We start from the raw sequence: 115,343 nt of genomic DNA, 5'->3' as shown, positions 1-115,343 counted from the left end.
TTTCAAGGTTTTGGAAACAGCGAATTAACTGGTCGGAGGAAAAGGTGCAATATGTGATGCTGGGTGTGACCGGGCCCAACGAGTATGAAAACAATGTTAACAACAACTGGTATACCAATTACATCGCGTGCTGGACGCTACGATATACATTGGAGGTGATCGGCAAGTTGTGGACAGAAGATTCCCGCAAGCTGAACGAGATCATTATCAAAACCAATTTCAGCCTGAATGTGGAGATGGATGCGTGGAAGCACATTGTTGAAAATATGCATTTCCCTTATGACGAAAAGCGCAAGGTTTATTTGCAGCAGCAAGGCTTCCTGGACAAAGAATTACTCACCGTTGATGACATTGCAAGCGAACGGCCGATCAATCAAAACTGGTCCTGGGACCGGATTCTGAGGTCTTGCTTCATTAAGCAGGCTGATGTTTTACAGGGTTTGTATTTCTTTGAAGATGAATTTTCTGTTGAGGAAATTAAACGCAACTTTGAATTTTACGAGCCAATGACGGTCCATGAATCGTCGCTTTCTCCATGCGTGCATGCTGTGTTAGCTGCCAAAGTAGGACTGAGAGAAAAGGCTTATGAAATGTACGTCCGCACCGCACGGCTCGACCTGGACGACTATAATCATGACACCGAAGACGGCCTTCACATTACGTCAATGGCGGGCACGTGGATGAGCATTGTGAAAGGTTTTGCAGGACAGCGGGTTAAGGATGGCATGCTGGTGCTGAATCCTTACGTGCCGGAACAATGGAATTCGTACTCTTTCCGGATCGGCTTCCGGGGTGCATTGCTGCTGGTTTCGGTGGCAAAAAATGGCATTACCATTGAAAATACATCAGAAAAATCACAAACCGTCATTGTCGGGCAGCGGCGCGTCTTCATAGATGCCTATGGATCAATTAGTTTGTAATACTAATTGTAATTATGATAATCTTATTTATTTAAAAAGTTATATTTTACAGAGAATCTAGCAAACGGGTAAAGCAAATATTGTAAATCTGAAACATTCATCGTAGGTTCGGTGTTTGAGCCATCACTTTCACACTATGGTACAAAAGATTTACCTACTTGTTTTTTCAGGTATCTTGCTGATGTTGACGATCTTATCTCCTAAGGTTTCGTCCGCTCAGGACTTCAATGAATGTCAGCGAATTGTAAAAGATCTTCTTCCCGTTTTTAACCGCAGTTTTGAAGAAAATAATCCGGCCCTGCTCAGGGAAGAATCATATCAGCGCGGAATACGAAATCTGCAAGCCGCTTACGCACTTTATCATAAACAAGCTTTTCAACCAGCCGATTCTGTTCAGCGCATGAACAATGAAGCCGTGATTCTGGCATTGCTCGGCAATTATCAGAAAGCACTGCACATTATGGAAGAGCTGGAACTCAGTTCCCAGGATCCGCATCTGCATTATAACCGGGGGCTGTTTGGCATGTTGTCCGGAAAATATGCGTCTGCCCGTGCTGATTTCGCGGATGCGCCCGGCGGCACACAAGCCACATTGAACACTTTGGTTTCTTACGCCAAGGAAAAGAGATACGGTGACGCGCTCGGGTTTGCGACTGGTAACAGCGCCAAAAACACGGACGGGAAATGGAATTACAATCTCGGAATGCTTTACAAATTCAACGGGCAACTTCCCGAGGCTGTCGATGAAATGGCAACAGCGATCCGGCAAAAGGACGAGATGGCTTACCGGCTGCAACGCGGCGATATGCTCATGCGCACGGGAAATGAGAAAAGAGCCGTCAAAGATTTTGAAAAAGTGTCCCGCAATCATCTGAAAGCCCAGATCCGATATGCGAATGCATTGTTATCATTAAACCAGTTTGGCGCTGCGAAGGCGGTTTTTGAAAAATATCTGGAAACGGACGACCGCACATTCCGGGGCGATGCTTATCTGGGCATGGCGCATTCATTTTATGGTTTGAAGCAGATCAGTGAAGCGCAGCGTTATTACAAGCTAGCCTCAACATTGAAGCGCGAAACGCCGGCATTACAATCCGGAATGGGCAATACGCACCTTTCAAAACACGAATATCAGACCGCATTCACGCTTTTTGACCGGGTTATAAAAAAGGACTCGACCTATATGCCCGCTTATCTCGGCCGCGCTGTCTCTTATTACGGACAGAAAAAATATGATCTTGCTTTGCAGGATTTCAAGAAGGCGGAAAAGGCACTGAATGAGGATAACAAGTTTTTTGCAGACCTGTTTGTTACCAAAGCATTCTCAGAATATTATCTGAAACAGGTTAATGCTGCGCAGGACGACTTCCAGAAAGCCATTAAGATGGATCCGACCCGTTACGAAGCATTAGCGGGAATGAGCAGCATTATGATCGATCAGAAGCGCTATTCGGAAGCAGGGCAGTTTTTGTCCAAAGCGCTTGTATATGAGCAGGGTTATGACTTAATGTGGAGCAATTACGGAAGCTTGCTGCTACATTTTGATATGTATAAAAAGGGTTATCAGGTGTTCAAAAAGGCAGTTTCGCTGAATCCGTCCAATGTCAATGCGCAAAACGGGTGGGGGATTGCTTTACTCGAAAATGATCAGCTTGATAAGTCAATGGTCTTATTTGACAGCCTTTTGAAAGAAAAACCTGATCTGCCTTTTTTGAATAATAACCACGGCATTATTCAGGCATATATTGGAAACCGGCACGCGCAGCGGCATCAGGTTAATGAAGCGAATGCACGTTATGATGGCGCATTTAAAGATTTCGCAACGGCCATGGACAATGCGCCTTCCCGGAAATTTTATAATGTAAATCAGGGCAATGTTTACCGCTATCTCGAAAAATACGATGAGGCTAAACTGAGTTACCAGACTTATCAGGACAAAAGTGCGCTCAATAACACAGCAGTAATGTATGCTGGTCGCGAGCAATTCAAGGATGCGAAATATTATCTGGGCGTTGCGCTTCAAATTGACTCATTACACCGCGTGTTCCAGTATAACATGAACATTCTGGTCAAAGGGAAGCAGAAGGAAATGATGCGACTGGTTGCTTCAAATGATGAGAACAGTCCCTTTTCGGACATTGGAATCAAGTATAGCCGTGACGGTTTTGTAACGATTTATCTTTACGATTACGAGTACGATCAGCTGAGTTTTCCAGGACGCCATTATATGCCGCTTCCGGTTGCCGAGTATAAGGAGGATTATTTTATTCCGGAGTACGATTTCAAGCTGATTGCTTATGCCAAAAAGAAAGGGGAGGACCCGAAAAAGAAGCGGGTTCGCTATAAAAGCCAAAAGGTAAAATTGCCGGGATCGAGAGGGAAATCCGGAACAAAGTGCCCGGTTTTATTTTAAAGAGCTATTAAGATTAAAAACAAATAATATTCCGATGAGAAATATATTCTACGCATTTCCTCATCGGAATGCTCAATTGAAGCAACATTTTCTACTATCAGCGGCCGAATCGCTTAATGTTTGCCGTTGTTGTTGCCCCCCGTGAGGATGTCTCTAACTTCTACGAAACTGATGGGCTTGTCAAGAAAGTAATCTGCACCTTCTCTGAAAGCTTCCTCTCTTAAATTGGTCATGGCGCTCATCATTACAATTCTGGCGCCTACTTCCGGGTTCGCGTTTCTAATGCGGTTAATTTCGTTAATTCCCTTGCCATCCGGTAAGTTGTTGTCAATGAACACCCAGTCGGGCTTCATACTGTCAATGCATTCGAGCCCTTCCGAGAGAGAAGCTGCAACTTTAATGGATGCATCCGGTGATTTAATATTTAACTGTCGTACTAGAAAATTGCGCATCAACACCCCCAAATCCTTCTCATCTTCAATAATTACAATTTTCATAGCGCTGTGTCAGAAATAGAATTTTCAGTCATTGTTTAGGAGAGTTGTAGTCAAAATTATTCCTTATGGGTTTGCGATGAGATTTTCAATGGCTTCAAATACAATAACCCTGCCATTTAGCGCGTCTGGAGCCTTCGTTTTATTGACCGGAAAAGACCTCAGCTTTTCTTTTTGCCGGTTTATGTGTAGAATGTTTATCCCGTTCAAGTACATTGCGCCATTGGTACAGGATTTTGTACCAATGTTTTGTAAATGAAATCTTTCACATAAAACGGATTAACGTTATGAATGGTAATAAAGCATTTTGGGAATCGTAACAGCGGCAGCGGTTGGAGCAATCATCGGGTTACTGTTTGCTCCCGAAGAAGGAAACCAGACACGCAAAAAAATCAAGAAGAAGACAAATAGCCTTGCTACGGACCTGATCGAAGCGCTTGAAAAAAGCAAAGAAAAAGCAGCAGGTGCTGTAAGCCAATTGAAAAAAGAAGGCGAAGAATATAAAGACGCAGCCATTGACAAAGCAGACGAGCTTACGGATGCGGCTAAGGACGAATATAACAAATACTGATAACACTGTTTCGGGTGCGAGCAATTGCGCCCGAAACATTATCTGCTTCATCACAAATGAAAAATACGTCGACAAAATCAAAATCCACTGACAACTCGGCTCCAATCGAAAGTACAGTGAAATACTTCCGGGACATGTTCGTCTCGGGCCCGCAAAGCAGCGGCGGGAAAACACTCTGAGTTGGGTGTAAATGCATTGCTGGCGAAAACAGCATTGCGCCGGCTTCCGCCACCATTGAATTTCGTTATTCCTTTGGTTGTAAAAAATGTCATTGTAAAGCACGGCGTTCCTGAGGGAAGAGAATTGTTGCTTAAAGGACTTAAATGGGTAAAGAAAAAACAGACGACACGCCGCCAAGCCTGGCATAGTCGTTACTGATATCGCATGAGATGTCGAACCCTTCCGAAAAGAAGGGTTCTGTGTTTTGTATAAAAGCGAGTCGGCAAGAAATTTGTTAAGACTTCTATACGTCTGCTCAATTTGGGAGGGCAAATGTTGTGTTTTGCGCAGTTTCGGTTGCTTGCATTACCGGCTGGTCAGGACATGAGTTTTCGAAAAGTTACAGCGCTTTTTAAATTAACTCCGTGAATTATTGGCAGTTGCCATTTTAATATAAATTTGAAACGTGTAGGATGCTTCGGTATACCGAACACCGTTCCAACTAATAATCCGGGTAGTCCGGCGATTACACACTGTACAGACGTTTTTTTGTATTACGGAAGCATTCTGAATAAATATACTCAGTCTGTGGAAATTAGTACGCAATCTTGATAAACGACCTGCCGGTTGGAGAAAGATTGGATAAAGAATCGTAAATTTAAACTTTAAGAATTCTAATTTTTACCCTTGGTTGCTATATGCAAAGACAAACGCAGACGCAAAGACAGACCCTGAAATATTCTCCGTTGCAAATTCAGATGCTGAATTTACTGCATTTGACAACAATGGAATTGGAACAAAGAATCAAAGAGGAGTTAGAAGAGAATCCTATTTTAGAGGAAGGCAAGGACGATAATGCTTCGGAAGACACCGTCGATGAATTCCAGGATCCGGCAGATACGGGCACCGGCGAAGACAATTCCATGCAGGATTACTATGACTGGGACGAATTCAGAGATGATGACATTCCGGATTACAAGACTTACGCTAATAATCAGTCGCCTGATAATGAGCTTTATACGCGTCCGATGGTGGAAACCATCTCTTTCCGCGACGATCTGAAACAACAGGTGCATTTTCTAAGGTTGGACGAAAGACAGCAGCTGATCGCAGACTTTATCCTTGATTCATTAGACGAAGACGGCTTCCTGAGACGCGAAAGCGATGTGATTGCCGATGATATTTCATTCGCTAACAGCATGTTCATTGACACAGATGAGGTCAATTTAATGCTGAAAATGAATTCAGCAGCTGGACCCGGCGGGAATTGCTGCCAATGATCTGAGAGAATGCCTGCTGATCCAATTACACCGCATTGAAAATCAGGATGACACGTGGAAATGGGCTTACAAGATCGTTTCAGATGCATTTGACGAGCTTGGTTCGCGAAATTATGACAAGATCATGCGGATCACAGGTCTGGATGAGGAAGCGCTCAAAAAGGCCATTGCACTCATCACAACATTAAACCCAAAACCAGCCTCCGGATTACGCAATGACTCGATTGTTAACGAGAGCATTAAGCCTGACTTTATGCTGCGCTACACCGAGGACGGCGATATAGAGGTTCAGCTTACCTGGGGAAATAGCCCGGCGCTGCGTTTGAACAAGCTGTTTACGCAAATGGCTGAGCAGAAAAACGATAAGGCTACGAATCAGTTCCTCAAAAACAAAATGAACTCCGCAAAGTGGTTCATTGACGCCATTAAGCAGCGCGAAAATACAATGCTGAGCACATTGCGGGCAATTGTCAAACTGCAATATGATTATTTCCAGACTGGCGATATCAAGAAGCTCAGACCCATGATCCTGAAAGACGTCGCAGAAATAATTGACATGGACATTTCAACCGTTTCCCGCGTTACCACCAATAAATATGTGCAGACACCGTTTGGGATTGTATTGTTGAAGGATCTTTTCACGGAAGGCGTTACCAATGAGGATGGAACCGAAGTTTCCAACAGGGAAATCCAGGAAGCGATCCGGGAAATTGTCTTTGCGGAAGACAAACGACATCCATATAACGATCAGCAAATTACAGATATGCTCTCTGAAAAGGGCTATTCTGTCGCAGAAAGAAGGACCGTTGCCAAATACCGGGAACAATTGAATATCCCTACTGCAAGATTAAGAGTTACCATTTAAGCAACGTAAAAACCACTGGATTTAGCCCTAATAACCTGGCATGAAAAAAATTGTTGTTGTTGATGATGAGGCGGATATCTGCTTCTTACTGAAGAGATTTTTATCAAAGAATGATTTCATTGTAGAAACTGCGCAAAATGGAAAAGACGGACTGGCGCTGATCGAGTCGATCTCGCCCGATCTGGTTATGACCGATTTTCGCTTGGGCGATATTACTGGAACTGAGTTGCTTACGGCAATTAAAACCAAACGTCCCAATGTTCCGGTTTTGATCATTACTGGTTACTCGGACATTAAAGTGGCCGTGAGCGTAATGAAGCTCGGCGCCTATGACTACATTACAAAACCGCTTTTTCCGGATGAAATCCTTGTCACGGTAAAAAAGGCAATTGCCGACGCCGAATCCAAAGAAAACGAAGAATTTGAATACACTTCGGTTGCAACCGGCACTTCCAGCGGATCTTCTGAAAACGTAAAACCGGTCAGAAAAAGCAGCTCGCGTACAAAACCAGGCTACGTAATGGGCCAGAGCGATGTTTCGGACAACCTTTTCCGTCAAGTCGATCTTGTTGCGCCTACCAATTTCAGTGTAATTATTTATGGTGAAAGTGGTTCGGGTAAAGAGGCGATTGCGCAGGAAATTCATAACCGTTCAAAAAGACGGGATATGCCGTTTGTGGCGATGGACTGCGGGGCTATTTCGAAAGAATTGGCAGGAAGTGAGCTTTTCGGTCACGAAAGGGATCTTTTACCGGTGCCCTGAACACGAAAATTGGTCATTTTGAAATGGCTAATGGCGGAACATTGTTTTTGGATGAAGTTTCCAATTTGTCCTACGAAATCCAGGTTGCATTGCTGCGTGTAGTACAGGAGCGTAAGATGCGCCGGATTGGTGGTTCAAAAGAAATTGACCTCGACGTAAGGATCATTGTCGCCAATAACGAACGCTTGCTTGAATCAGCACGTAATGGCAAATTCAGAGAAGATCTTTACTATCGTTTTAATGAATTTACCATCGAGGTGCCTGCATTGCGCAATAGAAAAGACGATTTGATGCTGTTTGCAAACACATTCCTCGATACAACCAATGTTGAATTGAACAAGAATGTTACGGGCTTCTCGGAAGAAGTGAAAAATGACTTCCTGAATTATTCATGGCCGGGTAACCTGAGAGAGCTGAAAAACGTGATCAAACGTGCCACATTGCTTTCTGACGGTGAACTGATCGAGGAGAAATCACTGCCTTTTGAAATCGTTAATTATCGCAAGCTGAAAGACCTGGATGAAGAGCCAGCAGCCGCTGTTTCCACAGTAAGCACAACGGCAGCCGCACCTGAGCCAGTGGATGGAGACGATTCGAAACCAAGCCTGAAAACCGTTGCCAACGAAGCCGAATATGACATGATCATGCAAGTTTTAAGAGATGTGAATTTCAACAAAAGTAAGGCAGCCCGACTGCTGAACATTGACAGAAAGACACTTTACAACAAGATGAAACAGTTTGACATATAGTTGTTAAGCTACCTTTTGAGCCATAAACCCTAATGAACAGTAAAAAAATAAAGGTGCTCCTTGTAGACGATGATGAGGACGATTACTTCCTTACTCGTGAGTATTTCCAGGAACTGGTAAATTGGAAATTCGAGATTACATGGTGTTCGACCTTCCGGGATGCGCAATATCACATCAAGGAAATCAAATACGACCTCTATCTGTTCGATTATCTATTGGGAGAAAGCACAGGAATTGACCTGATCGATCTGGCTTGCCAGTTTGAATGCGAAGAACCCATTATCCTGTTAACCGGAAAAGGTGACACAAAAATTGCAGTCGAGGCGTTGCGCCTTGGCGCCGCCGATTATCTGATCAAAAGTGAGCTTGATTCTGAAAAGCTGGAAAGAAGCATTCGTTATGCTTTGGAAAGGACTTCGGTGCTTAAAGCTTTGAAACACAGCGAGCGACGTTACAGGAGGATATTCGAAGAGTCCAACGATTTCCTATTTATAAGCGATCTGGAAGGGAACATTATCGACTTTAACACTTCCGCCAGCGTCTTAACAGGCTATGATGAGGAGGAGCTGAAAGTAAAAAATATCCTCGAACTGATCGAGGATGGACAGTTTGACTCTCCGTGGCAGGATATTAAAGATCATCCGATCCACGATTACGAGGTTAAGCTGCTGACAAAGGACTCAGACAAGAAATACTGTCTCTTCTCGGCCTCGCTCGAAGTCGATGATGAGCATCCGTATATACAGGGAAGGTTACACGATATGACCGCGCGGAAACAGTCGGAAAGGGAAAGATTATTTTCCGAAAAAATGGCTGTTACGGGTCGTCTGGTGCGAATGCTTGCTCACGAAGTGCGCAATCCGCTGACGAATGTGAATCTTTCCGCAGAGCAGCTCGAAATGGAGCTGGTTGATGAAGATCAGAAGTTTTACACGCAGATCATCAAAAGGAACTGTAACCGCATTAACGACCTGATCTCACAGCTTCTGCAACCGTCGAGTTCAGCAGATATTGAGCTTGTTACGAGTTCGGTGCACACTGTTCTTTCACAGGCAATCGGCACGGCGCTGGACCGCGTGCAGCTGAAAAGGATCCAGATCGTGAATCAGTTTGCAGAAGAAGACCTGGAACTGCCGCTGGATTCCGTCTCGTTGCAAATGGCGTTTTTGAACATCATTACGAATGCCATTGAAGCCATGGAGGAAGATAAGGGCATTTTGAGGATTACGACAAAAAGCCTGGGAGAGAACATTCAGGTCACATTCTCGGACAATGGTTCGGGCATCAGCGAAGAGCACATGGAAAAGATCTTCGAGCCATATTTTACCGGCAAAAACAACGGAATGGGCATTGGATTATCGACAACCATGAGCATTATCCACGCCCACCACGGCCGCATCGACGTCCAGTCCGAAATAGGATCCGGAACAACATTCACGATTACATTTCAAAGTCAGAAATAGGTTTTTCTAAACTGCTATCAAAAAACGGAGTCGAATTGATGTTTGTCAATTCGACTCCGTTTTTTATTATAAAGGAATTTTATGGCTCCTAAGCCACCGTTACCCGTGCTTTTCTTTTGTTAAAAAATCCATAAATGATCGGGAAGATCAGCAGCGTCAGCACCGTTGCGGTTATCAACCCGCCAATCACGACAATCGCCAATGGCTTCTGTGTTTCCGAACCGATTCCTGTTGACGTTGCGGCGGGCAAGAGGCCGATTGCCGCCATTAATGCGGTCATAATCACAGGTCTGATCCTTGATTTCACACCTTCCCGGATTGCTTCATCCAGCGTCATTCTGGCAGCCAGGTTTTTGTTGAAAACTGAGATCAAAATCACCCCGTTTTGCACGCATAAGCCGAATAATGCAATGAAACCCACGCCGGCCGAAATCCCGAAATTCATGTGCGTGACATGCAAGGCGAGTATGCCGCCGATCAATGCGAACGGAACATTAATGAGCACCAGCCCGGCGTCTTTTGCATTGCTGAACATGATGAAGAGCAATATAAAAATCCCGATTAAGCTGATAGGAACCACTTGTCCAAGCCGCGCTGTCGCGCGCACCTGATTTTCAAATTCACCTGACCAGTTTACAGAATAACCCTTTGGCAATGATTTCAACAAAGGTTTTACACGGTTTTGCGCATCAGCAATCGTGCTTCCCAAATCGCGTTCACGCACTGAGAATTTTACGCCTATAAAGCGTTTGTTATTGTCGCGATACACAAATGCAGGGCCGGTGACGGTGCGGATGGATGAAATTTCCTTCAATGGGATTTTTCCACCTGTCATTGTAGGAACCATCAGCTGCTGAATGTCGTCCACCGTGCGGCGATATTGCTGCTCGTAACGCAGGCGAATGTCGAACTTGCGTTCACCTTCGTACAATAGTAGAAGCGGTTTTCCCACCAATTGCCATCTCAATAACTGCTTGCGCATCGGCTGTGCTCACGCCATATTGAGCCATTTTATGATCGTGGAGGATCACACTGATCTCGGGTTGGCCAATGTTCCGCAAAATGCCGACGTCTTTAATTCCAGGTACATCCTTAATCGCATTCAGCACTTGGTCAGCCTTTGCATTCAATGTTTCCAGATCGTCTCCGTAGATTTTGACTGCATTACTCGCGTTCATCCCAGCCACGGCTTCTGCCACATTGTCGATAATAGGCTGTGAATAGTTGTAGTTGATGCCCTGGAATTGTTTGAGTTTTTTATCCATTTCCTCGATCAGCTGGTCCTGCGAAATCTTGCGCTTCCATTCTCTTCTTTCGGTTTCAAATTAACCTGCATTTGCACATAGTAAAAACCAGAAGGATCTGTTCCATCATTAGAGCGGCCGGTTTGTGACAAAACGCCATTCACTTCGGGAAATTCGTTCAGTTTGGCGCGGAGCGTGGTCACCATTTTGATCGTCTCATTCAGCGAGCTGCTCATTGGCATTTTTGCCTCAACCCAAAAGTGCGCCTTCATTCAATGTTGGCAGAAATTCTGTCCCCAGAAAGCGCGCTGAAAACATGCTTAACCCAAGAAACAGCGTGGCGAATATAATGCTGGCCTTTTTGCGGGCATAGCACCATTCAAATCCATTGATAACCGCGCGGTCGAAGAAACGAACCACCGGATTGCTTTTCTCCCTCACATTCTTATTCAGCAACATGGAACAGAGCACCGGAACAAGCGTTAATGTGTACAAAAGCGCTCCTAGCAAGGCAAAACCAAGTGTGTAAGCCAGCGGCGTAAACATTTTTCCTTCCACTTTTTGAAAGCTGAAAATGGGAATCAGCGCCGTGATAATGATCAGCTTGGAAAAGAAAATGGCCTTTCCGAGTTCCCCGCCCGTACGTTTGATCAACCCAAGTTTTGACAGCTTATTGTAACGATCCATTCCATTTTTAAGCGCGAGATGGTCGAGAGCCACAAAAATCCCTTCCACCATCACGACGGCTCCGTCAATGATAATCCCAAAGTCAATCGCACCCATGGAAAGCAAGTTCGCGGACATGCCTCTCAGTTTCAGGCACATGAATGCAAACAGCAATGCTAACGGAATGATAATGGACACAATCACCGTCGTGCGCCAGTCTGCCATAAACAGGAATACAATCACCGTCACCAGGACAATGCCTTCGACAAGATTATGCTTCACGGTGTGCGCGCAGAATTCAATGAGGTTATCGCGGTCGTAGAACGTGACCATTTTGACATCCGGCGGAAGAATTTTCGTGTTCAGCTCTTCAACCTTATCCTTTATACGCGCAAGCACTTCGCTGGGATTTTCGCCTTTGCGCTGCACAACAATGCCTTCTACGACATCGTCATTTCCGTCCAGCCCCACTTGTCCCACACGCGGCATATCCGACTCTTTTACGTCCGCAACGTCTTTTACCAAAACAGGATTATCCTTGACAAATTCAACGATAATGTTCTGAATATCAGGAATTGAATTGAGTAACCCGATCCCGCGGACAACATATGCCTGACCGTTTTTCTCAATGACGTCACCACCCACATTCACATTGCTTTTCGTCACAGCCTGGTAAACTTCCAGCGGCGTAATGTTGTATTTCACAAGTTTTGTCGGGTTGACCTGCACTTCGTAGATTTTCTCACGGCCACCAAATGCAACCACGTCAGCAACGCCCGGAATGCTTCTTAACTGTCTGTCAATGATCCAGTTATGCAATGTTAGCAATTCCCTGCTGTCCCGGTCTTTACTTTTCAATGTAAAGCGGAAAATTTCACCTGTCGGGCCGTAAGGTGGCTGCACATCCGGTTCAACGCCCTCGGGTAAGGAAATGTTACGGAGCTGATTATTAACCTGTTGCCGGGCGAAAAGTCTTCCACATTGTCATCGAAAATGATCTTGATAATGCTGAGACCGAACATAGTCGTGCTGCGGACATTGGACTTCTGCTGCACCGAATTCATCGCGACTTCGATGGGGACGGTCACGAAGCGCTCAATTTCTTCCGCGCTCCGGCCGTTCCACTGGGTTACGATAATGATTTGTGTGTTGGTAACGTCGGGGAATGCTTCCAGCGGCGTGTCACGATAACTAACGATCCCCGCGATGATCAGCAGGCCCGTCATAAAGAATATGAAAAAGCGGTTTTTTAAAGAAAACCCCACAATTCCCCTGATGAACTTGTTCATGGGTCAATGATTGAATGATTGAATGATTGAATGCGGTAATGTTGAATGATCGAATGAATGAATGATTGAATAGCAAAAAGAAGATTCAGCGCAGCGGCGCCCGCTCATTCAGTCATTCACTCATTCAGTCATTCAGTCATTAGTCATTCAGCGCGTCGTAAACGAGCAGTTGATTTTTGCTGATGACTGTTTCACCGTCTTTCAGGCCGCCGCTGATGTATGTTCGGTTCGCTAGGGAGCGGTAGATTTCAACGGGGCGGGTTTCGATTTTGGAACGGCTGTGATAGACCATAACCCAGTTTTTACTGCGATCGAAAATCACTGCCTGCGAAGGAATAGCCTGCATTTGGCTGCCTTCCTCAAAGTTGAGGCTTACGGTTGCGTGCATTTCAGGTTTCAGTTTAAAGCCCACATTCTGCAACTGAATGCGGATTTTCATTGCCTTGGTGTCCGGGTCAAGGACATTGTAGATCTTGTCGACTTTTCCTTTGAAAACTTCATCGGAGAAACTGATCGTTCTCACGTCCGCCGACATGCCGAGCTTGATCCTCGGAATATCACTTTCATTAACATTGGCCAAAACCCACACGTCCGCAATCTGTCCGACTGGGTAAATAAACTCTCAGCATTATCGGAACGGAGCTGCATGCCCAGATTCACATTTTTATCTATAATGAAGCCGTTAATAGGCGATTTTACGGTGTAATTGGCCGATTTTCCCAAACCATAAATCGAAAACACTTCCTTAACCCGGCTTACTTCTGCCTGCGCTTTATCCACCATCTGGCGCGCTGTGATCAGATCTCTTTCTGGAACCAGCTTGCTTTCGAACATATCTTCGGTAGATGATAAATTCTTTTGAGCAACCAGCAGATCAGATTGTGCCTGAATTTTTTGTCGTTCAAAATCAGCCACTTCGCCCGAGCGGATCGTCGCCAGCTTTTGCCCTTTCCGAACGTTATCACCCAGCTCAACATCCACTTCTTCAACATTGCCGCCAACAAGCGGATAAATTTTAATCACCTGATTTTCATCAGGAACCACTTTTCCGACCAGCGTCAGTTCATTGCGAACCGGCTCGGTGCGCACCGTGTCGAGCTGGATCCTGCTCATCATTGTGTCGGAAAGCATAAACGCTTTTGATTCTTCGGCGTCATCCTTTTTCGTATTGCACGCGGTAAGCCAGAAACTGAAAGCGGCCAGCATAACCATGCTTATGGAATTTTTCATTGGAATTATATTAATGGCAAAAGCCGTAATGTGAGAAATGCGGACTGATTAGTTGAAAAGTTCTTCGCCGACCACGAAGTTGAGTTCTTCGTAAACCTTAATGCGGTCGGCTTGTAAGCGGTTAAATTCCTTCGTGCTCTCGTTGTAGGTTTCGATGAAGTCGATGAATTCCAAAAGTGAAATGTTCTTTTTCTGGAAGTTGTCGTAGATGCCTTTGCTAAGGAGCTCGAATTGGTCTGAAAACTGGCTTTCGACGCTGTGATAAGCGTTTTCTGCAACGGAAACCTTTTGTAAAGCTGCGTCCACTTCGTTATTTACACTGGTCACTTTGGCCGATTCAGCCGTTTTGTAATAACTAATGTTCGTTTTGGCAGCTTTGATATTTCCCTGATTTCTGTTAAAAAACGGCAGATCCATCGTGGCCGAAACGCCGAAATAATTGTTGACATAATTACTGGCCTGATCATAAACTGCCCCGAGCTGAATGTTCGGAACCGCTAGCGATTTTTGCAATGTATAATTCAGTTCTGCTTGTTTTACAGCCGATTGCGCCACTTTCAAATCAGACCGGCTTTCCATTGCCTTCTCTTTTAATGCTGCCGAAGTGTATTGATTTAAATCATAACGACGGATATCGGCGCTGTCAACAACTGATTTGACCGGCCGGTCTGCATTGAGCAGCGTGCGGAGATCGCGCTGATTGTCATGCAGTTCAAACAGAATGTCGGCGCGGTCATTCGTCAGCTGGAAAAGGAGGGCTTTTAAACGTACAACTTCTTTGAGCGACACATTTTTACGACTATATTCTTTGTCAAATGCCGTAACGGTGGTGTTCAGCGTGGAAATCTGGGTGTCGTATAAGGCAATGGTTTTTTCCAGATAATAGGATTCAAAGAATATCTGACGAAGGTCAAATTTCAATGTCCTGATGAGGTCAAAAAATTGATATTCACTCTTTTTGATGGATTCTACGTCCAATGCAACCTGCTTGTTACGTTTGCCTGCACGCGTGATGAGCTGCTGAACTGTAAATGCTTTCTGACCTTGTTTTCCTACATCCAAAAATCCGCGTGACGGATTGTAAGCGCTGATCTCAACGCCGAATGTCGGGTTGTTCCAAAGTTTGTCTTGAATCTCAATGGATTTTGCAATGTCGATCTGATATTTCTCGGCAAGGATTTCCAGGTTATTTTGCAGGAACAAGCTGTCCGCCTGTCTGATCGAAAGCCTCAATGTGTCCTGCGCGTGGAGCTGCGCAGCCAGGCAAATGAGGATCGTCGTGAATAAAGTTCGCATGATTTCTGTGTTAGAATGATGCGATATTCCGACGCTAGTATTACAGGAGCCTTAAAATAAGCTTAGAAAAAAATTAGAACTCAAAAAACGGCCTATACGTGGTTGAGACACACTTTAAATACACTTCCGTTGCCAACTTCACTCGTGACGGTGAGCGTGCCGTGGTGTAATTCGACAATTCGCTGGCATATAGAGAGTCCAATGCCAAATCCGGGAATACTCGTCGCATTGGCAGATCGGAAGAATGGATTGAAGATATATTGCAGATCTTCCGCAGCAATGCCGATGCCCTTATCCCGCACTTTCACAATGCACGATTTATCATCAGACGCAATCAGGATCTGTGCAGAATGGTCGGGAGAATATTTGCAGGCATTGTCCAACAGATTTGAAAAAACCCTTTTTAGCAATTCTTCATTTCCCTCAATAACAGTCGCATTTTCATTTCCGGGAATGTTTTCATAATCGATCACGACATTATAATCCGGGTTAATCGACAGCAATTCTTCCTTGGCCAAAAAGGCAAGATCTTCAATGTGGATAGGCGCCATTTTAACCTGACTCGTATGCTCATAAGAGCGCGCAAGGAAAAGCAAATTGTTCGTAATGCTGATCAGCCGTTCCGTATCAGAAAATAAATTGGCAAAAACCTCTTCCAGGTCCGGGTTATCTTTATTAAAGCGCTGACCGAGTTGTATTTCGGATTTTAATGCAGCCAATGGCGTCCGGAGCTCGTGAGACGCGTGCGAAACGAAGCTTTTCTGTTGTTCGAAAGCCTTATGGAGCCGATCCAAAACGGTGTTGAAATTAATGGCGAGCTGCGCAATTTCGTCTTTGCGATTGCCTTCGTCGAGTTGCTGGGAAAGGTTTTGGGCAGTGATCAGTGAAACCTGTTCATTAATGCGGCTAATGGGCCTGAGTGCATTTCCAGCAAAATAGATTCCCAGAACGACGGTTACTGCAATCCCTGCCAATAATCCCCAGCCAAGCGTTTCACGTAAATTAGTCAGTTTGCTGTGGCCGAATGTGTCGTAAGCGGACGCCAGGACGATCAATGGTTCACTTTGCTCCTGATATAAAAGACCTATGACCTCACTTTCACCTTCATGAAATTCCATGTATTCTTTCTCACGCACTTCATCGAGCAATGTGGCCTGATAAGTCAGTAATTTGTCGTCAACACTGGAATAAATCAGTTCATTATCCGCATTGAAAATCAGGACTTTCTCGTCCAGCATTTCAGAAAGCGTGTTTTGGTCAATGGCTTTGAGCAGATCTTTGTCAATGCCTTTGACTTTAAGCAAAAGTCTGCAAGTGGTCCGCGCGCGACTTTTGAGCCGGTCGTAAAACTCTTCCTGCCTGTAATGTTCAGAAACGCTGTAAATGGTGATGGAAAACAACAGCAAGATCGCCGCTACTAACAGCGTAAACTGAAACGCAATGCGATCTTTTATCTTCAATGTCATTCTTCTTTCATGATGTAGCCCATGCCGGGGCGTGTGTGAATGAGCTTTGTAGCAAAGTCCTTATCAACTTTTTTGCGCAAATAGTTAATGTAAACCTCGACGACATTGGTGCCCGGATCAAAATTCAGGTGCCAGACATGCTCCGCAAGATCCATTTTTGAAACCACGCGGCCGCGGTGTAAAAGGAAATATTCAAGCAATGCAAACTCCTTCGCAGTTAGATCAATCGCATTTCCGCCACGCTTGACCTGTTTGGTCCCCAAATTCATTTCGAGATCGGCTATGCGCAAAATTTTGTCCGTATTTTCCGGATTAATGAGCTCAGCAACGCGCAATGCGGCATTGATTCTTGCCAGTAACTCTCTGAAATCAAACGGCTTGACAATGTAGTCGTCCGCACCTCGGCCCAAGCCTTCGAGCTTATCCTCAATTTCACCGTAAGCAGTCAGCATAATGATCGGCAGCGATGGCTTATAGATCCGGATCTGCTGGCAAACGTCATGGCCGTTCATGCCGGGCAGATGAACGTCCAGCAGCACGAGGTCAAACTTCTTTTCGAGTGCAAGCTGTTTGCCGGTTATGCCGTCGTTAGCGATCTCAGCTTCAATGTTTTCGGAAGCGAGCCCGCGAAAAATGTTCTGCGCAATGCGGCGGTCATCCTCAGACGATCAGGATTTTTTTCATGAGAGAGAATCATTTGATTCGACTAGGGGAGGCAAATGGGTCAATGGGTGCCTGAAATACGATCCCATTGTCCAGCGAATGAATAATGGCCTTGTTACTGTGCGCAAAATAACACACATCAACGCCAAGTTCCTGGATATTTTTCATGATTGCAGTGGTTTCCGACTTGCTTCTCCGCCGCGTTTGCCGGATGTAAACTGCACGAATATTGGCTGCGAATTGCGTGCAGATTTCCTGGTAAATTTCCGGGTCTTTCTGCGAATCGTCACCGAGCAGAATAAACTGCAATTCGGGATAGAAGTTGATGATATTCTGGATCTTACGAAGCTTATGGTCGTGTGAACCTGCGCCCGTCATCACAAAATCATCCAATCCGGATTTTATTTTTCTAAGCTTCAAAACGGCTTTTGGCAAACCATTCAATTCTGCAAAGCGGACGATCATATCATACAGATTCCACTCGCTGCTCGACACATAAAAAAAGATGTTGCTGTCCTTATGCGGGTGCGTCCGGCTCGCGAAGGAAAGGAGCTGATAATGCTTTACGACATCGTCAAACGGCTTTCTGGCCTGCACATTCTTTGAAAGCAAAACGAAAAGTTTCCGAAAAGAACGACGGCTGTGTGAGATCAGGAATGTGTCATCAATGTCGGAAATGATGCCATAGGAGCTTTTATAAGGCAGAAAAAACTCTTCACTTGCGTTTCCCTGATATTTTTTTCCATTCCAATCCCCTTCCACGGAAACTTCGTAAGTATGCCAACCGCTGGAAATGGGTTCTGTCAATGGCACCTGGAATCGAAAATATCCATCCTCTTCGGCAGTCGTTTCGGCCGTCATATTTCCCAGCCGGAGCGTCACTTTCAGGAACGGAATCGGTTTAACAGAAAAAAGCTCAATGATCGTTCTCGCATATCTGAACCCGCTTCTTGTATATTTTCGATCACCGGAGGGATACTTTTCTGACGATATGCCCAAACACCACCAGTTCATTTTTATTGGCATATCCACGATACAATTTTAAGTCGCAACGTTTCATAACTATCTTTATCCCCTAGACTTTAAGTCCCTAATTTAGACAATATGTTTTCAGAACGAAAGGTTTTGTTGGTTGTAAATCCCATCTCCGGTGATATTGATAAGGATGAGGTTTTTGAGAAGGTGATCGAAATGGCTGAGGCCGAAGGATATGATTTGCGCATTTACACCACCACGGGGGAGAATGATCTTGCCACGGTTAGGGAAATGGTTGGTAACATTAATCCTGAACGTGTGCTGGTTGCGGGCGGCGACGGCACCATTTCCATGGTCGCTGAGGCTGTGCAGGGCTCGGACGTGATTTTAGGCATTATTCCTGTGGGCTCCGCCAACGGACTTGCGGTTGATTTTGGTGTTTCCGGCTCCATTGCGCAGGTTGTTGAAATTGCTTTTGGTGACAATATTGTTGGCATTGATGCTGTTTCCATCAATGGCGAAGTAAGCCTGCATTTGAGTGACATTGGCTTGAATGCATTGTTGGTAAAAAACTACGAAAACGGCGATACGCGTGGGAAACTGGGTTACGCCAAGGAAATGCTGAAAACGCTCAGCGAACACGAAAATTTTCTCGTAAAGATTACGACCGACCAGGAAATTATCGAAACGGAAGCTCTGATTGTGATCATTGCCAATGCACAGAAATACGGAACGGGCGTCACAATCAACCCAGCCGGCGACATGTCAGATGGTTTTTTTGAACTGGTCATTGCCAAAAAGCTTGATTTCATAGAAACTGCGCGGATCCTGGCAGGAAGCACGGACTTCAATCCTGAGATCATGCAGGTTGTTTCGGTCCAAAAAGCAACAATCGAATGTCTGGATAAAGAAGCGCATTTTCAGATCGATGGCGAATATAAAGGCATGGTAACCAAGCTGGAAGCGCATATTTTGAAGGAATACATTAAAGTATCAATTCCATAATTGGCTTTTGGCAATCTGCTTTCGGCAATCGAATGCTTTGACGGCCGATTGCCGAAAGCTGACAGCTGACCGCCAAATCAGTAGTCCGTGCCCGTTCCTTACTTTGTGGAAATATGTTCAACTATTCCATTTAATGATGAAAGTCGCACTACTGTCTGCTTTAAGCGTTTTTTGTTTGATCAATATAGCAGCTGCCCAGCAACGTGAACTGTGTCAGGGCGCTTATTTCACAGAAGCGCAGGGCAAGGAATTCCTTGAAAAACATGCTGTAAAAACCAAACTGGAATGGGAAACACGGGCTGCCATGATCCGGAAGCAAATCCGGGAAGGAATGGATTTGCAGCAAATGCCCGTAAAACCGACATCGAAGCCAATCATTCACAGCAAACGCGAAATGGATGGTTACACGATCGAGAATGTTGCATTTGAAAGCATGCCGGGCATTTATGTGACTGGAAATTTATACAAACCAACCAAAAAGAAGCAATCTTACGCCGGAGTCCTATGTCCGCACGGACATGGCGAAAACCCACACGGAAGGTTTCGCGAACAAACCCAGAAACGCTGCGCAACGCTTGCGCGCATGGGCGCCGTCGTTTTTGTCCTGGATATGGTTGGACAAGGCGATTCTAAATATTGCGAGCACAAAATGCCCAAAGCGCTCAAATTGCAGACTATTAATGCAGTGAGAGCATTGGATTTTCTGATCGCGCAACCCGGTGTCGATCCCGAAAGAATTGCGGTTACCGGCGAATCGGGTGGGGGAACGCAGACATTCCTGCTGGCTGCATTGGACGATCGTGTGAAGGTTACTGCGCCGGTTGTGATGGTTTCTGCTCACTTTTTCGGTGGATGCGTTTGCGAAAGCGGTTTGCCAATTCATAAAAAAGGCGATTATCAAACCAATAATGTTGAAATCGCCGCATTAACCGCCCCGCGCCCGATGATCCTCGTTTCCGATGGCGGCGACTGGACAAAGAACACGCCGGAGGTTGAATTTCCTTTCATTCAGAATATTTACAACTTATACGGCAAGAAAGGTCTAGTCGAAAATGTGCATTTGCCCAATGAAAAGCATGATTACGGTCCGTCAAAAAGAGACGCCATGTACGCTTTTATGGCGAAGCATGTTGGTCTGGATTTGAAGGCGGTGACTAATGCCAAGGGCAAAGTTGACGAAGGGCCTTCGAAAGTGCTCGAACAAAAAGATCTTGAAGTTTTCAATGCAGCACACCCGCGGCCTGCGAATGCTGTAATGGGCGATGAGGCAGTTATGAAATTGCTGTAACCCCAACGCCAATGATCATTGTCATCGTTTTCATCGCCATTGTTTTTATCGTATTAAGCTCAACAATCCTGAAAATGCACCCGCTCGTCGGCCTGCTGCTGGCAGCAATAGGCGTAGGTATTTTTGCGGGACTGCCCATTGATAAACTGGCGGAAACGATTGGCAAAGGCTTTGGCGAACTGATGTCGAAGATCGGGTTAATGGTGATTCTGGGCTGCGTAATTGGCGCTATTTTGGATAAATCTGGCGCTGCGATTAAAGTTGCCGATGTGATTCTCAATTTGTTTGGTGAAAAGCGGCCAGCATTTGCGATGGCTGTAATTGGAGGGATCGTCGGCATTCCGGTTTTCTGTGATTCGGGCTTTATTATTTTGCATAAGCTCAACCAGATCGTCGCTAAACGGACAGGGAAGCCGTTGGGGACCATTGCGTTATCCCTCTCCGGCGGACTGTTTGCAACGCACACATTGGTGCCGCCAACGCCCGGCCCGCTATCCGCAGCCGGAAACCTGGGCATTGCAGATTCCGTTGGGCTCGTAATTTTGATTGGGTTAATCGTCTCTATTCCAAGTCTTTTCCTCTCCACCTGGTTTGCCGGAAAGTATGCCAGGAATGTTGAGATCACTGAAAATTCAGCAGTCGAACCGCCCGTTATCATTCAGGAAAGCCGACTTCCACCCGCCTGGAAAGCATTCATGCCCATTCTGCTGCCCATCATCTTAATTACACTTGCCTCTTTTGCGAGAATTTTAGATTTTCCAGAAACGTGGACAAAATGGCTAGGCTTCTTTGGCAGTCCGCTCGTCTCATTCCTCATTGCAATCTTTTTCAGCTACTCCCTTTTCCCGGAATACGCGGCAGAAAGAATGATGGCTTGCTTCAAAAGCGGCATTGAACATTGTGGGACAACATTGGTCCTAGTAGGAGCAGGAGGCGCCTTCGGCGCAATTTTGAAAGAAACCTCTTTGAAAGATATGGTCAGCGAATGGCTGCTGCACAATGAAATGTCCGGCGCATACTTGCTGTTAATCGCCTTTCTGATCGCCGCATTCTTCAAAACAGCCCAAGGTTCAACGACATCCGCTATGGTGCTCACAACCAGCATTCTGGCGCCATTGCTGGGATCACTAGGCTTCGTAACGCCGATTCAAATTACATTAGTGGTTATGGCCGTAGGAAGCGGCGCCATGATCGTCTCGCATACGAATGATGCCTGGTTCTGGGTTGTATCGCAGTTTACCGGCATCTCAGCCAGAGACACTTACAGGACGCATACGATACTCACAGGTTTGCAGGGGATTGTGAGTTTTTTGGTGGTGATGTTGCTTTGGGTAATCTTAGGCTGAATGTTTCAACTTAAATTCGATGCCTGTTTTCCTGATTTCCGCAGCAAACGGATTATTTGAAGAGAGCATATCCTGCTTGGATATTGGGTGTGGCTCGATTCTGGAATCAAACTCGGAAGCAAGCATCATTAGATTTACTTGAATATCAAATCTTTCATTCTCTGGCAAATTCTCAATGACCAGCGCAATGTCAATGTCGCTTTCAGCACGAGAATTATTGTTGGCAAAAGATCCAAAAAGATAAGCTGCAATCAACCCTGGCTGACTTTTCGAGACAGTGGACACAAAGCGCTCTAATATTTTACTAAGTCCTTGATCCATAATCTATTTTCTTTTAGTCGTTCAATCCAGTTGTTAGTGAATTCGGGAGTGCATGTTTTCTGAAAGCTCATTTTGTAGTCATCATATCTGCCGTTAATATTGAAGGCTGTGACTGACACAAAAAACAATTTTCTTTCCTCGGTCAGTTCAATGTTGCTTCTTTCAGCAAGCCGCAACAAGTTGTGTGTGAAAGGAGGGAATTCATTGTTAATCTTCACAAACAACGTTTTAAGGAGCTTTTCTATCATTAAATGTCCTACAAATAAACTCCATGCATAGCGCTTGCTGTCCAGCATTGCCGTCAATGTTTCGAAGTCATCATCCGAACTTTTGATCCAGTAATCAATAACTTTCTCCTTATCGAATCCAGCGTCATCCATTTACAAAAATTTGGATTTAGTTAAGTAATCAACAACAACAAAAAAAGGATAACCAAAAATGGCTATCCTCTTTTCATATGCTTTAATGCTTTCTTAAACTCCCAGCTCAGCCAAAACCTCTGAAACCTTAGCAGCAGCTTCTTTAAACTCAATCGCCGAAGAAACCTTCAAGCCAGACTCATTGATGATTCTTGCTCCTTCTTCTGCGTTGGTTCCTTGCAGACGAACGATGATAGGAACCGGAATTTCTCCGATAGCTTTGTAGGCTTCCACAACACCCGCTGCAACGCGGTCGCAGCGAACGATACCACCGAAAATGTTGATCAGGATTGCCTTAACATTTGGATCTTTCAGAATGATACGGAAACCTGCTTCTACGGTACGTGCGTTTGCGCCACCCCCAACATCCAGGAAGTTAGCAGGCTCGCCGCCTGAAAGCTTGATAAGGTCCATTGTAGCCATGGCAAGACCAGCACCATTTACCATGCAACCAACGTTTCCGTCCAGTTTCACATAGTTCAGGTTGTTTGCGCCTGCTTCAACTTCCAAAGGATCTTCTTCGTTTGTATCACGCATTTCAGCCAATTCCGGGTGACGATATAATGCATTGTCATCCAAATCAACTTTGGCATCAACGGCAAGAATTTTATTGTCAGATGTTTTCAAAACCGGGTTGATTTCGAACATCGCTGAATCGCTTTCAATGTATGCTTTGTAAAGGGAAGTGATGAATTTCACCATTTCTTTGAAAGCATCGCCTTCAAGGCCCAATGCAAAAGCAACTTTACGCGCCTGGAACGGCTGCAAACCTACTTTTGGATCAATCCACTCTTTCATGATCTTCTCAGGCGTGTGCTCAGCAACTTCTTCAATGTCCATACCGCCTTCGGTGCTGGCCATGATTACATTGCAGTTACGGCCACGGTCAAGGAGGATAAAAGATAATATTCTTTCGGCTCGCTTGGCCCTGGATAATACACGTCTTCGGCAATAAGGACTTTGTTAACACGCTTGCCATCAGGACCAGTCTGGTGTGTAACCAGGACTTTTCCCAAAATATTGTTGGATATGGTGCGTACGTCTTCAACAGATTTCGCAAGGGCAACGCCACGTTGTTCTGTTCCAACGATGCGGCCTTTTCCACGTCCACCAGCGTGGATCTGGGATTTTACTACATACCATTTGGTACCAGTCTGCTGGCTAAGCTCACGCGCAACTTCTACTGCCTTGTCCGGAGTGTCGGCTACGAGCCCTTCCTGAATACGCACACCGTATTTTTTAAGAACGCTTTTGCCTTGATATTCGTGAATATTCATGAGTATAAAAGTAAATTGGTATTTTCACGGCAAATTAAGGAATTAATCAAAACGGGCGTAGGTTTCAGTCCAATTATCTTCTCCAAAATATGAATTTACTGCGGGCGACCGGAATCAAGCGTACATATGGTTCTTTACAGGTTTTGAAGGGGATCGATCTGGAAGTGGAGAAAGGGGAAGTCGTCGCGATTGTAGGGCCATCCGGTGCTGGAAAAAGCACTTTTCTACATATTCTGGGCACATTGGACAGGCCGGATCAGGGGCAGGTTTTTATTGAAGATATCAATGTTTTTACCCAAAAAGATAAGGATCTTGCACAATTCCGGAACGAAAAAATAGGCTTCATCTTCCAGTTCCATAACCTGCTTGCTGAATTCACGGCATTGGAAAATGCATGCATGCCGGGTTATATCAATGGTTCAATGAATGAGAAAGACATTCTGAGCAGAGGAAGGGAGTTGCTGGAAATGTTGGGTCTGGCTGGTCGGGCGGATCATTTGCCGTCGCAACTTTCGGGAGGTGAGCAACAGCGTGTTGCGGTGGCAAGAGCACTTTTGAATAAACCTTCTATCGTTTTAGCGGACGAACCAAGCGGAAACCTGGATTCACATAATGCATTGGAATTGCATCAGTTATTCTTCAAGCTGCGTGATGAATTCGGGCAAACATTTGTGATTGTAACGCATAATGAAGATCTGGCTGCAATGGCGGACCGGAGATTGGTTATGCAAGACGGGTTTATGCAATCATAACTTTTTATTGAAACTTCTGCAGAGCAAAAGCCGCCCAGTTTCCTGAGCGGCTTTTTATATATCCGAAAGGGGATGAATTACATCATTCCACCCATTCCGCCACCGTGGCTGTGACCGCCACCTGCAGGAGCTTCTTCTGGCTCGTCAGCAATTACACATTCTGTTGTCAACAACAAGCCTGCAATAGATGCTGCGTTTTCCAAAGCCAAACGGGATACTTTTTTCGGGTCAATGATACCAGCTTCCAAAAGGTCTGTGTAAACATTGTCCTTCGCATTGTAACCGTATGAGCCTGTTCCTTCTTTCACTTTCGCAACAACTACTGATGGCTCCTGGCCTGAGTTAGAAACGATTGTTCTCAAAGGAGCTTCCAAAGCTACGCGGATAATGTTGATACCCGTTGTTTCGTCTTCGTTAGCACCTGTGAAGCCATCCAAAGCAGCAGTTGCGCGGATGTAAGCCACACCACCACCAGCTACGATTCCTTCTTCAACAGCTGCACGAGTTGCATGCAATGCATCGTCAACGCGGTCTTTTTTCTCTTTCATTTCAACCTCAGTTGCGGCTCCAATGTAAAGGATAGCTACACCACCTGACAATTTAGCAAGGCGTTCCTGAAGTTTTTCGCGATCGTAATCAGAAGTTGTATTTTCGATCTGCGCTTTGATTTGGTTTACGCGGCCCTGAATGTCTTCAGAATTGCCTGATCCGTTAACCAAAGTTGTATTGTCTTTGTCGATAATCGCTTTTTCGCAAGTACCAAGATATTCCAAAGTTGCGTTTTCCAATTTGAAACCACGCTCTTCTGAAATAACTGTACCGCCAGTGATGATCGCGATGTCTTCAAGCATTGCTTTACGACGGTCACCAAAACCAGGAGCTTTAACAGCTGCTACTTTCAAGGCGCCACGGATTTTGTTTACTACCAAAGTAGCAAGTGCTTCTCCGTCAACATCTTCTGCCAAAATAAGCAAAGGACGGCCAGTTTGTGCAACTGCTTCAAGAACTGGAAGCAATTCTTTCATTGAAGAAACTTTCTTCTCAGAAATTAAGATATATGGACGCTCAAGATCAGCTTCCATTTTCTCAGTGTTTGTCACGAAATATAGGAGACAGGTAACCACGGTCAAACTGCATACCTTCCACAGTTTTAACTTCTGTTTCAGTTCCGCGCGCTTCTTCAACAGTGATAACACCTTCTTTTCCTACTTTTTCCATCGCTTCGGCAATCATATTACCGATCTCTTCGTCGTGGTTAGCTGAAATTGTAGCAACCTGAGCGATTTCTTTTGAAGTAGAGATAACTTTTTTCTGTCCTTCAAGATTTTTTGTGATGACAGCAACTGCTTTGTCAATACCGCGTTTCAAATCCATTGGATTTGCGCCGGCAGCTACGTTTTTAACACCGATTGAGTAGATAGCCTGTGCCAAAACGGTTGCAGTAGTTGTACCATCACCCGCAGAATCAGCAGTTTTAGAAGCTACTTCTTTCACCAACTGAGCACCCATGTTTTCGATAGGGTCTTTCAGATCGATTTCTTTTGCAACCGTCACACCATCTTTTGTGATGCTAGGCGATCCGAATTTTTTATCGATAACTACGTTACGACCACGTGGTCCTAATGTTACTTTAACGGCATCAGCCAATGTATCAACACCGCGCTTAATTTTATCACGAGCTTCGGTATCGAAGAAAATTTTCTTAGACATACTAATTAATCGTTTTGATTTTCTTGATTGAAATTACTTATTGAACTTAACTGACAATTAACCAATGATGGCATAAATGTCAGATTCACGCATGATCAGGACATCTTTGCCTTCATACGCCAATTCAGTACCTGAATATTTTCCGTATAATACGGTGTCACCTACCTTAACGGTCATTGGCTCGTCTTTTTTACCCGGGCCTACTGCTACGTACAGTTCCACGTTGCGGTTTTTCCTTTGCAGTATCAGGGATAATGATACCAAATGCTGTTTTTTCTTCGGCTGGGGCTGGTTCTACAAGAACACGATCAGCCAGAGGTTGTACGTTCACTTGTATTTCTGCTAAAGTTGACATAAATATTAAACGTTTGTTTTTTGATTGTCAGTAATAGTTTTGACTGTAACCTTGTAAGCACAATCTATGCCAGCAACTTTCGTTCTGACATTTTTTCCGGCAAGTGTGACAAATTTGTATTCAAACCCGTCGTTATATGATTATAAGAGCATTTCCATTGTCATAATAGACAAACCGTTGTTTGAGCAAATGAAAATGCTTAAATTTTATCGGCACCAAATGTAGAATCCTATGACACACCTCCAAAAAAACTGGTTAACCGAAGGAACGCTGGACTTTGAGTACAAGAAATATGTGTTAATGGCGTATTTACAGCACATTGACAGTCAGTTTACAGTAAACAAGCTGCATCCGCATCTGCCAGATCTGCAATTTCATTTCGACTCCTGCATCAGGATCCGCAGCAACAAAAGCGCAATCAAAACATCATTTCCTAAAAACGTGACCGGGATTGACCTGAAAAACTGGACCCTGGAATACGAGGAAATGCATCAGGACGATCCTTATCTCGAAGAAATCAACTATATCCTTGATTTCGCCATTCCGCGTTTCTCGCGTTCACTGGAGCAAGGAGCCGAGCGCTTCAGTGAAGTCAGGGGGAGAACATTAAGATTTCGCCCGTAGGCATTGTGCCGCTGCGGCTGGAAGAAGGTTATCTGCTTTTCCTGCACACTTTTCAGCCATTGGTGAGCATTTTCGAATATCAACTGGCGCTTTATAATGCAATGAAAGAGCGCTACTTAAAAACGACTTTTGTTGACAGTGTGCGGATCGGGCTTGGAAAGACAGTTTCCCAGATAAAGGTTGATTTAACAAAAAAGAACAAATCACTGCCTAATCCGGCGACATACATTGTAGAATCAAAATACGATTATCCATTGCACGAAGCGCTGCTTCCCGTCGCCAAAAAGTTAATCTTAAAGCAGATCAATGTTGCCTGATATTAGCAACTTGCTTCATAACCCAATAAAAAAACGCTCATGACCAGATCATGAGCGTTTTTTTAACTTTAAAATTCTAAACTCTTATTTCGTTGTATCCGCTGGAGCAGCTGGTGTTGCTGCTGGCGTCGTTGCCTCGCCTGCCGGAGCGGCGGCTCCCGGAGCCGCAGCGCCCGGAGCTGGTGCCGGAGCAATGTTTCCGCCTGGAATGGCAGTGTTTTGTGCTTTTTCAACATTGACACTATTAATGCCGCCTGTCTGTGCACTTCCACCTACGATAATGTAAGAAGCCAGCGAGATCAAAATAACAGCTCCTGCAAGTCCCCACGTGATTTGTTCCAATAAATCGGTCGTCTTTTTAACACCGAACATTTGGGTTGTTCCTGCTCCGCTAAATTCGCTGGAAAGTCCTCCTCCTTTTGAATTTTGTACCAACACAACCAGAATCAACAATACTGCGATAATCGCAACCAGAATGATTAAACCCAAATACATGCCTTATGACTTTTTTTAATGATTGAATGACTAAATGAGTGAATGACTGAATGTTTTATTTGTCAATCATTTCAATTTGTGCGATATAACTCGCTTAATTTTTTCGCAAAGTAATTTCTTTTTTCTGGTTTTTTCAAGATCAATTTTTGATAGAGGTCAATGGCTTTCTCAATTTTACCTTGTCGCACCAATATTTTTGCAAATGCTTCGGTCTCAATGCTTCCTGCTCCCGATTCGGCAACACGACCGCTGACATCAATCGCGACAGGTTCCAGATTATTGTCCTGGCGAATGATCCGGGGATTCTTTTTCATGAAACCCTGAATGATCTGCTGCTGTCTTTTTTGCTCTTCGGAAACCAGGTTTTGTAAACTTATAGTCTCCTGCTCAACCAGGCTGATCAGAATATCTTCGCTATCCTGAGGAACGGCTTTCTCCTGATTTTCAATGACTTCCTCGATATTGACAGTGGCGTCATAGCGCTCATTGTCACTTTCCACAAGCTGCTGTAAAGCAACGCGGCTTAATGCATAAGCAGCAGCTCGTGGACGCGCTTCTTCGAGTTTTTCAGTGCCGGCAAGGCTGGACGCCTTAGCGAGTAAAGAATAGGAAATTTGGCAATAAGGAAATGCCTTGATCGTGGCTTCCAGGTCCGCAATCACTTCCGTGCTGACCGCTTGCGGATGTTTGACCAAATTGCTGAATGCCTCCTTTTCAATGATGGCCATATGAACCTTTGTATTTTGGAATAAAGGATGAAGTTATGCAAAAGGGCAATCTTCTACCAGTCTGCCGCCGATTTATTAAAAATCTGTTGCACCAGGTTTTCCCGGATCACAGGCAAAAGACGCGCTTCATTTTGGTTAAGCGTTTGATCCTGAGGAAAGTCAGCATAGTAAGTAAAAGACTGATCAAAATTCTTTGTTTCGTCTTTCGCATTCGTGTATCGAACCTGAACGGTGACATTCAAACGGTTTAATCCCGCCTGGTCATTGGCGGTTGGCGCGGCTGCAAGCACGTCATAACCAGTAATCGATCCTTCCAGGACAAGGTCACCGCCGCCTGGTTGGCTCAGTAAGCTCGTATTTCTCTGAAAATATTCTTTCAGCTCTTCTGTAAGCCGCTGTGGCAGATCGGGCGGTCCGCCGGCCGTTCCCATTGTAAAGTTCAGGACGCTGAAAGTCTTAATGTCAGGCGATAAATTGGTTCCGGTGAAGGAATACACACCGCAACTTGACAAAAACAAGGCGCAGTGGAGCACGAAAAACAGTGCTGTCAACTTTTTGGCGTTCATCTGGAGGCGGGTGCTGAAAATATTCAATGCTTTATTCTTCAATGTCATACTGCTTGATTTTCCTGTATAACGTCCGTTCCGATATGCCCAATGCACTTGCTGCGTATTTTCGTTTGTTATTGTTTTTGCGCAGTGCCTTAATGATCATTTCCTTCTCTTTATCTTCCAGTGAAAGTGATTCTTCCTCTGCCGTTACGTGCACAACGTCTTCAATTTCGCTTCTTTCATCCGAATATCTGTCCAGATCCACCGTGCGCGAAGGAACGGGCGATAAAAGTCTCGAAGGCTCAATGGTCGGCGTGTGTGAAGCAGGCTCTACGGAATTGAGCGAACTGAAAAGTTCCTGATGGTCTTTCAGAATATCGCCGCCATATTTTTCATTTTCAAGCACATTACGAACGAGCTTTTTCAACTCGGTCATGTCGCGGCGCATGTCAAAAAGCACCTTATAAAGCAATTCCCGCTCCGAAAATGAGCTGGCAGAATCTTCTCCGGTGCGTAATGTGATCAATGCTTTTCTGCCTGCCGGCTGCACGGGATTCAGGTAATTGTTAAGCGTTTCGCGACTGATAGGCAGCTCTTTATCCGTTTCCAGAATCGTGATCTGTTCCGCAATATTTTTAAGCTGACGAATGTTTCCGGGAAATGCATATTGAAGCAAAAGGTCGCGCGCTTCGGAGTCCAGACGAACGGGCTTTGTCCTGTATCTTTCCGAAAAATCATTGGTAAACTTCCTGAAAAGCAGCAGGATATCCTCACCTCGGTCGCGCAGGGGCGGCACGTAAATGGGGACGGTGTTCAGCCTGTAATAAAGATCCTCGCGAAATTTTCCATTGTTAACCGCATCCAGCAAATTAACATTCGTCGCTGCAACAACGCGCACATTGGTTTTAAGCACTTTGGAAGATCCTACACGAATGTATTCCCCGTTTTCAAGCACACGTAAAAGCCTCGCCTGCGTTCCTAATGGCATTTCTCCAACTTCATCCAGGAAAATTGTGCCGCTGTTTGTTGTTTCAAAATATCCTTTTCTCGCATCCAAAGCACCAGTAAATGCGCCTTTTTCATGTCCGAAAAGTTCTGAATCAATGGTTCCTTCAGGAATGGCGCCGCAGTTGATGGCGATAAAAGGGCCGTGTTTACGCGAGCTCAGGCTATGAATTATTTTTGAAAAAGATTCCTTTCCGCTTCCGCTTTCCCCGGTTATGAGCACGGTCAGGTCCGTTGCCGCGACTTGCACCGCAACATTAATGGCATGGTTAAGCCCCGGAGACGTGCCGATGATTCCGAAACGGTTCTTTATTGCTTGTATTTCAGCTGGATTCATGAAAATGCCACTTTTTCCACCGCATAACCGCGAAGCGTCGCAGCCGTGGTGTCTGTAATTAATACGTCAACATATTCCCCAATCTTGAAATTTTCTCTTGGGAAAATGACTCTTTTATTCTGATCGCTCCGACCAGTAAAGTCGTCCTCGGAGCGTTTTGAGGTGTTTTCTATTAAAACTTTTTGTACCGTCCCGATGAGCTGCTGATTGCGTTCAAGGGAAATTCTTTGCTGAATGTCAATGATCTCAGCCAGACGCCTTTGCTTAATGTCGGCAGGAATGTCATCCGCATATTTTTTCGCGGCCAATGTGCCCGGGCGTTCAGAATAGGCAAACATATAGCCGAAATCGAAACGCACATATTCAAGCAAAGACAGCGAATCCTGATGTTCTTCCTCCGTTTCTGAGCAAAAACCAGCGATCATATCATGAGAAATGGCACATTCATCACCCATGATGCGGCGAATGCTGTCAATTCTTTCGAGATACCATTCACGGTCATAAGTCCGGTTCATCATGGCCAGCACGCGGCTATTGCCATGTTGCGCGGGCAGGTGAATGTATTTGCAGATGTTATCGTATTTTCTGATCGTGTAAAGCACTTCGTCCGTGATGTCTTTCGGATGTGAAGTGCTGAACCTTACCCGCAAATACGGACTGATCTGCGCTACCATTTCGAGCAGTTGCGCAAAGTTCACCTGCGTTTCAAGCGAACCATTTTCGACATTTGTAGAAATGCCCGTTACACTGTTAGGTCCCTGCCATTTATAACTGTCCACATTCTGGCCCAGTAGTGTAACTTCCTTATAACCATCATTGTAAAGGTCTTGCGCCTCTTTCACGATGGAGTAAGGATCGCGACTTCTTTCGCGGCCGCGCGTCATTGGCACGACGCAAAAGCTGCACATGTTATCACAGCCGCGCATGATCGAAACCAATGCAGTAACACCATTGGAATTCAGACGGATAGGTGAAATGTCAGCGTAAGTTTCTTCTCTTGATAAAAATACATTGACACCTTTCTGGCCAGTTTCCGCCTCTTCCACGAGCCTTGGCAGATCGCGGTAAGCATCCGGACCGGTCACGATATCAACCATTTTTTCTTCTTTAAGCAACTTGGCTTTCAGGCGCTCGGCCATGCAGCCCAGCACGCCGATGAGTGTGCCCGGCTTCTTCTTTTTGATGACATTAAGCTGCCGCAGCCGTGTCCTGACGTGTTGCTCTGCATTGTCACGAATTGCGCAGGTGTTAAGGAATATCAGGTCGGCATTTTCAACTTCAGAAGTTGTTGCAAACCCCGCTTCACGCATTACGGAGGCCACGATCTCGCTGTCTGCGAAATTCATCTGGCAGCCGTAACTCTCTATAAAAAGTCGTTTTTTATTTAACGCAGGCTCATTTTCGGAAATATGGACTATCTCGCAGGCATCCTTGTCCTCCGCAGTCAATATCTTTAAAGTCTCTGCAATTCTATGTTCCATGGAAGGATTCTTATATGCTCAATGATTGTAGAAACAGAGTCGGCAAATGCTGCCCGAGTCCGTTTGAAAGAATTACAAATATAGAAAGATTAAGCTAAAAACTGACAAACTGTCATACTTTAAGCAGGTCAATTTCCCTCAAAAAGGATAACCAACGCCGAGGTTAATGTTCAGAAAGTTGGACTGCGTGCGCTGGAAAAGTTTGTTGAATTGAAGCTCATCGAGTACAAACCGCTGCAAGGCAGGGTCATATACTTTAATTCCAAAATCGAAACGGAGAACGAAAAATGAGAGGTCATAACGAATCCCGAACCCGGTTCCCACGGCAATATCTTTCAGGAATTTGTCTGCTTCCAGCTTTTGCTCATCGGTTGCTGTGCTATTCAAATTCCAGACATTACCCGCATCAATAAACAGGGCATAGTTAATGTCACCGAAGAATTTGGCCAAAAATCCCCGCCATTCCAGGTTGCCTTCCAGCAGGAATTCGCCCGGTGATTCAGCTGTCAGGCCAATTGGAGTAATCCGTGGAGGAGAAGAGCCGGGGCCAAGCCTGCGTGGTAACCAGGCCCGCAAGCTGTTTGAGCCACCCGCGAAGAAATATTTTTCATAGGGCGGCACTTTGCTGTCGCCATAACTATAAACCGCTCCTGCATTGACCCGTGCGATAAATGCAGAACGCTTGCCGGCGCGCCAGTAACGCCGGTAATCCGCATTCCAGCGCACATATTTATAAAATTGCAACGAGACTCCAAAAACACTTTTGATCAAATTTTCCTGCTTGGGAAGGATGTTTAATGATGTTCCGCCCGATTCGACTGCAATCCGAAAAATAGTGCGCATTGCGTTGCGGTCCCATTAACGCATTAGTATTATAGGTAAAATTGAAATTGATATCCGATACAAATGATCGTTGAAAACTGTTGTAAAGGTTGTTTCCTTGCTCCCTGAGCGAATTAAGCAGTTCCTGGAAATCGGGACGTATATTTTGTGTATTCAAAATGTTGAGGTCGACCAATGACAGGTTGAAAAGCGTCCTGCTGGTCGGCTGCCACGAATAAGTCATGGCCACTTTCACGTTCGTACGCGTGTATTTGGGCCTGTTGACATAGTTGTAACCCAGCCCGACCTGTGTTCTGGGGTTGTAAAATGCAGTTTGCCTTTGTAAAATGTTGCCCGGTGTAAGCAGGCGCGGGAATGTTAATGAGGTGTTTATACCAATTTCTTCACTTCGATAAATAGACTTTGTGCCCAGGAAACCCGGAACGAGCTCAATGCCGCCGCGGACGTTCGCTTCAAAGTTTTCAAGCCCGTTGAAGACATTCCTGATCTTATAGGAAAGGTTCGCAAATGGCCCGGGAGCGCCTTGTAACTGGATTACATTCAGACCAATGTCGGTTGAAATCTGATATTTTTCGAGCGGAATGACTTTGAAATAACTGTTAATGCCGCGTCCGGTCGAGTCAAGCGTGTAAGTGTAATTTACAAAACGGAACTGGTCTGTGAGTGAAAGCTGCTGCTGCGTGTCCCGCTCTCTTTGCTGACTGTAAAAAGCGCCGGGCCTGACCTGGATCTTGCTGTCGAGAATCCGCGTCGAAAATCGTTTGTCGGAAAATGTATAATTGATTCCCTGATAATTGACCGTGTCCTTGCGCTCGTAACGCGGATCGGTGGAGCCGGTTGGCGGAAGCACTTCAAAATGGACCGAATTGATCTTATAACGATCCGCGTTTTTCACCGATTCAGGGAGGTCCACCCGAACTTTCACATCAACCGATTTGAACAAACTATCCGTTGCCCTGTTGGTAATGGTGTCATTGATTAGATAAGAGACATTCTGGCGAGAAAAACCAAGGTAACCTTCATTTCGAAGCAGTGTTTCGATCCGGATCCGCTCTTCTTCAAACGCATCGCCGTCATAGCGCTTTTTGCTCTGAAGCGAAGGATTTCTATTATTTGCCGCCACAATGCTGTCCGCCAAGTCATTACGGATCTGATATTCAATGTCCCGGATCATCGTCGGCCTTTTCTCACTCACCAGATAATTCACCCTGATCCGATTAAAAGTTGTATCAGGCTTATAACCCACGCTTGCCTCAAAAAAACCATTGTTATACAGATATTTCTGCATTTTCTCCGCGTTCTGCGGTCAACTTCGGCAAGGTTAAAATAGACAGGCGCTTCACCCAGGACACGCATCCAGAAATTGCCCTGCTCTGCGCGTGCCTGCGCTTTTTCTAGTTTTTTAGCATATCTGCGCTGGATCTTTTCCAGCTTTCTGGGAGAATTTTCGTGTATGCGGGATTCATTTTGATAATTTTGCGTGATTTCAATTACTTTCCGCTGCTTTTCTTCGCGGTTGTAAAAGAGTTCACCAAAGCGATATAACCCAACATAAGGGGAAAAAAGGGAGGCCCAGAAGACGTCTGTTGGGTTTTTGCGGAATTAAGGCGTCAAGTTCTGAGTCGTTAATGATCTGGTTTCCTTTGATCGACGAATTTCCGAGATAATAACTTTTGGATTGAGAGGCGGGCTTGGGTGCGCAGGAAGACAATCCCACCAAAATCAGGAAGAAATACCAGCTATATGTAATCTTACAATTAATATTCAATGCTGTCAAAAAATCGTATAAAGTATATTAACTCGCTTAAAATCAAGAAGTTTAGGCAGCTCCATCAGTCGTTCATTGTTGAAGGTGCCAAGAGTGTGCTTGAATTGCTGGAATCCGATTTTGAAATCGAGTTTGTGCTAACAACACAGGAATTTCAACAAAAATACTGCAAGTATTTTAACCGCACACAACACAATCGTAGAAACGGTCACGTTGCAGGAGCTTGAAGGTTTGGGTTCTTTCCAGACCAATGATTCTTGTCTGGCTGTTGCTAAAACGAAGCAAAACGAATTTTTGTCTCCCGGCAATTCAGAATATGTGCTCGTTTTGGACGATGTGCGCGATCCTGGAAATCTCGGGACCATAATCCGCGTCGCAGATTGGTATGGGATCAACAAGATCATTTGTTCCAACGACACAACGGACGTCTACAATCCGAAAGTGGTCGCTGCCAGCAAAGGCTCATTTACGAGAGTGCAAATTTTTTATACAGATCTGGCTGCTTATCTCAATGAAAATGCAAACGATAAACCAGTAATCGGCGCGTTTTTAGGAGGTGAATCACTTTATGAATTTCAATTTTCCAAATCTGGCGGATACATTGTAATGGGTAATGAGTCCAATGGCGTTGGAAAAGCAGTTGAACAATTGGTTACCGACAAAATCACCATTCCAAGGGTAGGAGAGGCGGAATCGCTGAATGTTGGGATTGCGACGGCTGTTATGCTTGATAATCTGCGGCGCCAACTCGCCGTGTAATCTAGTTTTCGTGCGCGGCTTTGTGCGAGAGTTCTTCCGCGTATTCTTTTCCCAGATAATTATCGATAAAGTAATGCGCCACGTAAAGCAGCGGCGTAAGCATGATCGCGACAAGGCCTTTGTATAAATAATTGATGGTGCCGACGGAAAAAACCTGGCTCAGTTCCCAATTCCCAAATACATAAAATGCAATGGTGATCACGACAAAGCTGTCGATCAACTGAGAAAACATGGTCGATCCTGTTGCGCGGAGCCAGATAAACCGGCTTCCGGTTTTTCTGCGGAGCCATGAAAATACAGCCACATCCAGCAACTGTCCCAAAAGAAAGGCAACAATGGAGCCGATCATAATGCCTAATCCCTGGTTGAAAATCTTCGCAAATGCATCATTAATGTTGAACACATTGCCGGCTTTGTCGGTGTTATTGATATCCAGCCAGAATTGTGCAGGCGGCAAGAGCGTCGCGACGAGGATCGTGATAAATGTGTAAGCGATAAAGCACGCTGTCAGAAACGAAATGCGTTTTACGCCTTTTCTGCCAAAATATTCATTGATAATGTCCGAAGTGATGAACACGACGGGCCAGTTGATAACCCCGGCCGTCATGTTGAAATCAAGCCGCTGACCGCCTATGAGCAGTTGCGCTGGCGGAATGCCGAGCAATGTTTCCACCGAAAATATCTTCCCGCCAATAATCTCGGCGATCAATGCATTTGTCAAGAATATGCCGCAAAGCAGCAAAAACAAACGTTGCCGCTTTGCTTCCTGGGCATTCGTATTTTCGATGGTCATTAATTAGCCAAAAATAAAGCTGATAGGGATTGGTTATGGTGCCTTTTTCAGGCGATTACATCCTCAACTGTTCGGGTTGATAGGATGCGGTGATTTTCAAGGAAAAACTCGATTTTATCCATTGCTTGGTTCAGTTCGTCGATTGTTGGTAAAAAAACAATCCTGAAATGGTCATCAGAAATATAGTTGAAACCGGTGCCCGCAACGACAAGTACTTTCTGGTCGCTTAACAGGTCATAAACAAATTGTTCATCCGTTTTCAAGCCGAATTTTTTCAGATCGATTTTTGGAAAAACATATAAAGAACCTTTTGGCTTCACACAAGTGATTCCCGGAATGGAAGTAAGGCGATCGTAAACCAGGTTCATTTGTTTATGCAATCTCCCGGTGGGCACAACCAGCTCCTTAATGCTTTGGTAACCGCCTAATGCAGTTTGAATCGCATATTGGGTCGGCACATTGGCGCAAAGCCGCATGCTTGCGAGCAGCAGAATGCCTTCGAGATAAGATTTAGCTTTGTGTTTGGCACCACTCATGATCATCCAGCCACCGCGAAAACCTGCGGAGCGGTAATTTTTGGAAAGACCGCCATAAGAAACGCAAAGTGTTTCTGTCACCAGCGAGCCCATCGGATAATGTACGGCGCCGTCGTAAAGGATCTTGTCATAAATCTCATCAGAGAAGATGATCAGACCGTGTTCCTCAGCAATTTTTGCAATCCGAATCAGCACGTCTTTTTCATACACCGCGCCGGTTGGGTTATTGGGATTGATCAGCACGATTCCCTTGGTGCGGGATGTGATTTTCTTTTCAAGATCTTCCAGGTCCGGGTTCCAGTCTGCCTGCTCATCACACACATAATGCACGGGCGTGCCTCCGCTTAATGCGATGGCAGCGGTCCAAAGGGGATAGTCGGGCGATGGCACCAGAATTTCGTCACCGGGATTGAGTAACGCCTGCATAGAAAGCAAAATGAGCTCGCTTACGCCATTGCCGATAAAAATATCATTGATCTCAACGTCCTGAATGCCGATGGTTTGGGTGTAATGCATAACAGCCTTACGGGCCGCAAACAATCCTCTGGAATCCGAATAACCCTGCGCATTGCGGATATTCATGATTATATCGTGAACAATTTCGTCCGGAGAATCAAATCCGAACGGGGCCGGGTTGCCAATGTTAAGGTTATGAATTTTGTAACCTAGGCTTTCCAGCTCCAATGCTTTTTGGTAAGTAGCACCACGAATCTCATATTTAAGATTATTCAGGCGCTGGCTTTTTAAGAATTCCATTGTTTTAAGATCAGGATAACCACCAAAGTTAAAGAAATCGATTGTAAAAAAAATTAGCCGGCCCGAAACGGACCAGCTAATATCAAACTATTACGTAATAAGGAAGTGTATTATCTTCTAATGCTATTTCTTATTTTCTTACCAAAATTTCCTCCGTCACACGCCATCCGTTTCCTCCCATGTAACCATAGCGCAGATAGAAGGTTTTGGTTGCCGGATCGTAAGTGTTATTGGCTTTTGACGCACCAGTCCAGGCCGCTTTATAGGGAGCAGGCAATTCTTTATCGAATTGCGTGTAAGGCGCCCCCGCTGCTCCCGCCGCAGGTGTAATTGTCACCTTATTTGTTTTTGGATCAATGGTCAGGTTAGCATTGTAGCCAGATCCGCCCAAGTCACCCAATTCTACTGAAACTGTTGTTGGTGAAACCGTTACCATTGGTTTGTCTTTGGCAACAGCTCTTGGTGCAGTCGGGTGATAAACATATCCGGTTGCGGCGTAAGTCGCATCGTAAATGTTCTTTGCCTTCACAGCCAGCAGGATCGTTCCAAAGTTGCCGCTTACTACGCCCGTTGAAGCAGATTTGATCTGGATTGGAAGCACATAGTTTTTAGCAAAATCGAATTTCGAAGGTTTCAGCTTGATCAAAACCTCTGCTCTGCGCTGTCCTTTTGGAATAACAACAGATGCAGGGATTGTATAAAGATCAGGCGTAATTGCTTCAAATTCTTCTTCCTGCTCGATGTTATACTGCGTTACCGCAGCCGTATCAACGCCTAATGTTACTGTAATGTCCTGAGGTGCAACATCTGCGCCTGAGTAACTTACTTCCACCGGATAATCGGCTTCATCAGCCAGGTCAAATGACTGAGAATAAAGCGAATAAGTGCTGCCGGAAGGCGAAACAAAGCTGGAAGGGTTTTTGAACTCAACCACATTGGTCGATTCGTCAGGATCCAGGGAAATGTCGTCTTTTAGGCAGGATGTGAAGGCCACACCAAAAAGGAAAAGGCCAGCTATTTTTATTGAATAGTTCATATCAGATTTTTCAGTTAGGATCCCAGAAGATCAAATCAGTGAATGGGTTAATCGCCCTGTAATTTCCAGCATTGTATGATTGCTCGGAAGTCGGATACAGAATTCTTGAAGGAAGCTTGTCTGCACGGGTAGAAGTGGAAAGCAGGGAGGCAATGTTGTGGAAACTGTCGCCGTTTGGCTGTGTTACCGGATAGCCCGTTCTTCTGAATTCGTTATAGCCTTCTTCTGAATTGATCATGTTTACTGCAATCCATTTTTGTGTAATAATGGCTTCCAGGCGTTGCGCCGGCGTTGTTGCGAGCTTAATGTTAACAAGATAGCTTGGTGCATTTTCAGTTTTGTAAGCAGCAACATCGGCTGTCACATTCTTTCCTGCTGCAACCACATTGGTCACATCTTTGTACAAGTAAGTGTAAGATGCAACGATACCAGCATCAAAACTTGCCGCGAAGTCGCCTGTGATAAAGCCTTTCAACCGCGCTTCTGCCTGCAAGAATTGCGCTTCTGCAAGCAGCATCAGCACTTGTCCCTGGCTTGCGCCTTTCAATACACCAAGTGCATTTCCGATGCTGGAAGCACTGCTGAAAGTGCCCGTATACCAAGTCGAATAGTTGGTAATAATCGTCGGTGCATCTACTTCGTTTCCAAGCTGGTTAACCGGTGTGTTGGTTTCGAAGTTTTTGTAGATCACACTGCCTCTTCCGGTGTCTTGCAGCTTTTGACCTTTGTAAAAACCAAAAGCGAATTCAGTCGGGATGCGGGAAGAGTTAGCGAGCGTACCGGTTGTGGTATAGCCCCATGCGTTCCAAAGTGGGTTCGGCTTGTCTTTCACATATCCCGGGTTGACGATTGCATCATCTGTAATGAATCCAAGCGTCTTGTCCATCGCAGCAAATTTTGTTGTTACAAAAGAAGAAAGCGTAGGCACACCTGAAACGCGAACCAGAATGCGCAGCTTGATGGTGTTGGCAAACTTTTTCCATTTATCCATATCGCCGCCAAACATTGGATCTGATGAGGAGTTCAGTGCGGTTGGAAACTCTGCTGCATCGATCAGGGCGATTGCTGCGTCCAGTCTTGTAACCAGATCCTGATAAATAGTCGCTGCGTCGTCATACTTAGGCGTCAGGTTTGCGTTGTTTTGCAAAGCTTCTGTGTAAGGCACATCGCCAAATGCATCAACCAGTTTCTGGAAATTGTAAGCAACCATAATGTTGGCCGCAGCATTGGCATAAGCTTGCGTATCGTCTCCTTCTGTCTGGTCGATCACATATTTGTAATCGTTCAGGTTATCATAGGCATTCACCCAAAGTGCATTGTAGTTGTCCGGGATCAGCTGATAATTGAATAGGTTACCAAATCCCGAGAAACCACCTGCATTGGCAATATAGCCTCCGAAATGTCCTCCGTAACTGTTATACTGGCTCGATACCGAGGCCGTGCCGGTAATGGCAGCGGGCAAAACAAGCAGCGGCTGTACGCTCGTGGCCTGGTTTGGGTTGGTGTTGATATCGAGATAATCACTACAAGATGAAAGTACTGTGACTAACAGTGCCAGCATCCAACTGATGTTATATCTTTTCATTGGTATTTAATTAGAATGTTAGTGATAATGTGCCGCCGAAGTAACGAGCTGGCGGTGTTTGGCCAAGGCTGGTGAAACCAACTGCATTACTGTCTGAACCGTTTGAGCTATACTCAGGATCTGTATAAAGGTTTGATTTAGGAGCCCATATAAAGAGGTTTCTTCCCTGAATGCTTACACTTGCACCTTTGATGAACTTCGTTTTATCAAGGAATCCTTGTGGCAGCTCGTAGCCGATAGATGCTTCGCGCAGTTTCCAGAAACCGGCAGAGTTCGTGTAGTTGCGACCAATGTTCGTATTTCTTGTTCCGTCCGTCCAGAAATCAGCGCCACCGCTTCTTACTGCAATGTTGGTGTTCTCTACATATTCGCCTTCTCCGTTCATGTATGAAGAATTTGGAATAACAAAACGGTCACGGTTATACCAGCCTGTGCGCACACCAGCACCAGAGAAGTCATAACCTCCGGAAACAGAGTTGAAGATGTAATGGCCATTGCGATATTCAAACAGTAAGTTGAATCTTAACTTTTTGAAAGTTACACCACCATTAACACCCAGAATGTGAGGCGGGTTAGTGATTCCCACGTCTTGGAACGTTCCGTTTGTGGAAGGATAACCTGTTTTTGAATCAACAATAATTCTTCCCTGATCATCGCGGTTGTAATCAGTTACCTGAAGAAGTGGGAAAGGAGACCCAACTTTGGCGATAACTCTCGCGGCAGAGCCCGAAGTTCCGATGCTCAGCTCATTGGATTGTGCTGAAAGAGAAATGACTTTGTTCTGGTTGTAAGTATAGTTAGCGCCAAGGTCAACGCGCAATCCCCAGGCAGTTTTGATCGGAGTTATGTGCAATGTTGCCTCGATCCCTTTGTTTTCAACCTCTCCAATGTTTGTTCTCAGAGATCCGTAACCTGTTGAGTTTGGGATCAAAACAGTGATCGTTTGGTCAACTGTGTTGGTTTTGTAATAAGTTATACCACCACCAATGCTCCATGGACGGAATTCGAAATCGATACCGCCTTCGATTCCTGTTGTGATCTCAGGTTTCAGATCCGGAGAAACAAGCGTGTTGTCCAGTACAAAACCAGCACCGCTTGTGTAAGGATAACCGAAAGCTTGTGAGAATGTGCTGTTCAATGAATAAGCACCCAGGTTGTTCAAAGGAATTGGACCGAAATCTCTGTTGTTACCCAAGTTAACCTGTCCAACCTGCGAGTAACCCGCACGCAGTTTCAAGCTTTCCAGGAATTCAGAATTAGCAAGTCCCGGAATCGCGTCGCTGGCGATGAACGAGATATCCGCAGAAGGGTAGAAGAACGAACGGTTTTCTTTCGCCAGGATCGAGCGCCAGTCATTTCTTGCAGTTACGTGCAGATAAAGGAATTCTTTGAAACCAAGACGGGCTTCACCGTAAACACCAATCTGGCGTGCTTTGTAATTGCCTTCATTGGCAATCGGTGGGTTCAAGCTGTTACCGACATTATAAAGTCCGTCGATTACAAGACCATTTGCAATGACACCCATTGCCTTTGTTGCATTCTCACGAACGGTTGTTCCTACGGCCACATTCAGGTTGAAATCAGGCGTAAGATTGGTTCTGAACTCAGCCAAAAAGTCATTTACGAACTGGGTTGTATAACCTGCATAATCCACAACCTGACCAGCGATGTCTGTTTTAGAGCTTCCAGAGATGCTTTTGGTGTAATCTGTGTAAGTGAATTTGCCACTATAAACTTTTCCTGACAAGTTACGTCCGCTCATACCCACACGATAAGTGAATGTAAGTGGCTTGATCGGGTTCCACTTCAATTCCATATTTCCCTGCAAATAGTCATTGCGCTGGTCCCAGCGGTTGTTAGACAATGTGAAATATGGGTTTTGGTAATATTCGTTGAAATAGCCGTTCGGGTTAGCAAATGGATTGTTTTGCCAATCTTCGTATTTCGTAACGTCCACCTGACCTGGTGACATCAAAAGGTTTTCATAAGCATTTGATGTAAGGCTGCTTTGGTTTGTGCGACCAGCGATAAAGTTGGTGTTAAATGACGCAGTCAGGTTTTTGTAAATGTGACGCACTACGTTTGCACGCACGCTGTAACGCTTGTATTTGTCATAAGGCACAGTGGATTTCTGGTCAAAATATTGAGCAGAAAGATAGAATGTGCCTTTATCGTCTCCTGATGTAACGCTCAGGTCAGTTTGATTGGCTACGCCCGTATTCCAGAAGTTTTCACGGAAATTTTGGGTTGAATAAGGAACGGACTGAATAGATCCATCCTGCAACGGCTTACCAATATTGACCATAGAACCATCAAAGGCTGGTCCGTATTGCTGGTTTTCGTACGGTGTGTAAGAAGGCACATCATCCGGCGTTGTTCCTGATCCGAATCCGTTTTGCAGCTGAGGCAAAAAGCTTACTTTTTCAAGCGTAGTCGTGTTCGAAACTTTGAACTGCGTTACACCTGATTTTCCTTTTTTCGTAGTAACGATAAGGGCACCATTGGATGCATCTGAACCATATAATGCGGCTGCACCAGCTCCGTTCAAGACCTGAATGTCCTCAATGTCTTCCGGGTTAAGGTTTCCAAGAATATCATTTGTAGAGATAATGTTGTCGATTACAACCAGCGCCTGGTTGTTACCAGTAAGTGAACGGTTACCGCGTAGTACTAAACGATAATTTGGATTCACCCCGCTGCTCACACCCATTACAAGCAAACCCGGCACACGTCCTGCAAGGCTGGCCGCCACACTAATGGGTTTTCCCTGGACAATGTCCTGCGCTTTTACCGTAGTAGACTGGTTACCCAGCTCGCGGCGTTGTGCGGTAAGACCACCTGCTGTGATCACGACTTCATTTAAAGCAAGCTCATCAAGGGTTAAAACAACGTCCAGATTTCCGGAAGCAGGCACTTTAATCTCCTGATTGAGAAAGCCGACAAAAGAAAAGATAAGCGTTTGACCCTGGCGTGCATTGATGCTGTATTCGCCTTTGTCATTGGTAAGTGTTCCGGTGTTAGTGCCCGCAACCCTGATAGAAACGCCGGGTAACATTGATCCGTCGTCTTTGGATGTAACCGTCCCGGTCACGTCCCGACTTTGGGCGATTGCCTGACTGCAAAGCAGCAGCAACCCTCCCAAGAAGAGCAGTAAATTTCTTTTCATTAAGTTAGGTTTGTTAAGTAATAATGCTTGCGTAAAAATAATTATTGTTTTGACAATTGCAATCCGAAAACTTAGTATTTCGAAACTTTTATTTGGGCTGAAAGTAGTTTGTGCAGATTAAATTTTACTAAACCGTGAATCTTCGAAATTTACAATATGTATTAACGCATTTTGTAGCTTCCAGGGCATAAAAAAGGGGACATTGCTGTCCCCTTCATTATTCAGTAAGTCGGATTAAAACTTATCCCACCACAATTTAGTCGTAACCAGGTCACCACCAATCGCGCCAGCTGCTGATTCGCGGTTTGCACCGTTCAGCGTTTGTTCGTTGATCGGGTAGATCATTCTTACAGGGATTGCAAGTCCGGCAGGTGCGTTACCGCCAGTTGGAGGCAAAAGTTTCGGGAAGTCCAATCTTCTCCATTCAACCCATGATTCCCATCCTCTGTTGTATAATGCAAGCCATTTCTGGAAACCGATTTTTTCTTTCCAGTTTGAAGAAGCTGTTGCATAAGCAACTTTTGGCTGTGCAAGATAAGCGTTGGTTGCAGCTGTAATAGAAGCAGCCGGTGCACCGATGTTGCTCATCCAGTATTCGATTGAAGCAGCAACACCTTTGTTATAATGTGTAGCAGCAGAGCCTGTAATGAAGCCTCTTTCAACCGCTTCTGCAAGCAAGAACTCAACTTCGGAATAATCCAATAAGATACCTTCCAAATCCGGCTCGATAATGTTGTCTCCTACGTGAGAGAAAGCAGAATAAGTGTTTGAGAAACCGTAGTTACCGCCTACATATACACCAGCGTCATTTGGCGTGAAGAAAGCAGGAAGTCTTGGGTCTTTCAACTCTTTCATCGGGTTCACAATCGTAGCCGATGCAACAAAATCCTGGCGGCTAGAATAGGCCGGGTTCAGGTTCTGCGCAATCACGTTGTAGTTAGGCGGCGTGCTGATGTAAGGGAATGCTGCAATGTCATTGTTTGACGTGAAAACATTCGGAGCAGCTTGTGCTACCAAAGTTTTTGCTTTTGCAGGATCACTGTCAGCAATGATCATCGCCAGTTTCAGTTTCAAAGAGTTTGAAAACTTATACCATTCGGCAAGATCTCCTTCGTAAAGCAAATCGCCGTCTGTGAAACCTGTTCCTGTTGTTTTGAATTTTGGAATTGCAACATCCAGACGCGCTAAAAGGTCGTCGTAAACTGTTTTCGCATCATCATACTTTGGAAGAACATTATCCGGATTCATTGCTTCTGAATAAGGAATGTTGCCAAAAGTGTTCACAAGTGCAGCCCAAGCCATAACCTCAATCACTTCGATCTGAGCAATTTGAACGTCTCTGTTCGCAGGCAGGATAAACTGATCTTCGTTAAGCAATGTGCGTGCTTCTGTCAAATCAGAGATAACGCCTTTGTAAAGTCCCTGCCAGAAAGCCTGAGGAACCGTACGCGCTGTTACGTTGTAACGAGGCTCATCCAGATAAGTGGTTGTAGCCCACTGCTGTACGTACAAGCGATAGTTATTTACGTTTACGTTAGGGCTGGTCAGTGTATCAGCAAGCCCTTTCAATGCATTGGAGAACAATGTAACCGGCGGCACCTCAGAAGGGCGCTTTTGGTCAACGTTATAGTCGTCCAGGCTGTCGACGCACGCGGTCATCAGCAGGATCGGGAGAAAAGAAAATGATTAATCTTTTCATACTAGTTATTAGAAACGGAATTTAACATTGAAACCATAACTTCTTACTGCTGGGTAAGCTCCGCTTTGGTAACCACCGGCGCCATTCAACAATCCTGAACCCAAACCTTCCTCTGGATCTTGGAAATCCATGTTTTTATGGATAATCCAAAGGTTACGTCCGATCAGCGATACGTCGATTCCTTTGAAAGCACGAAGTCTTTCAACAACACCTTGTGGGATCGAGTAAGTCAATGCAACTTCTCTCAATTTAATGTAGCTCGCGTCGTAAATGTACATCGCGCGAGGTGGGTTGGCTGGGTATCCGTAAGCAGTGTTACCATTACCGTCAGAGTTTTCTGCTCTGATATCGTTTGGCGTTCCGTCCGCTTTAACACCTGGGAACAATACACCACCTGGTTTGTCAGTCAAGCCCAATTTTTTGCCATCTGCATCGTAGTTGTAAGCAGGGTCTCTCTTAGGATTGCCAAGCTCGTTCAAGCCAGCTGTAACCGGATAAAGACCTGTTCCTTCACCATACCACTGATCCAGTGACCAAACATCGCCACCATGACGAATGTCAAGCAGGAAGCTCAAAGACACAGATTTGTACTTCAAATTGTTGCTCAAACCACCGATCCAGTCCGGGTTTGGATTACCAATGATCTCAGCAGAACTTGCAGATGCCTGATACATACCGTTCGAACGAACTACTTTCTGTCCATTGTCCGGGTGATAAACAAAGTTTGTTCCTCTGATTATACCAAATGGCTGTCCAACAGCAGCATTAAGTGAAACACCACCTTGCAATGAAGCAACAGGAACGTTCAATACACCTTCGTAAAGACTGATAACCTCATTTCTGTTACGCGCAAAGTTTGCGTTTAATGTCCATGAGAAATCACCCGTTTTGATCGGCGTTACATAAGCAGAGATCTCGATACCCTTGTTCTGAACTTCTCCTGAGTTGATATACTTGAAAGCAAATCCGGTTGCGGCAGAAATAGAAACAGGCAGGATCTGATCCAATGTTTGTGAGCGGTAATAAGTAAAGTTAAAACCTACACGGTCATTCAGGAATGCAGTTTCCAAACCGAACTCATAGCTTTTTGTACGCTCTGATTTCAGGTTAGGGTTGTTTTTCGTGTTACGAAGCGTAAAGTAAGGAATCGATCCGATACCGGTTGGCTTGTCATACACGTCCAATGTACTTCCCCAAGGTGCATCATTACCCACCTCAGCGTAGTTAGCGCTGATTTTACCCATTGTCAACCAGCTTGCTTTCAATCCCGGAAGGTTTGAGAAGTTGAAGTTGGCTCCGATCGCTGGATAGAAGTATGTGTTGTTATCTTGTGGAAGCGTCGAAGATTTGTCTTGTCTTGCAGTCAAATCCAAGTTGATCAGATCTTTGTAACCAAATGAAGCTTGTGCATAAATACCATCTACACCAATGCGCTGAGAAGTTTCAGACGGTGCTTCAATCGGGTTGATCGAGTTAAGCAAAGAGTAAAGTCCTGGCACAACCATTCCACCGTTTGTCTTCGCTCTGATCGAGTTCAAACTTGATCTACGCATGCTTCCACCCGCCAAACCTGAGAAGTTCAGATCTTTTGTAATTGCCTTGCGGAAATTCACGATCACATCAAGGTTGGTTTCGTTGAAACCACGGTTGTAGCGGCTGTATTCAGCTGGATCTGCGCTACCGAACGCGATTCTTTCTTCCTGGAAATCCTGTGTTCCGTTGTATGCAAAACGACCTGTGATGTCAACCCATGGAGCAAGTTTATAAATCGCCTGCGCATATCCGAAGAAGTTGTCACACGTGTCGTTTGAGTAATTCTGATAACGTGAGTAATAAGGGTTTTCAGAGTAAATGGGGCCGTTTGTATCAAATGGTCTTGTTGGGCTTCCCCAGTTCCATGTTACATTCTGCTCATTTCTGAAATATGCATCTTTTTGTTCCTGCAAATCAACGTTGGTCTGGAACCACTGTCTGAACTGTTGGTTAGGGTTTTTACCATCGTAACCTGTTCCGTAACGGCCAAGACCTTTGATTTGTGAGTAGTTGGCGTTAGCCTGAACTGTCAATTTTTTAGTCAGGTCAAATGAAGCTGAGAAGTTGAAAAGGTTTTTGCCCAACTTACTGTTAGGAAGCACGCCTTTCTCATCATTTCTTGTGTAACCAACTTTAAATGTTGTGTTTTCGCCACCACCGGTGATGCTAACGCTTTGGTTAGAGTTAACACCTGTTTCGTAAAATGAAGCCGGTCCGTTTTTAGCAGCAACCCATGGAGTCATTTTTTGGTAGTTTGGAGAACTTGGGTCAAGTGCATCCCACTGATAAACCATTACATTCGGATCGAATTTTGGTCCAAATGAAGCATCCGCATCAAATAATGTAATGTTGCCTTCTCCTGAACCCAGGTTACCACGATAAGAAACGCGTTTTTGCGCGGTCGCCATCGTAGCCAGCACCATATTCATTCTGATACTTAACAAATGTAGATTTGTCGATTTTACCCCAGGTAACACCGCTGTTGACAGTTACGTCAAAACTGTTTTTGCGACCTTGTTTTGTAGTGATCAAAATCACACCGTTAGATGCACGTGAACCGTACAATGCAGTTGCAGCAGCACCTTTCAAAACGTTAACAGAAGCAATGTTGTCCGGGTTGATATCCGCAGCAGCATTACCGTAGTCAGTTCCCGCACGACCAGATTGCTGATCAGCTGTGTTGGTGTTTGCATTGGAAACAGGCACACCGTCGATTACCCAAAGCGCCTGGTTGTTACCAGTAATAGACTTGTAACCACGAATAACCGCGCTGGTCGATCCACCCATGTTGTTGTTGGTTTTGATATCCAAACCAGCAACTTTACCTGCAAGCGCATTCATTACACTTGGGTTACGCGCCTGCGTGATCTGCTCGGCGTTAACCTGCTGTGCAGCGTAAACAAGTTCGTTTCTTTTTCTTTCCTGGCCCAATGCCGTCACAACAACCTCTTGTAACTGGCTTACATCATTCTTAAGAGCAATGTTGATAACGGACTGGCTTCCCACTGTGGCTTCCTGAGTCTGGAAACCGATGAAGCTAAACACAAGCGTAGATCCTGGTTCCGCAGTGATAGAATAAGCTCCATCCGCATCTGAGGTTGTACCACGATTAGTACCTTTCAAAGAAATGTTCACACCCGGCAAACTAAAGCCGTCTTCAGCGCTGACTTTACCAGTCACGGCGCGATCCTGGGCGAACACCTGAGCTGTCAATAGCAGCAAGCATCCCAGTAGGGATAATAGAGTCTTCCTCATACGTGATTAAAGAGTTTGATTTGTTATGTTAACATAATGTTGCAAAATTAATTATTAGTTTAACCATTACAACGTTTTAATTGCGAAATTTCAAAATATAGTTTGGTATCAGCCATGTTTTTGGCGAATTTTATAGCTGGCAAAGGCCATTTTTTGCGATTTTTTTAAATGTTTGAATTTTGTCAAAATTGGGCTACTATTATATATTTGTTAACAATTGAGCGGTTTCTTTAACTTTTTCGTATCATTACTGAGAACTACTTTTAAGTTTAATAAATTATCGGTCACTTTGACGCTAGGTATATACGTTTGAGCCGAAAATTTTTTTGAGCATTAAATTTTTTTCTAAATTTCATCTTGCAGTTGTTGTTTTGCGGCCTGCGTATATTGCACTATTTCAATATGTTTCACTTCTATTCCCTTAGCAATCATGCATAAGACATTACTCTCCGCGTTATTGGGTTTGTGTTTTCTTCAGGTAAAAGCGCAATCAAACTTGTCAGCCGGCATTGATCAAAAAGCGCAGACGCTCGAAAAGAAGCTGGTTGAATGGCGCCGGGATTTTCACCAGAATCCTGAGCTGGGAAACCGGGAATTCAAAACGGCCGAAAAAGTTGCTAACCACCTCAAACAGTTGGGGATGGAAGTGAAAACCGGCATTGCGCACACGGGCGTGGTCGCTATATTGAAAGGTGGGAAGCCGGGTCCGGTTGTTGCGCTAAGGGCAGATATGGACGGGTTGCCGGTTACAGAACGTGTGGATGTGCCGTTCAAATCACAGGTCGTGGTTGATTATAATGGTCAAAAAACGGGTGTTATGCATGCTTGCGGGCATGATACGCACATTGCTATACTGATGGGCGTTGCAGAAGTGCTTGCGGGAATGAAAAATGAGATTCCGGGCACCATCAAGTTCATATTTCAGCCTGCCGAAGAAGGTGCGCCGGTCGGAGAAGAGGGCGGTGCCAAGTTGATGGTAAAAGAAGGTGTGCTGGACAATCCGGCCGTCGAGGCGATTTTTGGCTTACATATTGATTCCCAGATTGAAGCAGGAAAGATTGCATATAAGCCGGGAGCGACCATGGCGGCGGTCGATTTCTTCGCCATTGACGTGAAAGGAAAGCAAACGCACGGCGCTTATCCCTGGTCGGGTGTGGATCCGATCGTTACTTCTTCGCAAATTGTAATGGGTTTGCAAACCATCGTGAGCCGTAATTTAAATCTTACGCAGGCACCGGCCGTAGTAACTGTGGGTGCGATCAATGGCGGCATCAGACAGAATATTATTCCGGAATCTGTGAAGATGATCGGAACAATCCGCACGTTTGATGAAACCATGCATACGTATGTGCACAAGCGGATGAATGACATTGCGACCAACATTGCTGAAAGTGCAGGAGCGACTGCAAAAGTCGACATTACGGTCATGTATCCGGTGACATTTAACAATGTTGCATTAACCGAAAAGATGATCGGAACACTGGAAAATGTGGCTGGCAAAGAACAAGTGCTGTTGATTCCTGCCAAAACGGGTGCAGAAGATTTCTCTTATTTCCAGCAAAAAGTGCCGGGCTTTTTCTTTTTCCTGGGCGGAATGCCAAAAGGCAAAAATGTTGCAGATGCAGCGCCGCATCATACGCCTGATTTTTATGTAGATGAAAGCAGCCTTGTGCTTGGCGTGCGTTCACTGTCCCGCCTGGCGACAGATTATTTGCAAATGGCCAAAACGACAGATTCGAAAAAGGTAAAAAGTAAATAATAGCTTATTCAGGAATGTTTTTCCGGACCTGATCAAAAAGCAGGTTCGGGAAAAAGCGTTTCAAGTAAATCGCAGCTACTTCTTTAAAGCCGCCGATATAAATTTCTTTTTTATCATTTTTAACCGCATCCAGGATTCGTCGCGCACATTCATCAACGGGAATTCCTTTGGCTTGATTGGAATCCATTTTGCCAAATTTACTTCCCGAAGCGTCTAATGCATTAAGTGAAATATTGGTTCTGATATATCCCGGACAAATGGTGGTTACCTTGATGTTGTCTTTATAGCCTTCCGCACGGAGCGCGTCATAAAATCCTTGTAATGCGTGTTTTGCTGCATTGTAACCGGATCGCATGATCGTCCCGATCTTGCCCGCAACGCTGCTGATTACGATAAAATGTCCGCTTTTTTGCTGCATCATGTAAGGCAGAACCGCCTTTGTGATAGCGACGGTGCTGAAAAAGTTGACATTCATCAATCGCTGGTAAACATCCAGATCCGTATCATTCACATACGACCGCTGGCTTACGCCTGCATTGTGCACCATAATGTCCACCCGGCCGAAATGCCGAATAACCTGTTCAGCCGCACCGCGCGCCTTTTCAAACTGCGTAACATCCATGGGCAGCACCAACACCGATGAGTCGGGTAAGCCCGTTGCGAGCTTCACGCGCTGCAATTCATCTTCGCGTCTTGCCGTCAGCACGAGTTTGGCGCCTTCTTTTGCAAATGCCATAGCAATCGCCTCGCCGATGCCAGATGATGCTCCCGTTATCCAGACCACTTTATCTTTCAATGTCTCCATAACAGGCTAAATAATGTTTGACTCCGCGAACCGAAACGAAACTGCTTCCTCATTCACGTCTAGAATCGCCTGCATTCCTACGCCCATTGCACGGTTATCGCCCACATGGCCCACAGGGAAATTGAAACAAACGGGATAATCAAATGCTGCAACGTGCTCCTGAATGATCTCGTAGGCGCTTTTTCCGAATGTTGGGTTGCTGTTATCCTTCATATCAGTGAATTGCCCCACGATAAGGCCGGCCAGTTTGTCCAGTTTTCCAGCCCGCTTCATCTGGATCATCATGCGATCGAGATTGTATAAATATTCGTTAATGTCTTCAATGAAAAGGATTTTGCCTTCCGTATCGACTTCCGTTTTGGAACCGATCAAATGCGCAAAAATGCAAAGATTTCCGCCGACTAACGCACCAGCCGCATCTCCAATCCGGTTCAATGTATGACCTGGAATGTTGTATACTGGCATTTCGCCAAGCAACATTCGCCGTAGTGATTCCTTTGCAATTTCAGCGCCGTCCGTCGTGATCGACTTTGCCATAGGCGCGTGCAAACTGGCGTAACCAAGGTCGTAAATTTGTGACAGGAATACAGTAAGGTCGCTGAAACCAATGATCCACTTGGGGTTTTTCAGGAACTGATCAAAATTGAGATTATCGACGATCCGCGAACAGCCATAACCGCCGCGCGCTGCAATGATGGCTTTGATCGAAGGGTCGTCCAGCATGGCTTGCATGTCAGCCAAACGTTCGTCATCCGTTGCAGAAAACTGATTGTAAACGGTTTTGAGTGTTTTCCCTTCCACCACTTCAAGCCCCCATTCATTCTTGAAAATATCAATCCCCGGCAGGACGTCCTCATAATTCAAAACACTTGCCGGCGCCGTAACGCCAATTTTATCTCCGGGTTTAAGGAAAGGAGGAAGGTTGATTTTGTTCATTCGCAATAATCACTTTGATACTTGAATTAGTAGTGACCTTTTAGAGATAATACAAGTATCATATCATCGAATACTTCATAAACAAGGCGATGTTCTTTATCTATTCGTCTGGACCAACATCCAGAAAGGTCATGTTTTAGCGCTTCTGGTTTTCCAATTCCCGCAAAGGGTGTTTCGGATAATGATTCAATAAGTGCGCGTATTTTCTTTAAGATTATAGTGTTGTTGGTCTTCTTCCAATGCAGTAATTCAGCACTCGCCCGTGGGGAATACGTTACTTCCATATATCGTCAAGGTCAATCTTGACACCTTTGCCTTCATGAATATCCTGCCGGCCTTGCTTAATTTTTTTTACAAATTCAGGATCATAGGGACTTTCTTCCCGTTCCTCGAATGCAACCTGGAAGTCTTTCAACAGGTTTTTAACAGCTGTCAAAATCGCTTCATCTTCTGTCTTAATCAATAGTGTTGTCATGTCTTTATTTTTTTAAACGAAATTAAAGATAGCTGAGTTTCTACCTAAATAAAAACCACTTCTTCCAGCAGATCTGAACCCATTTCGCGGTTAATTAGCTCGATGATTTTGCCTTTGGCGCGGAAGAGTTCGTTGCGTAGTGGGGCGGATTCTATTTGCAGAAATAATGTCCTGTCTTTGATATAAACCGTTTTCGTGCGGGTTGCGATCGCCGAACCCATAATCTTATCCCAATGCGCTACGACGTAAGATTGATCAAAGCGATTGCGCAAGCGATATTTTTCCAACATTTGATCAATTGCATCTTTCAGCGGCGTAATGCCGGGCCGGCGCGATGCTTTTTCTTTGTCGAAACGATAATGTTGTGCCATATTAATCAGGAGTGGATCTTACAAATGTAGCAAGTTCTCACAGTCCGGCCGTTGCAACCGGGCTTACTTTTTCAACAATTCCTGATAAACAACGTCCATGATCGCCGTGCGGATATTGAGCTGGGAAATCTTATTATTTTCCCTGGTCGGATAAACACGGTTGGACAAAAACACATAATTCAGCTTCCAAGCCGGGTCAGCCCAGGTCATAATGCCCGTGTAACCTGTGTGTCCAAAACTCGATGGACTCGCATATTTTGGAGCATTTCCCGAATATTTGAAAGTGGGTTTGTCAAAACCAACGCCCCGGCGGCTGCCCATTTCCGGATATTGATAACGCGTGAATTCAATCAATGCATCTTTGCTCAAAAGTTGCTGACCGCCATAATAACCCTGTTGCAGATACATTTGCCAAACTTTCATCACATCATTTGCATCACCAAACAAACCGGCGTGTCCGCTCAAACCGCCCAGCATAGCAGCGGCTTCATCGTGAACCTGTCCGTGCAACTGCGTCATCCGGAAAAACGTGTCACGCTCGGTTTCAACGATTTCATTCAGTTTGTAAAAACGTTTTGGATTGAATGTCAATGTGTTTGCCCCGAGCTTATGGTAATAATGGTTTTTCAGATAATCCTCGAAATTTTCACCGGAAAGCGTTTTCACGATCTGCGGATAAAGAATGAACGAAAGATCGCTGTATACATAACCTTCTTTTTCATTTAACGGTGAATCGCGGATGGCTTCGAAAATCTTCTTGTCGTAATTTTTGAAGATAAAAAGGCTGTCGCCCACAACGGAAGTCGGATATCTTTTCGACTGTTTTGTGCTGAAAGTCTTCTTTTTCCACGATCCGTCCGCATTCTGCGCTTCTTTCCAAAGCACGATAAATGCTTTTAAACGGGCGCTGTGTGTCAAAACGCGGCGCCATTGCAAATCGGCCTTGTTTGAATTCTTGAAATCGGGCAGATAATCTTTCATTGTTGCGTCCAGATCAAACTTTTTCTGATCCCAGAGGCTCATTAGTGCCAGTGTTGAGGCTGTGATTTTGGTTACGGAAGCCAGATCGTAAAGGTCCGTCAGTTTCACATTTGCATTTCCCTCGTAAGTGTGTTTTCCATAAGCTTTCCGGAAAAAGACTTTGCCGTCTTTCGCAAGCTGAACCACGCAGCCAGGAGTTGCTTTTTGTGTAAGCGCAACATTAGCAATTGAATCAATCTTAAATGTAATGATCTCTGAATCAAGTCCCAATTCTTCCGGAATCGTGTATTTTAACCGCCCGATTGCTGGCGTTTCTATGCCTGCATTATATGGGAATTGCGCATTAACAGTGACCGGCAGCTTCCCCTGAGCAGGAATGGCGCCAAAAATCAGCTGTGCCGAAAGATCCTGTGTGTAAGGTGTTAATTGATAAGCCATTAGCAATGCTTTCGCATTTTCCGGCTTCTGCATTTTGTTTAAAGCATAAGGATTTCCAAAAACAGAAACAACTGCTTTGTTAGAAGCGATTAACTCCTGCAAAACAGCATTCATTTGCTCAGTAAAGCCATAATTGGTGCGCGGCGAAATGCTTCCCAAGTGAACGCCGACCAATAACAGATTGTATGCTTTCAACTTCTCCCGCAGGTCCGCAATCTGCGTTTCGGTCGCTTTGGCTGGAATGTAAAAATGTTCTACCGTTGTGTACAAGCCGAGTGTTTTCTGGAATGTGGTGATGGTGTCGGCACCAAGGGAAACAGACGCGATTTTCAATGTGTCCAGCTCCCTTAATGGCAGCAGATTGTTGTCATTTTTCAAAACCGTTAATGCTTTTTCGGTCAAAAGGCGGTTTGTCAGCTCCGCAGATTTTGGGTTCAGATCTTTGTAGAGATTGTTCAGATCGACCGGCTTATAATGATTCAGACCAGCCCATGCTTTGGCTTGCAGCACTTTTTTGCAGCGTGCATCAATTTCTGCCTGCGTGATTTTTCCTTCCGCAATGCTCTTTTTGATCTCGGCAATGGATTTGGAAACGTCTTCTGTGAATTCGAGCAAGTCCATTCCTGCCTCTAAGCCCATTGCGTCCGCTTTTCCATTCGGGAAATATTTGGTGACGCCTTTCATGTTCATCGCGTCAGAATAAATCAGACCGTCAAATCCGAGCTGTTTCCTGAGCAAATCCGAGACAATTGGTTTGGATAATGTGGAAGGCAGATTTGGTGTTTTATCCAAAGCAGGAATGCTCAAATGTGCGATCATCATGCCGCTTATTCCGTTGGCGATCAATGCTTTGAAAGGATAAAGTTCCAGGGAATCGATCCGGGTTGTGTTGTGCGAGATTAACGGAAGGTCATAATGCGAATCCACGCCCGTGTCACCGTGTCCGGGAAAGTGTTTTGCGCTGGTTAGCAAGCCGTTATCCTGCATTCCTTTCATGTAAGCCACGGCTTTGTCGGCCACTTTGTATTTATTTTCCCCAAATGAGCGGAAGCTGATAACGGGATTATCTGGATTATTATTAACGTCGGCAACCGGGGCAAAATTAATGTGCATGCCAAGTCTCCGCGCTTGTTTGGCAAGTTGCGCGCCCATTTCGTAAATCAGGTCATTACTGCCCTGGATCGCGCCTAATGTCATTTGGTAAGGATAGCGCACGGTGCTGTCGATCCGCATGGCCAGTCCAAATTCTGCATCCATGGCAATCAGCAAAGGCACTTTTGAAATCGATTGATAATAATTGGTCAGTTGGGCCTGGGGAACGGGTCCGCCCTGAAAAAACACAATCCCACCCACTTTATTTTCCCGGATCAATTTTTCAACAACCGCCGGATTGCTCGTTTTTGGGTCAATAACCGCCCTTTTTACATCGGAAACAGCCGCAACCATAATCAGCTGCGCAATGCGTTCGTCAGGCGTAAGCGTCGCAAAAACCGAATCAACCCACTGCCTCGACTCACGAACCTGACTTTGGTTCAAAAAAGCAGGAGCCGCCGCGATCTGGGCTTGGGAAACAGTGTGACAAATTGTTAGTAGGAAAAGGGGAATTAGTAGAAAGGTGAAATTTTTCATGAATTGGGGACATAATAGGAATCAGTTTCCAAAGTTTGGAAAAGCAATTGACTAATCCAATGGAAACTATCTCACTAAGGAAACATCTGGCTTTCAAAAAACCAACCCCAACACCAATCCTGCCAGAATAATGACGTAGGATGGGATTTTGGCGAAGGTTAGCAGGAGGATGGTGCAGATGACGGTGACCAGGGGTTGCCAGTTGTTCATCATCGGTTGGAAAAGGGAGATGGCGGCGGCGATCGTGAGGCCGCAGCTGGCGGCGTGAATGCCTTCCAGCGACGCGCGGATTCCTCTGTATTTTTTGAGCTGATCCCAAAATGGATAGGCAAAAAAGATGAAGAATGTTCCGGGTAGGAAAATCCCGGCTGTTGCTACGAACCCGCCAATTATTTGCCCGGTAATGCCTTCTGATTGCAGCGAAATGCTTCCGACGAATGTGGCAATCGAGAAAACAGGTCCGGGGACAACTTGCGTCAGCGCCATTCCGGCCAGAAATTCCTGATCAGTTAGATAATGCTTGAATTCTACAAACTCATTATAAAGGATGGGAATCAGCACTTGTCCGCCTCCAAAAACCAGGCTGCCATTTCGGTAAAAGTTTTCAAAAAGTCGCACAGGAAGCGAATTGGTCACCTTTCCCACAACGGCGGCAACGATCAAAACGGAAATCCAGAAAATAATTGGCCTCCATAAGATCCGGATCGGCCCTTTTTCCATGACCTCATGTTTCTTGAAATTCAATGATGCTGCAATGCCGCCCGTGATAATGAGCACCGGCGTCATGTAGGGCGACGGATATAAGTAGGCCAGGATTGTAGAAATGACCAAAAGTGACCAACCCTGGGTGTTATGGATCACTTTGCGGGCAATGGACGAGGCGCCGTACATTAAGAATGCGACCGCCATGGGCCCGACAAATTTGGTAAACTGCAAAGAAATCGAATGCCGTTCCAGATAATGAATGCCGATTGCAGCCATCGTCATCAGGATCATTGCAGGCAATGACCACACGATCAATGTAAGATAAGCAAGCGGCTGTCCACCAATTTTTAACCCGATGGCCGTGACTGTTTGCGTAGAACTTGGCCCTGGCAAAACCGAGCATAAGGCCTGCAATTCGAGTAATTCTTCTTCTGTAATGTATCGCCGCTTCTGCACCAGTCGCTCTATCATCATCATTAAATGCACTTGCGGACCTCCAAATGCGGTTACTGACAACAAGAGGATGTCCATCAAATAAATGATGTAACGAAATCGGCGGATAGGAGGGTGGGCCAAGTTTGTTGCCGGTTATTTTTTTAAACCGAGTTCTCTTAATCTTTCGTCTAAAAATTCGCCGGCCGTCATGTCGGTGTACAACTTTGGATATTCCTGCGACACGCAACTTTCAAGGCTGGTCAGGTTCATATCGGCACGCGGATGCATGAAAAACGGAATGGAATAGCGGGAAGTGCCCATTTTTTCGCGTGGCGGGTTCACGACCCTGTGAATGGTCGACTTCAACTTATGGTTTGTAAGCCGGTCCAGCATATCGCCTACATTCACGACGATCTGATCGGGAAGCGCGGTGATCGCAATCCATTGTCCGTCGCGGCGAAGCACTTCAAGTCCTTCGGCGCTGGCACCCATTAATAATGTGATGAGGTTAATGTCGCCATGAGCCGCCGCACGCACAGCGCCTTCGGGCACGAGTTCGGGATTTGGGATTGGGAAATAATGTAATGCACGGAGCAGGCTGTCGCCGTTTTTAACTTTGTCTTCAAAATAATCTTCCGGCAAATGCAAGTAAATGGCAATGGCCCGCAGCAACATTTTGCCTGCGTTTTCAAATGTGTTGTAAACTTCCAAAGTGTATTTTCTGAAATCGGGAAGCTCTTCCGGGAAAACATTGGAAGGCATATTTCCAATTGGGTCGGGCTGACCGACATGGTAAAATTCTTTCAAATCGGCCACTTTGAAGCCTTTTGCCGTTTCTTTTCCTTTTCCTATATAGCCACGCTGCCCGAACAATTCCGGGAATTCATATTTCCGCTTAATGTCGTCGGGCAAGGCAAAAAACTGCTTTACGATTTCATATAATTCGTTGCGAAGCGTGTCGCTAAGCCCGTGATTTTTGATTGCAACAAATCCAATGTTGGTAAATGCCTCACCCAAATCAGCCACAAACTGCTTTTTCTGCTCCGCATTTCCAGAGGTGAAATCGGCCAAATCCAGCGAAGGGACTTGATTTAACAATGCTGGTTCCATAAAATACTTTTTTGTTGCAAAGTATAAAACTATCTGCAGACTTACCAAGTGGAGATTTGCCGATCTTGATTGGAGGAAAGATTTGTGCCGGTAAGTCCAAAAAGCAGTGAGCGGCAGTTGAAAGGCGTATAAACGCTCTTCGACTGCCGCTCACGGTCACATTCTTCGCTAGTTTTTTATTCCTTAATTCCCTTAATGTAAGCGATCGTCTGAGGAATCTGCTTCAAATAAGATGGACTTTCGTCTTCAATGAAGTAATGTTTGATCCCAACTTTTTTCGCCGCTTTTAATGTTGCAGGAATGTCGATTGAACCTGTTCCGAGTGCCACATCATTCGTGGTCGGTGTGCCGCCGGAAAGGTTGCCTACAACCCCTTTTTTAAGGTCTTTTAAGTGCATTAACTTCCAGCGCGTCGGATATTTCAGCAGCAACTTTGCCGGATCCTGACCTGGAAATGCAGTCCAAAGCACGTCCATTTCGAAGTTTACATATTCAGGATTTGTGTTTTTAACAATGTAGTCAAACAATGTGCCGTCTTCATAAGGCTCGAATTCGTAGCCGTGGTTGTGGTAAGTCAGCTCAATGCCAGCCGCTTTCAGCTCTTTTCCAGCTTTATTGAAGTCAGCAACTGCTTTTTTAGCCGTTTCAAGATCGAATTTGCCTTTATGAGGAATCCAGGCGACCATGACATATTTGGCACCCAAAACTTTGGCATCTTTAATGGTCTGCTCGCTGCTTTCGGCAAGTTTGTTATAATCCGCGCCGATGGAAACCATTTTAATGCCGCGTTTGTCAAGCTGCTTGCGCAACTCGTCGGTCGTCATGCCTTTGATCGGGCCGCCTTCCATTTCGGTGATGCCCAATGACTTAATGGTGTCCAATGTTGCTTCAATCCCCTTGTCCCAGCTCCCGCGGAATGTGTATGCCTGCAAACCAATCGGGTTTGTGTACACGGGTTTGCCTTGTGCATGCACCGCGTCCTGGCTCATAAAGGCTGCGGCTGCGAAGAGGCATGTTTTTAACAGTTTGTTCATTTGTTTGATCGTTTTTATTTAAAAAGTAAGCACCGCTCCGGTTATACTAAAACCCGTCCGCCTTGATCTGCTTTTCGGTCAGCTCGCCGTATTTCTTGACCGATTCCCTGATTTCATCGGCTTTCCCCACCATAACGAATTGCAGCTTGTCTTTCGGGAAATAAGTTTCGATTATTTCTTTGGTCTTCGCAGTTGTTAGGCCGTCGACTTTCGCTTGAAATGTGTTGATAAAACTTTCATCGAAGTTGTACACGTGCATATCCGTGAGCAGTCTTGCCAATGCGCCTGCGGACTCATATGCGGGTGGAAAACTGCCTTTTACGTATGCTTTGGCTGATTTCAGTATTTCATCATTGATCCCTGTTTTATGCAAACTATCCAAAACATGCAATGCCATATCCACGGCGGGAACGGTCGTTGAATTTTTAGTAAATGTGCTGATCGAGAATGTTCCCGCGAATTTGTAACGGTTAAAACTGCTTCTCGCACCATAAGTAAGGCCTGAGTTGACGCGCAACGCATCATTCAGCCAGGATGTAAAGCGGCCGCCGAGAATGGTGTTTACAACCAAAACCGGCACATAATCGGCTGAATTGTAATCGATTCCCTTTCCTGCGATAAGGAATGTTGTTTCTCTTGCATCGGGTTTATCAACCAATAACACGCGGCTTTTTTCAAATTCCAGATTGGGCGCTATGCGTTTTACCATACGGTAAGGCGCAGTTTTCCAGGAACCGAACATGGCGGTCACTTTTTTCTTCATATCCGCCGTTTTGAAGTCTCCTACAATGGCAATTGCACCCAGTCCCGATGTATAATTGCTTTCGTAAAATGCCTTTGCATCGGTTGGGGATAGCTTTTCAATGGATGCGGGCGTGCCGCCGGTGGGTGTTGCGTAAGGAAAATCTCTAAACATGAATGCATTCATGTAAGCGTTGATAACCGCGCGTGGGCTTTCTTTTTCTCTGATCAGTTCCTGAGTGAGTCGTTGCTTATGCTTGTCAAATTCTGTTTTATCAAAAACCGGATGCATTATCACCTGCTGAATGATGTCGAAAAGCTTTTCCTGATCTTTGGTCGCAAAAGAGGAAGTCAGCCCCGCCAGATCTTTGGCTGCGTAAGTGCTAATACTCGCGCCTACAAAGTCGGTCATTTCTTCGATTTGCGGTTTCGTATATTTTTCAGTGCCAAAAAGTAGTGCGTCAGCGGTGAGTCCTGCAAGTCCGTAACGCTCGCCGTCGTTGATGGAACCTGCGTCAAAAACTGCCGAAACATTGATTAGCGGCACTTCATGCTGTTCCATCAGGTAAATGGTCAAGCCGTTTTTGAGCTTGAATTTTTCAAATGGCGGCACTTTAAAGTTGTTTTGTGCCGAGGCCGAAAGCGTGAGCAGCGCCAGGAACACAAATAGTATCTTTTTCATATTGTTCAAATTATGATGAATGTCCGTGTGAAGGGTTTTGATTATTTGGATTTCTCGGGAAGCAGATAACCGACAGTCCGGTTGCGCTCGGTGAAATATTTTGCTGCAACGCGTTTAATGTCCTCAACGATCACTTTTTTATACAAATCCGGCGCTTCGAACATTTTTTTATAATCCCCAAAAAACACGTCATAACTGCCCAGACTATTGGCTTTCCCGTTAATCGTTTCCAATGTGTGATAGAATTCCATCAGCTTCTGATTTTTTACTTTTTGAAGTTCTTCGTCCTTTACGCCGTCTTTAATTATCATATCAATCTGATTATCAATCGCTTTTTCCAGATCCGGTGCCGAAACATTATTTCCTGCAATGGCATAAATGATAAAAAGGCTTGGATCAAAACTTTGGTCGGTGAAGCTGGAAACATTGGTCGCAATGGTCGAATCCATCACCAGCGACTTGGTCAGGCGCGAAGAGTTGCCGGAAGTGAGCAGGCTGCTCAGCAAATCGAGCGCGTAATAGTCGGCATGGCTCGTTTCTGGCACGTGATAGGCCATTAAAATGTTTGGCGAAGCAATGTCTTTATAAGTTGTAACCCTTCTTTCACCATTCTGCTGCGGCTCAACGGTCCTGATCTTTGGCGGCAAACCTCTCGCTGGAATAGGCGCCATATATTGATCAGCCAGCTTTTTCACCTGCTCCAAAGTCACATCACCCACCACAACAACCGTGGCGTTATTGGGCGAATAATAGGTTTTGAAATAGTTTTCCAAATCCTCCTGCGTCCAGCTCTTAATGTCCGATTCAAAACCAATTACGGGGAACATATATGGATGCTCCTGAAATGCAACAGACTGCACAAGCTCGCCTATGAGCCTGTAATTGCTGTTCTCCAATCCCGTGCTGCGCTCGGAAAGCACGACGCCGCGTTCGCTTTCCACCATTTTCGGGTCAATGGAAAGGCTGGCAATGCGATCGGATTCGAGCTTGAAAATGGGTTCTAATGCGTCTTTTTGAAACCAGTCGGTGTAAACGGTCACGTTTTCCGTGGTGTAGGCGTTGTTGGAGCCGCCGTTGGCTTCCATAAAACGGTCAAATTCCTTCGGGCCGAAGTTTTTGGAACCGTTGAACATCATGTGCTCAAAGAAATGCGAAAGTCCCGTGATGCCGTGCACTTCATTGCGCGAGCCCACTTTCCAGAACAGATACATGTTCGCATTGGGGATGGACTTGTCTTCCAGGACCAGAAATTTCATCCCGTTAGCCAATGTGAAGGTTTTCACATCTTCCGGTTTGGTCTGCGCAAAAGATGTCCCGAAACCGCCCATCAGCGCCGCGGTCAGCAGTATTTTCTTTATCATTTGATTAAGCTTCGTTAATTGATGTGTAATGATAGCAAACGGATTTAAATCTATCCACTACTTTTGAGCTTCAATGTCCTAATCCTTTAATTCTTTATGAAAAATAGCTTTTTTACTCTGCTTATCGTGCTTTCGGTGGGCGTTTTTGCAAATGCAGCCGACCTCGGTAAACCTGCTAAAAAATATCGTTTCAAGGTGATGACCTACAATATTCATCATTGCAACCCGCCGTCTGCCGGAGATAAAATTGATGTGGAAGCGATTGCAAAGGTTATTAATGCCGAGAAACCCGATTTTGTGGCATTGCAGGAAGTGGATGTGAATACCGAACGTTCAGGAAAAGGTAAAAACCAGGCGCAGCAACTAGCAGCATTAACGGGAATGAAATTCTATTTTTCCAAAGCCATTGACCACCAGGGCGGCGATTATGGCGTTGCCGTTTTGAGTAAATTTGTGATTGAAGATTGGTAAGATACGCACTGCCGATCCACGCCGACAAGCCCGAAGAAAACCGGACGGTTGCGGCCATCACCGTTACATTGCCTAACAAGCAAAAGATCATTTTCGCCAGCACGCATTTGGGCCTAAAAGAGCCTAACCGCCTTTTGCAAGCAGAAAGGATCATGGAAAAGTTTGGAAAAACAACATTACCGATGATCCTGGCAGGCGACTTCAATGCCGTTCCGGAAAGTCCCGTAATCGCTTATTTTGACAAATATTTCACCAGATCCTGCTCAGAATGCAAGCCAACGATCCCGGTTGAAATGCCTAATAAAACGATCGACTTCATTATGCATAAGCAAGGAAGCAAACTTAAATCATCTGATACAAAGGTGATTGATGAAAAATACGCTTCGGATCATTTACCCGTTATCGCCAGTTTCGAGATCGACTGAGATGTCATCTTTCAGCCATTTCACACGCACAATGCGGCTTTGCACATTGTGTTCTTTAAAGAAATGCTGCCAATGTAACTGCCTGGATGACAGGTGATCCGTTGGGGATTTGATTTCTATAAAAGCATATTCCGTTTCATTCCAAACCAGTAAGTCGGGAAAGCCGCGCGTGTTTTCCCGCAGGTTTAATGCTATTTCCATCATCACCAAATGGATCTGCTCGGGGCTTAGCAAGGAAATTAAAACCAGCACTTTCTCCAAAGCGCCTTCATACCATGGCACGAGGACGTTGGTGATGCCGTATTTTTCCATGTAAGTCTGCGTCACAAGCTCCTCGATAATCTCTTTGGAATGTGCCGCTTTCAGTCTTTCTTTTAACTGATCTGCCCTTTTGTAATAAAAATCAGGAAGAAAAAAATCGGTGGGAACGCGTTGCAGCGGATTGTGAATGGTCTGCACATTGGTGTCATAAATCGCATCCCAAAAAAGCAGTCCGAACAATGTGCGCCAAGGCTCATTTTCGCTGAAAAATGCCTGGTAACCGCGTTCTCTGTAATAATGAATGGCACCCAATTCAACCTGATAGCGATACATGATCGGCACTTCAATGGCCTCCGCTGCCTTTAATGCTTGCGTTGTGCGCTTGATGATCCGCGTTTTTTTGTTTTTGATCCTTTCATAAAAATCCATGCTGAAATAGCGCTCGTCTGCATTTTGCGGATTTTCTGCAATCTCCTCGCAAAGCGCCAGGGCTTCATCGATTTCACCCAGGTTATACAGCAGCCGCACACGCCGTTCACGCGCCGGGGCATCGTTGGTAAGCTGGTAAATGCTCAATGCCTGCGAAAGCATTTTCTTCCGTTCGAGCCACGCGCTTACTCTGAGAATGAATGCATTGAAGGATGGAATGGCCTTTGGACTCAGGCTCGTTCCGCTGCCCGTGTGCCAGTTCATGAACCAATCGAAAATCTCTTCCGGCGGCAGATCCGTTTTGAGGTCGTCGAAAGTTTCCTTCATCAGCGACACCATTAATGTGTCGTCCACATCCTTTCGGGTCTCAAACTGGATCGCTAAATGTTGTTCGTCAAACGAGTTGAAGCGCACGTGGCCCAAATCGCGGATAACGAATTCGGTCATATCCGCATTTCTGTTCCCGAAAAACAGAAATTTCATCACCATCACTTCGGCTTCGTACGACACTTTTACCACCGGTTCGTGCTCCGTAATGATCTCGCAAAGTGTTTTGAAATCATATTCATACATCAGCCAGCGCACCAGATCGGGCTTTTTGATGCTTTTGGAAGGCATAATGTCCGGACTCAGGATCTTTGTGAAAAGCAAATGTTCAGGCTTCGTGAAAAGCTCCATAATCTCCGAAAAGCGCACTTCATGCGCGTCGCAAAGTGACTCTATGAAATGCTTTTCGAAAAGCTCATTCAACACGGCTTTAATGTCGCTGATCTCCGGGTAGGAGAGCCTGTTGACCCTGAAAAAAGACTTGCTGCGGTTGCTGAAACGGATAAAAAGGCATTGCGCATCTTCGGAAAGGGAGTCGTAATCATTGAGAAAACGCAGCTCATTTTCGTTCAGCACATGCGCATAACGCTTCCTGACAAATTCCAGGACATAGCCGAAATACTCGTGGTAATATTTGGGTGGAAGATCCGTCGGAAACTCGACATTCTGCACATAAGGATTCGGAAGCACTTCGATAAAAACGGAATGTTGATGATTTACTTAAAGATAAAGTTACCAAATTAAAGGTTTTAGGCGGGCAAAAACAGCAGACTTTTTCTGTGACAAAACGATTGGGAAGACAGAAATAAAAATTTGGCCTTTTAAACTTATTATTGAAAAATTGACAGTAAAAATTGCATTATACCTATTACAAATGCTGCAAATTCTTAATTTCATAGTATATAATAAAGAAATTGGATTACATTTGCTGCCTATGGAAAACAATTTTACCTGCCCATGACAACATTAGATTCGTATGATTTTTCAGGCAAAAAAGCCTTAGTCCGCGTGGATTTCAACGTCCCGCTTAATGACAAGTTTGAGATCACGGATGACACCCGGATCAAAGCTACAATCCCGACTATCAGCAAGATTCTTAACGATGGAGGCGCCGTTATCCTAATGTCGCACTTGGGACGCCCGAAAGATGGACCAACTGAAAAGTATTCGCTGAAACACCTGGTTAACCCTTTGTCACTTATTCTTGGCAAAACGGTAAAATTCGCTGACGACTGCATTGGCGCTAGTGCAACGGAACTCGCAGCATCGTTGAACCCAGGCGAAGTTTTGTTATTAGAAAACTTGCGTTTTTATAAAGAAGAAGAAAAAGGCGACGAGGCTTTTGCAGAAAAGCTTTCGAAATTGGGCGATGTGTGGGTTATGGATGCATTCGGAACTGCTCACCGCGCACACGCTTCAACGGCTGTGATCGGCAAATTTTTCAAAGACAAAGTTTGCGGTTATGTAATGCAGGCTGAGCTTGATAATGCGGAAAGACTTTTGGAACATTCTGAAAGACCATTCACAGCAATTATGGGCGGCGCCAAAATCTCGGATAAAATTTTGATCATCGAGCGACTGATTGACACGGTGGATAACCTGATCATTGGTGGCGGAATGTCTTACACATTCTCAAAAGCGCAAGGTGGCAACATCGGAAAATCGCTTTTGGAGGCTGATAAACAAGAACTTACGCTTGAATTGGTAAAAAAGGCAAAGGAAAAAGGCGTTAACCTAATTCTGCCTGTCGATTCGGTTATTGCAGACAAGTTCAGCAATGATGCCGAGCGCAAGGTCGTTGCGGCTGGCGAAATTCCTGACGATTGGGAAGGACTTGACATTGGTCCTGAAACGATTAAGATTTTCTCTGAAATCATCAAAAACTCAAAAACAGTTCTTTGGAATGGTCCTATGGGCGTTTTTGAATTCCCGAATTTCGCACAAGGAACCAATGCGATCGCTGAATCCGTGGTGGCGGTTACAGAAGAAAATGACGCATTCTCATTGATTGGCGGCGGCGATTCTGCTTCTGCGATCAACAATGCAGGTTATGGCGACCGCGTAAGTTATGTGTCCACCGGTGGCGGCGCGTTGCTTGAATATATGGAAGGCAAAGTGCTTCCTGGCGTTGCTGCATTGGAAGCTTAGGCTTTCGATTGATTTTTAAAACAGTTTTGTTACAAAATAAGAAAACCATCCCGCATAGCGTGGGATGGTTTTTCTGCATAACAAACCTAACTAATTTATGAACACAGGTCCGAAAACCGGAATTCCGATCTAACTTCCGCCGTTTGCACGTTTCTGAAGATCATCAGATCCCGTGTTGCGCTGGCGGGCGCCTTTTACATTTTGGTTACCAAAATTGTAAGTAAATGTAACCCTGAACTGGCGGCTCGGCCATTCAGACTTCACTTTGAAATCGATGTCCTTGTAAATCGCCGTGCCATTGAAGCGGTTGGTCCAGAAAATGTCGTTGACATTCAAACGGATCGTTCCTTTTTTGTTCAGGATGTTCTTTTGCAAACCTGCATTCAACATGCCCATCGGCTTCGCGGCATACAATCCGTAAAACGCTCTGCTATTATACCATCCGGAGAGCTCAGCGGACCATCCCTTGCCCAAAGTAAAATTATTGCTGGCATACATATTCCACGATGCTTGCTTGATTTCCAGCTGCTGATCGAGGTAAATCGAGTTATATGCGTTGTAAACTCCTGTGAAATTTGCTTGCAAATTCCACCATTTCGCAATCGGCACCGGGAACGAAACGGTTAAACTCACATTGTCCTGATTATCCAAGTTGTCCGATGTCACAAATGTTTTGTTTTCGGCAGCAATCTGCTGTGGAAGCTCGTCAGCGATCATATCCTTGATGCGGCTGTAAGCAAGCGTTGTGTTCAGGAAGTTTTTGTAAACGTGTACGAGTTGAAATGAATTCGTGTATTGTGGTTTAAGGTTCGGGTTTCCTTTCTGAAATGTATATGGGTCCAGATAAAACTCAAATGGGTTAAGCGACTGATAATTAGGGCGATCAATGCGGCGGCTGTAAGAAATGTTCAGCACATTGTTTGTGTCCAGTTGCTGCGAAAGGAAAATGCTTGGGAAAAGGTTAACATAGTTCCGGTCACGTTTCTGATTTAATGTCACAGAGTTACCGATCGAATGCGTATGCTCACCGCGGAGACCCAACTGGTAACTGAGTTTCTTAGTGATTTTTCCGTTATAGTTCACGTAAGCAGCATTCACATTTTCTGTGTATTTGAAGCGGTTGGAGCGTGTTGGATCGAGCACCCATTCATCCACTTTTGTTTCAAAAACCATGTCATTATCAGAAGCGACGAAGCTTGTTTTTAAACCGGTTTCAAACTTTCCTTTGCCCAATGGCTGTGCGTAATCCAGTTTCGCCACCGCAATGTTAATGTCAGAAGGCATATTGTTACGAACCGTTTCCCGGCTGCTGCTTTCTTCCTGGCCTTGCGGATTGAAATAGCGGGTATCCAGATTGCTTCTTTTCGACCCGCTGTAATTCACATAATCCACATCAAATGTCAGTTCCTTGCCTTTGTCATCAAATTGATGTTTCAAATTGGCATTTGCACTGACATTATTCATTGTGCCGCCGTTGAAAACATCGGTTCTGAAAGTGCGTTGCAAACTCAGATTTTCGTTTAAAATTCTTGTGTTGGTCTGTCCGAACGGGTTACTGAAGTTGTTATAAAATCCTGAAACCAAAACCCCTACCGTTGTTTTTTCTGTAACAAAGTAATCGACACCGGCACGGACGTTGTAATATTGAGATTTGTTTGTCCGCTCCGTTTTTTGGTCAAAAATGGTCACCTTGTCTTCGAACGGGATTCTTCTGTAAATGTCGTTATTGTTGAAACCTTTGTTCAAAAATGCGCCTCCGCTGATGAATGTGCTGAGTTTTCCGGCCCGGTGATTGATGGTTGCCGTGGCGTTGGAGCGGCCGTATTTTGCGTAAGCAGCGCCCAGGTTAAGGTTTCCGTTTGTGCCGTAATTCTTGTTGCGTTTCATCTTAATGTTGATGATCCCGGAGTTTCCTGCCGCGTCATATTTGGCAGAAGGATTGGTGATCAGCTCAATTTTTTCAATGTTATCGCTGGGCGTGTTACGCAGGAGCGTGATGAGTTCTTGTTGGGATAAAAATGTCTGTTTTCCATCAATTTGAACGATTACGCCTTCTTTACCGCGTAATTTAAGCTGCTCATTTTGCTGGTCCACAGTTACGCCCGGTGCGCGTTCCAACACTTCCAATGCCGTTGCGCCAGCGGAAACAATGCTATTTTCAACATTGACAACCGTGCGGTCGATTTGCTGTTCGATAAAGGGCTTTTTTGCAACGACCGTCACCTCGTTTAATGCTTGGGTGTCCGTTTTTAAGGAGATGGTTGGAAGTGTTACGGCGTCGTCATTAACTGTAAATGTTGCGCTGTAACTTTTTTGATAACCGACCATGGAAACCAGCGTCATGAATTTGCCGGCTGAAACCTGGTCGAAAAGAAACTTGCCGCTTTCGTCTGCTGCAAGCCCCTTTACTAATGTAGAATCGCTTGCCTTTAATAATAAAACGTTGACAAACGGGAAGGGCTGGGCTTTTTCATCGAGGATCACTCCGGAGACTTTCCCTTTGCCTGGGGCGCTGGAAGGCATTTGTGCCTGCACAAAAGTTCCAGCAAGTAGCAATGCTACAGTTAGGTTAAATAAAATTTTCATGGCTAATAAATTATGTTCAATGTCCGGGTTTCGGGTGCGTTAAATTCCCTTCCGGTACATTGTAAAAGTAAGTACTTTGTATAACATAGAACCTTAGATTACATAAGTGGTTTTTATGTTACACGAGCGGAATGTGTGTCTGACTTTTGAGTGATAGATACAAAGGGAGTAAACAAAGTTGCATGCAGGCACAAAAAAAGTTTAAATGGCAAAATGCTGTTTTGAATGTTAAAAGGCACAAAAAAAGCCGCTTTCGAAAAAGCGGCTTTTGCATTTTATATTAAGTCCCTATCAGGCAAGCTTAACATTAATCGCGTTAAGGCCTTTACGTCCTTCCTGAAGGTCAAAAGTAACGTCGTCGTTTTCGCGAACTTCATCAACAAGACCGGAGATGTGTACAAAATAGTCCTGTCCTGTTTCTGTGTCTTTAATAAACCCGTAACCTTTTGAGTCATTAAAGAATTTTACTGTTCCTTGATTCATATTAATTATATATTGAAAATTTACGTAAAGGTAAGGATAAGTCAGCGTTTGTACAAGATTACATTGAAAAAATTAAAATCTGACCAACTGCAAGGCACTCAACCGCTTGTCTAATGATTGAATCTGGTTTTTTGATTTGGGTCAATTGCCGTACATTTGCGTTTTAGATACGCATTTATATGACTGAACAAATTCTGATTTTAGATTTTGGTTCGCAATACACCCAGTTGATAGCACGTCGTGTTCGTGAGCTTAATGTTTATTGTGAAATCCACCCGTACAATAATTTCCCTGATCTTACTCCCAATGTCAAAGGCGTTATCCTCTCCGGAAGCCCTTGCTCGGTTCGCGACACAGAAGCACCGAGAATAGATTTGGACCAGTTCCGCAAAGTTGTTCCTGTTTTAGGTGTTTGCTATGGCGCCCAGTTAATGGCGCAGGAGCTTGGAGGAGACGTAAAGCCTTCGCAACACCGCGAATATGGCCGCGCCCGACTGGTGATTGATGACACAGATTCTTCATTGCTGGCCGGTTTGTCCGAATCGTCGCAGGTTTGGATGTCGCATGGCGATACAATTGTTCGCGCACCTGAAAACTTCCATGTGATTGCTTCGACGGAATCGGTTAAGGTTGCGGCATTTAAAATCGAGAATGAGCTTACATATGGCATTCAGTTTCACCCGGAAGTTACGCATACGACCGAGGGCAAAAAGCTGATGTATAATTTTGTAGCCAAAATTTGCGGCTGCAAGCAAGATTGGACGGCTGAATCATTTGTAGAGCGAGACAGGTTAATAATCTCCGTAAAAAGCTAGGCAATGATAAAGTTGTAATGGCGCTTTCGGGCGGCGTTGATTCTACCGTTGCTGCCACACTGGTTCACCAGGCCATTGGTTCAAATTTGTACTGCATATTCGTGGATAACGGGCTTTTGCGTAAAGACGAGTTTGCAGAAGTGCTCCATTCTTATCAGGATATGGGGTTAAATATCAAAGGCGTTGATTCCAAATCACATTTTTACCAATCATTGGACGGCTTGTCTGAGCCGGAAGCAAAACGTAAAGCGATTGGAAAATCATTTATCGACATTTTCGATCAGGAAGCGCATTTGATTGAAGATGTGAAGTGGCTGGGTCAGGGAACGATTTACCCGGACGTTATCGAGTCGGTTTCTATTAACGGGCCGTCTGCGACGATCAAGTCACACCATAATGTGGGTGGATTGCCTGATTTTATGAAATTGAAAATCGTGGAGCCGGCTTAATACATTGTTTAAAGACGAAGTAAGGGCAGTAGGGCGGACATTGGGCATTAATAAGAAGTCTTTAGGACGTCATCCTTTCCAGGTCCCGGACTTGCAATCCGTATTTTAGGAGAAATCACACCTGAAAAAGTTGCGATTCTACAAGAAGTGGATGCCATTTTTATCGGCGGACTCAGAAAATGGAATTTATATAAAGATGTATGGCAGGCTGGCGCCATGTTGCTGCCGGTTCAAAGCGTCGGCGTAATGGGCGATGAGCGCACGTATGAAAGTGTGGTTGCACTTCGCGCGGTAACTTCGGTTGACGGGATGACTGCTGACTGGGCGCATTTCCTTACGATTTCCTTGCAGAAGTTTCCAATGACATTATTAATAGAGTGAAAGGGGTCAACCGCGTTGTCTATGACATTTCGTCCAAGCCGCCGGCAACCATCGAATGGGAATAGCATAAAACGAAAAAAGCGGACATTGTCCGCTTTTTTGATATCGTTCTTGATGGCATCAGGATCGCCCGACGCCACGGCTGATAAGGCTTAATACAAATAATACCAGGAATACGAAGAATAGAATTTTAGCAATTCCAGCTGCTCCGGCGGCAATTCCGCCAAAACCAAGCACCCCGGCTATAATAGCCACGATCAGAAAAATTACGGTCCATCTAAGCATAATTGACAAAAGGTTAAAGTTCGTTAATGTGTTATGCAATCGTTTTTACCAATTATGTGCCAAATGGTTTGGAGGCCAAAAACGTTATTCTGAACAGGAATATGCTGTAAACCGGAGAAAAAAAGCCATTTCAATGGGGAGAATGATGCCCAATTTTCCGAATTTTTCCAATGATCGTTTGAATATTAGTCTCTTAACAGTCGTTGAGCTTGTAATGCAATTGTAACCCATTAACAAACAAGTCAATAGTGCAACCTAACCATTTTAAAATAGTACGAATGAAGTTTAATTTTGTCGTGTTGTTTGCTATCATTAGTTTGAATGTTTCGGCACAAAGTGATCGTTGGCAACAACGCGTAAAGTACTCAGATGGACGTCGATTTTGACGGACCAAACACCAGTATAAGGGAACCCAGAAGCTTATTTACAGCAATAATTCGCCCGATACGCTGAATAAGGTGTTTTATCATTTATATCTCAATGCATTTCAGCCGGGAAGCCAGATGGACGTTCGTTCGAGAACCATCAGCGATCCCGATCCGCGCGTAAAAGACCGCATTTCGAAACTAAGCCCCTCAGAAATTGGCTACGAAAAGGTTTTATCATTAAAACACAACGGAAAGCCGGTTAAATATGAAGTCGTTGGGACAATCCTCGAAGTAACGCTTAACGAAAACATCCTGCCCAAAACGCAGCATACATTCGAGATGACCTTCGAAGCGCAGGTTCCGATCCAGATCCGGAGAACGGGTCGCGACAACTCGGAAGGAATCGATTATTCGATGGCGCAATGGTATCCCAAAATGAGCGAGTACGACTACGAAGGATGGCATGCAAACCCTTATATAGGAAGAGAATTTTACGGAATCTGGGGTGACTTCGACGTGAAACTAACATTAGATGCGTCCTATGTGGTTGCAGCGACGGGTTATCTTCAAAATCCGGATAAGATCGGGCACGGCTATTCAACAAAAGAAGTGAAGCACAAGCCCGGCGAAAAAATCACCTGGCATTTCATCGCACCCGAAGTGCATGATTTTGTGTGGGCTGCAGACCGCGACTATCAGCATGATGTTGTGAAAGTGGATGACAATCTGGACCTTCATTTTTTCTATCAAACAGACACATTAGCGAACGTTTGGAAAGAAATGGAGCCGCTTGCTGTGCGCTGTTTCAAGATCATGAACGAGAAATTCGGTCGTTATCCTTACAAGCAATATTCGATTATCCAAGGCGGGGACGGCGGCATGGAATACGCCATGGCCACGCTTATAACGGGTCGTCAGAATCTTGGCGGTTTGGTGAGTGTAACCGTTCATGAATCCATTCACAGCTGGTTTCAGCACGTTTTGGGAACGAATGAATCCAAATATTCCTGGATGGACGAAGGCTTCACGACTTATGCGCAGAACATTGTAATGGCAGAATTATTTCCATCCAAAACGGACGCGCAACGAGGCAGTACGATCAGTTACCGCAATCTTGCCAAATCTGGAATCGAAGAGCCGCTCACGACGCACGCAGATCATTACAACACCAATCGCGCTTACAGCATTGCCAGTTATTCCAAAGGCGCTGTATTCTTAAATCAGCTCGGCTACATTATAGGAAAGCAAAAACTGGAAAGCGGCATGAAACGCTATTTTAACGAGTGGAAATTCAAACATCCGAACCCAACTGATTTGAAAAGGATCATGGAAAAAGAATCCGGGTTGGAATTGGATTGGTATTGGGAAGATTTCGTTGGAACGACCAAAACGATCGATTATAGCATTAAAGAGGTTGTTTCTAACGGAGCAAAAACGGCTGTTGTGTTAGAAAAAATCGGTCAGATGCCGATGCCTTTGGATGTTGTGGTGAGTTACAAAGATGGAAGCCAGGAAAATTTCAACATTCCACTGGAACTGATGCGCGGCGAGAAATCGGAACAATTGTATCCTAAAACCACCTATTTGAACGACTGGGGCTGGACATTTATCCAGAATACACGTCTCGATAGACCGAAACCTGGCCGACATTGAACGCATTGTCATCGATCCAAGCCAGCGAATGGCTGACGTAAATCCGGATAACAACACATATCCATCGATTTCAAAGGAATCCCCAAGATTAAGGCGGAAAAGGTTAAATAATCTTACCTGCCAAACTTAATTGAAGTCCCCACGCGCCAGCCCATCTTTACGAAGTGGCTGCCGTGGAATTGAGCGACAGCTTCAAGGCGGATCACGCGCAGAATGTTGTCGATGCCATATACAACCTCAGAATAATTGCGGATTGTCGGTGCTCTCAGATAGTGCAGCTGCACGGTTTCTGAAATGCCGGTGATCCGCAATGCTTCTATCCGGGTAAGTGCAAATCGCTGCAAAGTCCAGATGGCATGTGCCTGAAAAAACCAGGAATCTGTGCTGTAACGATAATAAGGCAGCATTCGGAACTGATCGGGTGGATAGGCATATTGGAAGAAAAATTCATTGCCCATAAAATGCCGGTAATCCGGAAAATACATTTTTTTTTCTGCTAGAAAACTTCCACCGTTGACATAATATTCCAGGTTGCTTCTGGGCCCTAGATTTAGATCTTGTCTCACTGTGCCTTGTAAAATCGAATAATCTACATCGCCTGCAACGCCAACGCCGCGCTTGTAATTCACACTGAACGCCGGTCCTTTACTTCTCAAATAGCGTTTTTCGCCATTTCTAATTAAATATCTTCGCCACGGACGGAGCGTTGCGGTTACATCCAGGATCACTGCATCGTGTTCTGGAAATCCTGTGTTGGCAAGTTCCTTATTTATCGGTCGGTTGGGCGTGTAGAATTGTATTGGCTCCAAAAGAAGATGGGTCGTGCTGTTTCCTGATTGAAAAGCTCCTTCCGATGCTCGTATTCCAGGCTCGCATTGAAACTCAGTACATCCACAATGTTGCGCAGTGAAAATTCTGCTCTTCCAAATTGCTTTTGGTAAAGCTTCATATAATTCCGGTCAAAAAACCGCGCACCGATGCTGTTTGGCAATGGCGGAATGGGGTTGTTATTATTGATCTGACTAGCCATTTCCCCGCCCGAAAGGATCAGCGTCCAGTTATTGTTTCCTACGGCCGTTTCCAGCTGACCATAAACACGTTTCCTTCCAAAGGAATAACGCACAAGCGGGCTGATTCTGTAATAGTAAGATTTCCCCCAGCGCTTTTGCCATTCCGTGATCAGATTTATCGCATTGCCTTCGACCGTGTTATAGCTGATGGACAAAATCGGGCTTTTGAAATAAAATGTCTTCCGGTCTCCAAGCGAGTAAGTGTTGCCGGTAACCAAATGCAGTGGCTTAAAAGCAACCGAATCCGGCCTCGTTTTCTCTCTGATCGAATCCCTCACAACCTTAATGCTATCCTGCAAAACGTAGCTGCTAACCTCAGATTTGGTCAAAGGAATGGGTCGCAATGCTTGCCAGTAAGTGGTGTCGCGCTTATTGGCCATCGTGTCGATCACGATCGAATCCTGCCTTACCAAGCGGTCATTGAAGCCTTGCTGCTTGTTTTCCTTTTTCTGCTCTTTCTCGTATTCTTTGGTCAGTTTTCGGAAGTTTTTGGTAGAAAATTCCTTTTGATCCTGAATCAATTTTTCCAGATCCTTTTTCCTGCTCGATCCGCCCGACGGCTTTTCTTTTTTATGGTCTACGATCACAATGTCTTCCTTCAGGCCTGGGTCAACGTCCAGCTTTTGATAAGTCAATGAAACCAGATAACAGGAATTCGCCTGCGAAACCAAGATAACTTCCGTCAATACGAAACTGCTGATTAACCGGGATCCAGACATTCTGAACCGGACTAAAAATCTGCTTTTGCTGAAATGTTCAGTCCGCTTGTTGTCGTTTGCAGATCATAACTGTGAATGGCCCAGCGATCTTCCAAAATGAAAAGGCTTCCCTTAAAAACACCCTCACCATAAGCTTTCGGAATCACCTTGATCTTATTGACCAACTGCCCCTGATCTTCAAAATAGCCTTCGTATTCAAACTTATAATAGGCAAATGCACGGGGCGAAAGGGGAGAAATTGTTCCGGCAATTTCGGGACTATACAAACTCACCAGAATGTATTCATTAGGCGAAGGAATGCTGTTATCCAGACTGTTACGTGTTGAAACGATTTTTTGGGTGTAACTCGCTGGTCGCCTGTATTTTATTTCGGCAACACTTTCGTTGAGGATCGCTTTACCTTCCTGAATGCCCTCTTTTTCAGTCTACGCTCGACCAGATAAGGGATTTTTGTTGGTAATGCAGTGCTTCTTAAGTAAACTTTGGCCGTGTAACCCCGCAATTGTAGTTGATGAAAACGTGCTTTTGCGATAGCACGGCGCATAATGCTGTAAGCGGGATCTTCTTTGCCTTTGCCAATGGTCGCTTCTTGCAGATTGAGCGCCTGCTCTTCCAGGACAATGTCTAATTCTGAAAAATCATTTCCTACCGTAACGCTTTTTGGAAATGCTTTTGAAACCAAGATATTGAAACAGGATTTCGTAGCTTCCGGGTGCGAGCGCAAATTCATAAACACCTTCTTCATTGGCCATTGTGCCATTACTCGTTCCTTTAACCGCAATTCCGGCATAGGGAAGCGCCTCGCCGTTGTTGGTCTTAATCCGTCCTTTTATTCCACCAGCATTGGATTGAATTTGGAATCCAATAAAAAGTATCAGAATTAAAAAAAGGCGCATAGAGGTGGTGGATCGTCATTTCATTGCAATAAGCACAAATTCAACGAAATTATCTGTTTCGTGTTGCTTACATCACTATATAACCGTACCAGTGCTATTATACGCAAACAAAGAAGCAGTGAACGGGTCTAGTCGCTCACTGCTTTCAATGAATTATTATATGTTAATCACATTCGCCATCAACGGAGCAATTCGCACCGTCAGCGAGTGAAACGAGGGATTGCGGGTTCGCCTTTTCCCATTCAGAAAAAGATTTTTTCCAAAGCGCCGAGGAAAGTTTCAGGCTGCTGCGCGCCGGAAACGGCATATTTGCGGTCCAGTACAAAGAAAGGAACACCGCGTGCACCCACTTGCTGCGCTTCATAAATGTCATTGCGCACCTGCTCGCTAAACTGCGTGCTTTCCAAAACAGATTTCAGTTCAACAACGTCCAGGCCGATCGCTTCGCCCAATGCGAGCAATGTGTCTTTATCAGCGGTGTTCTTGCCATCGGTAAAATAGGCCTTCAACAATTGCTCTTCAGGCATCGTCGCCCTTTCCTTTTGTTTTGGCAAATTGAACAAAACGGTGGGCATCGAAGGAATTAGCAACCACAGCCTTATCCATATTGTATTCCAAACCGACTTCAGCGGCAATGGATGTTACATGATCATTCATTTGTGCAGCATAATCCGGCGTCCAGCCTTTCACTTCGGCCAGATATTGGTTAATGCTTTTGCCAGGTTCAGTCTTCATCGCCGGGTTAAGCTGAAAGCTTTTCCACTCGATTTGAATCTTTTCTTTTTGTGGAAACTGCGCTAATGCCGTCTCAAATTTCCTTTTGCCAATGTAGCAAAATGGACACATGACATCACTCCTATATCTCAACTTTCATTATTTCAATGTTTTTAGTTTAGAAACAAACCCTTTTTACCTGGCATTAAATAGAAATGAAAAGCTCCTCGCTCGATCTTCTTACCCTCTTCGCATGCGCCAGTCCGTCGTTGGCGGAATCGCGGTAACCCAATGTCATGATGACAACACTTTTCAGGCCTTTTTCGGTAAGTCCGAGGATTTCATCCAGTTTGGCATTATTAAAACCTTCCATTGGCGTTGCATCCACATGCTCAGTCGCAGCAGCAACCAATCCATGTCCTAATGCGATATATGCCTGACGAGCCGCCCAGTTGAAATTGCCCTCATCAGAACGACTTTCAATGCTGTTGGTAACATTCTGTTGAAATTTGGATAATGATTCAACCGTTACGCCGCGCGTTGTCGCGATCAAATTCATGTAATCGGTGATTTGCTGAGCAGTGATTTTGGTCCATGCAGCAAAAACAAGCAAGTGAGAAGCATCCGGAATCTGGGGTTGCGGGGCGGCTTCTTTAAAAATCTTATCCTTCGTTTCCTGATCTGCAATGACAACGATATTGTAAGGCTGCAAGCCAGCAGAAGATGGTGATAACTTAATGGCTTCCAATATGGTATCCAATTTTTCTTGTGGGACAGCCTGTCCATTATCATTCTTTTGGCCGCATATCTCCAGGTTCGGTTTTCTATCAGGTTGTTCATTTCAATATTTTTATTAATTTCGATATGCAAACTTATATAAATAAACTATACTTTTGTAAGTACTATACCAAAGTAAAGTGAAATTAGTTCAGTTATGGAAACAGCAGAAGCAACAATCGCAGATAAGAAAAAGCCTCATACGCAGGGAGCGTGCACAAAAAGTATGCTGCCCGTGCGTGACGCATTGAGAAGTTTTAAGCGGCAAATGGAAATTGCCTATTATTATATCCTTAATGTTTGGCAACAAGCGTTTCTCGCAGATCGCGAAAGAAATTCCGGGCATTACAGACAAAATGTTATCAAAGGAACTGAGGGACCTCGAAGCAAACTGCTTAGTAAAAAGATCCGTCTACGACTCCATCCCCGTGGTAGTCGAATACACATTAACAGAATACGGCCAAACCTTAATGCCGGTTATTGAAGTGTTACGCAAATGGGGCGAAGCACATAGGGATAGGATTATGAGTTTGTGATCAACAAAAAAAGCAACCCTCGCAGGTTGCTTTTTTTATCTCATCAAAATCCAGCCTGAAATTATCCCAGCTGGTTAATGCAGTTCAGATCTTCGAATGCCAGTTTCAGGCGTTGGATCATGCTTTCTTCGCCTTTACGTAGCCATACGCGTGGGTCGTAGTATTTTTTGTTTGGCGAATCGGGACCATTTGGGTTACCCAATTGCGTCTGAAGGAAGCCTTCGTTTTCTTTGTAATATTTCAAAAGACCTTCCCATGTTGACCATTGCATATCCGTGTCAATGTTCATTTTGATCGCACCGTATTCGATGGCTTCACGGATCTCTTCGCGGGAAGAGCCTGATCCTCCGTGGAATACAAAGTTTACAGGCAATTCTGCCGTTCCGAATTTCTCCTGGATAAATTGCTGTGAGTTGCGAAGGATTTTCGGCTCCAATTTCACGTTTCCTGGCTTATAAACACCATGAACATTACCAAATGCTGCTGCAATGGTGAAGTTTGGAGAGATTTTTGAAAGCTCTTCGTATGCGTAAGCAACTTCTTCTGGTTGTGTATAAAGTTTTGAGCTATCCACGTCGCTGTTATCAACGCCGTCTTCTTCGCCGCCCGTTACACCCAATTCAATTTCAAGTGTCATGCCGATTTTCGCCATGCGCTCGAAATATTTCGCTGAAATTTCAATGTTCTCTTCAATCGGTTCTTCCGAAAGATCCAGCATGTGAGAGCTGTACAAAGGAATGCCGTGCTGGTCGAAATAACGCTCGCCCGCATCCAAAAGACCGTCGATCCAGGGAAGCAATTTTTTAGCACAATGGTCTGTATGCAAAATGACAGGAACGCCGTAAAGTGCAGCCATTTGGTGCACGTGCATGGCACCTGAAATTCCGCCTGCAATGGCAGCCTGCTGATTGGTGTTAGCGAGACTTTTTCCAGCATAAAATATCGCACCGCCATTCGAAAACTGAATGATAACAGGGCTGTTAACCGCTTTGGCAGTTTCTAGAACCGCATTTACTGAGTTGGTTCCTACCACGTTAACCGCCGGAAGGGCATAGTTATTTTGGTTGGCGTGGCGGAAAATTTCGCTAACTCCGTCACCGGTTACAACACCGGGCGCAAAGCGTTTTGTGGTTTCGCTCATAGTAATAAAGAATATTTTTTCAAGAATAAATTTTACAATTCAGATATAAAAAATGAACTGCGCGGGAATCGCTGCAAGTTAGGTATTTTACAGAAAATGGCGGAAATATCAAGGGTATATTATGGTTTATGACGAAGATTAATCTATCTATAATCGTTTTAGCGCAATCTGCGTATCTTTGAAAATGATTGAAATTGCAGGCATTTGTCTGCAACATTGTGTTACCAAAGCATTATTAATGAATTCCAAACTGACCCGAACGATTCTGATCGCCCTCACACTTGGCTTTTTTGTCGTGTGGGTGCTCGAATTCCGCAGGACTACAATGTTCGAGAGTTACTGGCTGCTGTTGCTCAGTATCATGTGTTTGCTTTTGTTTCAATTCAGCCGCCTGAAAGCATCATTGCAAGCCAAGCGCGACAACGAATTGAATGTGAATATTAAGAAGGATAAACCGGCCAAAACTGCGAAAAAATGAGCATGCTATTATTGGGTTTGACGGTCGTGTTTTTCATCCTTGCGGGTTACTATGGCGCTGTGCGGTCCGTTTTGCTGGATGTTTCCATCGACCGTTATTCATTGCGCCACGAAAAATCGGAGGAAGTTTACGAGACATTATACTGGCGGCGGATCTTGCGCATGATCCGTTTGCTAACGGTCGCATTGGGTTGTTTTTTGGCCATTGCGACATTTTATCCCGTTCTTTTGGTTGATCTCGGTGTTCATGAAGGCGTTTTAATAGCTGGAATGTTTGCTGTTTTGATCGTCGTCTGGATGGCAAGTTATTCGAGCTGGGTGAAAATAGGCCGTGCTTTTCCGGATGCGCTCAACCTCACTGCATTTCCGGTTCGCTTTGCGGAATGGGTCATTACGCCGCTTTATTGGGTTGTGGAGCCATTTGTGAAAGAAAATATTCTGTCACCATCATTGCGCGACGATGCTATTTCTGCCGACGATCCTGATTTTGATGATCATAGTATTGAAGAAAGAATGTTTATCAATGCATTGGATTTCAAGGATTTGCGGATTCGGGATTGCATGATTCCGCGGACTGAGATTTCAGCAGTGAATGTCAATGCGAGCATTGAGGATTTGCGCACAGCATTCCTCACCAGCGGCCATTCGAAAATTATCGTTCACCGCGAATCCGTAGATGAAGTGCTCGGTTATTGTCACGCATTATCCCTTTTCAAAAAGCCAAAAGAAATCAGCAACATTATCACGCCGATCCTGATCGTGCCCGAAGCAATGCCTGCCAGCGACCTGATGCTGCGGTTTTTGGAGGAAAGAAGAAGCCTTGCCTTGGTTGTGGATGAATTCGGAGGAACGTCGGGACTGGTGAGTGTGGAAGATGTCGTTGAGCAGATTTTCGGAGAAATTCAGGATGAATATGACTCGACAGAAGACTGGACCGAGCGCCAGTTAGACGATAACAGTTACATTCTGAGCGCCCGTCACGAGCTCGATTATTTGAACGAAAAATATGGCTGGGAGCTCCCGGAAGGCGATTATGACACATTAGCAGGCATGTTAATCGACAACTTTGGCGATTTACCCGAAGTGAATGAAGTCGTGAGCATTCCGCCGTATGCATTTCAAGTCGTTTCTATGCAGGACACGCGCATTGAGCTGGTTAGACTCACCATTGAAGAAAGAGAAAAGAGAACCGATAAAAGTTAACAGGTCAAAAAAAGATTTACCAATCCAATGAAAATAAACGCATTACGCATCTTTCTGTTAACGACAATATTCTTTTTGCCAAAACTATTATCAGCTCAAAATACAGATTTAAAAAGCAAGTTAGAAAGCATTACCAAGCAAATTGACGGGATTACGGGCATAGCGATCCAAAATTTTGCCAGCAAGGAAAAGACGGTTATAAATGGAGATCACAAATTTCCAATGCTGAGTTCTTTTAAATTCCCGATTGCGATGGCAGTGCTGAATCAGGTTGATAAAGGAAAGCTTTCTTTAAACCAAAAATATCACCTCACTAAGGAAGACGTTCAGCTTAAAACTTACAGCCCGCTCAGAGATAAATATCCTGCTGGCGAAGTGGATCTGACCATTGCGGACTTGTTTACAAGCATGGTTTCGCTGAGTGACAACATTGCATGCGACATTCTTTTTAGGCTGGTTGGCGGCACAAAGCCGGTGCAGGATTATGTGCATGGCCTTGGGATTAAAGACATTGCGATTGTTGCCAATGAAGAGCAAATGGGGCAGGATTGGAATGTGCAATATACCAATTGGTGCAAGCCTGGCGCAATGTTACAATTGCTTGAAATCTTTTATAAAGGCAAAGCTTTATCTAAAACCAGCCAGGAATTTTTATCGAAAATCATGATCGATGGGCCGACCGGTTTGAACCGGATCAAAGGTCAGTTGCCAACAGAAGCTGTGGTGGCGCATAAAACGGGCACTTCCGGAACAGATGACAAAGGCCTTAAAGCCGCGGTAAATGATGTTGGCATTGTAAAAATGCCCAATGGGAAAAGTTTTGGAATTGTGTTATTTGTGTCAAATTCAACCGCCGATTTGAAAGCAATTGAGCTTGTCATGGCGCAAGTTTCCAAGGCAGCTTATGATCATTATGCGACGAAATAAATGGCCTGATTGGGTCCGCGTCCTCATACAAAGTTTTGAACAGTGCGAATATCAGTTGAGAAAATAGGGAAGAAATTTGTGAAGGAATGGATTGTTCGCAATGCAACTTTCGAGCTGCAAGCCGGGCAACAATATACATTTGTAGGGCCCAACGGCAGTGGAAAATCAACACTTTTGCAATTGCTGACGGGCATTATGCCTGCGTCCGAGGGAACGATAAAATACATTGACACAACAGGAAAGGAAGTGGAGGTCGACCATTGGTATAAACATCTGGTCGTTGCAGCGCCTTATCTCGAACTGATCGAAGAGTTCACATTGCGCGAGCTGATCCAGTTCCACAGCAAGTTCAAGCCACTCAAAAATGGCCTTTCGTTCAAAGATTTTGAGGACTTTATTCAACTTTCGCACGCAAGCAGCAAAACGCTCCGCCATTTTTCCTCTGGAATGAAACAGCGCGTCAAGCTTGGCCTCGCGTTTATGTCCGACGTTCCCATTATTTTCCTGGACGAACCCACCACGAACCTGGACGTTCCGGGCATTAATTGGTATCTCGATCATGTTGTGCATCACACACAGAATCAGCTCGTTTTGCTCGGCTCTAATGTGCGGCAGGAATATGAATTTTGTGAAAATATCATTTCAGTTTCTGCGTTCAAATAAAAACACAGCCAAGCCTATATGCGGAGAAATTTACGTGCAATCGTTTTACTTTTCCTGTTTTTGACCTGCACAATAGGCAACGGCTTCGCTGCCGGAATGCACTTTATCGAGAACCGCGGCCAGTGGGAATCCGACATTTTATTCCGCACTGAAATTCCCGGCGGCTTTTTATTCCTCAAAAAAACAATCACTTGTTTACGTCTTATATAATGCTGCGCAGGTTTCCGCAAATCATGGCAAAAGCCATGCGGCTTCATCTGCTGCGAGAGAAAATGCTGGACTGATCGCTGCCCATGGCGTTGAAGTCGAGTTTCTGGGATCATTGCCGAATGCTAAAATGACGTCCAAACTTCCTGTCGAAACGGGTTTCAACTATTTCCTTGGCAAGGAGGAGCAAAAGTGGGCTGGTGGTGTAAAGGGTTTTGAAGAAGTGATTTATCAAAATCTTTACCCGGGCATCGATATGCGCGTTTATCTGCATCAATTGACATTAAAATACGAATTCATCGTTCATCCCCAGGCTGATCCTTCCCAGATCAGGATGAGATACAATGGTGCCGACAATGTTGCAGTAAATGAAGCCGGTCAGATTGTGGTAAAAACAAGCATTGGTTCTTTCAAAGAAGCGGAGCCTTATTCTTTTCAGCAAGTTAATGCACGAACCACAGAAGTGTCCTCAAAATATCTTTTATCCGCGGAGAATGTTGCAACATTCAGTATTCCAAAGGTTTATAATAAATCAGAAAAGCTGACAATTGATCCTGAACTGATCTTTTCCACATTTTCCGGCTCCGTTGCGGATAACTGGGGGCATACGGCAACTTATGACGACGAAGGAAATCTGTATTCCGGCGGAACAGTTTTCGGGGCCAATTTTCCAGCAACGGTCGGCGCTTTTCAAACTAAATTCGAAGGGCAGGTCGATGTGTCGATCATGAAATTTACGTCCGATGGAAGCAAGCTTGTCTATGCCACATTTCTGGGCGGAAGCAATGCTGACATTCCAAGCAGTCTGATCGTTAACAGCAAAAAAGAGCTGCTGATCCTCGGCACAACATCTTCCAAAAATTTTCCAACCCGAACCGGCGCATATCAGGCAACATTCGGAGGAGGAACGAAGGTTATCCCCATTTCCGGACTCGATCTTGATAATGGCGGGGACATTTTTGTATCCAAAATGAGTGTGGATGGCAAGCAGCTGAGTGCGTCAACATTCGTCGGCGGAAGTGGAAATGATGGCGTCAGCGCAACTGAGAATGTGTTGATTAAAAATTACGGAGACAGTTTCAGAGGGGAAATTGGTGTAGATAAAGATGATAATGTGCTCGTCGTTTCTTCAAGTAATTCGGCTAATTTTCCTGTTAAAAACCCGGCACAGGCTAAGCTGGCGGGCGATCAGGATGGCGTTGTTTTTAAACTGAATTCTGCGCTTAATGCTTTATTATGGAGCACATATATTGGTGGAAGTCAATGGGATGCGGCGAATTCATTGAAGATTTCGGCCAATGGTGATATTTATGTTGCGGGCATAACACAAAGCGCAAAATTGCCAATCAGCGCAACCTCTTACCAGAAGGATTTGAGTGGAACGGAGGACGGTTTTGTCGTGCGCTATGCCAATGATAAATTGGCTGCTGCAACTTATTTAGGAACTGCTAATCAGGATGGGGCCTATTTACTGGATCTTGATCAAAGTAATAATGTCTATGTTTACGGGCTGACTAATGGCGCATATCCCGTCAGTCAAGGCGTTTATCAGAATGCAAAAAGCGGGCAATTTGTGCATGCGCTGGACGGTGCATTATCCAAAACTATTTTCTCGACCGTCATAGGGTCGGGGAGAGGCTTTCCTGACATTTCGCCAACGGCATTTCTCGTCAGTGAATGTGGAAACATTTATCTGGCAGGATGGGGAGGCAATGTGAATGCTTCAACCGGCAACAATCCGAACAGCACGACGCGCGGAATGGTCGTTACGGACGATGCAATCCAAACTTTGACAAATGGAAACAACTTTTACATTGCGATCTTAGAGCAGGGAGCAAAATCGCTGCTATATGCCACTTTTTTCGGAAGTCGGGATCGCTCAGGCACCGTTCAGGGCGACCATGTGGATGGCGGAACGAGCCGGTTTGATAAAAACGGCACTATTTATCACGCAACCTGCGCTTGTGGCGGCAGCGGTTTTCCGGTAACCCCACAAGCCTGGTCGAAGACAAACAACAGCGAAAATTGTAATAACGCAGCATTCAAGATAGACATTGATCGCCTGAAAGCGGATTTCGACGTTTATTCAGGCAGCACCAAAGATGTGCTCCGCGGTTGCGCGCCGTTGTCGCTTTCATTTGTAAATACGAGCGAGGGCGGCGTCGATTACATTTGGGACGTGGGCGGCAATACTTTTTCGCGGGAAGAAGATCAGTCGGAATTCACTTTTACGAAACCCGGGGAATACACGGTGACATTGAAAGCCTATAACCGCCTCAGCTGTAAACGGGTTGATGTTGCGCAAAAAAAGATCATTGTCGAAACGCTTAACAGCAAAATTAAGGCGGACACAACGGTTTGCGAAAACTCAAAAATACAGCTCTGGGCTTCCGGCGGAACGCAATATAAATGGTCGCCGACCGCCGGAATGGATAATGCTGCAACCGCAATGCCTTCTGTAACGGTGCAGGAAAACACAGAATATTCAGTCGAGATCAGCAATGCAAGCGGCTGCAAAGTGACTGAGAAAATGAAGGTCGCAGTTGATAAAAAGGCGGATTTTATTGAAATGCCGGATGTGGAGGTTTGCCCGGGATCAACCGTTGTCCTGAGTGTTTCGGGTGACGGCACGCAATATCGCTGGCTGGCCAACAATGGATTGGAAGAAACGATTGGAAAATCGGTAACCGTGAAGCCTGAAAAAACAACAACATACAGAATAGAAGGCATTTATGCGGATGGATGCCGCCCATATCGCGAAATCACGGTGAAGGTGGACCGATCGTATGAGCCGGTTTTTGAGATAACGCAGTCCGGCGGAGCATGCAATGCGCCATTTAGTTATTCTACGGATAACAAAACGCAGAATGCGACGCGCTACGAATGGAACCTGGGGACGGGTAACACGGTGACAGATCCGAACATTAATGAATATATTTACGAAACGCCTGGGGATTATACCGTAACGCTAACTGCTTATAATAGTGCGGGATGTGCAATTTCCGGATCGAAAACGATAAAGGCTGCTCCGCCATTTACACTGGCCAATGTGATTACGCCGAATGGTGACGGCAAAAACGATTTGTTCGTAGTTCCCGTTTTGCCGGCATCGCTGGAAGTTTTTAACCGTTGGGGAAAATCAGTTTTCAAAACTTCTGATTATAAGAACGATTGGGGCAAAGGAATTGGAAACGGGACTTACTTTTACGTCGTCGACACGCCGCAGGGCAACCATTGCAAAGGCTGGGTAGAAGTTTTGGAATAATTATCTTACACTTAAACACATATGAAATGAAGAAAGTAATGTTGCTGATGATGCTTGCAATGAGCACATTAGCTGTAAAAGCACAGACGAGCAACCATTTTGGTAAAGAGATTACAGAAGCCAAAGCCATTGAAGCGAGCGCTTTGCCAAAACAGATGGCTGACAAGACTGAAATGAATGCCAAAGTAAGCGGCGAGGTGGAATCGGTTTGTCAGGTCAAAGGCTGCTGGATGCTCGTGAAACTTGATAACGGCGAAACGATGCGCGTAATGTTTAAGGATTACGGATTTTTTGTGCCAAAAGACATAACAGGGAAAACGGTCGTTTTCGAAGGACAGGCGCAGAAGAAAACGATTCCGGTTGAGCATTTGCAGCATTATGCCAAAGACGCGGGTCAAAGCAAGGAGGAAATTGCAAAGATCACCGAACCAAGGGACGAACTGACCTTTATAGCAGACGGCGTGATTGTGAAATAATCCCGCGAATCAAAGTAAGAACTGAGTGAATGGGCACTTTTGGGCATATCCAAATGTGTCCATTTCTTTTATATGAAGTCGAAAATCGCCCTCAGTTGCTTTGTTTTAGCCCTTTCGTTCCATCTTACATTTGCACAATCCAATAAGCTCAATTGGTGGAATCCGCAGACGGCTACATTTCCCGTTTTGGAAGGTCAGGCTTGGCCGAAAGAAGTGAAAAATCCATACGATAGGCTGCCAGCGCGTGCTGAAAAGCTGGTTAGGGAACAAGTTTGGGGTTTATCCAATCAGTCTGCGGGGTTAATGTTGCGGTTTCGTGCCAACGCTGGTGAAATATGCATTCGTTATGTTGTAGGCGGAAAGCATGCATTGCCGCACATGCCTGCAACGGGTGTAAGCGGCGTGGACCTTTATGCCATTTCAAGCGATGGAGACTGGCGCTGGTGCGCTGGGAAATATGCTTTTGGCGACACAATTACTTACACTTTCAAAGGGCTGGAGCCCAATGATTCATATCACAAAAGAGGTCGGGAATACAGACTTTATCTGCCGTTATACAACAGCGTAAAATGGCTGGAAATCGGCACCCCGGAAGGAACTGAGTTTGCACCATTGAGCGTGAGACCGGACAAGCCAATCGTCATTTACGGCACTTCCATTGCTCATGGAGCTTGTGCATCACGCCCTGGAATGGCCTGGACGGCGATTTTTAGGACGGAAACTAGATCATCCGCTGATTAACCTCGGCTTTTCCGGGAACGGGCGGCTGGAAGAGGAAGTTGTCAGCATTGTTTCGGAAATCGACGCCAAGATATTTGTTCTGGATTGCCTCCCTAACCTCACGATCCGGCCCGATTCCAAGCTTGGACTGACCATTGATGACGTGAAAAATCGCATCTTGGCAACAACAAGAACATTACGAAAAAAGCATCCGAAAACTCCCATTGTGCTCGCATCTCACGCTGGTTATACGGATGAAGATATGAATCCGCAGAGCAAGCATTTTTACAGCGAAGTGAATGAGACATTGAAAGAAGCATTCGCGCAGCTCAAATCGGAGGGCATTACGCAGTTATTTATCATTCCAAAAGCCGATTTTGGACAAGATATCGAGACAATGGTGGATGGAACGCATCCCAATGACCTGGGCATGATGCGTTATGCGGAAGGATATGAAAAGCATTTGCGCCAGATCCTGCATGAATACAAGGGCACAGCTTCGACCACGCAGCCGGTGATCCAAATGCGGGAGCCTAATAATTACGATTGGGAAGCCAGGCATGCTGAGATTTTAGATTTGAATAAGAAAAACTCAACTTCGACAGTGGTTATCGGCAATTCAATCACGCACTTTTGGGGCGGACTTCCGAAAGGGCCGCGAGCAACTGGAGCAGATTCGTGGGACAATACTTTTGGTAAAAATGCGAGGAACATGGGCTACGGCTGGGACCGCATTGAGAATGTGCTGTGGCGGATCAATCACGGGGAACTGGACGGATATGCTGCCAAGCAGGTTTTTGTTAACATTGGCACCAATAATCTGCATTTGAATTCCGACGAGGAAATTGTTGAAGGATGGAAAATGCTAATCGAAGCCATCAAGTTTCATCAGCCGGATGCGCAAATTGTCATGCTTGGCATTTATCCAAGACGCGCACAAGAAGGCAGAGTCAAAATAATCAATGAGAAGTTGGCGCAGTTAACCGGCGAAGCGAATGTAACTTTCCTCGATCCGGGAAAAGTGTTTTTACAAAAAGACGGAAAAATCGACGAATCGCTGTTTTCAGACGGTCTGCATCCCAATGCGAAAGGATACAAACTGCTGGGAGATGCGATTAAGCCATTTGTAAAATAATAATCGCTTACAAAACGACCCCTATGCCGAACAGGATAACAAACAGCAATGTAGAAAGTGCCATTTGTTTCAGGTAAGGATCCAATTCACTTGCTTTTTTTAATCTGGAAATAGCCAGGCCGTTTTTGATAAATAACGGGAAGCTCAGTAAAAACATCAAACTGGTATAACCTGAAAAATGCTCCGCGGTGTAGACGGACACACAAAACATGCCGATAATGAGAATCGTCCAGTGATAAGCAATGGCTTTTTGGCGTCCTAAGCGCACGGGAATGGAGTTTTTGCCCGTCGCTTTATCAGATTCAATGTCCCTGATGTTGTTAATGTTTAACACGCCGACAGCGAAAAGTCCGCAGCTGGAAGCGGGTAAAAGCAAACCCCAATCCCAAACGTGCGTATGCAAATAACTGCTGCCGAGCACGCCAACCCATCCGAAAAAGATCAGCACCGACAAATCTCCCAAACCGACATAACCATAAGGACGTTTTCCGGCGGTGTAAGTGATCGCGGCAATGATACAAGCAATGCCAATTCCCCAGAAAAACCCAGAATGTATTGGCAGGAGCGCCTTTTAGAGCAATAATTAACAATGTAATGCCGGAAGCCAATGCAAGAATTGAAAAAAAAATGATGGCTTTCAACATTGTACCAGCCTGAATATGTCCTGAATGAACAGCTCTGCGGGGCCCTTCACGTAACTCTGTGTCTTTGCCATTCACCGCATCGCCATAATCATTTGCGAAGTTGGAAAGAACCTGCAATAAGATAGTCGTTAAAACGCTTAATCCTGCAACGGGCCAGCTGAATGTTCCGGTGGACGCCGCCAGGAAACAGCCCATTAATATACAAGAAAGTGCGAGGGGCAATGTGCGCGGGCGGGCCGCTTCAATCCAGGGATTCATTGATTTGAGAGGGTAATGTTAGACCTGCGATCTCTGCTCAGCCCAGTTAATGATTTTATCTGCAAGTTGGAGACCTTCCGTTGAAACGCCTGCACTTAGATTCCCGTCATAACTCATGGCTAAGTGCAAAGTGTCATAAGCGGCCAGAAAATAGGAAAGTATTTTTTTATCAGTCGTTGATAATTCTTTCTGATACCACTCTACACTTTTTCGCGTTTTCGTCTTTTTTTCTCCTAAAACACTGTCTAGTGCAACCAAAACGCCAGCATACGCAGTGTGGCCAGCCATTTTTACGTATTTACGATCTTTGTAAACACCGTTTTCCTTTATCGCTTTTTCTCTTAAAATTTCCTTCGCGTTGGAGATGTAGCGCTTTGCTTCTGTAATGTCCTTCATGCTTAGTGATGTGTATATGAGTTAAAATATTTCGGGCTGCAACATTTGCAGCCCGAAAGTTAAAAAGCTTTTATTAAATGCCAACTGACTTCAAAAATTCCGGGTCGGTTGGTAATATTTTTGAGGCAAAGAAGTTTGTCAATTCACCTTTTTCATTTACTACATATTTGCAGAAGTTCCAGGTTGGCACTTTGTCATTCCAGCCGTTCAACTCTTTTGTAGTCAACCATTTGTAGATCGGAGCCTGGTCATCGCCCAGCACAGAGACTTTCTCAAACATCGGGAAGCTTACGCCGTAAGTTTTAGAGCAGAATGTAGCGATTTCTTCGCTTGTGCCTGGCTCTTGTCCGCCAAAGTTATTTGCAGGAAAGCCCAGCACAACCACTTTGTCTCCGTGTTCTTTGTTGAATTTTTCCCAGTCAGCATACTGCTTCGTATAACCGCATTTGGATGCAACATTAAGGATCACGACTTTTTTGCCTTTATACTGGCTCGAAATCAACCGTTTTGTCACCCACCAACGACTTTACTTTAAAATCATAAAGCGATTGTTTCGCAACCACATCGTAGTCTGGTTTCTTCGCAACTTCGGACTTGTCGGCGAAAAGGCCGCTTATCAAACTCGTAATCATAATGAATAATGTTTTCAAGAAGCTCATAATTGTAGTTTGGTTATTGGTTAGTACAGGTTATTGTATATAAAAGAGAAATATTTAAACGCGACACAAAAGCACAATCAAGCCCACCTCCAAACCGATTGGAACGTTACATCCGTTCTGGAACTTCTATCCCTAATAACCCCAAAGCCTTCTGAATTGTTTCAGAAGAACTGCGCCGGATAATGCAACACGGAATTTGACCGCATCCTGGTCCGGATCTGAGAAAATTGAGACCTCGGCATAAAACTGGTTATAGACCTTCGCAAGCTCAAATGCGTACAACGAAATAATGGACGGAGCAAACTCATTAGCAGCCGCTTGCACGCGAACCGGATATTGAGACAATGCAAAAATAAGCTCCTTTCCGCCTGATGTAACGCATAACTTACGGGCGGAATTACAGCCTGGATGCCTGCCTGCTCAGCTTTTCGCATAATAGAACGAATGCGCGCATACGTATATTGAATAAACGGCCCCGTATGTCCTTGGAAATCAATAGATTCTTCCGGATTGAAGAGCATTCGTTTTTTAGGGTCAACCTTTAAAAGAAAATATTTTAATGCACCCAACGCCAGCTGATTGTAAAGCTGCTTCGCTTCGGCACTGTCGAAGTCATCGATCTTACCCAATTCTTGCGTTCTGTCGGCAGCCGTCTGGATCATCTGATCGACGAGATCATCCGCATCTACAACCGTTCCCTCACGTGATTTCATTTTGCCCGACGGCAAATCCACCATTCCGTAACTAATGTGATAGCAACCGTCCGCATAAGGTCGTCCGAGGCGTTTTAAAATCGCGAAAAGGACTTTAAAGTGATAATCCTGCTCATTGCCCACAACCCATAAATAACGGTTGTTATGGAAATCACTGTATTTCAATTCCGTCGTTCCTAAATCCTGCGTAATGTAAACCGAAGTGCCGTCGCCGCGCAAAACAAGCTTTTCATCCAGCCCCTCGGCAGTAAGGTCGATCCAAACAGAATTGTCTGGTTTTTTGTAAAAAACATTGTTTGTTAAGCCTTCCTCAATAATGTCTTTTCCTAAAAGATAAGTGTTTGATTCGTAGTATGTTTTGTCAAATCCAACACCGATTTTATCATAAGTCTGGCGGAAACCTTCGTAAACCCAGCCATTCATTTTATGCCATAAAGCGACGGTTTCCGCATCATTATTTTCCCAAAGCAAAAGCAATTTCTGCGCTTCCAAAATCCAGGGCGCTTTTTCGGCAGCTTCCTCCTCAGACATTCCCTGCTCGACAAGCTCCTGAATCTGCTTTTTGTATTCTCCGTCAAACTTTACATAATATTTCCCAGCCAAATGGTCACCCTTAATGCCACTCGACTCCGGCGTTTCACCGTTTCCTGAATTCACGATAAGCCAGCATGGATTTGCAGATGTGAATCCCGCGATCATTAACCAGACACGTTTTTACAACATCATAACCACTGGCTTTGAGGATTTTAGAAAGGGAATCACCAAGGAAATTGTTCCTCAAATGTCCCAGGTGCAAGGGCTTATTCGTGTTAGGCGAAGAAAATTCTACCATAACCGACTGCCCGTTTGAAGGGGAAAATCCGAAATCTTGATCATTAAAGACATCGGAAAATAGTTCGAGCCACGTGGTGTCTTTCAGGCTGATATTCAAAAATCCCTGTACAACATTAAACTTCGCTGCTACGGATGACTGCTCAGCAAGCTCCGTTCCAATGATCTGCCCTATTTCCGCTGGCGATTTCCGGATAGACTGTAAGCGGAAAAGTAACAAAAGTGTAAAATCCTTCAAATTCCTTTTTTGTCGGTTGTAAAATGATGTCTTCAACGCTTAGATCAAAATGCTTCTGGATTGCTTTTTGAATGTCGTCTTTCAGAATTGCTTCAATCGTCATGAATGATGAGGTAATGGAAGTGCTTTCTCAGAAACTGAGTTACATTTCTCTAAGTTTTTATTTGAATAAAATTATTTATAATATTAATAGCAATGTTATCCTTTTTGATGCAAAATTAGGGTAAATATTGAAGCGAGTTACACCCCGAAGGAAGAAGTTATGAATAACCATTCTTTACACTGGTCCCGGATTTGCTGGATGCTTTTTCTGAGCATTATTCCCTTTTGGGGCGCCTATGCGCAGTTGCAGCAATCCGATCGTTTAGAGATCCCCGCCAATCCCACGTCAACAGAGCAATTTGAGGTTTTTAGTTTGGGACAGCAAGGTTTGCTTTCCGTGATCAGGGGAAATGAATGGTCTAATAGCAGAAATGAGCAATGGCAATTTGTCAAATATGACACCACGCTCAAAGTGCTGTGGAGAACGTCTTACAAGCTTGATTTTCGCTACATTCCGGTCATGGCTTACAAGGGCGAGGAGAGCGGTTACTGGTTATTTGCCGAGCCGGACACAGACCGTTTTCTTTTCATGCAGCTCAATTACAGCGACGGTTCTATCGACACTTACAAAGGCAATCTCCTCTCCGGCGTAGATGTCCAGCATTTCAAGGTGATTGGCAGTAAAGCACTTGTTTCAGGTTATTACAGATCCCGGCCCGTTGTAATTGTTCATTCGTTTTTCGATCACACAACGCGCGTTCTGCCCGGGCTTTTTGAGAAAAATACGGAACTTAACAATGTCGATATCAATGAAATCGACGGCTACATTAATGTCATCACCTATGCTTTTAGGAAGAAAAATTGCGTTTTTGAAATCAAAACGTACAATTATGAAGGCAAGCTGCTAAAAAAGACGACGCTGAGCGATCCGAGATATAGCTTCATTTCCGGTCAAATCGTGCCCTTGAATGCCGACGATTCTTATTTGATTGGCAATTATTCAGTGGGCTGCACGCAGTATTCGCAGGGCTTATTTGTCACTCATGTGGAGCACGATGAGCCTAAGGAGCCTCAGTTCATTGAATTTTCGGAGTTGCAGAATTTTTTCAACTATATGAAGCCCAAACGCCGTGCGCGAATGATGGAGCGCATCGGCAAGAGAAAAAGCATGGGCAAAGAAAACAAATTCCGTTACAGGCTGCTCGTTCACGAACTGATCCAGACAGAAAATGAAATTGTGCTCGTGGCAGAGGTTTACTATCCAAATCAAAGGTCAACTAGTCCCATCATTACAGGAGGCATTTCGCGGCCTTACATTTCCCGTTCGCTGGAAGGTTATCGTTATACACATGCCATTGTCTGCGGTTTTGACAGGAATGGGAAATTCATGTGGGACAACACCATTACGATCAAAGATCTGACGAGTCACGATTTACAGGAAATGGTTCAGATCACGCCGGTTGACGATTATTTCGTGCTGGCTTATCCACAGGAAGGCGAAATTCATACCGAAGTGATCAGCCGCAATCAAGTGGTTGTGGAAAGTGAAAAATTCAAGATTACTGCTAAATCTGAGAAGGAAAAGGTGCTGAACAATGAGGATAATTATCTCTCGCCGTGGTATGGTCAGTATTTCCTAGCATATGGCATGCAGCGCATCGGAACCTCCACAATAGGGCAGGGGCGCGAAGTTTTTTACATTAATAAGCTCACATATAAAACCGAAGACATCGGGAAGGCAACAAAGGAAGAGGCGTCCAGGCCGCGCTGATTTGCCTTAATCGACCATCCAGATGTGATCGGCTTCAAAACCTTGCTCTTTCCATTCCACCTGCACACGCTGGCGCTCCACAGTGCTCACCTGCATGCCCACGTAATTTGGATCAATCGGAATTTCGCGGTTATATCGCCTGTCGATCAGCACCATTAACTCAACGGTTTTCGGTCGGCCAAATGCAGTCGATCCGCGCGTCCAATGCGGCGCGCACCATGCGACCGGTTGAAAGACACGTCATCAATCGGCAGGATCACATCTTTTTCCTTCGATCAAAAAAGGAAACACTCGTCTTGTTGGGGAGAAGCGGAGATATTCGCGTCTTCTGAAATCGTCGCGGTAAAAAGTGGCGTCGAGATAGCCCATGGGAATGTTCTTTCCGGTGCGTTCCCTTAATTCTGCAATAATGCGTTCGGCGAAATAAATGCCCCGCGGCTGCAATCCCATCACCACCGAGTTGTCAAAGTCCTGGTGATTCTCAATGAGTTGTTGACATAACCGGCTGGTCATGATCTCTAATAGCGGGCTGCTTAATATCAATCGTTTTTGGGGCACCATGTAATTTCCCTGAATTTTAGCCTAAATTAAGTGCTCAAAGACGAAATCAAAAACTTTTACCAAATGAAATATCTGATTGCCGGATTGGGAAATATAGGTCCGGAGTATGCATTCACAAGGCATAATGTGGGATTTATGGTGCTTGACAGGCTCGCGGCGCAGCACGATTTCAAATTTTCGTTCGAGAAGCTGGCCTTCGTTGCCGAATGGAAGCATAAGGGCAGGCATATTTATTTTATCAAGCCCACCACCTTCATGAACCTGAGCGGCAAGGCAATTCGCTACTATATGGATCAGTTTAAGATCCAGGAAGAAAATTTACTGGTGATATTGGATGAGCTGCAACTTCCTTTCGGCACATTGCGCATTAAACCAAAAGGCAGTCACGGCGGCCACAATGGTCTTAAGAATATTGAAGAGCTTTTGGCTTCAAGCAATTATCCCCGTTTGCGCTTTGGAATTGGAAATAATTTTCCACGTGGCAGGCAAGTAGATTATGTGCTAAAACCTTTTTCCAATGAAGAAATGGCCGAACTGCCTATCTTTTTGGATACAGCCGGGGATATGGTCTTAGCTTTTTGTACTTTGGGAATACAAACAACAATGAATAATTATAACCAATGATTGTACAATTTAAAGAAAATATAAATATTTCAAGAATCGTATTTATTTTGTAATTTGCCAAAATCATAAAACTTTATTAAAGCCAGATTAGAAAAAGCAAATTAATGTTATAAATTATCAATTGAAAACCAGTGTTAATTCCAAATATTATTTTGTTAGCAGATTCTATCAAAGCTTGTAATATCAAAACTAATTAAGATATTTGTATCACGGTTCGCCGAAATAAAAATTGAATAAATCCAAGGGAAATAAAATTAATGTTTTTACCTTTGTGAAAGAAAACAAGTTTCGTTAGTCGCTCAGTCACAAGTTAATAGACCAGAAGTTACTCGAAACGCATTGAAAGGCTAGTAAGCAATGTTTGCGGCAAATCTGAAAAGTAAATTTCGCCGTATATAGATCAAAAGTTTCCGGAATTTGTTAGACAGGAAATTGGAGTATTATTCAAAACATTGTTACTTTATATCAAAGACATTAAGATTCGTTTGCATTGCATGAATGCAGAAGATATATAAGATAAGAAAAGGTTAAGGGTTTAGGAATAGTCAGTATAAAGCCGTCTCAGTGAGATGGCTTTATCTTTTTATAGGCTCAGCCCAAATTTCCACCCTGCGGTTCGAGCGCTTCAAAGCCTCGGTCTGGTTCATGCGTGTCGGCTGTGCGGACCCATATCCGGATCCTGAAATGCGATTTTCCGGAATTCCCTTTGCTAGCAGATAACTACGCACCGTCTCCACACGCTTGTTGGACAGTTCAAGATTTTTATCAAAATCACCCGTGTTGTCCGTATGTCCTTTCAGAATTATTTTCAAATCGTCTCTTTTTTGGAAATAGGAAACAATGGAATCTATTCCCGCCAAAGCATTGTCTTCCAGCACATCGGCACTTTGTGTGAAATATAGTGTGGTCAAAGGCGTGTCGTAAGTTGCCGCAGAAAGGCTGATTAATGATTTGACCTCCTCGAAACGGTTGTTCACTTTAACCGAAACGCTTTTGGACTGAAACCCGTCTGCACGGGCAGAAATGCGATAAGTCTCGTGCGGGCGCAGCTCAAAATTGTAGACGCCATCGACCGTTTTCGTTTGGGCAACCAGCGAATCGCTGCTGGAATTGCGCACCATCACATCTGCATCATTAACCGGTTTCAGGTTCCGGCCGTCATAGACGCGACCCGTGACTATTGCCAGATCAGATCTTCTTTTTACAGGCTCCTTTGTGACGGGTGCTGGCTCAGGTTCCTTTTCTTCTTTTGCAATCGGCTCTTTCGAAATTTTGCTAATGGTTTGATAACTTCTCCGTACGAACACCGGCGTCATCACGCGGTCATAAACCCGGATCAGCACAATGGATCCTGCGCTGGATTCATGATTCGCTATCAGATCGTCCTGGAATAAATTCAGCACCTGATCAGCATCGAGCATGCCCTCTGTTCCCGGATCTTTAAATTCCAGCTTAGACTGCCCGTTGATGTACATTTTTATGATTTTCGTCTCATGATCGCGGGAATAAACATAATGTACATATTGATTGGCGCGCACAGGCGCTTTCTCTCCGATTGCAAAATCATAAAAATTGAGCTTGCCGTCGTAAATGTAGCTGCCGTAATCGCTCTTCCGGTTTTTAAAGTCCAGCACACGTTTCCAGCTGTCGAGCTCTTCCATCTTGAAATAGATTTCGACGGTAAAAGATTTGCTCAAAAAACCTTTGGCTTCGGCATTATTGAATTGTAAACCGCTGTTTTTCTCGAATTGATAAATGGTCCGGCTGAGGTAATCTGATCCGGGAATCTTCTCCTTAATATATTTTCCAGGCACTCCGAGCACCTTCAATGCTGGTCCTGCATTTTCAATAGGGTTAAGCCCGTTATTGAAGTCATAAGTCCATTGACTTTGTGAAAAGGAAGGAAAACAGAGTCCGGTAAGTAAAATTGAAAGAATGCACCTGGCATTTTTTTTGCTAATCATGCCCAAAAATATAAAAACTGCGGGGGGAAGCCGAAACGCATCGCGTATTTTTGGATCATAACTCAGTTTACGCGTGAAAAACATTGGTATTGGTCTTCTCTTTTCCATTCTGTGGTCATCTGCTTCCGTCGCCACCAAGTTTGGGGTCCGGTCTGCTGCTCCGTTAATATTGGCAAACGTTCGCTTCTTTATAGCTGGTATACTGCTGCTTTCATTTTCGTATTTGTTGGGCAAAGATCAATCTTTCCGATTGCCGAACAGAAAAGAATGGAAACAGCTCGCGTTGTTTGGCTTTCTCAATACAACGCTTTACCTGGGCCTCTACGTGTATGCAATGAAATTTACAACAGCCGGAATCGGCAGTTTGGCAGTTTCTACAAATCCTCTGATCATTGTTTTGCTGTCGTCCTGGTGGTTGAAAAGGCGTCCTAAGTCGGAAGAATGGCTGGGGATTATTCTGGGAATGGCCGGCGTTGGCGTGGCAACTTATCCGTTGCTTGCCGGGAGTTACATGAATTTTACAGGAATTACATTGCTCCTGATCAGTATGATAGCGGTTTCGGCTGCAAGTGTTTACTACGCCACGATTCAATGGGAATTGCCGAATCTGCTTATAAATGGCTGGCAGGTGCTGCTAGGCGGCATATTCCTGCTTCCTGCAACATTGCTTTTTGGTGATTTCTCAACCACAGTCTGGGACGGATCATTTTGGTATCCTGTGCTGTGGCTGGTCTGGCCGTTTCAATTGTCGGCTTGATTTGCTGGTTTTATCTGCTCCGTATCGACACCGTGAAGGCATCATTATGGCTGTTCCTATGCCCGCTTTTTGGCTTTTTCTTTGCCTGGTGGCTCATGTCTGAGCCAGTGACCATTTACACAGTCATAGGAACAGTCCTTGTAATAGCTGGATTGTATGCGGGGCAGCGGCGCAAATTAATGAGCTGATCACTCATCGATCAAAATCTCCCCTTTTAGATAAAGTCTGGCTTGTCCGCCAATGTGGACGCGGTCGCCTACAAGCTCGCATTTAAGATATCCGCCTCTTTTCGATAACTGCTTGGCTGTCATCACGGTTTTATCAAATTTTTCTGCCCAGTAAGGAATCAGCGTGGTGTGTGCCGAGCCGGTTACGGGATCTTCATCAATGCCTGATTGCGGTGCGAAAAAGCGCGAAACGAAATCAACGTCATCTCCGGCAGCTGTAACAATAATGCCTCTTGCCGGAATTGTAGACAGGACAATGATGTCAAGATCAAGGTTCTTAACCTCTGCTTCTGATTCCAAAACGACCATATAATCCGTTTTGCCCTTATAAACCTCGATCATTGTGGTGTCCGTAAGGCTTTCCACCAAAGCAGGCGGCGGCACGGCGATGTGAAACTGGTCCACTGGAAAATTCAGCGTAAGCCAATCCTCTTTGCATTCAACCAATAATTCACCGCTCCGCGACTCGAAACGGATCGAGTGACCTTCATAACCCTGAATGTTGAAAATCACATAAGCCGCAGCGAGCGTAGCGTGCCCGCACAGATCCACTTCGACAGAAGGCGTAAACCAGCGGATGTGAAAACCGCTTTCACTGGGAATGTAAAATGCAGTTTCGGCGAGGTTATTTTCAGCGGCAATGTTGAGCATTGTTTCGTCCGGAAGCCACTCGTTCAGAGGAACAATAGCAGCAGGATTTCCACAAAAGAGTTTATCAGTAAACGCATCAATCTGGTATATGGACAGTTTCATGAAGTTCGAAAAAATGGGGTTAGTAATACCAAGGTATTAAAAATATTCTCTATTAAAGGAAGTTGACTCTGGAAATTTTTAATAATATTATTAGAATCAGATAATAATTGAAATGTGATTTCGTGTCAGGTTAGCTCCTTTTATTCCGCATTCGCAGATAAACGCCATTGGTCCATCCGAATCCTTCCTGGATCTCATATTCGCCTCCGCCGGCTATCAAATTGGTGTCTGACACATTGTATTTTTCAAGCATTTTGCCCGAATGTTTAAATTCCTTATCCACAAGTCCGATCCACTCTGCGCACAATTCATTAGCGGTCCTGTGGAAATTATAATTCCGTAAACCCTTGTAAGTGATCCATTGCAAAGGCGCCCAGCCATTTGGAGCGTCCCACTGCTGGCCGGTTTTCACGGTTGTTGTGAGCAGTCCGCCCGAGCGCATGAAATTCAGACGAATGTATCCGCGCATAAAATGTGACTGCGACTTGGTGGCCAGTTTAAAATAAAGTGGAAATGTCCCTGCCAGTGTCACCGCTTTTGTAAAATCTTTTTGCTTAAAATCATAATCCATAAAGAAGTTACGCGTGTCGTCCCAAAAATACGTTTGAATGGCTGTTGCCCGCAAACGAGCTTTTTCCTCCATTTCCAAATGCTTTTTCGAGTTGTCTGATAAAAAAGATATGCCTCCGCCAAAGTTTTTTCGAGATGATACATCAGACAGTTCAGGTCGACGGGCAAAATGTCTGTGGTGTGAATGCTCGTAAAGTCGTTTTCATCCGCAAACCACCGGCTGCTGAAATCCCATCCGGACTCTGCCTGCAGCCCGGATATGCCTGAAAACGGCATCAGGAAAGTCCGTTCCATATTTTTCCTTCGCTTCTTCGCTCAGCTCCACATCTTCTCGATAAGATTCAGGCCGGGGGAGTCGCCTTGTCGTCCCAATAGCGGTTCAAGACAGCGCCGTCCGGCAGGTTAACAACACGCCGATGTGATGTAAATGGCTCCTCGGAGATCGCCGTCGTCTTTCATCCAGTAATCATATTCTTTCTGCAACTGCGGCAAATAGCGTTTCAGGACCTTTTTGCCCTCCATATCACTGTAAAGCCGCACCATTAATGAAAAGAAAGGCGGCTGCGAACGCGTCAGATAATAAGTGCGGTTGGCGGTTGGAATGTAGCCGGAACTATCAGATCAGATCTGGCGAAGTTATTCAGCGTACTCTCGATCAGGTCCGTCCTGCCGGACTCTTTCAGCCCGAGCATTGTAAAGTAACTGTCCCAATAATAAATCTCGCGAAAGCGGCCGCCCGGCACCACATAAGGATAGGGGAGCGGAATAAGCGAACCGCCGCGCTCCTGGTTTTCGGGCTGGCGGGTCAGCACAGACCATAATCTTTTAATATGTTCCGAAGTCGATAACGAAGTGTCAGCCTTAAATGTGGAGACAATGTGCGTGGGCATGCGGAAATATTGCTTCACAAACGTGCCCAGATCGAACTCCGGCTCGTCTTTTTCATGGTGATATTTTTCAATGATGAAAACCGGATCTTCTAACGGAATTGCATCTGCGAAAGTCTTCGAGTCTTCAAAAATATTGCTTTGCTGAATGTCACGAAACAATGTTCCGAACAGCTCTTCCGGAGAGGCATGTGATTGACCATAAGTGAAGGAGGGGGCAATGAATCCGTACAAGATTTCGGTGGTTTAAATTGTCAGTAATACGGATGATGATCCGGTATAGTGTGGATTAACTTCAAAAAATATGGTCAATGGTTGTAAAAAACGCTTACTTGACCTCAGTGAATTTTAGCTTCGGAAGTTTCATTGCATTCTCAATAAGCTGAATCTGAATAGCCAGGATGCCTGCGGCTGCTTCGAAATTAATTTTTTCAGGATCGTCCGTCGGTTTGTGATAATCGTCGTGTCCGCCAGTGTGAAAGAACAGCACAGGGATCTTTTTGGCATAAAAAGAGCCATGATCAGAGCCGCCGCTTCCTGCATTATCTGTGAAAAATTTTGTTTCGCTTTTTACGCCTTTGAAAATCGCAGGCCATTCATCGCTTGTGCCATAACCGCCAATGCCGACGCCGCGGCTGGGATCATAGCGGCCAATCATATCCATATTAGACATGAAATCAATTTTATCCAAAGGCAATGTTGGATTGTTTACAAAATGACGCGAGCCTAGCAAACCCAGCTCTTCTGCTCCAAAAGCAATGAACAGGAAGTTATAAGGCTCTTTTGTGTCGTTTTTGGAAAAATATCTGGCCAGTTCGAGCAGTCCCGCAACACCCGAAGCATTGTCGTCCGCGCCGTTGTGGATTTGTCCTTCCGGCTTATCGGCTTTTGAACTTCCTTGTCTGCCTAATCCCAAATGATCAAAATGGGCGCCGATAATGATGGTATAGTCAGCTCCGTTGTCTAAAAACCCGATGACATTGTTTGTTTCGCGCAGACTGTCAGGCACGGTAACCCTTCTGACTTTGGCAATGAATGGCTGGTAAAAACCTTGTGTTCCTTTTGGTTGAAGTCCGTATTTTTTGAATTGAGAAGCGACGTATTTTGCTGCTTTTTGATTCTCCTTACTCCCCGTTCCGCGACCTTTCATTTTGTCGGAAGCAAGCTTATAAATGTGTTTGGAGAGGTTTTCGGAAGAAGGCAATTGGGCAAACGAACTCTGGCAAGCAAAAAGAAAAAGAAACAAATAAGTTTTCATCGAACGGAGTGACATTAAATGGCAAAGATAAACCGCCCTGCATCCCCTGCAAAATAGAATTTGCCCTTTTGTTTGCATTTTCAGGCATCCAGGCTTAATATTGCAACATCAAGTCAATTGCTTCACCTTGTGTGCGATTGATTTATAAAGAAGAGGCGAGAGAATGGGCTCTAAGAACCTCTGGCAACCTGCTACCACAATGGAGAAAGGTGCTAATTCCCACCTAAGTTATTAGGAGATATAAACTCAATTCGCGTGAACTTACAGTTAGAAATTTCCGTAAGCCGGATGGCTTTATTCTCACACCTGTTCTGTAATTTTTACGGATCGGCCTGTTAATATTTTGTATCAAAACCTGTGCTCTGGCACTTATGCAAGCGGAACAAAGAACATTTAAATATCCTTACGCCTACGCGCTTGAAATGGGCGGTGAATTACCGGGCTTCGAGTTGTCCTACACCACTTATGGAAAACGAAATGACGACGAAAGCAACATTGTCTGGATATGTCATGCACTCACCGGGAGTTCCAATGCTGCCGAATGGTGGGACGGACTTGTTGGAGAAGGCAAGTTTTTTGATCCTGCCAAATATTTTATCATCTGTGTCAACGTGCTGGGCTCGGCTTATGGCTCCACAGGTCCGCTAAGTATTAATCCAAAAACGCAAAAACCCTATTATCGTGATTTCCCTGTTGTAACGGTGCGCGATGTGGTTGGGGCGATGGATCTGCTGCGTCAGGAGCTGGAAGTCAGGAAGATAAAAATCTGCATTGGCGGCTCGCTAGGCGGTCAACAAGCATTGGAATGGGCTGTTGAAGTGCCCGAACTGTTTGAAGAACTGATCCTGATCGCGTCCAATGCGCTACATTCTCCCTGGGGAATCGCATTCAACGAGTCTCAGCGGATGGCAATCGAGGCTGACCCGACATTCAAAGATAACACCGACGATGCCGGAAGCATGGGCATGCGCGCTGCAAGGTCCATTGCATTGCTTTCCTACCGCAATTACGACACTTATAATTTTACCCAGGCGCGTGATAATCCGGATCAGATCGATGATTTCCGGGCTTCGTCTTATCAGCAATATCAGGGCGATAAGTTTGTGAAACGTTTCAATGCATATTCTTACTGGACGCTTTCAAAGATCATGGATTCGCATAATGTGGGTCGTAACCGGGGCGGAATTGTGCATGCATTAGGTTTGGTAAAAGCCAAAACGCTGGTGCTGGGCATAAAATCCGACTTACTATTCCCATTGTCCGAACAGCAATTCGTTGCCCGGCACATTCCGGATGCGGTTTTTCAGGAAATTGATTCATTATACGGCCATGACGGCTTTTTGATCGAATACAAGCAGCTTAACCAAGTCATCAGGGCCTGGCAGGAAACCAATGGCCAATTACAGACCGCCAGAATTTAAGGTTAACCACATAAAAAAGCGCAGCTTCGGGATCCGGAGCTGCGCTTTTTACTTATTAAGGCAATTATTTCGAGATCTTCAAAAGCAACTCAGGCTCGTTGGTCGTAATGTAATCCACATGCTGTTCAAGGAACCACTTCATGTCATCTTCATTATTTACAGTCCACACATTCGTCGTCAGTTTTTTGTCGCGAATGGCTGTAATGTATTCAGGTTTTTTCTTCAAAACACTTAAATGATAATCGATGCCATCCAGGCCAGCCGCTTCGATTTCGTCCGGCGTTTTATCACCGTTCAGATATTCAACATGTGCTTTTGGAGCCAGTTCTTTTACTTTTTTGCAAACATCAAAATCAAAAGCAATGTAATCCGTAATGTTCTCCACTTTCAATTTCTTAACCATTTCAACGCATTTCGTAGCCAAAGCCAGCGAACGTTCTTTACCCATCGAAGACGTTTTTATTTCAAGGATCAAGCGCGTTTTTTTCTGTTTTTTACCGGCTTTCAGATATTCTTCCAATGTTGGCAATGCGCTTCCATCTTCCAGTTTGATCTGTGAAAGCTCCTGCGAACTCGTCTTTTCAATGTGTGTTCCTTTAATCGCATGGTCGTGATGCACGTAAATAACCGAATCTGACGACATATGCACATCAAATTCGCTGCCATAGCAACCCAGTTTGATCGCATGCTCCAATGCGCCGATGGAATTTTCAGTAACGCCTGTGTTTTTCCACGCGCCGCGGTGCGCAATCACTTTATTTTTGTTTTGAGACATGCCTTCAAAAGCGGTCAGACTTAGGATTCCAACTGCAATAATGGATAAGATTTTTTTCATTTTTTCAAATTTGGACTTCAACAAAAAGAAATTTATTAACTGGATTTACCCTGAACATTTGTCCAAAGCAGTCCGCAAATTAAGGCTAGTTTCGTTCAGCGGTGTTAGCTCAATGTTAATTTTCAGGATGCATTATTTTTCAAAATACATCCAATCGACATAAAAGAGCAACTTTTTGCTGGTATCCGGATTTTTGAAAACCAGGAAAAGATTTGTCATTTTGTTAACCGGTTTAATGCTCGCCTGCATTTCTTGCCACTGCTGTTTGTCACTTTTCGTTTGGCTGCCCGGCACTTCCAGTGATCCCAGCAAATTCCCGTCAACAGCATTCTCCCTGATTTCAAGCATTCCGCCATCACCGTCCATTCCTATCCTGAATTTGAGCCGCTTAATGTGGTTTAGGTCAATGTCATTGAAGCTCACAAACTTGCCATTTCCAGCCGGGACAGAAGTCACGAAACCATTGTTTTTTGTGCCAATTGAAACGCTGACATTGCCTTTTTCAAAGTCTTCCAATTGCACCAAAGGATTTTTCAGAATAACAGCCGTGCTGCCCTTCAACGGCTCGATGCCATTTGCGCCTTTGTCCGTATAATTTGCTGTCAAAACATAAGCGCCTTCATTTCCTTTGCCAATGTGTTCGTCAAGCATAATGCTGCCTTGTGGCGCCAATTTTGGCTTTTCACCCGTTAGTGCAAGGATGTATCCAGCCAAATCACCCGATTGCGCAATGGTCAGATCGGGGTGCGGAGGCATGGGGTAGGAGCCCCAATTCCCGCTTCCGCCTTTGATGATCTTTTGCGCCAGCAGATCGGCCGCACCCGTTTTGGAAGCATAACGCTTCGAAACATCCTTCAAGGCCGGCCCTATGGATTTCGTATCCACTGTGTGACAGGACTTGCAATCCAGCGACGCATAAAACGTTTCCGTGGCAGCATAACGCAGGTTTCCATGACTCGCACCCGAAAGCGCAGCCGCGAAATCCTTCCCGACAGGCAGATAATCGAACGCCAGGTTAATGTCTTGTTTAGCAGGCACTTTGTCTTCCTTATCTTGCAAGATCACCTTGTAATCGAAAGGGACATTATCCCAGTAAAAGCTGCGGTTAGCCGTTGTGCTGATGCGCACATCCGGCGGCGTATTTCCCACTTTAATTTGCGCTGTGGCTACACCCGATCCACCCGCCTGATCGCTCACCGTAAGCGCAACATTGTAAATGCCCGGTTTATCGAATGTTTGCTTTAATTCCTGTCCGGTAAAGTTTTTATCACCAATCTTCCAATTGAATGTCAGCTTATCATTTTGATCATAATCCTTTGATTGCGAAGCGGATAATGTTGCTGTAAGCGGCGCGGCACCAATGCTTTTATCCACCTGAATGCTGGCAATCGGATTGCGGTTTCCTTCCGAATATTCAATGCGTATCAGGCCCGCGTCTGTGTTTTTTGCAAACCAGTTTGTGCCATAAGCAAGCATATAGATCGCGCCGTCACGGGCAATCTGCATATCCATGGGCGCAATGAGTTTTAGATGAGGCAAAAAAGGCTCCATACTAACATAATTTCCATCTTTGTCCAATGTTACGGCCATAATCCACTTCCGGATCCACTCGTAAATAAAGAGTTTCCCATCGTAATATGCAGGCAGTTTGTATTTCGCATTGGGATAAAGATCGCTGTAATAAACAGGCCCCGCCATGGCACTCGCAGCGCCTTTGCCAACCATCGGCCAACGTTTGGATTCGCCTTTTCCATACCAGATCATCGCAGGCTGGGCGGCAGGCAATTCTTTGATTCCTGTGTTATTGGGTGAACTATTGATCGGGTGCGCGGGATCTTGTTTTGGGCCTTCCTTTTTGGTTTCAAAATCATATTTAGGAAAGGCCTCATTGGAACCGAGAAAATAAGGATAACCAAAAAATCCGGGTTTTTTGGCCTGGTTAATTTCGTCATAGCTCAAAAAACCTTCTTCCGCAGGCACATTCGTATCCGGCCCAACATCTCCCCAATAAACGTATTTGTTTTTCGGATCAACCGACACGCGGAACGGATTACGGCAGCCCATCACATAAATTTCAGGAAAACCCAGCGAGCCGTCTTTGGGAAAAAGGTTGCCATCAGGAATGGCATAAGTCCCGTCAGGAAGTGGCTTGATCCGCAATATTTTACCTCTGAAATCCTTGCTGTTTGCCGTCGTTCCCTGATCGTCGGAAAGTTGTCTGCCGGGGCGTTCATCGGTTGGGTTATGCCCTTCAATTTCCTCCGCATTGGTGTTGTCTCCGGTCGATAAATAAAGCAATCCGTCCGAAAAAGTAAGATAACCTGCTGAATGGCAGCAATAAGTGCGTTGGGTGGGCACTTCAAGAAGCACTTTTTTGGAATTGATATCCAGTTTTTGGTCGATGAAATCATAGCGTGCCAAATGACTGACATTTTTATCGCCAGCGACGCCATAATAAAGATAAAGCCAATGGTTTTTGTCAAAATCCGGATCCGCCGCCACGCCTAGCAACCCGTCCTCAATGCCGCTATAAACATTGATGTGCGCGACGGTTTTGATATGCTTTTCTTTGGCATCATATAGCTTCACATCTCCCTTTCGTTCGACAATGATAACGTCCAGATTTGGCAAAATGGCCATTTCCATCGGCTCATCAAGTCCTTGCGCGAGCGTCATGTGCGTGAAGCGCGTGCTATCCGGCGCATCCTGAGCAGGACGATTTGTCTTGGGTCGTTGTAAAAAGGCGAAAAGCGAGAGGCAAATCGCCGCAGCTGAAAAGGTTAGTAAAAATTTTTTCAAGGGTTAGGAAGTTTGGTGTCTGATAAGAGTTAATGTTAACCGCCAGCAGCTTGCAAGTGCTTGTGAATGGTCAGTTTAACAAGCTTGGAAGTTGGCGTGTTGCTCTTATCCGCCACGCTGTTAATGGGCACAAGTACATTGGTCTACAGGAAAATACGTCGCTGTGCAGCCTTGTGGAATGGAATAAGGAACCACGACAAATTTGTGTGCAATGCGTTCAACTCCACCAAAATCATTTCGTAAATCCACGAGGTCTCCGCTCTTCAAGCCCCTGCTTTCCATGTCACGCTCATTCATCATAATGATGCGGCGCTCATTAAAAATGCCCCTGTAACGATCATTAAGGCCATAAATCGTTGTGTTAAACTGATCGTGGCTCCGGATTGTCATCATCATTAGCTCGTCCGCAGCAAGTTCCGGATCGTGAAGCTCGCCAATGTTGAAGCTGGCTTTTTTGGTTTCGGTGTCAAAATTTCCATCGCGGTTGCAATTCGGCAGATAAAAACCGCCCGGAAGTCGCACGCGCTCATTATAATTTTCAAAACCTGGAATCGTGCGTTCAATATCAGCGCGGATCACGTCATAATCAGCCGCATAACGATCCCAGTTGATCTGACTTTTTCTTCCCAAAACTGCTTTTGCAAGGCGGCATATAATCGCAGGTTCGCTCAGCAGCTGATCTGAAACGGGTGGCAGAACGCCTTTCGACATTTGGATTACGCCCATCGAATTTTCGCAAGATATAAAACGGTTTTCGCCATTCAGCATATCCATATCGCTTCTGCCCAGGCATGGTAAAATGAGCGCCTCGGTGCCCGTTACCAAATGACTTCTGTTCAATTTGGTGGAAACGTGCACGGTGAGCCGGCAATTGCTTAATGCTGTTGCCGTGTATTGCGTGTCGGGCGTGGCGGACAGGAAGTTGCCGCCCATCGCAAAGAAGACTTTCGCTTTGCCTTCGTGCATGGCCTTAATGGATTCCACCACGTCATAGCCATGTTTTTTGGGCGTCGTGAAATGGAAGTTTTTTTCAAGATCACTGAGAAATTTCGGCGTCGGTTTTTCAAAAATTCCCATTGTCCGGTCGCCTTGCACATTGCTATGGCCGCGAACGGGGCAAGTTCCGGCGCCCGGTTTTCCTATGCTGCCTTTTAACAGAAGCAGATTAACGATTTCTTTGATCGTGTCAACTGCGTTTTTATGCTGCGTCAGGCCCATTGCCCAGCAAGTGATGATCTTTTTCTTCTCTGCCAAAACGCGCACAACTTCCTGGATCTGAGCCAAAGACACACCGCTTAGTTTGGCTAATGTCTCAGCATTCTGCGTTTTAATGTGTGCAACAAAATCGTTATAACCTTCCGTGTTGTTTGCAATAAAATCGCGGTCAAAGACCATTCCGGGATTGTTTTCTTCCTCTTTTAGCAACAAAACCTCGATCGCTTTGAGCAAAGCCATGTCCCCATTGATCTTGACTTGCAGGAAAATGTCGGTCAGCGCCGGATGAATGCCCAAAACGCCCTGCACACTTTGCGGATTATTAAATCCCATCAAGCCCGTTTCGGGCAGTGGATTGATGGAAATGATCGTAGCACCGTTGGCTTTGGCCTTTTGCAATGCAGTCATCATCCGCGGATGGTTCGTCCCCGGATTCTGACCCAGGATCATGATCACTTCCGCTTCATAAAAGTCATTCAATGTCACCGACCCTTTGCCAATGCCAAGCGATTCGCCCAATGCAATGCCACTGCTTTCGTGACACATATTACTGCAATCCGGCAAGTTATTGGTGCCATATTCACGGACAAAAAGCTGGTATAAAAAGGCAGCTTCGTTGCTCGTTCGGCCGGAAGTGTAAAATATCGCTTCATCCGGTGAAGCCAGCCGATTCAGTTCAAGGCCGATTTTTTCAAAAGCAGCATTCCAGGAAATGGGCTGATAATGTTTGGCGCCCGCCGGTAAAAACATGGGCGTAGCGATCCTGCCTTTTCCACCAATTTCGTAATCAGACAATTTGCCGAGATCGACAACTGAGTTTTCTGCAAAAAATTTGGCATCCAGTTTCTTGGTTGTAGCCTCTTCCGCAACAGCCCTGGCGCCATTTTCACAATATTCTGCAATGCCCGAGCGCTCATCGTCCGGATCGGGCCAGGCACAGCTCGGACAGTCGAAACCTCCTTTTTTATTTAAATTAAAAAGTGCTTTCATGCCACGCTGCAATCCTGCTTCCTGAAGTGTTTTTTGAAAACTCGAAACAACTGCCGGAATGCCCGCAGCCACTTTCATCACATCCTTTTGTTTCAGGCCGGTAAGCTTGTCAGGATTTTCGGCGCCGGGAATGATATGCTGTTCATTTTCCATGTTAGCAGGTTTTAGGATTTTCGTAATTGTCCGATTGGTCCTCGGTGACATTATCCAGACATTTAAAGTCCTTTTCTACGAGTAAATGGAGCGTTTCATTTTCATTGATTTGCATGGTGGCATTGAAGCCCACAATGTCGTTTGCAGCCCATCCAGAAATCAGGTTTTCAGGCATAATCATTACAATTGTCCCATCTTCAAACACTGCGGAAAGCGCTTCGTCAACAGTCGACCGGCTGATCGCATAGCCAAAGCGGGCATTTGCAAAGGCCGTTTCCTCTTTTAGAAAGCCAGTTTTTTCCAATTTATCAATGTCCGTTTTACTAAGTCGAAAACGCACGGAATTGCGTTGAATGCGTATTTTCATATTGTTGAGATCCGTTCAAAACCGGAGTAAATGTTGAATTTTTCATTTTTCAAAAAACCGATCAGCGTAATGCCGCTTTCTTCGGCAAGTGCAACCGCCAGGCTCGAAGGCGCCCCGATTGCAGCCACAATCTGAATTCCAGCCATTGCCGCTTTTTGGATCAGTTCAAAACTGGCGCGTCCGCTTAGCAGCAGAATATGGTTTGCCAGTGGGAGCTGGTTGTTGAGCAGCGCGTCGCCGATCAGTTTGTCCAATGCATTGTGCCGGCCAACGTCTTCGCGCAGGGTTATAAATTTTCCGTTGTGATAAAAAAGCGCAGACGCGTGCAGACCGCCCGTGCTTTCAAAGATGCGCTGCTGGCTTGCAAGCTGGTCGCGCAATGTGAACAGGACCTGTTTTTCAATCCGTAACGCAGTAGAATCGTTTTGGTATGCCGACACGGTTTTGATTGCATCAATGCTCGCTTTTCCGCAAACGCCGCAACTCGATGTGGTGTAGAAGTTTCTTTCCAGCGATTTTATTTTCGGCTGAAAGTCATCGGACATAAGTAACCAGCACTTTGTTTTCATCTAAAATATTGTTTGTAAACCGACTTTATCTGAGCACTTTCGCTGATAAATTGCCTTCTGTAAAACCAAAAGCCAACAGCAAGGGATGCGTCATGTTCCCGGCGTCCGCATCGTTACAGAAATGCTTTTTTTGACCACTTTTCCAGACTCATGGTAACCAAGCTGAATTTCCAGTGGCTCTTCCACCGCCAGATCGTCTTCCGCATCGGTGAATCCGTGCTGTGTAACAACTTGTATGCGCTGCTGCGCTATCGAACTGATTTCCATTGATTTAAATGTTGAGATTAATTAAGGCCCTGACCCGCTCGTATTCCTCCCTCGTATCTACGCTTGTCATGGCTTCTTTCGATTCCGGCAAATGCTTTTCCGCATTCATTTCTTTTAAAAAATGCTGGAGACTATATTGCTTTTGGTGAAATCGATCCAACAGTAATGAGGCCGAATCCTTTGCATACCAAGCCATTAACGGCTCATATTTTCCGGCATCATTATAAAAAGCAGCAGCAACCGCATCTCTTCTAGTCTTAGAAAGAAAATTTGCAAGATCCTGTGAGGTTAAGAAAGGATAGTCGCAGCCGATGATCAGGAAGTCGTTGCCAGGGTGCAATTCAAAAGCTGTCAGCAGCGAGGCCATTGGGCCAATGTGTTCAAAATGAGGCAGGTCTGCGAGTGTTTTGTTTTTGTCAAAAAGCTTTACCTGAGAATTGTTGCAAGAGATGAAGACTGTTTCACAAAGGGGGGTTAGCAAGTTTAAAACGTGTTCTGCCTGCGAAACTCCAAAATATTGCAGCTGACTTTTGTCAGCGCCCATTCGGCTGCTTTTTCCGCCACACACCGCCAAACCGATCATTGCCATGCTTCAATTAAAGATAGAACCTGTAATTTAAGCATTATAAATGCTAACTTACTTTATGGAACAGGGTGATGTTAAAATATTAAAAAAGAAGCCAATTTATCCCGTAAGCACCGAATTGCGGAAATATCTGCGTTTTTATCAGCGTGATGCGAAGCTGCCGGTGGGTTATCACGATCTGTTGAATTTTTACGAGTCGTTTCCGGTGATGGACAAAAATGGAAAGGACACGCTTTGGGAAAGTCCACTTTATCCCCCGCACGAAATTGACCGGCTGCATAGCGGCTTAAAAAAGGCTTATGCGATGCTGAAAGCCTCCGGTAATCTGCGCATTGTCGAGCACAAATACATTGACCGAATTGATTACTGCAAATTTGGAAACTCCAATCCGTTCAGGATCAAGATCGTAAATCGGCTAAATGATATTTACGATTATTTTTATGTGAAAAGGGCCGACGCATCCCGCATTTATGGTTTGGAACTGGAAGAGATTTTTTCACCAAATCAGGTTAACTATCTCGTCGACGGCGACAGCTTAATCGAAGAGCACATTGCAGGAATTCCCGGCGATGAATTTGCCGAAACGCGTCTCCGCGAACCCGATTACAATCCCATCCGCATTGCAAAAGAATTCGTAAAATTCAACGAGCGCTGCATGATCACGCTGCTCGGCGACATGCGTGCTTATAACTTCGTCATGCAGATCACCCCCGATTTTGACGATTTTCAATTCCGCCTCCGCGCCATCGACTTCGACCAGCAATTTTACGAAGGCAACATTAAGGTCTACATGCCTCAGTTTTTCAAAGAAAACCGTCCTTACGTCGAGCTGGCGATGGAATATCTAACCGACAAAACGGTCCTCCAATATCAGCAGGAAGAACAATCATCAATTATGTATCAGGCAAGAAGCGAAAGATATCGCCTGAAAGAGCTGCGCGACGTATCAATCAAAGACAACATTTCAACCGTCGACAACATCCACCAGCTCCGGGAAGGCTTGTTCAAACATTATTCGGACAACCAATATCACCGGTGTGAGACGATGACTGATATTATTGAATTGAATATTAAGAATGTGATTCGGCAGGTGAATGCGTAGTTTGGTTTCTATAAGTAAGCTGGCGACTTCAGTTGTATATGGTGCATTTTTTCAAAATATTGTAACCAAGGATTACTTATTACTCCACCAATCACTTTTCCTCTTTTATGAAAAAACATTTACTGCTGATTTTTTTTGTAATAATAGCAAATTCATTTTCCGTCAAAGCAGCCTGCACCGTTGGCGATCTGATATCTCAGTTTGCTATTGATAACTTCTCCATAAATTATCCGGGTTGTACGGAAGTGTCCAATGGTCTTTACATTTCAGGTGTTAACATCACTAACCTTGACGGTCTGTTGGGAGTTACATCGGCAAGCGGATTGGTGATTTCCAATAATCCAAGGCTTCGGGACCTTTCCGGGACTATCAATGTTGAAAAGCTCTGGGTATTCATATATTGATAATAATCCAATGCTCGCGGACTTGTCTGGACTGTCACAGCTGGAAACTGCGGAGAACATCGATATCGAAAACAATTCGTCCCTGGTCAATCTATCTGGCCTTGGGAACTTAGTCAAGGTGGGAAATTTTCGCGTCGTTTTCAATGCTGCCTTAATTAGCGTGGCGGGTGCGGGCAAATTAACTGCCGTCAATGGTCACATGTCAATTGGTGGTAACCCTTTATTAGAAAGTCTCTCATGATTGGAGAATATTACCTCTGTAGGAGATGCTTTGATGATAAGTCTTAGTGATAGATGAAAGATGTCTCTGGTCTAATCGGCTTGAAAGCAATCGGGGGGGGGTATATTGGTAACAATCTTCTGCTTTCGGATTTGAGTGGCTTAGCCAATCTTTTAGAAATCAATGGTTACATTAAATTGGAAAATAACCCTGCTCTGACTGGTCTGGCAGGCCTGGACAATATCAGTCGTTCGGGTATATCAACTTTGCAAATTTTTAGCTCCACTAATCTCTCAGTTTGCGGAGTGAAGAGCATTTGCTCTTATTTGAATGGGCTGTCTGACAATCTGTTAGTACAGCTTAGAGGGAAATGCCAGCGGTTGCCAAACCAAAGCGGAAATTCTCAATTCCAATGTTTGCCAAGACATATTGCCCGTGAATCTCATCAGCTTCTCCGGCAAAAGCACGCTCGAAGGGAATCAAATGACCTGGACAACGACCTGGGAACAAAACAATGCTGGATTTTACATCGAAAAAAGCGTAAATGCAATAAAATTTGATCAGGTCGGATTTGTGGATGGTGCTGGCACTAGCAACCGTAGCAATACCTATTCGTTTACGGATGCTGCTCCGGAAATAGTCACATACTACCGTCTTAAACAAGTGGACTTGGATAACTCGTCCTCGTATTCAAGAATTATAGTGGTAAAACGGACGGAGAATAAGCAACTTCCAAAAAAATAACTGTTTATCCAAATCCCTCAACAGGGCAGCTTTTTGTGAAAGCCAGCAACGAAAATATTAGGTATAGCATCCAGACATTAAATGGGAAAACTATAAAAGAGGGTTTAGTAGTGAGCAACAAACCTATCGAAACAAGCTCCCTACAAAATGGTTTGTATCTGATCACGGTTGGCAAAGAGGTGTTTAAGGTGGCTGTGCAGAATTGACAAGCTTTATCCGTACTTTTGTGGAACCTGTGCCAGCGTTTTGGCTGTTACAAATTTTCAACTTAAACAAAATCGGAAGGCATTCAACCTTCGCGGATTCCTCGAATGAGCAAACACGGACGCATTCTCGTCGCCATGAGTGGCGGCATTGACAGCTCGCTTGCAGCTGTTATGTTACACGAACAAGGTTATGAGGTCATTGGCATGACCATGAAAACCTGGGATTATGCCAGCAGCGGAGGCACCAAAAAAGAGACCGGCTGCTGTTCCCTAGATTCCATCAACGACGCAAGAAACATTGCCGTCGAACTCGGTTTCCCACATTACATTCTCGATATCCGCGCTGAATTTGGCGATTATGTGATCGACCATTTTACAGGTGAATATCTTGAAGGCCGCACGCCTAATCCGTGCGTTTTGTGCAATACGCACATTCAGCCGGATGCGCTTTTTAAAACGCGCCGACCGCTTGGATTGTGAAATTTGTCGCAACCGGACACTGTGCTAATATGCAATTCCATGACGGCCGTCATTATGTTTCCAAAGGCATTGATGCCTGGAAAGATCAGAGTTACGTGCTTTGGGGCGTTTCGCAGGAAAGTCTGGCCCGTACGAAATTGCCGTTAGGTTACCTGCATAAATCGGAAATCCGTGAGATGGCTCGGGAAAGAGGTTTTATTGATCTGGTTAACAAATCAGAAAGCTACGAAATCTGCTTCGTGCCGGATAATGATTACAGAGGGTTTCTGAAAAGAAGAATTCCTGGATTAGAGGCCGAAGTAGCTGGTGGAAATTTCGTTTTTGAAGACGGCACAATCGTAGGAAAACATGAAGGTTATCCGTTCTACACAGTCGGGCAGCGCAAGGGTTTAGGCATTGCTTTGGGTAAACCTGCTTTTGTTACTGAAATCAGGAAAGACACAAATGAGGTTGTGCTGGGCGATCTGCCAGACCTTTTCAGAGATGGAATGTACGTCAGCAAGCTGAATTTGCAAAAATATGCTTCACTCGAAAAGCCAACCAAAACTGTAAGCAAAAATGCATTCAAAACCAACGGAACACCTGCTGCTATCAACAGAATTGAACCAGATAAAATCGTTGCCCGTTTCCACGACGGCGTAAATGGCATAGCACCCGGTTCAAGCTGCTGTGCTTTACGAAGGTGATGATGTTGTTGGCGGAGGCTGGATAATGAAGAGCTTTCGGCAATGATCTAAATAGAAAAACACCTGACGTGCTTGGAGAAGTTAATCCAATGCAAAGTCAGGTGTTTTTTAATATAATGCTTTGAAGAAAATCAGATTTTAATCCGCTGCCTTTACAGCCTCGTAAAGCACAATCGAACTCGCCACAGACACATTCAGCGACTCCACTTGTCCGTTCAACGGAATCCTTGCTCCAGATCTGCCAGCTGTATGAATTCTTTTGAAATCCCGTCTTCCTCAGATCCCATAATGATGACAGTAGGAATCGAAAAGTCAATTTCATAAAGCGATTTTTCTGTCTTCTCCGTACAAGCGATGATTTGCAAACCGCTGTTACGCAGATATTGCAATGTTTCGTACAAATTCGGCTCGCGGCAAACCGGCAGGAAATTCAAGGCACCAGAAGAGGTTTTCATCGCATCTGCATTGATCTGCGCGCCGCCTTTTGTGGGAACGATCAGGGCTTGCACACCTGCACATTCTGCGGTCCTGGCGATTGCTCCAAAGTTTCTTACGTCCGTTATCCGGGTCTAGAAGAAGCAGCAATGGTGTTTTGCCTTCTTCATAAACCTGCGTCAGCACGTTATGCAGGGGCATATACTGGATCGGAGATACGAAAGCGATGACGCCCTGGTGATTTTTCCGGGTTACGCGGTTGAGTTTTCAACAGGCACGCGCTGAAAAGGGACGCCTAATTCTTTGGCAAGTTTCTCAATTTCAGCTAATCCGAATTCTCTCTGAATGAATAATCGTTCAATTTCTTTGCCCGAACGAAGGGTTTCAAGTACAGACTGTGTACCAAAAACCATGTCGGCCTGGGACTGTCTTGGGGCGGGTTTTCTACCGTATACTGCCGTTTCTCCATGCTTCTACAACTGGATACCAAATGGGC

Annotated in this window: 101 protein-coding genes, 17 pseudogenes and 1 riboswitch (1 of these 119 running past the window's edge); of the genes and pseudogenes, 46 read left to right on the top strand and 72 right to left on the bottom strand. The window is 44.9% G+C overall.

What is annotated here, in order from left to right; genetic code table 11:
* Positions 1 to 920: pseudogene (locus tag AC0IYG_RS12885) on the top strand (glycoside hydrolase family 65 protein); it begins 1,397 nt to the left of the window's first position.
* Between the two features lie 181 nt (positions 921 to 1,101).
* Positions 1,102 to 3,333, top strand: coding sequence for a tetratricopeptide repeat protein (locus AC0IYG_RS12880; RefSeq protein WP_471711458.1), 2,232 nt, complete (start codon positions 1,102 to 1,104; stop codon positions 3,331 to 3,333).
* 113 nt (positions 3,334 to 3,446) lie between these two features.
* Here AC0IYG_RS12880 and AC0IYG_RS12875 read toward each other — a convergent pair whose 3' ends face one another.
* Positions 3,447 to 3,830, bottom strand: a complete 384-nt coding sequence (locus AC0IYG_RS12875; RefSeq protein WP_471711457.1) for a response regulator — start codon at positions 3,828 to 3,830, stop codon at positions 3,447 to 3,449.
* Positions 3,831 to 4,134: 304 nt separating this feature from the next.
* On the opposite strand from AC0IYG_RS12875, the gene AC0IYG_RS12870 reads away from it, so the two are divergent.
* The 7 genes and pseudogenes from AC0IYG_RS12870 to AC0IYG_RS12840 all read left to right on the top strand — a co-directional run bounded on the left by AC0IYG_RS12870 (position 4,135) and on the right by AC0IYG_RS12840 (position 9,677).
* Positions 4,135 to 4,398 (top strand): YtxH domain-containing protein, encoded by a 264-nt coding sequence (locus AC0IYG_RS12870; RefSeq protein WP_471711456.1) that lies wholly within the window; start codon positions 4,135 to 4,137, stop codon positions 4,396 to 4,398.
* A gap of 180 nt (positions 4,399 to 4,578) precedes the next feature.
* Complete coding sequence (locus tag AC0IYG_RS12865) at positions 4,579 to 4,776, top strand: hypothetical protein (RefSeq protein WP_471711455.1); 198 nt, start codon at positions 4,579 to 4,581, stop codon at positions 4,774 to 4,776.
* A gap of 479 nt (positions 4,777 to 5,255) precedes the next feature.
* Positions 5,256 to 5,339, top strand: a pseudogene (locus AC0IYG_RS12860) (hypothetical protein); the annotation flags it as partial.
* A 3-nt stretch (positions 5,340 to 5,342) separates the two neighbouring features.
* On the top strand, positions 5,343 to 5,837 hold the full coding sequence (locus AC0IYG_RS12855) for an RNA polymerase factor sigma-54 (RefSeq protein WP_471711576.1): 495 nt from the start codon (positions 5,343 to 5,345) through the stop codon (positions 5,835 to 5,837).
* Positions 5,800 to 6,702: an RNA polymerase factor sigma-54 gene (rpoN, locus tag AC0IYG_RS12850; RefSeq protein WP_471711575.1), complete on the top strand. Its 903-nt coding sequence runs from the start codon at positions 5,800 to 5,802 to the stop codon at positions 6,700 to 6,702. The genes AC0IYG_RS12855 and rpoN overlap by 38 nt, the downstream gene beginning before the upstream one ends.
* Before the next feature lie 40 nt (positions 6,703 to 6,742).
* Positions 6,743 to 8,214, top strand: a pseudogene (locus AC0IYG_RS12845) (sigma-54-dependent transcriptional regulator).
* A gap of 32 nt (positions 8,215 to 8,246) precedes the next feature.
* Complete coding sequence (locus tag AC0IYG_RS12840) at positions 8,247 to 9,677, top strand: two-component system sensor histidine kinase NtrB (RefSeq protein ID WP_471711454.1); 1,431 nt, start codon at positions 8,247 to 8,249, stop codon at positions 9,675 to 9,677.
* Between the two features lie 88 nt (positions 9,678 to 9,765).
* On the opposite strand, the pseudogene AC0IYG_RS12835 reads toward AC0IYG_RS12840, so the two are convergent.
* From AC0IYG_RS12835 to AC0IYG_RS12810, 6 genes and pseudogenes are all read right to left on the bottom strand, one after another.
* Positions 9,766 to 12,876: pseudogene (locus tag AC0IYG_RS12835) on the bottom strand (efflux RND transporter permease subunit).
* 139 nt (positions 12,877 to 13,015) lie between these two features.
* Positions 13,016 to 14,088: pseudogene (locus tag AC0IYG_RS12830) on the bottom strand (efflux RND transporter periplasmic adaptor subunit).
* A 66-nt stretch (positions 14,089 to 14,154) separates the two neighbouring features.
* Complete coding sequence (locus tag AC0IYG_RS12825; protein WP_471711453.1) at positions 14,155 to 15,402, bottom strand: TolC family protein; 1,248 nt, start codon at positions 15,400 to 15,402, stop codon at positions 14,155 to 14,157.
* Positions 15,403 to 15,494: 92 nt separating this feature from the next.
* Positions 15,495 to 16,862: a HAMP domain-containing sensor histidine kinase gene (locus AC0IYG_RS12820; RefSeq protein ID WP_471711574.1), complete on the bottom strand. Its 1,368-nt coding sequence runs from the start codon at positions 16,860 to 16,862 to the stop codon at positions 15,495 to 15,497.
* A 2-nt stretch (positions 16,863 to 16,864) separates the two neighbouring features.
* Positions 16,865 to 17,552: pseudogene (locus AC0IYG_RS12815) on the bottom strand (response regulator transcription factor).
* A gap of 9 nt (positions 17,553 to 17,561) precedes the next feature.
* A complete protein-coding gene (locus AC0IYG_RS12810) occupies positions 17,562 to 18,557 on the bottom strand; it encodes an App1 family protein (RefSeq protein ID WP_471711573.1) in 996 nt (331 codons plus the stop codon).
* A 78-nt stretch (positions 18,558 to 18,635) separates the two neighbouring features.
* Here AC0IYG_RS12810 and AC0IYG_RS12805 point away from each other — a divergent pair, with 78 nt between their 5' ends.
* From AC0IYG_RS12805 to AC0IYG_RS12795, 3 genes are all read left to right on the top strand, one after another.
* A complete protein-coding gene (locus AC0IYG_RS12805) occupies positions 18,636 to 19,511 on the top strand; it encodes a diacylglycerol/lipid kinase family protein (RefSeq protein WP_471711452.1) in 876 nt (291 codons plus the stop codon).
* Between the two features lie 136 nt (positions 19,512 to 19,647).
* Positions 19,648 to 20,799, top strand: coding sequence for an alpha/beta hydrolase family protein (locus tag AC0IYG_RS12800; protein ID WP_471711451.1), 1,152 nt, complete (start codon positions 19,648 to 19,650; stop codon positions 20,797 to 20,799).
* 11 nt (positions 20,800 to 20,810) lie between these two features.
* Positions 20,811 to 22,145 carry a GntP family permease gene (locus AC0IYG_RS12795; RefSeq protein WP_471711450.1) on the top strand — a complete coding sequence of 445 codons (1,335 nt, stop codon included), beginning with the start codon at positions 20,811 to 20,813 and terminating at the stop codon, positions 22,143 to 22,145.
* Here the strand turns inward: AC0IYG_RS12795 and AC0IYG_RS12790 are convergent.
* From AC0IYG_RS12790 to sucC, 3 genes and pseudogenes are all read right to left on the bottom strand, one after another.
* On the bottom strand, positions 22,137 to 22,466 hold the full coding sequence (locus AC0IYG_RS12790) for a nucleotidyltransferase domain-containing protein (protein WP_471711449.1): 330 nt from the start codon (positions 22,464 to 22,466) through the stop codon (positions 22,137 to 22,139). The two genes, AC0IYG_RS12795 and AC0IYG_RS12790, sit on opposite strands and share 9 nt — an antisense overlap.
* Complete coding sequence (locus AC0IYG_RS12785; protein ID WP_471711448.1) at positions 22,439 to 22,846, bottom strand: HEPN domain-containing protein; 408 nt, start codon at positions 22,844 to 22,846, stop codon at positions 22,439 to 22,441. Before AC0IYG_RS12785 ends, AC0IYG_RS12790 begins: the two co-directional genes overlap by 28 nt.
* Before the next feature lie 93 nt (positions 22,847 to 22,939).
* Positions 22,940 to 24,162 (bottom strand): annotated as a pseudogene (gene sucC, locus AC0IYG_RS12780) (ADP-forming succinate--CoA ligase subunit beta).
* An 89-nt stretch (positions 24,163 to 24,251) separates the two neighbouring features.
* Here sucC and AC0IYG_RS12775 point away from each other — a divergent pair.
* Complete coding sequence (locus AC0IYG_RS12775) at positions 24,252 to 24,914, top strand: ABC transporter ATP-binding protein (protein WP_471711447.1); 663 nt, start codon at positions 24,252 to 24,254, stop codon at positions 24,912 to 24,914.
* Positions 24,915 to 24,991: 77 nt separating this feature from the next.
* Here AC0IYG_RS12775 and groL read toward each other — a convergent pair.
* Positions 24,992 to 26,624: pseudogene (gene groL / locus AC0IYG_RS12770) on the bottom strand (chaperonin GroEL).
* Positions 26,625 to 26,681: 57 nt separating this feature from the next.
* Positions 26,682 to 26,979, bottom strand: a pseudogene (locus tag AC0IYG_RS12765) (co-chaperone GroES).
* A 231-nt stretch (positions 26,980 to 27,210) separates the two neighbouring features.
* Between AC0IYG_RS12765 and AC0IYG_RS12760 the strand changes: the two are divergent.
* Both AC0IYG_RS12760 and AC0IYG_RS12755 read left to right on the top strand, forming a co-directional pair.
* A complete protein-coding gene (locus AC0IYG_RS12760; RefSeq protein ID WP_471711446.1) occupies positions 27,211 to 27,603 on the top strand; it encodes a hypothetical protein in 393 nt (130 codons plus the stop codon).
* Positions 27,604 to 27,608: 5 nt separating this feature from the next.
* Positions 27,609 to 27,920, top strand: coding sequence for a hypothetical protein (locus tag AC0IYG_RS12755; protein WP_471711445.1), 312 nt, complete (start codon positions 27,609 to 27,611; stop codon positions 27,918 to 27,920).
* A gap of 84 nt (positions 27,921 to 28,004) precedes the next feature.
* Here AC0IYG_RS12755 and secG read toward each other — a convergent pair whose 3' ends face one another.
* The 7 genes from secG to AC0IYG_RS12720 form a co-directional block, all read right to left on the bottom strand.
* A complete protein-coding gene (gene secG / locus AC0IYG_RS12750; protein WP_471711444.1) occupies positions 28,005 to 28,415 on the bottom strand; it encodes a preprotein translocase subunit SecG in 411 nt (136 codons plus the stop codon).
* Between the two features lie 71 nt (positions 28,416 to 28,486).
* Entirely contained in the window at positions 28,487 to 29,143 is a 657-nt protein-coding gene (locus tag AC0IYG_RS12745) for a hypothetical protein (protein WP_471711443.1), read from the bottom strand.
* 53 nt (positions 29,144 to 29,196) lie between these two features.
* Entirely contained in the window at positions 29,197 to 29,757 is a 561-nt protein-coding gene (locus tag AC0IYG_RS12740; RefSeq protein ID WP_471711442.1) for an LptE family protein, read from the bottom strand.
* Positions 29,741 to 31,036, bottom strand: a complete 1,296-nt coding sequence (locus AC0IYG_RS12735; RefSeq protein ID WP_471711441.1) for a sigma-54 interaction domain-containing protein — start codon at positions 31,034 to 31,036, stop codon at positions 29,741 to 29,743. The genes AC0IYG_RS12740 and AC0IYG_RS12735 overlap by 17 nt, the downstream gene beginning before the upstream one ends.
* Positions 31,033 to 32,517, bottom strand: coding sequence for a tRNA (N6-isopentenyl adenosine(37)-C2)-methylthiotransferase MiaB (gene miaB / locus AC0IYG_RS12730; RefSeq protein WP_471711440.1), 1,485 nt, complete (start codon positions 32,515 to 32,517; stop codon positions 31,033 to 31,035). Before miaB ends, AC0IYG_RS12735 begins: the two co-directional genes overlap by 4 nt.
* 138 nt (positions 32,518 to 32,655) lie before the next feature.
* On the bottom strand, positions 32,656 to 33,243 hold the full coding sequence (locus AC0IYG_RS12725) for a BamA/TamA family outer membrane protein (protein WP_471711439.1): 588 nt from the start codon (positions 33,241 to 33,243) through the stop codon (positions 32,656 to 32,658).
* A 4-nt stretch (positions 33,244 to 33,247) separates the two neighbouring features.
* Entirely contained in the window at positions 33,248 to 34,648 is a 1,401-nt protein-coding gene (locus AC0IYG_RS12720; RefSeq protein WP_471711438.1) for a BamA/TamA family outer membrane protein, read from the bottom strand.
* A 479-nt stretch (positions 34,649 to 35,127) separates the two neighbouring features.
* Here AC0IYG_RS12720 and AC0IYG_RS12715 point away from each other — a divergent pair, with 479 nt between their 5' ends.
* The gene (locus tag AC0IYG_RS12715) at positions 35,128 to 35,355 is read left to right on the top strand and encodes a hypothetical protein (RefSeq protein WP_471711437.1); all 228 of its coding nucleotides are present in this window, start codon (positions 35,128 to 35,130) and stop codon (positions 35,353 to 35,355) included.
* Complete coding sequence (locus AC0IYG_RS12710; protein ID WP_471711436.1) at positions 35,342 to 35,887, top strand: TrmH family RNA methyltransferase; 546 nt, start codon at positions 35,342 to 35,344, stop codon at positions 35,885 to 35,887. The genes AC0IYG_RS12715 and AC0IYG_RS12710 overlap by 14 nt, the downstream gene beginning before the upstream one ends.
* A 1-nt stretch (position 35,888) precedes the next feature.
* Here AC0IYG_RS12710 and AC0IYG_RS12705 read toward each other — a convergent pair whose 3' ends face one another.
* The 8 genes from AC0IYG_RS12705 to AC0IYG_RS12670 all read right to left on the bottom strand — a co-directional run bounded on the left by AC0IYG_RS12705 (position 35,889) and on the right by AC0IYG_RS12670 (position 48,746).
* Positions 35,889 to 36,680, bottom strand: coding sequence for a queuosine precursor transporter (locus AC0IYG_RS12705; protein ID WP_471711435.1), 792 nt, complete (start codon positions 36,678 to 36,680; stop codon positions 35,889 to 35,891).
* A gap of 47 nt (positions 36,681 to 36,727) precedes the next feature.
* Positions 36,728 to 37,972, bottom strand: coding sequence for a pyridoxal phosphate-dependent aminotransferase (locus tag AC0IYG_RS12700; protein ID WP_471711434.1), 1,245 nt, complete (start codon positions 37,970 to 37,972; stop codon positions 36,728 to 36,730).
* A gap of 130 nt (positions 37,973 to 38,102) precedes the next feature.
* Positions 38,103 to 39,008 carry a BT_3987 domain-containing protein gene (locus AC0IYG_RS12695; RefSeq protein WP_471711433.1) on the bottom strand — a complete coding sequence of 302 codons (906 nt, stop codon included), beginning with the start codon at positions 39,006 to 39,008 and terminating at the stop codon, positions 38,103 to 38,105.
* Positions 39,009 to 39,018: 10 nt separating this feature from the next.
* Positions 39,019 to 40,593, bottom strand: a complete 1,575-nt coding sequence (locus AC0IYG_RS12690) for a SusD/RagB family nutrient-binding outer membrane lipoprotein (protein ID WP_471711432.1) — start codon at positions 40,591 to 40,593, stop codon at positions 39,019 to 39,021.
* A 10-nt stretch (positions 40,594 to 40,603) separates the two neighbouring features.
* Positions 40,604 to 43,759 (bottom strand): SusC/RagA family TonB-linked outer membrane protein, encoded by a 3,156-nt coding sequence (locus AC0IYG_RS12685; RefSeq protein ID WP_471711431.1) that lies wholly within the window; start codon positions 43,757 to 43,759, stop codon positions 40,604 to 40,606.
* Positions 43,760 to 43,993: 234 nt separating this feature from the next.
* Positions 43,994 to 45,418, bottom strand: a complete 1,425-nt coding sequence (locus tag AC0IYG_RS12680) for a SusD/RagB family nutrient-binding outer membrane lipoprotein (RefSeq protein WP_471711430.1) — start codon at positions 45,416 to 45,418, stop codon at positions 43,994 to 43,996.
* Positions 45,419 to 45,466: 48 nt separating this feature from the next.
* Complete coding sequence (locus AC0IYG_RS12675) at positions 45,467 to 47,914, bottom strand: TonB-dependent receptor domain-containing protein (protein ID WP_471711429.1); 2,448 nt, start codon at positions 47,912 to 47,914, stop codon at positions 45,467 to 45,469.
* The gene (locus AC0IYG_RS12670) at positions 47,862 to 48,746 is read right to left on the bottom strand and encodes a TonB-dependent receptor plug domain-containing protein (RefSeq protein WP_471711428.1); all 885 of its coding nucleotides are present in this window, start codon (positions 48,744 to 48,746) and stop codon (positions 47,862 to 47,864) included. The genes AC0IYG_RS12675 and AC0IYG_RS12670 overlap by 53 nt, the downstream gene beginning before the upstream one ends.
* Positions 48,747 to 49,176: 430 nt before the next feature.
* On the opposite strand from AC0IYG_RS12670, the gene AC0IYG_RS12665 reads away from it, so the two are divergent.
* Positions 49,177 to 50,505, top strand: a complete 1,329-nt coding sequence (locus AC0IYG_RS12665) for an amidohydrolase (RefSeq protein ID WP_471711427.1) — start codon at positions 49,177 to 49,179, stop codon at positions 50,503 to 50,505.
* Between the two features lie 4 nt (positions 50,506 to 50,509).
* Here the strand turns inward: AC0IYG_RS12665 and AC0IYG_RS12660 are convergent, their stop codons facing one another.
* From AC0IYG_RS12660 to AC0IYG_RS12610, 11 genes are all read right to left on the bottom strand, one after another.
* Complete coding sequence (locus AC0IYG_RS12660) at positions 50,510 to 51,310, bottom strand: SDR family oxidoreductase (RefSeq protein WP_471711426.1); 801 nt, start codon at positions 51,308 to 51,310, stop codon at positions 50,510 to 50,512.
* A 6-nt stretch (positions 51,311 to 51,316) separates the two neighbouring features.
* Positions 51,317 to 52,246 (bottom strand): S66 peptidase family protein, encoded by a 930-nt coding sequence (locus tag AC0IYG_RS12655; RefSeq protein WP_471711425.1) that lies wholly within the window; start codon positions 52,244 to 52,246, stop codon positions 51,317 to 51,319.
* 26 nt (positions 52,247 to 52,272) lie between these two features.
* Positions 52,273 to 52,530, bottom strand: coding sequence for a Txe/YoeB family addiction module toxin (locus tag AC0IYG_RS12650; RefSeq protein ID WP_471711424.1), 258 nt, complete (start codon positions 52,528 to 52,530; stop codon positions 52,273 to 52,275).
* On the bottom strand, positions 52,521 to 52,721 hold the full coding sequence (locus AC0IYG_RS12645) for a DUF2683 family protein (protein ID WP_471711423.1): 201 nt from the start codon (positions 52,719 to 52,721) through the stop codon (positions 52,521 to 52,523). Before AC0IYG_RS12645 ends, AC0IYG_RS12650 begins: the two co-directional genes overlap by 10 nt.
* Positions 52,722 to 52,765: 44 nt before the next feature.
* Positions 52,766 to 53,092 (bottom strand): DciA family protein, encoded by a 327-nt coding sequence (locus AC0IYG_RS12640; protein ID WP_471711422.1) that lies wholly within the window; start codon positions 53,090 to 53,092, stop codon positions 52,766 to 52,768.
* Between the two features lie 63 nt (positions 53,093 to 53,155).
* Complete coding sequence (locus tag AC0IYG_RS12635) at positions 53,156 to 56,140, bottom strand: glycoside hydrolase family 3 N-terminal domain-containing protein (RefSeq protein WP_471711421.1); 2,985 nt, start codon at positions 56,138 to 56,140, stop codon at positions 53,156 to 53,158.
* A 93-nt stretch (positions 56,141 to 56,233) separates the two neighbouring features.
* A complete protein-coding gene (chrA, locus tag AC0IYG_RS12630) occupies positions 56,234 to 57,376 on the bottom strand; it encodes a chromate efflux transporter (protein ID WP_471711420.1) in 1,143 nt (380 codons plus the stop codon).
* Positions 57,377 to 57,433: 57 nt separating this feature from the next.
* Positions 57,434 to 58,390 (bottom strand): isopenicillin N synthase family dioxygenase, encoded by a 957-nt coding sequence (locus AC0IYG_RS12625; RefSeq protein ID WP_471711419.1) that lies wholly within the window; start codon positions 58,388 to 58,390, stop codon positions 57,434 to 57,436.
* A 176-nt stretch (positions 58,391 to 58,566) separates the two neighbouring features.
* A complete protein-coding gene (locus AC0IYG_RS12620; RefSeq protein ID WP_471711418.1) occupies positions 58,567 to 59,424 on the bottom strand; it encodes a sugar phosphate isomerase/epimerase family protein in 858 nt (285 codons plus the stop codon).
* A gap of 46 nt (positions 59,425 to 59,470) precedes the next feature.
* Positions 59,471 to 60,847 (bottom strand): M16 family metallopeptidase, encoded by a 1,377-nt coding sequence (locus AC0IYG_RS12615; RefSeq protein ID WP_471711417.1) that lies wholly within the window; start codon positions 60,845 to 60,847, stop codon positions 59,471 to 59,473.
* A gap of 41 nt (positions 60,848 to 60,888) precedes the next feature.
* Positions 60,889 to 62,208 (bottom strand): M16 family metallopeptidase, encoded by a 1,320-nt coding sequence (locus AC0IYG_RS12610; RefSeq protein WP_471711416.1) that lies wholly within the window; start codon positions 62,206 to 62,208, stop codon positions 60,889 to 60,891.
* A gap of 96 nt (positions 62,209 to 62,304) precedes the next feature.
* Here AC0IYG_RS12610 and AC0IYG_RS12605 point away from each other — a divergent pair, with 96 nt between their 5' ends.
* Both AC0IYG_RS12605 and AC0IYG_RS12600 read left to right on the top strand, forming a co-directional pair.
* Complete coding sequence (locus AC0IYG_RS12605; protein ID WP_471711415.1) at positions 62,305 to 62,679, top strand: endonuclease/exonuclease/phosphatase family protein; 375 nt, start codon at positions 62,305 to 62,307, stop codon at positions 62,677 to 62,679.
* Entirely contained in the window at positions 62,673 to 63,104 is a 432-nt protein-coding gene (locus tag AC0IYG_RS12600) for an endonuclease/exonuclease/phosphatase family protein (protein WP_471711414.1), read from the top strand. The genes AC0IYG_RS12605 and AC0IYG_RS12600 overlap by 7 nt, the downstream gene beginning before the upstream one ends.
* Here the strand turns inward: AC0IYG_RS12600 and AC0IYG_RS12595 are convergent.
* Entirely contained in the window at positions 63,072 to 64,811 is a 1,740-nt protein-coding gene (locus AC0IYG_RS12595) for a VRR-NUC domain-containing protein (protein WP_471711413.1), read from the bottom strand. The genes AC0IYG_RS12600 and AC0IYG_RS12595 overlap by 33 nt on opposite strands.
* Before the next feature lie 267 nt (positions 64,812 to 65,078).
* Between AC0IYG_RS12595 and AC0IYG_RS12590 the strand changes: the two genes are divergently transcribed.
* Positions 65,079 to 66,269, top strand: coding sequence for a phosphoglycerate kinase (locus AC0IYG_RS12590; protein WP_471711412.1), 1,191 nt, complete (start codon positions 65,079 to 65,081; stop codon positions 66,267 to 66,269).
* Between the two features lie 129 nt (positions 66,270 to 66,398).
* Here the strand turns inward: AC0IYG_RS12590 and AC0IYG_RS12585 are convergent, their stop codons facing one another.
* Entirely contained in the window at positions 66,399 to 68,855 is a 2,457-nt protein-coding gene (locus AC0IYG_RS12585; protein ID WP_471711411.1) for a TonB-dependent receptor, read from the bottom strand.
* Between the two features lie 291 nt (positions 68,856 to 69,146).
* Positions 69,147 to 69,338, bottom strand: coding sequence for a cold-shock protein (locus tag AC0IYG_RS12580; protein ID WP_026628253.1), 192 nt, complete (start codon positions 69,336 to 69,338; stop codon positions 69,147 to 69,149).
* A gap of 179 nt (positions 69,339 to 69,517) precedes the next feature.
* Between AC0IYG_RS12580 and guaA the strand changes: the two genes are divergently transcribed.
* From guaA to AC0IYG_RS12565, 3 genes and pseudogenes are all read left to right on the top strand, one after another.
* Positions 69,518 to 70,153, top strand: coding sequence for a glutamine-hydrolyzing GMP synthase (guaA, locus tag AC0IYG_RS12575; RefSeq protein ID WP_471711410.1), 636 nt, complete (start codon positions 69,518 to 69,520; stop codon positions 70,151 to 70,153).
* Positions 70,154 to 70,170: 17 nt separating this feature from the next.
* Positions 70,171 to 70,602, top strand: a complete 432-nt coding sequence (locus AC0IYG_RS12570) for a hypothetical protein (protein ID WP_471711409.1) — start codon at positions 70,171 to 70,173, stop codon at positions 70,600 to 70,602.
* A gap of 216 nt (positions 70,603 to 70,818) precedes the next feature.
* Positions 70,819 to 71,048: pseudogene (locus AC0IYG_RS12565) on the top strand (GMP synthase (glutamine-hydrolyzing)).
* 55 nt (positions 71,049 to 71,103) lie between these two features.
* Here the strand turns inward: AC0IYG_RS12565 and AC0IYG_RS12560 are convergent.
* Positions 71,104 to 71,268 (bottom strand): DUF1328 family protein, encoded by a 165-nt coding sequence (locus AC0IYG_RS12560; RefSeq protein ID WP_026628251.1) that lies wholly within the window; start codon positions 71,266 to 71,268, stop codon positions 71,104 to 71,106.
* 458 nt (positions 71,269 to 71,726) lie between these two features.
* On the opposite strand from AC0IYG_RS12560, the gene AC0IYG_RS12555 reads away from it, so the two are divergent.
* The gene (locus AC0IYG_RS12555; RefSeq protein ID WP_471711408.1) at positions 71,727 to 73,289 is read left to right on the top strand and encodes a M1 family metallopeptidase; all 1,563 of its coding nucleotides are present in this window, start codon (positions 71,727 to 71,729) and stop codon (positions 73,287 to 73,289) included.
* Between the two features lie 113 nt (positions 73,290 to 73,402).
* On the opposite strand, the gene AC0IYG_RS12550 is transcribed toward AC0IYG_RS12555, so the two are convergent.
* The 7 genes and pseudogenes from AC0IYG_RS12550 to AC0IYG_RS12520 form a co-directional block, all read right to left on the bottom strand.
* Positions 73,403 to 74,098, bottom strand: coding sequence for a DUF5686 family protein (locus tag AC0IYG_RS12550; protein WP_471711407.1), 696 nt, complete (start codon positions 74,096 to 74,098; stop codon positions 73,403 to 73,405).
* On the bottom strand, positions 74,059 to 75,045 hold the full coding sequence (locus AC0IYG_RS12545; protein WP_471711406.1) for a DUF5686 family protein: 987 nt from the start codon (positions 75,043 to 75,045) through the stop codon (positions 74,059 to 74,061). The genes AC0IYG_RS12550 and AC0IYG_RS12545 overlap by 40 nt, the downstream gene beginning before the upstream one ends.
* A gap of 44 nt (positions 75,046 to 75,089) precedes the next feature.
* Positions 75,090 to 75,446, bottom strand: a complete 357-nt coding sequence (locus AC0IYG_RS12540) for a DUF5686 family protein (protein WP_471711572.1) — start codon at positions 75,444 to 75,446, stop codon at positions 75,090 to 75,092.
* Positions 75,443 to 75,760, bottom strand: a complete 318-nt coding sequence (locus AC0IYG_RS12535) for a hypothetical protein (RefSeq protein ID WP_471711405.1) — start codon at positions 75,758 to 75,760, stop codon at positions 75,443 to 75,445. The genes AC0IYG_RS12540 and AC0IYG_RS12535 overlap by 4 nt, the downstream gene beginning before the upstream one ends.
* Positions 75,717 to 75,974 (bottom strand): carboxypeptidase-like regulatory domain-containing protein, encoded by a 258-nt coding sequence (locus AC0IYG_RS12530; protein ID WP_471711404.1) that lies wholly within the window; start codon positions 75,972 to 75,974, stop codon positions 75,717 to 75,719. The genes AC0IYG_RS12535 and AC0IYG_RS12530 overlap by 44 nt, the downstream gene beginning before the upstream one ends.
* A gap of 163 nt (positions 75,975 to 76,137) precedes the next feature.
* Positions 76,138 to 76,820 (bottom strand): annotated as a pseudogene (locus tag AC0IYG_RS12525) (DsbA family oxidoreductase).
* Positions 76,821 to 76,893: 73 nt separating this feature from the next.
* On the bottom strand, positions 76,894 to 77,448 hold the full coding sequence (locus AC0IYG_RS12520) for a nitroreductase family protein (protein ID WP_471711403.1): 555 nt from the start codon (positions 77,446 to 77,448) through the stop codon (positions 76,894 to 76,896).
* A gap of 313 nt (positions 77,449 to 77,761) precedes the next feature.
* Between AC0IYG_RS12520 and AC0IYG_RS12515 the strand changes: the two genes are divergently transcribed.
* Entirely contained in the window at positions 77,762 to 78,001 is a 240-nt protein-coding gene (locus AC0IYG_RS12515) for a winged helix-turn-helix transcriptional regulator (protein WP_471711402.1), read from the top strand.
* A 61-nt stretch (positions 78,002 to 78,062) separates the two neighbouring features.
* Here the strand turns inward: AC0IYG_RS12515 and fbaA are convergent, their stop codons facing one another.
* Positions 78,063 to 79,142: a class II fructose-bisphosphate aldolase gene (gene fbaA / locus AC0IYG_RS12510; RefSeq protein ID WP_471711401.1), complete on the bottom strand. Its 1,080-nt coding sequence runs from the start codon at positions 79,140 to 79,142 to the stop codon at positions 78,063 to 78,065.
* Between the two features lie 184 nt (positions 79,143 to 79,326).
* Between fbaA and AC0IYG_RS12505 the strand changes: the two genes are divergently transcribed.
* The 8 genes from AC0IYG_RS12505 to AC0IYG_RS12470 all read left to right on the top strand — a co-directional run bounded on the left by AC0IYG_RS12505 (position 79,327) and on the right by AC0IYG_RS12470 (position 88,215).
* Complete coding sequence (locus AC0IYG_RS12505; RefSeq protein ID WP_471711400.1) at positions 79,327 to 79,620, top strand: hypothetical protein; 294 nt, start codon at positions 79,327 to 79,329, stop codon at positions 79,618 to 79,620.
* Positions 79,617 to 80,822 carry a hemolysin family protein gene (locus AC0IYG_RS12500; RefSeq protein ID WP_471711399.1) on the top strand — a complete coding sequence of 402 codons (1,206 nt, stop codon included), beginning with the start codon at positions 79,617 to 79,619 and terminating at the stop codon, positions 80,820 to 80,822. The genes AC0IYG_RS12505 and AC0IYG_RS12500 overlap by 4 nt, the downstream gene beginning before the upstream one ends.
* Positions 80,823 to 80,897: 75 nt before the next feature.
* On the top strand, positions 80,898 to 81,749 hold the full coding sequence (bla, locus tag AC0IYG_RS12495; RefSeq protein WP_471711398.1) for a class A beta-lactamase, subclass A2: 852 nt from the start codon (positions 80,898 to 80,900) through the stop codon (positions 81,747 to 81,749).
* Between the two features lie 42 nt (positions 81,750 to 81,791).
* On the top strand, positions 81,792 to 82,412 hold the full coding sequence (locus tag AC0IYG_RS12490; RefSeq protein WP_471711397.1) for an ABC transporter ATP-binding protein: 621 nt from the start codon (positions 81,792 to 81,794) through the stop codon (positions 82,410 to 82,412).
* Between the two features lie 88 nt (positions 82,413 to 82,500).
* Positions 82,501 to 85,884, top strand: coding sequence for a DUF7948 domain-containing protein (locus tag AC0IYG_RS12485; RefSeq protein WP_471711571.1), 3,384 nt, complete (start codon positions 82,501 to 82,503; stop codon positions 85,882 to 85,884).
* Between the two features lie 26 nt (positions 85,885 to 85,910).
* Positions 85,911 to 86,360, top strand: coding sequence for a DUF4920 domain-containing protein (locus tag AC0IYG_RS12480; RefSeq protein ID WP_471711396.1), 450 nt, complete (start codon positions 85,911 to 85,913; stop codon positions 86,358 to 86,360).
* Positions 86,361 to 86,432: 72 nt separating this feature from the next.
* Positions 86,433 to 87,101 carry an SGNH/GDSL hydrolase N-terminal domain-containing protein gene (locus tag AC0IYG_RS12475; protein WP_471711395.1) on the top strand — a complete coding sequence of 223 codons (669 nt, stop codon included), beginning with the start codon at positions 86,433 to 86,435 and terminating at the stop codon, positions 87,099 to 87,101.
* Positions 87,025 to 88,215 (top strand): SGNH/GDSL hydrolase family protein, encoded by a 1,191-nt coding sequence (locus AC0IYG_RS12470; RefSeq protein WP_471711394.1) that lies wholly within the window; start codon positions 87,025 to 87,027, stop codon positions 88,213 to 88,215. Before AC0IYG_RS12475 ends, AC0IYG_RS12470 begins: the two co-directional genes overlap by 77 nt.
* Before the next feature lie 7 nt (positions 88,216 to 88,222).
* On the opposite strand, the pseudogene AC0IYG_RS12465 reads toward AC0IYG_RS12470, so the two are convergent.
* Positions 88,223 to 89,042: pseudogene (locus AC0IYG_RS12465) on the bottom strand (1,4-dihydroxy-2-naphthoate polyprenyltransferase).
* Between AC0IYG_RS12465 and AC0IYG_RS12460 the strand changes: the two are divergent.
* Positions 88,960 to 89,133 carry a hypothetical protein gene (locus AC0IYG_RS12460; protein WP_471711579.1) on the top strand — a complete coding sequence of 58 codons (174 nt, stop codon included), beginning with the start codon at positions 88,960 to 88,962 and terminating at the stop codon, positions 89,131 to 89,133. The pseudogene AC0IYG_RS12465 and the gene AC0IYG_RS12460 overlap by 83 nt on opposite strands.
* Positions 89,134 to 89,135: 2 nt before the next feature.
* Here the strand turns inward: AC0IYG_RS12460 and AC0IYG_RS12455 are convergent, their stop codons facing one another.
* From AC0IYG_RS12455 to argS, 3 genes and pseudogenes are all read right to left on the bottom strand, one after another.
* Positions 89,136 to 89,513, bottom strand: a complete 378-nt coding sequence (locus AC0IYG_RS12455) for a DUF5618 family protein (protein ID WP_471711393.1) — start codon at positions 89,511 to 89,513, stop codon at positions 89,136 to 89,138.
* Between the two features lie 73 nt (positions 89,514 to 89,586).
* Positions 89,587 to 90,172: pseudogene (locus AC0IYG_RS12450) on the bottom strand (glutathione peroxidase).
* Between the two features lie 106 nt (positions 90,173 to 90,278).
* Positions 90,279 to 92,057 (bottom strand): annotated as a pseudogene (gene argS, locus AC0IYG_RS12445) (arginine--tRNA ligase).
* A 159-nt stretch (positions 92,058 to 92,216) separates the two neighbouring features.
* Here argS and AC0IYG_RS12440 point away from each other — a divergent pair.
* Positions 92,217 to 93,767 (top strand): hypothetical protein, encoded by a 1,551-nt coding sequence (locus AC0IYG_RS12440; RefSeq protein WP_471711392.1) that lies wholly within the window; start codon positions 92,217 to 92,219, stop codon positions 93,765 to 93,767.
* A 6-nt stretch (positions 93,768 to 93,773) separates the two neighbouring features.
* Here the strand turns inward: AC0IYG_RS12440 and pyrR are convergent.
* Positions 93,774 to 94,325 (bottom strand): annotated as a pseudogene (gene pyrR / locus AC0IYG_RS12435) (bifunctional pyr operon transcriptional regulator/uracil phosphoribosyltransferase PyrR).
* Positions 94,326 to 94,391: 66 nt separating this feature from the next.
* On the opposite strand from pyrR, the gene pth reads away from it, so the two are divergent.
* The gene (pth, locus tag AC0IYG_RS12430; protein WP_471711391.1) at positions 94,392 to 94,952 is read left to right on the top strand and encodes an aminoacyl-tRNA hydrolase; all 561 of its coding nucleotides are present in this window, start codon (positions 94,392 to 94,394) and stop codon (positions 94,950 to 94,952) included.
* 575 nt (positions 94,953 to 95,527) lie between these two features.
* On the opposite strand, the gene AC0IYG_RS12425 is transcribed toward pth, so the two are convergent.
* On the bottom strand, positions 95,528 to 96,916 hold the full coding sequence (locus AC0IYG_RS12425) for an OmpA family protein (protein WP_471711390.1): 1,389 nt from the start codon (positions 96,914 to 96,916) through the stop codon (positions 95,528 to 95,530).
* A gap of 73 nt (positions 96,917 to 96,989) precedes the next feature.
* Here AC0IYG_RS12425 and AC0IYG_RS12420 point away from each other — a divergent pair, with 73 nt between their 5' ends.
* Both AC0IYG_RS12420 and AC0IYG_RS12415 read left to right on the top strand, forming a co-directional pair.
* A complete protein-coding gene (locus AC0IYG_RS12420; protein WP_471711389.1) occupies positions 96,990 to 97,673 on the top strand; it encodes a DMT family transporter in 684 nt (227 codons plus the stop codon).
* Positions 97,640 to 97,861, top strand: a complete 222-nt coding sequence (locus AC0IYG_RS12415) for an EamA family transporter (protein ID WP_471711388.1) — start codon at positions 97,640 to 97,642, stop codon at positions 97,859 to 97,861. Before AC0IYG_RS12420 ends, AC0IYG_RS12415 begins: the two co-directional genes overlap by 34 nt.
* Here AC0IYG_RS12415 and AC0IYG_RS12410 read toward each other — a convergent pair whose 3' ends face one another.
* The 7 genes from AC0IYG_RS12410 to AC0IYG_RS12380 form a co-directional block, all read right to left on the bottom strand.
* Positions 97,862 to 98,653 (bottom strand): PhzF family phenazine biosynthesis protein, encoded by a 792-nt coding sequence (locus AC0IYG_RS12410; protein WP_471711387.1) that lies wholly within the window; start codon positions 98,651 to 98,653, stop codon positions 97,862 to 97,864.
* Positions 98,654 to 98,783: 130 nt separating this feature from the next.
* Positions 98,784 to 99,296 carry a trehalase family glycosidase gene (locus AC0IYG_RS12405; protein WP_471711386.1) on the bottom strand — a complete coding sequence of 171 codons (513 nt, stop codon included), beginning with the start codon at positions 99,294 to 99,296 and terminating at the stop codon, positions 98,784 to 98,786.
* Positions 99,182 to 99,475, bottom strand: coding sequence for a trehalase family glycosidase (locus AC0IYG_RS12400; RefSeq protein ID WP_471711570.1), 294 nt, complete (start codon positions 99,473 to 99,475; stop codon positions 99,182 to 99,184). The genes AC0IYG_RS12405 and AC0IYG_RS12400 overlap by 115 nt, the downstream gene beginning before the upstream one ends.
* Positions 99,426 to 99,548: a hypothetical protein gene (locus tag AC0IYG_RS12395; protein ID WP_471711578.1), complete on the bottom strand. Its 123-nt coding sequence runs from the start codon at positions 99,546 to 99,548 to the stop codon at positions 99,426 to 99,428. Before AC0IYG_RS12395 ends, AC0IYG_RS12400 begins: the two co-directional genes overlap by 50 nt.
* 77 nt (positions 99,549 to 99,625) lie before the next feature.
* Positions 99,626 to 99,799, bottom strand: a complete 174-nt coding sequence (locus AC0IYG_RS12390) for a trehalase family glycosidase (RefSeq protein ID WP_471711569.1) — start codon at positions 99,797 to 99,799, stop codon at positions 99,626 to 99,628.
* A complete protein-coding gene (locus AC0IYG_RS12385) occupies positions 99,796 to 100,344 on the bottom strand; it encodes a trehalase family glycosidase (RefSeq protein WP_471711385.1) in 549 nt (182 codons plus the stop codon). The genes AC0IYG_RS12390 and AC0IYG_RS12385 overlap by 4 nt, the downstream gene beginning before the upstream one ends.
* 94 nt (positions 100,345 to 100,438) lie before the next feature.
* Positions 100,439 to 101,368, bottom strand: a complete 930-nt coding sequence (locus AC0IYG_RS12380) for a M20/M25/M40 family metallo-hydrolase (RefSeq protein WP_471711384.1) — start codon at positions 101,366 to 101,368, stop codon at positions 100,439 to 100,441.
* A 139-nt stretch (positions 101,369 to 101,507) separates the two neighbouring features.
* A riboswitch (SAM riboswitch) is annotated at positions 101,508 to 101,615 on the top strand.
* Positions 101,616 to 101,739: 124 nt separating this feature from the next.
* Here AC0IYG_RS12380 and metX point away from each other — a divergent pair.
* Positions 101,740 to 102,789 (top strand): homoserine O-acetyltransferase MetX, encoded by a 1,050-nt coding sequence (metX, locus tag AC0IYG_RS12375; RefSeq protein ID WP_471711383.1) that lies wholly within the window; start codon positions 101,740 to 101,742, stop codon positions 102,787 to 102,789.
* 64 nt (positions 102,790 to 102,853) lie between these two features.
* Here the strand turns inward: metX and AC0IYG_RS12370 are convergent, their stop codons facing one another.
* The 7 genes and pseudogenes from AC0IYG_RS12370 to mobA form a co-directional block, all read right to left on the bottom strand.
* The gene (locus AC0IYG_RS12370) at positions 102,854 to 103,624 is read right to left on the bottom strand and encodes a glycerophosphodiester phosphodiesterase (protein ID WP_471711382.1); all 771 of its coding nucleotides are present in this window, start codon (positions 103,622 to 103,624) and stop codon (positions 102,854 to 102,856) included.
* Positions 103,625 to 103,756: 132 nt separating this feature from the next.
* Positions 103,757 to 106,423, bottom strand: a complete 2,667-nt coding sequence (locus tag AC0IYG_RS12365) for a PQQ-dependent sugar dehydrogenase (protein WP_471711381.1) — start codon at positions 106,421 to 106,423, stop codon at positions 103,757 to 103,759.
* A gap of 35 nt (positions 106,424 to 106,458) precedes the next feature.
* Positions 106,459 to 108,781 (bottom strand): annotated as a pseudogene (locus AC0IYG_RS12360) (FdhF/YdeP family oxidoreductase).
* A gap of 1 nt (position 108,782) precedes the next feature.
* Positions 108,783 to 109,148 (bottom strand): DUF7009 family protein, encoded by a 366-nt coding sequence (locus AC0IYG_RS12355; protein WP_471711380.1) that lies wholly within the window; start codon positions 109,146 to 109,148, stop codon positions 108,783 to 108,785.
* Positions 109,145 to 109,717 carry a formate dehydrogenase accessory sulfurtransferase FdhD gene (gene fdhD / locus AC0IYG_RS12350; RefSeq protein ID WP_471711379.1) on the bottom strand — a complete coding sequence of 191 codons (573 nt, stop codon included), beginning with the start codon at positions 109,715 to 109,717 and terminating at the stop codon, positions 109,145 to 109,147. The genes AC0IYG_RS12355 and fdhD overlap by 4 nt, the downstream gene beginning before the upstream one ends.
* Positions 109,718 to 109,807: 90 nt before the next feature.
* A complete protein-coding gene (locus AC0IYG_RS12345; protein WP_471711378.1) occupies positions 109,808 to 109,984 on the bottom strand; it encodes a hypothetical protein in 177 nt (58 codons plus the stop codon).
* 4 nt (positions 109,985 to 109,988) lie between these two features.
* Positions 109,989 to 110,567: a molybdenum cofactor guanylyltransferase gene (gene mobA / locus AC0IYG_RS12340; protein ID WP_471711377.1), complete on the bottom strand. Its 579-nt coding sequence runs from the start codon at positions 110,565 to 110,567 to the stop codon at positions 109,989 to 109,991.
* A 61-nt stretch (positions 110,568 to 110,628) separates the two neighbouring features.
* Between mobA and AC0IYG_RS12335 the strand changes: the two genes are divergently transcribed.
* The 6 genes and pseudogenes from AC0IYG_RS12335 (at position 110,629) to mnmA (ending at position 114,458) form a co-directional block, all read left to right on the top strand.
* Positions 110,629 to 111,672, top strand: a complete 1,044-nt coding sequence (locus AC0IYG_RS12335; RefSeq protein WP_471711568.1) for a hypothetical protein — start codon at positions 110,629 to 110,631, stop codon at positions 111,670 to 111,672.
* 107 nt (positions 111,673 to 111,779) lie between these two features.
* Complete coding sequence (locus AC0IYG_RS12330; protein WP_471711376.1) at positions 111,780 to 112,076, top strand: hypothetical protein; 297 nt, start codon at positions 111,780 to 111,782, stop codon at positions 112,074 to 112,076.
* A 10-nt stretch (positions 112,077 to 112,086) separates the two neighbouring features.
* Positions 112,087 to 112,317, top strand: coding sequence for a hypothetical protein (locus tag AC0IYG_RS12325; RefSeq protein WP_471711375.1), 231 nt, complete (start codon positions 112,087 to 112,089; stop codon positions 112,315 to 112,317).
* Between the two features lie 53 nt (positions 112,318 to 112,370).
* Positions 112,371 to 112,856 carry a hypothetical protein gene (locus tag AC0IYG_RS12320; RefSeq protein WP_471711374.1) on the top strand — a complete coding sequence of 162 codons (486 nt, stop codon included), beginning with the start codon at positions 112,371 to 112,373 and terminating at the stop codon, positions 112,854 to 112,856.
* A gap of 180 nt (positions 112,857 to 113,036) precedes the next feature.
* Positions 113,037 to 113,246, top strand: coding sequence for a T9SS type A sorting domain-containing protein (locus AC0IYG_RS12315; protein ID WP_471711567.1), 210 nt, complete (start codon positions 113,037 to 113,039; stop codon positions 113,244 to 113,246).
* 105 nt (positions 113,247 to 113,351) lie between these two features.
* Positions 113,352 to 114,458: pseudogene (gene mnmA, locus AC0IYG_RS12310) on the top strand (tRNA 2-thiouridine(34) synthase MnmA).
* A 169-nt stretch (positions 114,459 to 114,627) separates the two neighbouring features.
* Here the strand turns inward: mnmA and AC0IYG_RS12305 are convergent.
* A complete protein-coding gene (locus AC0IYG_RS12305) occupies positions 114,628 to 114,921 on the bottom strand; it encodes a TrmH family RNA methyltransferase (RefSeq protein WP_471711373.1) in 294 nt (97 codons plus the stop codon).
* A 177-nt stretch (positions 114,922 to 115,098) separates the two neighbouring features.
* On the bottom strand, positions 115,099 to 115,260 hold the full coding sequence (locus AC0IYG_RS12300) for an RNA methyltransferase substrate-binding domain-containing protein (RefSeq protein ID WP_471711372.1): 162 nt from the start codon (positions 115,258 to 115,260) through the stop codon (positions 115,099 to 115,101).
* Between the last annotated feature and the right edge of the window lie 83 nt (positions 115,261 to 115,343).

The sequence above is a fragment of the Dyadobacter sp. AC419 genome (assembly GCF_979253085.1).
Note: the sequence above shows the minus strand (reverse complement) of the source record. Positions and strands in the feature narration are given on the sequence as shown.

What these genes read in the sequence shown, in the direction of transcription:
- metX (WP_471711383.1), top strand. Translation starts at nt 101,740, where the DNA reads ATGCAAGCGGAACAAAGAACATTTAAATATCCTTACGCCTACGCGCTT.
- AC0IYG_RS12380 (WP_471711384.1), bottom strand. Translation starts at nt 101,368, where the DNA reads ATGAAAACTTATTTGTTTCTTTTTCTTTTTGCTTGCCAGAGTTCGTTT.
- fbaA (WP_471711401.1), bottom strand. Translation starts at nt 79,142, where the DNA reads ATGAGCGAAACCACAAAACGCTTTGCGCCCGGTGTTGTAACCGGTGAC.
- AC0IYG_RS12505 (WP_471711400.1), top strand. Translation starts at nt 79,327, where the DNA reads ATGATTGAAATTGCAGGCATTTGTCTGCAACATTGTGTTACCAAAGCA.
- guaA (WP_471711410.1), top strand. Translation starts at nt 69,518, where the DNA reads ATGACTGAACAAATTCTGATTTTAGATTTTGGTTCGCAATACACCCAG.
- AC0IYG_RS12825 (WP_471711453.1), bottom strand. Translation starts at nt 15,402, where the DNA reads ATGCGAACTTTATTCACGACGATCCTCATTTGCCTGGCTGCGCAGCTC.
- AC0IYG_RS12715 (WP_471711437.1), top strand. Translation starts at nt 35,128, where the DNA reads ATGCTGTCAAAAAATCGTATAAAGTATATTAACTCGCTTAAAATCAAG.
- AC0IYG_RS12585 (WP_471711411.1), bottom strand. Translation starts at nt 68,855, where the DNA reads ATGAAAATTTTATTTAACCTAACTGTAGCATTGCTACTTGCTGGAACT.
- AC0IYG_RS12570 (WP_471711409.1), top strand. Translation starts at nt 70,171, where the DNA reads ATGGCGCTTTCGGGCGGCGTTGATTCTACCGTTGCTGCCACACTGGTT.
- AC0IYG_RS12855 (WP_471711576.1), top strand. Translation starts at nt 5,343, where the DNA reads ATGGAATTGGAACAAAGAATCAAAGAGGAGTTAGAAGAGAATCCTATT.
- AC0IYG_RS12775 (WP_471711447.1), top strand. Translation starts at nt 24,252, where the DNA reads ATGAATTTACTGCGGGCGACCGGAATCAAGCGTACATATGGTTCTTTA.
- AC0IYG_RS12840 (WP_471711454.1), top strand. Translation starts at nt 8,247, where the DNA reads ATGAACAGTAAAAAAATAAAGGTGCTCCTTGTAGACGATGATGAGGAC.
- AC0IYG_RS12690 (WP_471711432.1), bottom strand. Translation starts at nt 40,593, where the DNA reads ATGAAAAGATATAACATCAGTTGGATGCTGGCACTGTTAGTCACAGTA.
- AC0IYG_RS12640 (WP_471711422.1), bottom strand. Translation starts at nt 53,092, where the DNA reads ATGGCACAACATTATCGTTTCGACAAAGAAAAAGCATCGCGCCGGCCC.
- fdhD (WP_471711379.1), bottom strand. Translation starts at nt 109,717, where the DNA reads ATGAAAACAAAGTGCTGGTTACTTATGTCCGATGACTTTCAGCCGAAA.
- AC0IYG_RS12470 (WP_471711394.1), top strand. Translation starts at nt 87,025, where the DNA reads ATGGAGCTTGTGCATCACGCCCTGGAATGGCCTGGACGGCGATTTTTA.
- AC0IYG_RS12410 (WP_471711387.1), bottom strand. Translation starts at nt 98,653, where the DNA reads ATGAAACTGTCCATATACCAGATTGATGCGTTTACTGATAAACTCTTT.
- AC0IYG_RS12615 (WP_471711417.1), bottom strand. Translation starts at nt 60,847, where the DNA reads ATGAAAAAGATACTATTTGTGTTCCTGGCGCTGCTCACGCTTTCGGCC.
- AC0IYG_RS12580 (WP_026628253.1), bottom strand. Translation starts at nt 69,338, where the DNA reads ATGAATCAAGGAACAGTAAAATTCTTTAATGACTCAAAAGGTTACGGG.
- AC0IYG_RS12680 (WP_471711430.1), bottom strand. Translation starts at nt 45,418, where the DNA reads ATGACCGCGTGCGTCGACAGCCTGGACGACTATAACGTTGACCAAAAG.
- AC0IYG_RS12800 (WP_471711451.1), top strand. Translation starts at nt 19,648, where the DNA reads ATGAAAGTCGCACTACTGTCTGCTTTAAGCGTTTTTTGTTTGATCAAT.
- AC0IYG_RS12455 (WP_471711393.1), bottom strand. Translation starts at nt 89,513, where the DNA reads ATGAAGGACATTACAGAAGCAAAGCGCTACATCTCCAACGCGAAGGAA.
- AC0IYG_RS12880 (WP_471711458.1), top strand. Translation starts at nt 1,102, where the DNA reads ATGTTGACGATCTTATCTCCTAAGGTTTCGTCCGCTCAGGACTTCAAT.
- AC0IYG_RS12560 (WP_026628251.1), bottom strand. Translation starts at nt 71,268, where the DNA reads ATGCTTAGATGGACCGTAATTTTTCTGATCGTGGCTATTATAGCCGGG.
- AC0IYG_RS12760 (WP_471711446.1), top strand. Translation starts at nt 27,211, where the DNA reads ATGACACACCTCCAAAAAAACTGGTTAACCGAAGGAACGCTGGACTTT.
- AC0IYG_RS12670 (WP_471711428.1), bottom strand. Translation starts at nt 48,746, where the DNA reads ATGAGGAAGACTCTATTATCCCTACTGGGATGCTTGCTGCTATTGACA.
- AC0IYG_RS12720 (WP_471711438.1), bottom strand. Translation starts at nt 34,648, where the DNA reads ATGCAGAAATATCTGTATAACAATGGTTTTTTTGAGGCAAGCGTGGGT.
- AC0IYG_RS12300 (WP_471711372.1), bottom strand. Translation starts at nt 115,260, where the DNA reads ATGGTTTTTGGTACACAGTCTGTACTTGAAACCCTTCGTTCGGGCAAA.
- AC0IYG_RS12645 (WP_471711423.1), bottom strand. Translation starts at nt 52,721, where the DNA reads ATGACAACACTATTGATTAAGACAGAAGATGAAGCGATTTTGACAGCT.
- AC0IYG_RS12475 (WP_471711395.1), top strand. Translation starts at nt 86,433, where the DNA reads ATGAAGTCGAAAATCGCCCTCAGTTGCTTTGTTTTAGCCCTTTCGTTC.
- pth (WP_471711391.1), top strand. Translation starts at nt 94,392, where the DNA reads ATGAAATATCTGATTGCCGGATTGGGAAATATAGGTCCGGAGTATGCA.
- AC0IYG_RS12785 (WP_471711448.1), bottom strand. Translation starts at nt 22,846, where the DNA reads ATGGATGACGCTGGATTCGATAAGGAGAAAGTTATTGATTACTGGATC.
- AC0IYG_RS12735 (WP_471711441.1), bottom strand. Translation starts at nt 31,036, where the DNA reads ATGAATCCAGCTGAAATACAAGCAATAAAGAACCGTTTCGGAATCATC.
- AC0IYG_RS12685 (WP_471711431.1), bottom strand. Translation starts at nt 43,759, where the DNA reads ATGAAAAGAAATTTACTGCTCTTCTTGGGAGGGTTGCTGCTGCTTTGC.
- AC0IYG_RS12695 (WP_471711433.1), bottom strand. Translation starts at nt 39,008, where the DNA reads ATGAACTATTCAATAAAAATAGCTGGCCTTTTCCTTTTTGGTGTGGCC.
- AC0IYG_RS12355 (WP_471711380.1), bottom strand. Translation starts at nt 109,148, where the DNA reads ATGAAAATACGCATTCAACGCAATTCCGTGCGTTTTCGACTTAGTAAA.
- AC0IYG_RS12635 (WP_471711421.1), bottom strand. Translation starts at nt 56,140, where the DNA reads ATGAAAAATTTCACCTTTCTACTAATTCCCCTTTTCCTACTAACAATT.
- AC0IYG_RS12325 (WP_471711375.1), top strand. Translation starts at nt 112,087, where the DNA reads ATGCTCGCGGACTTGTCTGGACTGTCACAGCTGGAAACTGCGGAGAAC.
- AC0IYG_RS12425 (WP_471711390.1), bottom strand. Translation starts at nt 96,916, where the DNA reads ATGATTAGCAAAAAAAATGCCAGGTGCATTCTTTCAATTTTACTTACC.
- AC0IYG_RS12795 (WP_471711450.1), top strand. Translation starts at nt 20,811, where the DNA reads ATGATCATTGTCATCGTTTTCATCGCCATTGTTTTTATCGTATTAAGC.
- secG (WP_471711444.1), bottom strand. Translation starts at nt 28,415, where the DNA reads ATGTATTTGGGTTTAATCATTCTGGTTGCGATTATCGCAGTATTGTTG.
- AC0IYG_RS12330 (WP_471711376.1), top strand. Translation starts at nt 111,780, where the DNA reads ATGAAAAAACATTTACTGCTGATTTTTTTTGTAATAATAGCAAATTCA.
- AC0IYG_RS12700 (WP_471711434.1), bottom strand. Translation starts at nt 37,972, where the DNA reads ATGGAATTCTTAAAAAGCCAGCGCCTGAATAATCTTAAATATGAGATT.
- AC0IYG_RS12515 (WP_471711402.1), top strand. Translation starts at nt 77,762, where the DNA reads ATGTTTGGCAACAAGCGTTTCTCGCAGATCGCGAAAGAAATTCCGGGC.
- AC0IYG_RS12740 (WP_471711442.1), bottom strand. Translation starts at nt 29,757, where the DNA reads ATGACATTGAAGAATAAAGCATTGAATATTTTCAGCACCCGCCTCCAG.
- AC0IYG_RS12810 (WP_471711573.1), bottom strand. Translation starts at nt 18,557, where the DNA reads ATGCCAATAAAAATGAACTGGTGGTGTTTGGGCATATCGTCAGAAAAG.
- AC0IYG_RS12660 (WP_471711426.1), bottom strand. Translation starts at nt 51,310, where the DNA reads ATGGAGACATTGAAAGATAAAGTGGTCTGGATAACGGGAGCATCATCT.
- AC0IYG_RS12480 (WP_471711396.1), top strand. Translation starts at nt 85,911, where the DNA reads ATGAAGAAAGTAATGTTGCTGATGATGCTTGCAATGAGCACATTAGCT.
- AC0IYG_RS12625 (WP_471711419.1), bottom strand. Translation starts at nt 58,390, where the DNA reads ATGGAACCAGCATTGTTAAATCAAGTCCCTTCGCTGGATTTGGCCGAT.
- AC0IYG_RS12675 (WP_471711429.1), bottom strand. Translation starts at nt 47,914, where the DNA reads ATGGTGCTGGCTACGATGGCGACCGCGCAAAAACGCGTTTCTTATCGT.
- mobA (WP_471711377.1), bottom strand. Translation starts at nt 110,567, where the DNA reads ATGATCGGTTTGGCGGTGTGTGGCGGAAAAAGCAGCCGAATGGGCGCT.
- AC0IYG_RS12610 (WP_471711416.1), bottom strand. Translation starts at nt 62,208, where the DNA reads ATGATAAAGAAAATACTGCTGACCGCGGCGCTGATGGGCGGTTTCGGG.
- AC0IYG_RS12875 (WP_471711457.1), bottom strand. Translation starts at nt 3,830, where the DNA reads ATGAAAATTGTAATTATTGAAGATGAGAAGGATTTGGGGGTGTTGATG.
- miaB (WP_471711440.1), bottom strand. Translation starts at nt 32,517, where the DNA reads ATGGAACATAGAATTGCAGAGACTTTAAAGATATTGACTGCGGAGGAC.
- AC0IYG_RS12665 (WP_471711427.1), top strand. Translation starts at nt 49,177, where the DNA reads ATGCATAAGACATTACTCTCCGCGTTATTGGGTTTGTGTTTTCTTCAG.
- AC0IYG_RS12620 (WP_471711418.1), bottom strand. Translation starts at nt 59,424, where the DNA reads ATGAACAAACTGTTAAAAACATGCCTCTTCGCAGCCGCAGCCTTTATG.
- AC0IYG_RS12790 (WP_471711449.1), bottom strand. Translation starts at nt 22,466, where the DNA reads ATGGATCAAGGACTTAGTAAAATATTAGAGCGCTTTGTGTCCACTGTC.
- AC0IYG_RS12805 (WP_471711452.1), top strand. Translation starts at nt 18,636, where the DNA reads ATGTTTTCAGAACGAAAGGTTTTGTTGGTTGTAAATCCCATCTCCGGT.
- AC0IYG_RS12530 (WP_471711404.1), bottom strand. Translation starts at nt 75,974, where the DNA reads ATGCGCCTTTTTTTAATTCTGATACTTTTTATTGGATTCCAAATTCAA.
- AC0IYG_RS12650 (WP_471711424.1), bottom strand. Translation starts at nt 52,530, where the DNA reads ATGGAAGTAACGTATTCCCCACGGGCGAGTGCTGAATTACTGCATTGG.
- AC0IYG_RS12335 (WP_471711568.1), top strand. Translation starts at nt 110,629, where the DNA reads ATGGAACAGGGTGATGTTAAAATATTAAAAAAGAAGCCAATTTATCCC.
- AC0IYG_RS12590 (WP_471711412.1), top strand. Translation starts at nt 65,079, where the DNA reads ATGACAACATTAGATTCGTATGATTTTTCAGGCAAAAAAGCCTTAGTC.
- AC0IYG_RS12605 (WP_471711415.1), top strand. Translation starts at nt 62,305, where the DNA reads ATGAAAAATAGCTTTTTTACTCTGCTTATCGTGCTTTCGGTGGGCGTT.
- AC0IYG_RS12320 (WP_471711374.1), top strand. Translation starts at nt 112,371, where the DNA reads ATGAAAGATGTCTCTGGTCTAATCGGCTTGAAAGCAATCGGGGGGGGG.
- AC0IYG_RS12405 (WP_471711386.1), bottom strand. Translation starts at nt 99,296, where the DNA reads ATGGAGGAAAAAGCTCGTTTGCGGGCAACAGCCATTCAAACGTATTTT.
- AC0IYG_RS12500 (WP_471711399.1), top strand. Translation starts at nt 79,617, where the DNA reads ATGAGCATGCTATTATTGGGTTTGACGGTCGTGTTTTTCATCCTTGCG.
- AC0IYG_RS12745 (WP_471711443.1), bottom strand. Translation starts at nt 29,143, where the DNA reads ATGGCCATCATTGAAAAGGAGGCATTCAGCAATTTGGTCAAACATCCG.
- chrA (WP_471711420.1), bottom strand. Translation starts at nt 57,376, where the DNA reads ATGGACATCCTCTTGTTGTCAGTAACCGCATTTGGAGGTCCGCAAGTG.
- AC0IYG_RS12345 (WP_471711378.1), bottom strand. Translation starts at nt 109,984, where the DNA reads ATGGAAATCAGTTCGATAGCGCAGCAGCGCATACAAGTTGTTACACAG.
- AC0IYG_RS12440 (WP_471711392.1), top strand. Translation starts at nt 92,217, where the DNA reads ATGAATAACCATTCTTTACACTGGTCCCGGATTTGCTGGATGCTTTTT.
- AC0IYG_RS12705 (WP_471711435.1), bottom strand. Translation starts at nt 36,680, where the DNA reads ATGACCATCGAAAATACGAATGCCCAGGAAGCAAAGCGGCAACGTTTG.
- AC0IYG_RS12655 (WP_471711425.1), bottom strand. Translation starts at nt 52,246, where the DNA reads ATGAACAAAATCAACCTTCCTCCTTTCCTTAAACCCGGAGATAAAATT.
- AC0IYG_RS12370 (WP_471711382.1), bottom strand. Translation starts at nt 103,624, where the DNA reads ATGAAAAAAATCTTATCCATTATTGCAGTTGGAATCCTAAGTCTGACC.